Here is a 115,343-nt window from a genome sequence, read left to right on the forward strand (position 1 = left end):
GAGTAAAAATAAACCAAAATAGCATTGCTTTAGCCGTTTCGATGTGTATAATACGCGACCACCGCATATGGTAAGTTAAATTTAGCCTACCGCGGATTAGAAGTGCTAATACAATAAGTATCAGCAAATATAACTTCTATAAAATATACAATGACCTCAATATGCAGGTCTATTACACATTGAACTCACCTCCCTATTAATTTAAGGGTTGGCGGGTTTTGTTTATTTCGTTCTTTATACTGGAGCTTGGTCAATGTCCAATCAACGAATTCGCATTCGATTGAAAGCATTTGATCATCGTCTGATTGACCAATCAACGATGGAAATTGTTGAAACAGCAAAACGTACTGGTGCACAAGTGCGCGGTCCGATTCCTTTGCCTACGCGCAAAGAGAAATTTACTGTTTTAACCTCACCTCACGTTAACAAAGACGCACGTGATCAATACGAAATTCGTACTCACAAGCGTATGTTAGACATTGTAGAACCAACTGATAAAACAGTTGATGCATTGATGAGATTAGATTTGGCCGCTGGTGTTGATGTACAAATCAGCCTAGGTTAATAAGCATTTAGAAAGTTAAGAGGTTTTTAGCATGGCTATTGGTTTAGTCGGACGTAAAGTAGGTATGACTCGCATCTTCACTGAAGATGGCGTATCAATCCCTGTTACGGTTATCGAAATTGAAGCCAACCGAGTCACTCAGGTTAAAACTGTTGAAACTGACGGTTATAGTGCTCTTCAAGTTACTACTGGTTCAAAGAAAGCGAACCTAGTAAACAAACCTAAAGCAGGTCACTTTGCGAAAGCAAATGTAGCTGCTGGTCGTGGTTTGTGGGAGTTCACATTGGGTGATAACGAAGGCGAAGGCATCGAAGTTGGTTCTGAAATCAAAGTTGATATCTTAAACGACGTTAATAAAGTTGATGTAACTGGTACATCTAAAGGTAAAGGTTTCGCGGGCGTTATTAAACGTTGGAACTTTTCTCGACAAGATGAAACGCATGGTAACTCACTTTCTCACCGAGCACCTGGTTCAATTGGTCAAAACCAATCACCTGGTAAAGTGTTCAAAGGTAAGAAAATGTGTGGTCACATGGGTGACGCACGCGTAACAACTCAAAATCTTGAAGTTGTTAGAGTTGATGCAGAGCGTAACTTATTGTTAGTTAAAGGTGCAGTACCTGGCGCTACAAACGGTGACGTATTAGTTAAACCAGCGGTTAAAGGTTAAGGAGACAGATGATGGAATTAGCATTAAAAGACGCATCTGGCGCACTTGAAGTTTCTGAAACTACCTTTGGTCGTGAATTTAACGAATCACTTGTACATCAAGTAGTAGTTGCATACGCAGCTGCAGCTCGTCAAGGTTCTCGCAAACAAAAGACTCGTGCTGAAGTTAAAGGTTCTACTAAGAAACCATTTAACCAAAAAGGTACAGGTCGAGCTCGTGCAGGTACGGTTAAGAGCCCTATCTGGCGTTCAGGTGGTGTTACTTTTGCTGCACGTCCTCAGGACCACAGCCAAAAAGTAAACCGTAAAATGTATCGCGGTGCAATCCGTAGCATTTTATCTGAATTGGTTCGCCAAGACAGATTGATCGTTGTTGAGCAATTTGGTGTTGAAACACCAAAAACTAAAGGCTTAGTTGAAAAATTAGATGCATTAGAACTAAATGACGTTTTAATCGTATCTGAAGAAGTTGAAGAGAACTTGTTCTTAGCTTCACGCAACTTAGTTAAAGTTGATGTTCGCGATATTCAAGGTATTGATCCTGTTAGCTTAATCGCTTTCGAAAAAGTATTAATAACTGCAGCAGCAGTTAAGAAACTTGAGGAGACTTTAGCATGATTAGTCAAGAACGTTGTCTAAAAGTGATTTTAGGTCCTCATATTTCTGAGAAAGCTACTGTCACTGCAGAAAATCAAAACACTATCGTTTTTAAAGTAGTAGATACTGCAACTAAAGCAGAAATCAAAGCAGCTGTAGAGTTGTTATTTGAAGATGTTAAAGTTGAAGCTGTTCGCACTTTAAACGTAAAGGGCAAAACTAAACGCTTTGGCGCTCGTTTCGGCCGTCGTAGTGACTGGAAAAAAGCATACGTCACTCTTGCCGAAGGAAGTGAATTAGACTTCGTCGGCGGCGCTGAATAATTGGAGGATATACAAAATGGCTGTAGTTAAGTGTAAGCCTACTTCTCCGGGTCGTCGCCATGTCGTTAAAGTGGTTAACCCTGAGTTGCATAAAGGTGCTCCATACGCGCCTTTATTAGAAAAAAATAGCAAGTCTGGCGGTCGTAATAACAACGGTCGTATTACTGTTCGTCACGTTGGTGGTGGTCATAAACAACATTATCGTGTTATTGACTTCAAACGTAACAAAGACGGTATCCCAGGCACAGTTGAGCGTTTAGAGTATGATCCAAACCGTTCAGCAAACATTGCTTTAGTTTTATATGCAGACGGTGAGCGTCGTTACATCCTAGCACCTAAAGGTGTTAGTGCTGGAACTGAAATCATGTCTGGTATTGAAGCACCAATCAAAGCTGGTAATGCGTTAGAAATGCGTAATATCCCAGTTGGTTCAACGGTACATGCGATCGAAATGAAGCCAGGTAAAGGTGCTCAAATAGCACGTTCTGCTGGTACATACGCGCAAATTGTTGCTCGTGATGGTGCTTACGTAACATTGCGTTTACGCTCTGGTGAAATGCGTAAAGTTTTATCTGACTGCCGTGCAACAATCGGTGAAGTAGGTAATGCTGAACACATGCTTCGCCAATTAGGTAAAGCTGGTGCCACAAGATGGCGCGGTGTTCGTCCTACAGTTCGTGGTGTTGCCATGAACCCGGTTGATCACCCACACGGTGGTGGTGAAGGTCGTACTTCGGGCGGTCGTCATCCAGTATCTCCTTGGGGTACACCAACTAAGGGCTTCAAAACCCGTTCTAACAAACGTACAGATAAATATATCGTACGTCGTCGTTCTAAATAATTAGTGAGGAAGCACCATGCCACGTTCTCTCAAGAAAGGTCCATTTATTGACCTACACTTGTTGAAGAAGGTTGAAACAGCGGTGGAAAGCGGAAACAAAAAGCCAATTAAAACTTGGTCCCGTCGTTCAATGATCATTCCAGATATGATTGGTTTGACCATCGCTGTTCACAATGGCCGTCAACATGTTCCAGTATTCGTTACTGACGAAATGATCGGTCATAAATTAGGTGAATTTGCACCAACTCGCACTTACCGTGGCCATGCTGCGGATAAGAAAGCGAAGAAAAGGTAAGAGGTAATTATGGAAGTTTTAGCTAAACATAAATTTGCTCGCCTTTCTCCACAGAAAGGTCGTTTGGTTGCAGATCAAGTTCGCGGTTTACCTGTAAGCGAAGCTATTGACATTTTAACTTTCAGCCCGAAAAAAGGCGCTGACTTAATCAAGAAAGTATTAATGTCTGCTATCGCTAACGCTGAGCACAATGAAGGCGCTGACATCGATGAGTTAAACGTCGGTCAAATCTTCGTGGACGCTGGTCCAGTGATGAAGCGTATTCGTCCACGTGCTAAAGGTCGTGCAGATAGAATCATTAAGCGTACTTGCCACATTACTGTGGTTGTATCAGATAACTAGGAGAATAGACAATGGGTCAGAAAGTACATCCTACCGGTATTCGCCTTGGTATCACAAAACCATGGAGTGCTACCTGGTACGCTGGTTCTAACGAATTCGCAGATACTTTACATAGTGATCACCAAGTACGTCAGTACTTAACAACTGAACTTAAAAAAGCTTCAGTATCACGTATCGTTATTGAGCGTCCAGCTAAGAGTATCCGTGTAACTATACACACTGCTCGCCCTGGTATCGTTATCGGTAAGAAAGGTGAAGATGTTGAAAAATTACGCTTACAAGTTGCTAAATTAGCAGGTGTACCAGCGCAAATTAACATCAGCGAAATTCGCAAACCTGAATTAGACGGTCAATTAGTTGCTGAGAGCATCGCGAGCCAATTAGAGCGTCGTGTTATGTTCCGTCGTGCAATGAAACGTGCTGTTCAAAATGCTATGCGCATTGGTGCTAAAGGTATCAAAGTACAAGTTAGCGGTCGTTTAGGCGGTGCTGAAATCGCACGTGCAGAATGGTATAGAGAAGGTCGTGTACCTCTTCATACTTTACGTGCTGATATCGATTACGCAACTGCTGAAGCGTTAACTACTTATGGTATCATTGGTGTTAAGGTTTGGATCTTTAAAGGTGAAGTATTAGGTGGTTTACCACTTACTAATCAAATTGAAGAGCCTAAGAAAAACGATCGTAAGCCTAAAGGTAAAGGTCGTAAGGCGCAAGGAGACCGGTAATGTTACAGCCAAAAAGAACCAAATTCCGTAAGCAGTTTAAATTACGTAACCGCGGTAATGCTACTGTCGGTAACAAAGTTAGCTTTGGTACGTTCGGTTTAAAATCGACTGAACGTGGTCGTTTGACTGCTCGTCAAATTGAAGCTGCCCGTCGTGCAATGACTCGTCATGTTAAGCGTCAAGGTAAAATCTGGATCCGTGTATTCCCAGACAAGCCAATTACTAAAAAGCCGCTTGAAGTACGTATGGGTAAAGGTAAAGGTAGCGTAGAATATTGGGTATGCCAAATTCAGCCAGGTCGTGTTTTATACGAAATGGAAGGTGTTCCTGAAAATCTAGCTCGCGAAGCATTTGCTTTAGCAGCAGCTAAATTACCATTTAAAACAACCTTTGTAACTCGGACGGTATTGTAATGAACGCGAACGAATTAAAAGACAAGTCAGTAGACGAGTTGAAAGCTGAATTACTTAACTTGTTACGTGAACAATTTAATTTACGTATGCAGAAAAGTACGGGTCAATTAACTCAGACTCATACAATCAAGCAAGTTCGTCGTAACATTGCACGTGTGAAAACTGTGTTAAATAGCAAGGCAGGTGCGTAATGAGCGAATCAATTCGTACAATTCAAGGGCGTGTCGTTAGCGACAAGATGGATAAATCAATTGTTGTAGCAATTGAACGTAAAGTTAAACACCCAATTTACGGTAAATTCATCAAACGTACTACTAAAGTACATGCTCATGATGAGAACAACTCATGTGGTTTAGGCGATAAAGTTAGCATCAAAGAATGTCGTCCATTATCTAAGACTAAGTCTTGGGTTTTGGTTGATATTTTAGAGAAAGCATAACTTATTGTTTTAACTAATTTATTAAAAAAGGCTGATATCATTTGATATCAGCCTTTTTTTTTCTATGAATATAAAAATTATGTGGTATAATTCCGCGCCCAAAAGGCAGCCAGCCGTTTTGGGAATTTTTATTTTATTTAAGCGGAGCACGAAATGATCCAAATGCAAACAATGCTAGGCGTAGCTGATAACAGCGGCGCACGTAGTGTTCAATGTATCAAGGTTCTGGGTGGTTCGCACCGCCGTTATGCACATATTGGTGACATCATTAAAGTTTCTGTTAAAGAAGCAAATCCTCGCGGTAAAGTGAAGAAAGGTGATGTTTACAATGCGGTGGTCGTTCGCACCAGAAAGGGCGTACGTCGTCAAGATGGATCTCTAATCCGTTTTGATGGTAATGCAGCTGTTTTATTAAACGGTTCGCATGCGCCAATCGGTACTCGTATCTTTGGTCCAGTAACACGTGAATTAAGAACTGAAAAGTTCATGAAAATCGTTTCACTGGCTCCAGAGGTTCTATAAGGGGCTATTCATGGCAGCAAAGATTCGTAGTAATGACGAAGTGATTGTAATCGCAGGTAAAGACAAGGGTAAAACTGGTAAAGTAACCCAAGTATTAACTAGCGAAGGCAAAGTGATTGTTGAAGGTATTAATGTAGTTAAGAAAGCTGTTAAGCCAAACCCACAATTGGGTGAGCAAGGCGGTTTAGTTGACAAAGAAATGCCTTTAAATGTATCTAATGTAGCGATTCTTAACCCGACTTCGGGTAAAGCAGATCGCGTTGGTTTTCGTGTAGAAGACGGTAAGAAAGTTCGTTTCTTTAAGTCTAATAACGAATTAATCTAAGTTTGGAGTAAAACGATGGCGAAACTGCATGGTTTTTACAAAGATACGGTAGTTGCTGAATTGACCAAACAATTCGGTTACAAAAGTATCATGCAAGTCCCTCGGATTGAAAAGATTACCCTTAATATGGGTGTCGGCGAGGCTATCGCAGACAAGAAGGTTATGGAACACGCAATTGCAGATATGACTGCAATCGCAGGTCAAAAGCCTGTTGTTTGTTTAGCACGCAAGTCTGTAGCTGGATTCAAAGTCCGTGAAGGCTATCCAATTGGTTGTAAAGTAACTCTACGTGGCGAGCGTATGTGGGAATTTTTCGAACGTTTAATTTCTATTGCTATCCCACGTATCCGTGACTTCCGTGGCTTAAGCGCTAAGCTTGATAGCCGTGGTAACTACAGCATGGGTGTACGCGAGCAAATTATCTTCCCTGAAATCGACTACGATAAAGTTGATAAAGTACGTGGTATGGATATTACCATTACTACGTCTGCTAATACGGACGAGGAAGGTCGTGCGTTGCTGGCTGCTTTTAACTTCCCGTTTAAGAAATAGGTGTAGAGTTATGGCTAAACAATCAATGAAAGCGCGTGAAGCAAAACGTGCTAAATTAGTTTCACAATACAGTGAAAAACGTATCGCTTTAAAAGCTATCATCAGCAGCGTAAATTCTACTGATGAAGAGCGTTGGGATGCAGTATTAAAACTGCAAACTCTTCCTCGCGATTCAAGTCGTTCACGTCAACGTAATCGTTGTAACGTGACTGGTCGTCCGCATGGTTACTTACGTAAATTCGGTATGAGCCGAATTAAAACGAGAGAAGCTTGTATGCGTGGTGAAATCCCTGGACTTAGAAAAGCAAGCTGGTAAGCGGCTACAGACTGGAGTAACGAATTATGAGCATGCAAGATCCAATCGCGGATATGTTCACCCGCATTCGTAATGGTCAAGCTGCAAAAAAAGTAGCTGTGACTATGCCTTCATCAAAATTAAAAGTTTCTATTGCAGAACTTTTAAAAGCTGAAGGTTTCATCGAAAACTATGCAGTGACTGGTGATGTTAAAAAAGAACTAGAAGTAACTTTAAAGTACTTCGAAGGCAAAGAAGTAATCGAGCGTATTGCTAGAGCGAGCCGTCCAGGCCTTCGTATCTACAAAAAAGCAACTGATCTACCTAAAGTTATGGGTGGTTTAGGTGTAGCAATCGTGTCTACTTCTAAAGGCATCATGTCAGACCGTGCAGCACGTAAAGTGGGCATGGGTGGCGAAATCATTGGTTACGTGGCGTAAGGAGAGTAAAAATGTCTCGAGTAGGTAAATCTCCTATCGCTGTCCCTGCAGGTGTTGAATTAACTTTCAACGGTCAGGACGTAACAGCAAAAGGTAGCGTAGGCGAGTTAAGTTTTAGCTTTAACGAAGCAGTAGAATTTGTTCAAGAGGGCAGCGAAGTTCGCACTTTACCTCGTGAAGGTTTTGCTGATGCACAAGCTCAAACTGGTACAGCCCGTTCTATTTTAAATAACATGGTAATCGGTGTTAGCAAAGGTTTTGAACGTAAGTTGCAGTTAGTCGGTGTTGGTTACCGTGCTGCGGCTAAAGGCGAAACATTAAACTTAACACTGGGTTTCTCACATCCTGTTGACTTTGCAGTACCAAAAGGTATTTCAATTGAAACGCCAACTCAAACCGAAATTTTGGTTAAAGGTGCTGATAAGCAATTGGTTGGTCAAGTCTCAGCGAAAATCCGTGCTTATCGTCCGCCAGAGCCTTATAAAGGTAAAGGTGTTCGTTACGCTGATGAAACTGTACTTCGTAAAGAAGCTAAGAAAAAGTAGGGTAACTCGATGAATAAGAAAGCATCTCGTTTACGTCGCGCTACTCGCGCACGTGCGAAAATTAAAACTTTAGGTGCAAATCGATTGGTCGTTCACCGTACGCCACGTCACATTTATGCACAATTAATTGCTGCATCAGGTGATGTCGTTCTTGCTTCTGCTTCGACAGTAGACAAGACCATTCGCGAAAGCATCAAATACACAGGTAACGTTGAAGCAGCAAAAGTAGTTGGTCAATCAATTGCTAAGCTAGCGCTTGAAAAAGGCGTAACAGCCGTTGCATTCGACAGAAGCGGTTTCAAATATCATGGTCGTGTTCAAGCTTTAGCTGACGCGGCTCGTGAAGCCGGACTTCAATTCTAGGGGTATAAAATGGCTAATAACGCAGAAGTTAAAAACAACCCAGAGTTGTCTGAGAAACTCATTGCTGTTAACCGTGTTTCTAAAGTTGTTAAAGGTGGTCGTATCTTCAGCTTTACTGCATTAACTGTAGTAGGCGACGGTGCGGGCAAAGTTGGCTTTGGTTACGGTAAAGCGCGTGAAGTTCCAGCTGCTATTCAAAAAGCAATGGAAAAAGCACGTCGCAACATGGTTAATGTTGACCTACACGGTCACACATTACAGCACCCAATTAACGGTCGTCATTCAGGTTCTAAGGTTTATATGCAACCGGCATCTGAAGGTACGGGTATTATTGCCGGTGGTGCAATGCGTGCAGTTTTAGAAGTAGCAGGCGTACACAACGTATTATCTAAGTGTTACGGTTCTACTAATCCGATTAACGTTGTACGTGCAACAATCAATGCATTAGCTGATATGAAGTCGCCTGCGACTGTAGCTGCTAAGCGTGGTTTAAGCGTACAAGAAATTCTGGTGTAATCACAATGGCTGATAAAAAAGTAAAAGTGACTCAGATCAAAAGTTCAATCGGTCGTTTACCTAAGCACAAAGCATGTCTTAAAGGCTTAGGTTTACGTAAAATTAATCACACTGTTGAATTAGAAGATACTCCTTCTGTTCGCGGTATGATTAATCAAGTTTACTATATGGTTAAGGTGGAGGGGTAAAATATGTATTTAAATACACTTAGTCCTGCTCCTGGCTCAAAGCCAAGCAAAAAGCGTCTTGGTCGTGGTATTGGTTCTGGTTTAGGTAAAACTGGTGGCCGTGGTCACAAAGGTCAGAAATCACGTTCAGGTGGTTCTGTTAAGCCAGGATTCGAAGGCGGTCAAATGCCTATCCAACGCCGCTTACCAAAGTTCGGTTTTACATCTCGTAAATCTTTAGTATCTGATGAAGTTACTTTATTAGAAATCTCTAAAGTTGAAGGCGATGTTGTAGAATTAGCAACTTTAAAAGCTGCTGGCTTGGTTAAAAAGCATATTCAAGCGGTTAAAATCGTTAAATCTGGCGACATTGCTCGCGCTGTAACTGTTAAAGGTTTAGGTGTGACTAAAGGTGCTCGTGAAGCGATTGAAGCTGCTGGTGGCAAAATCGAGGAATAATTAGACCATGGCTAAAGCAGGACTGGAATTTAACAGCACGCAAGGCGGTAAAGGTGAACTAGGTCGTAGACTTTGGTTCCTTTTTGGCGCGATTGTTATTTTTAGAGCAGGTTCATTCGTACCAATTCCAGGTATCGATCCCGCTGTTCTTGCGCAGTTGTTTGAGCAACAAAAAGATACAGTATTGGCGATGTTCAATATGTTCTCTGGTGGAGCATTAGAGCGCGCATCTGTATTGGCACTCGGTATTATGCCGTATATCACTGCATCAATTATTATGCAGTTGATGACTCACATTCATCCAACTTTTCAAGAGTTGAAAAAAGAAGGTGAGCAAGGGCGTAAGAAAATCAGTCAGTACACACGATATGGGACGTTGTTGCTTGCTATAGTCCAGTCTACAACTATAGCCAATAGCCTGCCTAATATGGTGTCAGGCCTGGTAATTAATCCTGGATTAACATTCTATTTTACTGCTGTTGTCAGTTTAGTCACTGGTACCATGTTTTTAATGTGGTTAGGTGAACAGATTACAGAACGCGGAATTGGTAACGGTATCTCGATGATTATCTTCGCTGGTATCGTTGCTGGTTTGCCTAGTGCATTAGGTCAAACTTTTGAACAGGCGCGTCAAGGTGAACTACCTATAATCCTATTATTGATTATTGCTATTATTGTTGGTGCTGTAACTTACTTTGTTGTTTTTGTTGAACGTGGTCAACGACGTATTGTTGTTAACTATGCGAAACGTCAGCAAGGTCGTAAAGTTTATGCTGCACAAAGCACACATTTACCGTTAAAAGTAAATATGGCTGGTGTAATCCCGCCAATATTCGCATCAAGTATCATGTTGTTCCCAAGTACAATAGCGACTTGGTTTGGCCAAGGTGACGGTGCGTTTGCTGATGCAATCGCCAAAGTAGCTTCAATGCTCTCGCCAGGACAGCCTTTGTATGTATTATTGTATGCTGCTGCGATTATATTCTTCTGCTTCTTCTATACGGCATTAGTATTTAATCCTAGAGAAACAGCTGATAACTTGAAAAAATCAGGTGCTTTTATTCCTGGGATTCGTCCTGGTGAGCAAACATCTCGCTATATAGATAAAGTAATGACACGCTTAACGCTTGCTGGTGCTTTATATATTACATTTGTTTGTTTAGTACCTGAATTTATGATGATATTTTGGAATGTTCAATTCTACTTCGGTGGTACATCATTGCTCATTATCGTTGTCGTAATCATGGATTTTATGGCCCAAGTTCAAACTCACTTGATGTCAAGTCAGTATGAATCTGTGCTGAAAAAAGCAAACTTAAAAGGTTATGGTCGGTAGGCCATAACCATTAACGGAGTCGCAAAATGAAAGTTCGTGCATCTGTTAAACCAATGTGTCGCAACTGTAAAGTTATCAAGCGACATGGTGTTGTGCGAGTGATCTGTTCTTCAGATCCTAAGCATAAACAACGCCAAGGTTAATAAAAATCTGACGATTTTTCGTCTTTTTAATTGTAATCTAGTCTCGGCTTGAGTATCCTTACGGGCTTTTCGGCTGAGACTAACAAATTTAGGAGTGCGTTATGGCCCGTATAGCTGGCATTAACATTCCTCTACACAAGCACACAGTAATTGGCTTAACAGCTATTTACGGTATCGGTAAAACTAGAGCACAAGCTATTTGTGCAGCATCTGGTATTGCTGAAACTACTAAAATCAAAGAGCTAGATGAAGCTCAGCTTGATTTGCTTCGTGAAGAGGTTGGTAAGTTTACCGTTGAGGGTGACTTACGTCGTGAAGTATCAATGAGTATCAAGCGTTTGATGGATCTTGGTTGTAACCGTGGTCTACGCCACCGTCGCAGCTTGCCTGTTCGCGGTCAAAGAACGAAGACTAATGCGCGTACGCGTAAAGGTCCTCGTAAACCTATTAAGAAATAAGTAGGAGAGTGAATAATGGCTAAAGCTCCAGCTCGTAGCACGCGTAAACGTGCAAAACGCCAAGTTGCAGACGGTATGGCACATATCCATGCGTCTTTCAACAATACTATCGTGACTATAACTGATCGCCAAGGTAATGCTCTTTCATGGGCAACTGCAGGTGGTTCAGGTTTCCGTGGCTCTCGTAAATCTACTCCTTTCGCAGCTCAAGTAGCAGCAGAAAGAGCAGGCGTAGCAGCACAGGAATATGGTTTGAAAAACTTAGAAGTATTTGTAAATGGTCCAGGCCCAGGTCGTGAATCAGCAATCCGTGCATTAAATGCAACTGGATTCAAAATTACAAATATTACAGACGTAACGCCTATTCCACATAATGGCTGTCGTCCACCTAAGAAACGTCGCGTTTAATATTGTTCCTCTGATAACGGAGAAAGAAGATGGCAAGATATATAGGGCCAAAACTTAAGCTCAGTCGTCGCGAAGGAACAGATTTGTTCTTAAAAAGCGGTGTCCGTGCAATAGATTCAAAATGTAAATTCGAGACAGCTCCAGGTCAACACGGCGCACGTCGTGGTAGACTTTCTGACTACGGTTTACAGTTACGTGAAAAGCAAAAAGTTCGTCGTATTTACGGTGTACTAGAAAAGCAATTCAGAAATTATTATAAAGAAGCAGCTCGTTTACAAGGTAATACAGGTGAAAACCTTTTAGTATTACTTGAAAAACGCCTAGATAACGTTGTTTATCGTATGGGTTACGCTTCAACTCGTGCCGAAGCTCGCCAATTGGTTAGCCATAAAGCGATTACTGTTAACGGCAAAGTTGTTAACATTGCTTCATACTCTGTTAAAGCAGAAGATGTTGTTTCAGTACGTGAAAAGGCTAAAAAGCAGGCTCGTATTCAATCAGCACTTGAAATTGCTGAGCAGCGTGAAAAGCCTACTTGGGTTGAAGTCGATGCAGATAAGAAAGAAGGTGTGTTCAAGCGTTTGCCTGAGCGTAGCGATTTATCAGCAGACATCAACGAACAGCTAATTGTTGAGCTTTACTCTAAGTAAAGTTAATAAAATAGAGAGGAAACGATGCAGGGTTCTGTTACTGAGTTCCTAAAGCCTCGACTAGTAGATATCGAAAGTCTTGGTCCTTATCGTGCAAAAGTGACTTTAGAGCCGATGGAACGCGGCTTTGGTCACACTTTAGGGAATGCGTTAAGACGCATTTTACTGTCTTCTATGCCAGGTGCTGCAGTCACTGAAGTAGAGATTGATGGTGTATTGCACGAATACAGCACTAAAGAAGGTGTTAGTGAAGATGTAATTGAGATTTTACTTAACCTTAAAGGTCTCGCGGTAAGTTTAGAAAATAAAACTGAAACAACTTTAAATTTGAGTAAGAAAGGTGCGGGCCCTGTGACGGCTGCAGACATCACTCATGATGGTGATGTTGAGATTAGTAATCCGGAGCACGTAATCTGTACTTTAACTGGCGACGCTGAAATTAGTATGCGTATTAAAGTTGAAGTGGGTCGCGGTTATGTACCGGCTTCTACTCGTCGTTCCTCTGAAGAAGAAGGTCGTCCAATCGGTCGCTTATTAGTGGATGCTTCATTCAGTCCTGTTGAGCGTATTGCTTACACGGTTGAATCTGCACGTGTTGAACAAAGAACTGATTTAGATAAATTAGTTATCGACATGGAAACTAATGGCACAATAGATCCGGAAGAAGCAATTCGTCGTTCAGCTACAATTTTAGCTGAGCAATTAGACGCATTTGTTGAATTACGTGATGTATCTGAGCCAGAGCAGAAAGAAGAAAAACCTGAGTTTGATCCGATTCTGTTAAGACCAGTAGACGATCTTGAGTTAACTGTACGTTCTGCTAACTGCTTAAAAGCAGAGCAGATCCAATACATTGGTGATCTTGTTCAGCGTACTGAGGTTGAGTTGTTAAAAACTCCTAACCTTGGTAAGAAATCTCTTACTGAGATCAAAGACGTATTAGCGTCTCGTGGTCTTTCATTAGGTATGAGATTAGAAAACTGGCCTCCGGCTAGTATCGCTGAAAAAGACTAATCAGTTCTACATAGTTATTGGTAGAAGGATAGTATTATGCGTCATCGTAAAAGTGGCCGTCAGCTGAATCGTAACAGCAGCCATCGCACAGCAATGTTTCGTAACATGGCGAGCTCTTTAGTTCGTCACGAAATCATTAAGACAACATTGCCTAAGGCGAAAGAATTGCGTCGTGTTATTGAACCATTAATAACACTAGCAAAAGAAGATAGTGTAGCAAATCGTCGTTTAGTATTTGCTCGCACACGTGATAAAGAAGTTGTAGGTAAATTATTCTCAGAAGTTGGTCCTCGTTACGAAGGCCGCCCTGGTGGATATACTCGCATCTTAAAATGTGGTTTCCGTGCAGGTGATAATGCACCTATGGCTTACATCGAATTGGTTGATAGACCAGAAGTAGAAGAAGTTGTAGAAGTTGAAGACACAGAAGCAGCTGAATAAATTCAACTGCTAAATAAAAAAGCGCCTAAGGGCGCTTTTTTTTTGTCTCGATAAACCCTAAATTCGCTTCCCAAATTAAAACACTTAGCCGTCAAACTTCCTTAATTGAATAATCAACGTATAATGCGCTGATACAAACTACATAGACATTTTAGTGTCTTAACTCACTCTCATTTGAGTAGTTCAGTAGTCCTAGCATTAAATTAGAGAATATCAGATGTCAGCTTTAATAGAAGAAGTTAACAAACGCAGAACCTTTGCAATAATATCCCACCCCGATGCGGGTAAAACCACAATTACTGAAAAAGTACTCTTGTTCGGAAAAGCATTACAAAAAGCCGGTACAGTAAAGGGCAGAGGATCCAACCAACACGCGAAATCGGATTGGATGGATATGGAAAAAGAACGTGGTATCTCAGTAACCACATCGGTTATGCAATTTCCATATAACGATGCTTTAGTTAACTTATTGGATACCCCTGGTCACGAAGATTTCTCTGAAGATACATATCGAACTTTAACCGCTGTTGATTCCTGCTTGATGGTGATTGATGCTGCAAAAGGTGTCGAAGATAGAACCAGAAAATTAATGGAAGTAACTCGTTTAAGAGATACGCCAATTGTTACTTTCATGAACAAGCTAGATCGTGATATCCGTGACCCAATGGAATTACTCGATGAAGTTGAAAATGAATTAAACATGGCATGTGCACCAATTAGCTGGCCAATTGGGTGTGGTAAAGAATTTAAAGGCGTTTATCACATTCACAGAGATGAATCGATTCTTTATCAATCAGGCCAAGGCCACACAATACAAGACCAAAAAATAATTAAAGGCCTTGAGAACCCAGAATTAGAAGCTGCAATTGGTGAAGAATTAGCAGAACAACTGCGCGAAGAATTAGAACTAGTTATTGGTGCGTCTAACGAGTTTGATTTAGAGTTGTTTTTAGATGGTCAACTAACCCCTGTATTCTTTGGTACAGCACTTGGTAACTTTGGGGTTGATCACATGCTTGATGGGTTAACAGAGTGGGCGCCATCACCAATGGCACGTGAAACAGAAGACCGAAAGGTAGAAGCAACCGAAGATAAATTTACAGGCTTTGTGTTCAAAATCCAAGCAAACATGGATCCAAAACATAGAGATAGAATTGCGTTTATGCGAATCGTGTCAGGCCAATATAGCCAAGGCATGAAAATGAATCATGTCAGAATCGGCAAACAAGTTAACATTTCAGATGCCGTAACCTTTATGGCCGGTGATCGTGAACGCGCTGAAGATGCGTATGCTGGTGATATTATCGGATTACACAATCATGGCACAATTCAAATCGGTGATACTTTTACTCAAGGTGAAAAGCTTAAATTTACTGGTATCCCTAATTTCGCGCCAGAAATGTTCCGCAGAATCAGACTTAAAGATCCATTAAAACAAAAGCAACTGTTAAAAGGCTTAGTTCAATTATCTGAAGAAGGTGCAGTACAGGTATTTAGACCACTAATTAATAATGACTTGATCGTCGGTGCTGTTGGTGTACTTCAGTTTGATGTCGTTGTCCAAAGATTAAAATCAGAATACAGCGTCGATGCAATTTACGAAGGTATTAGCGTATCAACTGCACGTTGGGTTAAATGTGATGACGTTAAGAAGTTTGAAGAATTTAAACGTAAAGCAGAAGCGAACTTAGCGCTAGATGGTGGTGACAACTTAACTTACATAGCACCAACTATGGTTAACTTAAACCTAACACAAGAACGTCACCCAGATGTTGTATTTATGAAAACGAGAGAAAATTAAGGTTCAGTAGCATGAAATTAAGAGACATATTAACCGATAAAATTAAAGCTGCTATGCTTGCTGCTGGCTTACCAAGCGACGCTGAGCCACATATTGCACTGAGTAAACAAGCACAGTTTGGTGACTACCAAGCTAACGGCATATTAGGTGTCGCGAAAAAATTAAAAACGAATCCGAGAGGCTTAGCCGAGAAAGTTGTAGCTGAATTAGAAATCAGCGACATAGCTGAAAAAGTAGAGATCGCAGGCCCAGGCTTTATTAATATCTTTTTAAACAAGTCTTGGTTAGCTCAACAATTACAAAGTGGTTTTTCAGATCCAAGAAAACTAGTTACAACAACTGACAAGATAGATACCTGTGTTGTCGATTATTCATCACCGAACCTAGCCAAAGAAATGCATGTAGGTCACTTAAGATCGACAATTATTGGTGATGCTGTTGTCCGCGCACTTGAGTTCCAAGGGCATAATGTCATTCGTCAAAATCACATGGGTGACTGGGGTACACAATTTGGTATGTTACTCGCTCACCTTAACGACAAGTTAGCGTCCGAAGAAGTAGCAGAAACCGCACTCGCTGATCTAGAAGATTTTTACCGCCAAGCTAAAGTTAGATTTGACGACGAAGAAGGATTTGCTGATAGAGCCAGAGAATACGTTGTTAAGCTACAAGGTGGAGATGCGGAGTGTTTAAAACTTTGGCAGCAGTTTATTGATATCTCTATCACGCATAGTGAAGACGTTTACAAAAAACTAAACGTAACCCTAACGCGCAAAGATATTCGCGGTGAAAGCGCATATAACGATGATTTAGCACCGGTAATTAAAGAATTAACAGATAAAAATATTGCAGTTGAAGACCAAGGCGCGAAAGTCGTCTTTATTAATGAACTTGCGAATAAAGATGGCGATCCTTCGGTATTTATTGTGCAAAAATCAGGTGGTGGTTTCTTATACTCGACAACAGATTTGTCTGCTGCTCGATATAGAGCACAAACTTTAGATGCAGATCGTATTCTAATCTTTACAGATGCGCGTCAAGCGCTTCACTTCAATCAAGTTGAGATAGTTGCACGAAAAGCGGGTTTTATTCCTGAATCTACTCAATATGAGCACTGTCCTTTCGGTATGATGATGGGACAAGATGGTAAACCATTCAAAACTCGTACTGGTGGCACGGTTAAGCTAGCTGAGCTATTAGACGAAGCAATCGTTAGAGCGAAAGCACTTATTGCTGAAAGAGCAATTGACCTTACTGAAGAAGAGCAAGATGAAATTGCACAAAAAGTGGGTATTGGCGCAGTAAAATATGCTGATCTGTCTAAAAACAGAACTAGTGACTACATATTTAACTGGAAAACCATGTTGAGCTTTGAAGGCGCCACTGCACCTTACCTACAATATGCTTATACACGAGTTCATTCTATCTTATCTAAAGCCAATAATGTTCAAATAGATACACTGGGCTCAGCTATCAAGATAGAAGCAGATCAAGAAAGAGCACTAGCCATTAAACTACTACAGTTTGAAGATATACTAACTTCGGTTACGGCCGATGCGCATCCACATTTGTTGTGTGCATATTTATACGAGTTAGCTAGCTTGTTTATGACTTTTTATGAAGCATGCCCAATTCTGAAAGATGACGTCTCTGAGCAAGATAGAAATAGTCGTTTAGCGATTAGTTACTGGACTGCCTCTGTGATCAAGCTTGGTTTAGATATCTTAGGTATCGAAACTATGAATAAAATGTAACAAATAAGCTGAATTGTTAGCACTTATGCGAAGCGTGGTAAATTCGTCAAAAGTGCTAACAAAAAGTAACACAAAGTTATAATATATTGTTTTATTTCCCCTGCTAATTAGACCCATTCGGCCGAATCCATCATTCTATCTATACTCAGCGTAAAAACACTTCAGATCGGCATGACAAAAACCCATTTTTTATTTTAACATTCGTTATTTTTATAAATTTTGTGATTAGTCTGCATACACAAAATCTATTTGTTTTAATAAATGAGAAGGCATGGATTTTTACATTTGTTTGTTTTTTGGCCTGTATTTAACCAAATGTAAATCTATATTGTAAAAAAAGGCTTATTTATTGTTTTTTTTTATAAAAAACTTTGCAAAACATACCCTACTTTCGCTAAGATTTATGAGCGTCTATACAAAGAGATCTTTAGTTGAGCGTTCTCTGGTTAGAAGCTTAATTATGATTAAAAAAAATAACTAAATAGTTTGGGGATCGAAAGGTCTATTTGTTAGTGAATTAGTTACAAAAATAACTACTAACTAAGAAGACTAAACCTAAATTAGCTAGTCTTAACCATTTCATTTATTGGGAATCGTGTCAAAGATGATTAAAAGCAAAAAACTCGCTTCCGCAGTTGCCGTTGCTTGTGCAATGACTCTGTCGTCAGTTGCGTATGCCGACCCGGTTGAAAAACTGCATCAAGAAGAACTTGTTATTAATAAAGCAGGTGTTAAATCACAAAAACGTGTTGAATCAATTTTCGAGCAATCGATCGATTTATTATCTGAGTACCGTCAAATCGTTGACCAAACAGATAACTTACGCGTTTATAACGACCACGTACAAAAACTAGTAAAAAACCAAGAACGTGCAGTTAGCTCTTTACAATCTCAAATTGACAGTATCGAAGATACTAAAAAAGGTGTTGTACCTTTAATGTACAAAATGCTTGATTCTCTTGAGCAATTCATCAAGCTTGATATTCCAATTGAAGTTGAAAAGCGTAACGAACGTGTTGAACGTATCCGTCGTTTAATGACTGAACCAAATATCACGACTTCAGAGCGTTACCGCCAAGTATTAGAAGCTTACCAAATCGAAAATGATTACGGTTCTGCTATTTCTGCTTACCAAAGTAAAATTGACGGCATCACAGTAGATATGGTTCACGTTGGCCGTATTGCTTTATTAGCACAGTCTTTAGACTCTAAAAAAGCATGGGTGTGGGATAATTCATCTCGTCAATGGACTGCTTTAAATGATGAATATTTGAAGCCGGTTAAAAAAGTAATCCGTATGGCTAAGAAACAAGTTGCACCTGACTTGATCCAAGTACCAGTATTCGCTTCGGAGAGTGCAGAATAATGAAACAATTAAAGACAATCTTAACTGCTTCAGCTCTAGCTTTATCATGCATGACATTTGGTTCTTATGCTGATTCAAGTGCGTTAGACAAGTTATTGCAAAGCGTAAAAGCTGACCGTGTATCAGAAGCTAAATTAAACAAGCAACGTGAAGCTGAGTTCAAAGCTGACCGTGATAAGCAACAAGCTTTATTAAACAAAGCTAAAAACGATTTTGAAGACGAGAAGAAGCGTCAAAAACGTTTACAACAAACTTTTGCTGACAACGAAAAACGTATTGCTGAAAAAGAGCAAGAGTTAGACGATGCAAAAGGTACACTTGGTGAAATGTTCGGTGTTGTTCGTCAAGCATCAGGTGAAACTGTTGGTCGTATCGCAACTTCAATCGTTAGTGCACAGCCTGGTTTAGATAACAGAACAGAACTTTTATCTAAATTAGCAGAAGCTAAAGAGTTACCTAAGTTAAACGAATTAGAAGACTTATGGTTTGCACTTCAAACTGAAATGACTGAATCTGGTAAAGTAGTTAAATTCGACAGAACAGTTGTTGAGTTAGACGGTTCAGAAAATACGCAAACAGTTACTCGTGTTGGTACATTTAACTTACTTTCTAATGACAAGTACCTTAAATTCAACACTGAAAGTAGCCAAGTAGAGCCATTAGGTCGTCAACCAGAAGGCTACATGGTAGATGCAGTATCTACATTTAATGCAGCTACTACTGGTTTCGCGCCTGTCTATATCGATCCATCACGTGGTGCGATTCTTGACATCTTCAAACAAAAAGCAACGCTTGAAGAAAGATTCCATCAAGGTGGTTTACCAGGTTACGTAATCACTGTTGTATTAATCTTTGGTGTGTTAATTTCAATTGAACGTTTCATCACGTTAACAGTTGTTGGTGCTAAGATTAAATCACAACTTAAAAATGCATCTAGCCCACAAGCTAACAACCCATTAGGTCGCATTTTAAGTGTTTACAATGAAAACAAAAATGTTGATACAGAAACGTTAGAGCTTAAGTTAGACGAAGCTATCTTACGTGAAACGCCTCGTATTGAACGTGGTGTAAATGTAATCAAGATTTTAGCTGCAATCGCACCATTATTAGGTCTACTAGGTACAGTTACAGGTATGATTGGTACGTTCCAAACAATTACCTTATTCGGTACTGGTGACCCTAAACTAATGGCTGGTGATATCTCAATGGCACTTGTAACAACAGCGCAAGGTCTAATCGCAGCATTACCACTTATCTTCTTACACAGCGTAACAGCGTCTAAGAGTAAATCGATTGTTCATGTTCTTGAAGAACAGAGTGCTGGTATCGTAGCTTCGCATGCGGAGCAGGAGCGTAACTAATATGCTTTACCTAATAGACATTTGGGAAACTGTTAGGGACTTTATATCAACTGGGGGCGATGTACTCTATATCGTCTTCGGTGTGCTTGGCTTGATGTGGATTTTAATGATTGAAAGATATTGGTTCATGTTTTTGGAATTTCCAAAACTTAGAAAACAAATCATTCAACGTTGGGATGACAGACAAGACACGACTTCTTGGTACGCGCACCGTGTGCGTGATACCTGGATTTCAGAAGCATCGGAATTATTGAATGCAAGAATTCTGTTGATAAAGACCTTAGTGGCAGTTTGTCCATTGATCGGCTTATTCGGTACAGTAACAGGTATGATTTCAGTATTTGAAGTTATGGCTGTTCAAGGTACAGGTAACCCTAGATTAATGGCTTCCGGTATTTCCATGGCAACAATACCAACTATGGCTGGTATGGTTGCAGCGCTTTCAGGTGTTTTCTTTAGTTCTAGAATTGAAATGCGTGTAAGAGTGGAAGTAGAAAAATTAGTGGATAGTTTGCCACATCATTAGAGAGATTTGTTATGGCTCGTAGACATCGCAGAGAAGAAGAAGATGCCGCGATCGATATGACACCGATGCTCGACATCGTGTTTATCATGTTGATATTCTTTATTGTAACGACATCATTTGTAAAAGAAGCTGGTATTGAGGTGTTAAAGCCTGAAGCTAGCCAAGCTGAATCAAAACCTAAAGCTAATATCTTTATTGCAGTTACTAACAACGGTGATATTTGGATGGACAAGCGTCAAGTTGATATTGACCTAGTACAATCAAATATTGAGAAAATGTTAGCTGAGCAGCAAACTGATACAGTTATCATCCAAGCAGATGAAGAAGCTAAACATGGCAAGGTTGTTAAAGTCATGGACCAAGTTAAAGCTGCTGGTATTGATAAAATAGTAGTCGCGGGGAAAAAATAATATGATCCGCCTACTGTTATCCATACCGATAGGCATCGCGATAACATTTGGTTTATTTGTTTTGATGGCGGAACTAATTGCGAATAATGCTCGCAATGATGAAAAACCAGAAGAAACACCACAAATTAATATCGTGATGGAGAAGCCTTCTGAGAGTGTTCAGAAAATTCAAAGGTTACCACCGCCACCACCACCGCCACCAGCTGCGCCGCCACCGCCGGAGCAGCCGCCACCGGAGACAAGTAGTGTCGACGCTGGTGCAATTAACATGTCTATGCCAAGTATTTCGGCAGGCGGGTTAAACACGGGTTTAGGTGATATTAGTGGCGCAATGATGAAAGATGGTGATATTGCACCTATCTCTCGCTTTGAACCAAGATATCCACCACAAGCTAGTCGTGATGGCATCGAGGGCTGGGTTAAGCTTAGATTCTCAATTGATACAGATGGGTCTGTTACAGACATCGAAATTATTGAGTCTCAACCTAAACGTATATTCGACCGTGAAGCGAAAAAAGCTTTATCAAAATGGATATACAAGCCAAAAATTGAAGATGGTAAGCCTGTTAAGCGTCCAGGTGTAGAAGTCCAACTAGATTTTAATTTAGGTGACTAACCTTACATTTGTTCTATTAATTAGAGGTAAATAACTAGATTCTAGTTATTTACCTTGGAGAAAGTATGAAACTCTCAAGATTAATTCTGACAGCGTTATTATATGGTTCAGTTGTAACTGGTGTATCTTTGCCTAATCTTGCTGTAGCAGCGGAAGAGAAAAAGAAGCCGGCTAAACCTAAAACGCCTGAACAGATAGCTCTAGAGGCTAAAAAGAAGAAAAGACCTGTCGAGGTTATGTCTGAGAAAGTGGGTAAACAAGTAGGTGAAGCCTATACACTCGCGCTTGAAGATAAACTGAAAGAGGCCATCGCTGCTTTTAAAGAAATTGAGCCTAAAAAAGAATTTGATAATGCTTATGTAAATAGGCTATTAGGTATTTTATATGCTCAAGATGGTGATTATAAGTTAGCTTATAAACATATTAAAATTGCAGCTGATTTAGATGTACTAGGTTGGGATGACCAAGCTAGCAGTTATCAAATATTAGCGACTTTAAGTTTGTCTGAAGAAAAGTATGCAGACACTATCATGTATTATGACAAGTGGTATGAATTCACTTTAAAGCATGATGAAAATGCGTACGCGGCAAAAGCTTACTCATACTATCAGTTAAAGCAGTATGACAAAGTAATCGAAGAGTCAGACAAAGTAATTAAATATGCTAAGAAGCCTAAATCTGATCCTTATCAGATGAAGATGACAGCTTATTTAGATACTAAGCAAAATGATAAAGCAATTGAAGTCGCTAATGATGCACTTAAAGTATTCCCTGAAGATAAAAAATGGTGGTTGATTTTAGGCCAACTTTATTTATCACAAGAAAACTTTGAAAAAGCATTATCATCTTATGTACTAAGTGAAAAACAAGGCTTCTTTACTAAAGAAAACGAATATATCCTGTTAGGTCAGCTATATTCTATGCAGGGTACACCTTACAAAGGTGCTGTAATTCTTGAAGAGCAAATTAAAAAAGGCTTAGTTAAGAAAACTGCTAAAAACTTAGGTTATATTGCGACTTATTATCGTCAAGCAATGAACTTCGAAGAAGCTGCTGATACTTACATGCTTTCTGGTGCTGAAAGTAATGATCCTGAAGATTACCGTAAAGCGGGTGAGTCATATAATCTAGCTGGTGATTATAAAAAAGCGATAAAAGCATACAAAAAAGCATTGGAGTTAGATTCTCCAAAAGCGGATTTGGTTAAAAATGCATTAATCGATGTAAGTTTTTATGCTGAAGATTATAAGTCTGCATACAAGTATGCAAAAGAAAGCTTAGAGTCTAAAAAATATAGTAAGTCAGCTAAAGGTTGGATTGCTTATATTAAAGAAACAGCTAAACGTAAAGGCGTAGATTACGATTAATCTATTGCTTTAACTTGCTTCATAAAATACCTCAACCTTGGTTGGGGTATTTTTTTATCTGAAATAACGACAAGACCAGCATATAAACTGGGTGTTAATTCTTGTCGGATGGCGCCTAGGCTTATCCGACCTACGTTTTTTTGTGTTGTTTGGTCGTGAGGTTTAAGCTTTACACCTGTAGGCGCGATGCTGGCTTACAGGGATGTAAGTCGTAGGCAATGCATGGAGCATATTGCCGATAGCTCGCGCTGTTTGTGTAGGCTGTGCTGAGGTTTGGGTGTTGCTGGTTGGTTTGCGCGTGCGCTTTCGGTTTTGGTGCAAGCTGTGCTTGGGGTTTAAGGCTTACACCTGTAGGCGCGATGCTTGCTCGCGCGTTTTGAGGTTTATGCAGGTGTTGGTGTATATTGCCGATAGCTCGCGCGGTTTGTGTTGGCTGCGCTGTGGTTCAGGTGGTGCGTTAGTTCTCGCGCCAGCAAGCTTGACGCCTACGGGTTAGGTGTTGTTCAGAGATTGGTGTTGGCTACGCTGAGGTTTGGGTTGGTACATTAGTTCTCGCGCCAGCAAGCTTGACGCCTACGGGTTAGGTGTTGTTCAGAGATTGGTGTTGGCTACGCTGAGGTTTGGGTTGGTACATTAGTTCTCGCGCCAGCAAGCTTGACGCCTACGGGTTAGGTGTTGTTCAGAGATTGGTGTTGGCTACGCTGAGGTTTGGGTTGGTACATTAGTTCTCGCGCCAGCAAGCTTGACGCCTACGGGTTAGGTGTTGTTCAGAGATTGGTGTTGGCTACGCTGAGGTTTGGGTTGGTACATTAGTTCTCGCGCCAGCAAGCTTGACGCCTACGGGTTAGGTGTTGTTCAGAGATTGGTGTTGGCTACGCTGAGGTTTGGGTTGGTACATTAGTTCTCGCGCCAGCAAGCTTGACGCCTACGGGTTAGGTGTTGTTCAGAGATTGGTGTTGGCTACGCTGAGGTTTGGGTTGGTACATTAGTTCTCGCGCCAGCAAGCTTGACGCCTACGGGTTAGGTGTTGTTCAGAGATTGGTGTTGGCTACGCTGAGGTTTGGGTTGGTACATTAGTTCTCGCGCCAGCAAGCTTGACGCCTACGGGTTAGGTGTTGTTGAATAAATTGGTGTTGGCTGTGCTGAGGTTTGGCTTGGTACGTTAGTTCTCGCGCCAGCAAGCTTGACGCCTACGGGTTAGGTGTTGTTCAGAGATTGGTGTTGGCTACGCTGAGGTTTGGGTTGGTATGTTAGTTCTCGCGCCAGCTTTCGGTAATTGCTCCCTGCATTACTCTACGACTTACATCCTTGTAAGCCAGCTTGACGCCTACGGATAGGTGTTGTTTAAGAGATTGGTGTTGGCTACGCTGAGGTTTGGGTTGGTATGTTAGTTCTCGCGCCAGCAAGCTTGACGCCTACGGGTTAGGTGTTGTTTAAGTGAGGCTAAATAGGGAGTTAAAAAGTCGAATAAAACCAACTTAAAGTTCAAGAAAGTCTCTAATATCATCCATTTGCGCTAACGCATCATTAAAGCCCAATTCAATTAACTCACGGCAATAACTTTGCTCAAACAACAAATAGCTAATTAAACTCGAGTTTTGAACTGTATTGGCGTTTATGCCCAATAAACGAAGCAAGCCTCTGATTGACAATGGCATACACTCATAATGCTTAGCCGCTATTTCATTAAAGTTAGCTGAAGGGTTAATCTGAAAGGTTTCAGCTTTGTAGGCGCGATGCTTGCTCGCGCGTTTTGAGGTTTATGCAGGTGTTGGTGTATATTGCCGATAGCTCGCGCGTTTTGTAGGCTACGCTGAGGTTTGGGTTGGTATGTTAGTTCTCGCGCCAGCAAGCTTGACGCCTACGCAACTGTGTTGTTTTCGGTTTTGGTGCAAGCTGCGCTTGGGGTTTAAGGTTTACGCTTTGTAGGCGCGATGCTTGCTCGCGTGTTTTGTAGGCTGCGCTGTGGTTTGGCTTGGTATGTTAGTTCTCGCGTCAGCTTTCGGTAATTGCTCCCTGCATTACTCTACGACTTACATCCTTGTAAGTCAGCTTGACGCATACAGCATCTGTGTTGTTTAAGAGATTGGTGTTGGCTGCACTGAGGCTAAATAGGGAGTTAAAAAGCCTAATAAAACCAACTTAAAGCTCTAGAAAGTCTCTAATATCTTCCATTTGCGCTAACGCATCATTAAAGCCCAATTCAATTAATTCGCGGCAATAACTTTGCTCAAACAACAAATAACTAATTAAACTCGAGTTTTGAACTGTATTAGCGTTTATGCCCAATAAACGAAGTAATCCTCTAATTGAAAGTGGCATGCACTCATAATGCTTAGCGGCTATTTCGTTAAAATTAGCGGAAGGGTTAATTTGAAAAGTTTCGATCGACTTTAAACCGCTCATGAGTTTTTTTTCTGGTGTGAGTAAATCAACGGTTTGATTAATTCGACTCATCCTTTCCAAATCACCAGTTAAAGCTTCACTGAAAATAGTATCTAACAAATGACCAACAATCGCACCACCGCTAGGTGGAATGGCAGTATCACCTTGAACAAAAAAACGGTTTTTAGGTTGGTCCATACCAATAATAAATATTTTTTCAGCACCTAGGTGAATTGGAGGGCTGAGAGGCGCTAACTGATGAATTGACCCATCTGCAAAATATTCTCCATGGAGCTCAATAGAAGGAAATACCATAGGGATGGCTGCTGATGCCATCAGGTGTTCTATTTTAATTTTACTCTCAATACCGCGGCGTTTAGCGCGCTTCCAAGGTTCAATATCGTGTCTAGACTGAAATAAGCAAACAGAATCACCAGAGTGATAAGAAGAAGCGGTAACAGACAAAGCTTTTAAATAGCCTTGCTGCAAGTTTAAATCGATTCTATCTAAATCCAGTAACTCAGTTAATAATTCCGCAAGTGGACGATTATCAAACCAACTGTTGGTTTTTGGGGTATAGATTTGGTCCGATTTAAACGGCGACATATTTTTCAGGATATTACGATAAATCGTTGAAAAATTGCTTTTATAAACCATCTCGGTTCTAAAGTTTTTCCAAACCCATTCAAGTTTTTTAACGCCTAAATGATAGCAAGATGCGTAACAAGATAGAGCGGTCCCATTAATAGCACCAGCAGAGGTGCCGCTAATAACCGGAAAAGGGGTCACATGATTACGAGGCAATACAGTTGCAATCGCTTTAAGCACACCAACCTGATAAGCTGCTCTTGCACCACCGCCTAATAATAACAAACCAAATTTGTCTCTATTTTGTTTAACCATAATACCTCAAATGACAGTTTAAAATGGCGAGAACACTCCGGTGTATTACCGGAGGCTTGAAACCTGATCCTAAAGCTTGGCTCTTAAAGTGTGATAGTACGAAATGCAAAGTCGCTGATTTTGGTTAATACAATTAAATTGGCATAAAGCACAAGCAACAATTTAACAGCAGTGAGAACCTAAAAGTCCAAGTTTTTCATACACTCATAGTTATAGTATAGTTTGAAAAAAATTAAGTGAAATAATTTATCTTAATCATTCAGAAAATAGCACAAGGACAAATTCAATGAGAAAATCCCTGATAGGATTGTTACTCAGCTTAGGCGTAGTTGCATGTAGTGATAATGAAGTCGGCAATGTGAGTTTAGGCTTATTCACCACACAAGATATTAAAATTGATAGCCTGACTGACCCGATAGTGACAGGAGTAACCTGTCATATTGCTAGTATAGAAGCTGATTTAAGCTTATCTGACCCATCTGATAGCTCAATTGCTTGTCGGCAAACTGGTGCCATTACACCTGATATGATTGCACAAATAGATAAAACTGCTTCTGGTGAGATTGTATTTAAGAAATCAAAAAGTATATTTTTTAAATCAATGAAAATTCGTAGAATTTGGGATGCTAAAAACCAAACGCTTATGTATGTATCATATTCAACTAAAGAAACCTCTGGTAGCTTCAAACATAGTTTGTCGACTGTGCCATTGTGGGGAACAAAAGCTTATACAAGTCAGCTAGAAACAGCGAAAAAGTAGTAGGGATATTTTGTCGGGCTGTTGGTAATTAGGCTCTGTTTAGATACATAGTGTAGATAGGAACAGAGCCAATATAGATAAGTGAACTTAAGCGCTTAATTATCTCGAATTTGAGTTATTTAAACTCGTTTAAGCACATCTCTTCAGTGATTTGCTTGCACCAAGCTTTAACACGTTCATCGGTTAATTCTGGTTGGCGATCTTCATCAATACCTAAACCAACAAAGTGATCATCATCAGCTAAACCTTTAGAGGCTTCAAAATCATAACCGTCTGTTGACCACTGGCCAACCAAAGTTGCACCTTTACGCTCAACAATATCGCGTATCATACCCATAGCATCTAAGAAATATTCCGAGTAATCTTCTTGATCGCCACAGCCAAAAATAGCAACAATTTTATCTTCAAAGCTAATTTCTTCTAAATCGGGGAAAAAATCATCCCAATCACATTGAGCTTCGCCATAATACCAAGTCGGTATACCAAACATTAAAAAGTCGTATTCAGCAATTTCTTCTTTCGTTGATTTAGCAATATCTTTAACATCCACTAAATCTTTACCCAGTTCTTTCTGGATCATTTTTGCGACCGCTTCGGTATTACCTGTGTCGCTACCAAAAAATAAACCCACTACAGCCATGATAATTTCTCTTCTTTAATTCAAAATTAGGATTCAAAAAATACTTGTATTAAGCCTTTTACTAAAAAGCCAGCGCAACCTAAAAACAATACTAACCAGACCATTATTTTACCGAATTTAGGCACATTACCTTTGTTCAGTACGTCATGAATAGCCATACCGATTAATGCAAATAATACTGAAATACCTAGATAAAAACTGAGAGTTTCAAATTGCTCAAATGACATGCTCTGATTTCACTTTAAGTTGGATACATTTACGGCGGCGGATCATAGCACAAAGTCAGCTAAAATTTTATTAAAAATAGCTGGTTTTTCAGCATGTATCCAATGTCCTGCAGATTGCACAACTTTGGCTTTAGCCTGAGGAAAAAGTCGAACAATAGCTTGCTGGTAAGCTTGAGTAATATACTCAGACTGACCACCTTTAATAAACAAACACGGTTTATCATAAATCTTATCTATGTTGGGGAAATCACAGACATTAGGATAATTTACAGTTAGCCCGCTTATATTACATTTCCACGACCAAGACGAATCTGTCTTAACTAAGTTTTTGAGTAAAAACTGACGAGTACTCATTTCTAAAACATAAGCTTGTAACTGCTTATCGGCATCGCTTCGTGATTTTAAATTAGCTAAGTCGACAGCGCCTAAGCCAGCTAAAACATCTTGATGACGGTTAGAGTAGGTGACTGGTGCAATATCTTCTACGATTAGTTTCTCAACTAATTCAGGCGATTGCAACGCCAGCGTCATTGCAACTTTACCGCCCATAGAATGGCCCAGCAAATAGCAAGAGTTAACTTCAAGCTGACTGAGTAAGTCAGCTACATCTTGAGCCATTAGTATGTAATTGTGCTCTGACGAATGTTCAGATAAACCATGATTACGTAAATCAATATTAATGACTTGCAGATGTTCAGAGAAAAATTTAGCCACAGAAGCTAAATTATCTGAGCTACCAAATAGCCCATGTAACAATACTAAGGTTTTGTTTTGGTTATTACCTGATATTTGATAATTGAGTTTCATTATGATTGCCCGAGCGGGATAAATGACAGAGTTTGTAAAAAAATAGGTACTAGCTTTAACTAGCACCTATATAAATACCTAAACTGGTGTGAGTAATGAGTAAGCTTTAAAACTTACTTTTTTAACTCGTCAGTTAAAAAAGGCTTTATCTCTTTTAATGTTTGACCAACTAATCTACCGTTACCGCACACTATGTTTCCTGATTTTAAGTAGTTATGGCCACCAACAAAATCAGTCATCATACCGCCAGCTTCACGTACGATTAAATCACCAGCAGCTATGTCCCAAGGTTTTAAACCTAGTTCCCAATAAACATCGATTCTACCGGCAGCAACATAAGCTAAATCTAGGGCCGCAGAACCAGCACGACGAATATCGCCACCTAGTTTAAACATAGCGCCAAAAGTACCCATGTAAGCATCAAAGTGTTGTTTCGCTTTAAACGGGAAACCAGTCGCTAATAAAGTACCGGTCATTTCTTTTTTGTTTGCAGCACGAATTTTGAACTCATTCAACTGAGCACCAGCGCCTTTTACAGCGGTAAATAATTCGTCACGGATTGGATCATAGATAACAGCAACTTCAGTTTTGCCTTTAACTTGTAAAGCAATTGAAACTGCAAAATGAGGAACTCCACGAGCAAAGTTAGTTGTACCATCTAAAGGATCAATAACCCAAACAAAGTCTTTATCTTCGCCTGGTTGATGGCCACCTTCTTCACCAATAAAGCTGTGGTTAGGGTAAGATTGACGAATAGTTGCGATAATCGCTGCTTCAGCTTCATTATCAATATTCGTTACAAAGTCGTTGTCAGTTTTGTTACTAATCGTAATTCTGTCTAATTCAGAAAAACCACGAGCGATCACGTGTCCAGCTTTACGCGCAGCGCGCACAGCTATAGTGAGCATTGGATGCATTTGTCTTACCCTATTTTTTAAAAGAACTAAATTTCGGCGGCGATTATAGGGCAAACGAACAAAACTTGCTAGGGCTCGTGTTTAAAAAACACCCTAATTATCGCCACGCAATACACCAACTAAAATCTGAAACTAGCCGCTTTAAGTATCTTGGGTATGCTTATGGTATATGTTAGAATGCGCGCCTTTCTAAATCGTAGAACAAACTGGATCGCCTGACATGCTTGATAACATTCGCGTTGTTTTAGTCAACACATCTCATACTGGTAACATAGGCTCAACTGCTAGAGCTATGAAAACAATGGGATTATCTAACTTATGGCTAGTTGATCCAGTATCAGAACCAGACAGCCATTCATCTGCACTAGCAGCTGGCGCAACCGATGTTTTAGGAAAAGCCAAAATTGTTAGTACACTAGACGAAGCGATTCAAGGCTGTCGTTTAGTGATTGCGACAAGTGCGCGAAGCCGCACCTTATCTTGGCCAACACTAGACCCAAGAGAATCAGGTTTAAAATTGATAGAAGAAGCCAAAGGTGGTGAAGTCGCTATTATATTCGGTCGTGAAAACAACGGTTTAAATAATGAAGAACTGCAAAAGGCACATTTTCACGCAATTATCCCTGCGAACCCAGAGTACAGCTCACTTAACTTAGCTGCCGCAGTGCAAATGTTATGTTACGAAACTCGCATGGCTTATTTACAGCAAGATAGTTACGAAAAGAAAGAAGAGCCATATCCACTGGTTGATGACATGGAAAGATTCTATCAACACCTAGAAGAAACGTTAACCAAAACTAACTTCATCGTTAAAAACCACCCAGGTCAAGTAATGGCTAAGTTTAGACGACTATTTAACCGTGCCAGAGTTGAATCCCAAGAGCTCAATATTTTACGTGGCATGCTATCTTCGGTAGATAAAATCGCGGATAAAAAGGACGATTAATTAATGTTTTCTAGACTAAAAGAAGATATTCAGTCTGTTTTTCATCGTGACCCAGCAGCCAGAAATTTTATTGACGTACTGACTAATTACCCGGGCATGCATGCAATTTGGTGTCACAGAATTACCCATCCGTTATATAAAAATAACTGGAAATGGTTAGCGCGTTTTTTATCTAATATTGGTCGATGGATGACAGGGATCGAGATTCACCCTGGTGCAACTATAGGTCGTCGATTTTTTATCGACCATGGTATGGGGGTCGTGATTGGCGAAACCGCAGAAATTGGCGACGACGTGACTTTATACCACGGTGTTACATTAGGTGGTACTAGCTGGAATAAAGGAAAACGTCACCCAACACTAGCTAATGGTGTTGTTGTTGGTGCAGGCGCTAAAGTACTTGGGCCAATTTACATAGCCGAAAATGCCAAAATAGGCTCTAACTCAGTTGTGGTAAAAGACGTACCTGAAGACGCGACTGTAGTTGGTATTCCGGGCAAAATTATACCGCCTAAAAACGAAAGAAAGGTAGACGACGCTCGCTCTGCCATAGCGAAAAAATATGGTTTTGACGCCTACGCTGTGAGCGCTGATAACCCAGACCCAATTGCAAATCACATAGGCCAAATTTTAGATCACTTACACTTAATGGATAGTAAAGTAGCTGAAGTTTGCCGCGAAGTGAAAAAAATGGGTGGCGATGTATGCGACCAAGCCATACCTGGCTTAACCATTGACGACGCTGACATTACATTAGCAGAACAAAACGCAGCCCGAGGCCGCGAAGCGAAACAAGAATCCTTCGACCCTCAAATATAGACAACAGGGCGACAACCCATCGCCCAATCTCCCAAACAACACCACCCTGTAGGCGTGCAGCTTGCGCACGCGAGAACCAACCAGCAACAGCCAAACCCCAAGCGTAGCCAACACTAAAACAACCAACCAACACAAAACCGTAGGTGTCAAGCTTGCTGGCGCGAAATACACAGTAGAACAACCCAATGCAATTACCGAAAGCACGCGCGAGACCAACCATTAACACCGAAACCCCAGCGTAGCCAACCCAAAACGCGCGAGCTATCGGCAATATGCTCCATGCATTGCCCTACGACTTGCATCCATGTAAGTCAGCATCGCGCCTACGAGGTGTAAACCTCAAACCTCGTCGCCAAACAACACAGATCCCGTAGGCGTGCAGCTTGCGCACGCGCAAACTAACCAGCAACACACCAAATCCAAGCGTAGCCAACCCAAAACGCGCGAGCAAGCATCGCGCCTACAAGGTGTAAACCTCAAACCACGTCGTCAAACAACACCGCCCGCGTAGGCGTGCAGCTTGCGCACGCGAAATACACAGTAGAACAACCCTATGCAATTACCGAAAACCACTAGCCACACAAAAACATAGAACCCAAATAACAATTAGGCTAACATTAAAACACGGCTATCAGACAATACCTGACACAAATTGACCCAACAAACGATACAAAAAATAATTCAACTTGCATCTAACAATCAAGAAATTGAAATCGTCTGGCTTTACGGCTCTAGAGCGAGAAATACGGCTCGCCAACACAGTGATTACGACATAGCAATTGCGTACAAAACTTTCTACTCAGAAAAAATAAAATCAACAGAAAGAATTCAAGAACAACAACTAAATTGGCAAGATGAATTAGGGTACGACATCAAGCTAAGCCTAATTGATATCAACCAAGTACCAATTTATCTTGCATTTTCAGTGATCGCAGAAGGCAAAGTGATACACTCAGCAAATGAATACAGGCTAATAAAAGAAGAACAGCGAATCATGAACCAGTACGAATTTGCCAATAAATCAGCGGGATAAAACATAATGACTGATGGATTAAAGCTTTACCTTAACGAAGTTCAATCACATATAGCTAGTAATTTAACGCAACTGGAAGAGTTAAGAGAAGATATTCTAAATCAAAACTTCAGACCGCGTGATTACCGAGCAACAGAACGACTACTTCAACTCAGTACAGAAGCTTGTATTGGACTAGCTAAACACCTAACCAAAAAAATACAAAAAGTAGCAGCAAGCGATGCGTACCAAGCTTTTAAAATATTAGCCGAGAATAATTTCATTACATTAGAAGAACTAGCCGAATGGAGAAAAATAATAGGGATGAGAAATAGCCTAGTGCATGATTACCTAAATATCGATTTACAAGTCCTAGAACAAATTTTAATAAATCAAAAATACCTAACACTTAGCGATTTTACCAACAAAGCGATTCACATATTAAAATAACACCAACCCAAAAATTGTAGGTCGGATAAGCCTAAGCGCATCCGACAACAAGCCACACCCCAAACCCTAGCGCAGCCAACACCAAACCTCCAAACAAAACCGTAGGCGTCAAGCTGGCTTACAAGGATGTAAGTCGTAGAGTAATGCTGGGAGCAATTACCGAAAGCTGGGCGCCTGAATCAACCAGTCTCAAAAAAGCATTAACATATAAGAATTACAAAAACAAATAATGGCCATGAAAAAATTATGAAATATCCTTAAAGCTATGGAATAATAACTGATTAAAAGCTCATAGAGAGGAAAGTTAATGCCTAAATGTTGGATAATTGCAGGCCCAAATGGCGCTGGGAAAACAACATTTGCATTAGAGTACTTAGCGAATGTTGTTAAATGTACGCATTTTATCAATGCAGATTTAATTGCTGCAGGATTATCACCGTTAGCACCAGAGCAGGAACTCATAACAGCTGGCAAACTATTATTAAAAGAAATAGAAAGCTGTATAAAAAAGAAGAAAGACTTTGCAATAGAGACAACGCTAGCAGGTAAAAATTACTTAAAACTAATTAAAAGGCTAAAAGCGCTTGATTGGGATGTCGACCTTATATATTTAGCGCTACCTAGTGTTGAAATGTCGAAAGAACGAGTTGCAGAACGTGTAAAACATGGTGGCCACAACATACCAACTGAAGCTTTAGAAAGACGTTTTAGCAAAAGCCTAAAAAACTTATTTGAAGAATATGGTGCATTGGTAGATAACACCGAGTGCTACATAAACCATGAATCATTACCCGTATTAGTTTATGAGCAGACAAAAAACGAAGTTAATGTTATAAATAGAGCATACTTCGAATTATTATATACAGGTGAAAATGATGAATATTAATTTTAACGTTAAAGCCTCAGAAAAAGCTTTAGAGATTCAAAAATCATTACAAACAGCTGTAAACAAAGAATTAGATAAAAAGAAAAAACTTGGCCAATATGCAGTTGTATGGGATGAAAAAACACAAACGATCAAGAGGATTTAATGGCTGGCCGCACCGTTACTTGGCGCTAGAATCTAAACTTTAACCTATCTAGGTTAAAGTTTAAACCAGCAACACCGCCTCGTAGGCGTGCAGCTGGCTTACAGGGATGTAATTCGTAGGGTAATGCAGGGAACAATTACCGAGCGAGAACCAGCCCGCAACACCCAAACCCCAGCGCAGCCAACACCAAACCCGCAAACAACCCCGCCTCGTAGGCGTGCAGCTTGCGCACGCGAGAACCAACCAGCAACACCCAAACCCTAGCGCAGCCAACCTAAATCTCCCAAACAACACAAAACCGTAGGCGTGCAGCTGGCTTACATGGATGTAAGTCGTAGAGTCATGCAGGAGCAATTACCGAAAGCGCACGCGAGACCAAGCCACACCCAAACCCTAGCGTAGCCAACCCAAAACGGGCGAACTATCGGCAATTATCGAAAGCTCGCGCGAAGTAGAGTTCTATAAATATAGATATAAAATTGATCGCATGTGGTAGTAAGGTTTAATCCCTAGCTTTAAATTTGGATATATAATTTGCTATGGATCCTTATTTAAAACAAATAATAAAACTTGCTATAGAATTAACTTGACCATTACACTTACCTGAAATAAGCATCTAAAATGCTACCTATAATATTAATAAACCAATGATAATTGAGCGACTCAAAGAAATATTAAATCAACAGCCGGAGTTAGAAATTGCCATACTCTATGGCTCGGCAGTTAACGGTAAAATGCGTCCAGATAGTGATGTAGATATAGCTGTGCTATTTAATCAGCCGCTAAATACATCTCAAAAATTAACTTTAGCTTCGCAATTAGAAAAACAACTTAATCGCTCTATTGATTTAACAGACCTGAGCAATCTCAATGGCACCATACTCAAACAAGTGCTGAGCAAAGGGGTGGTGCTTATAGAAAATGACAAGGATGCAAAAGAGAAATTGATCAGTAAAATGATATACAACCAAGCGGATATGATGCCCTATGTGATCCGAACCCTTAAAGAAAGGCAAAAAAGGTTTCTCCATGGATAATGAAGTCGTACTAAACAAGCTCGAAAGCTTAAGGCGTAGCCTGAATCGTATACAAACCAAAACACCAGAGTCATGTGAATTGTTAGTTAACGATTATGATTTACAAGACATTATTGTATTAAATTTAGAAAGGGCAATACAAACCTGCGTAGATATTGCGCTTCACATTATTAGTAGGCAGGAAATCGCAGTGCCAGACACTATGTCTAAAGCATTTTTTGCATTAACAAATGCAGGCCTATTGAAACAAGAAACAGCAGAGCGCATGGCTAAAGCGGTTGGTTTTAGAAATACAGCTGTCCACGCATATCAAGAACTCGACTGGCAAATTGTTTACTCTATAATTACGCTGAGATTAGGCGATTTTAAAGCTTTCGCCAAACAAATTTATGATTCAATGGAAGAGCAGCCATAAAATAAATCTTAAAAAGACAGAGAGCTGAGCGCTAAGATTGAGGAGAAAAATATTCAGCTCAATATAAGCCCCCTAAAACCCCAGCGCAGCCACCCCCAAACCCGCAAACAACACAGACCCCGTAGGCGTGCAGTTGGCTTACAGGGATGTAAGTCGTAGGCTAATGCTGAAAACTAGCGCAAAATGGATAAGCAGGGTAAAATAAAAACATATATCACACTGATCGCATGTGCGAGGCTATTATGGAAAGTTTAATTAAAGAAATAACCGAACATACTCGAAATTTACCTGATGACGTGCAACAAGAAGTGCTAGATTTTATTGTTTTTAAAGAACAGAAATTAGCAGCGCAAAAAAAAGAGGCCTCTGAGATTAGCTTGTTATCTGAAAGTGCACTACAAGATTGGAATAACGAAGAAGAAGAGCAAGCATGGAAAAGCTTTCAGTAGGTCATATTGTATTTGTAAACTTTCCATTCTCAGACCTTACAAAATCAAAGCTCAGGCCTGCTGTTATAGTCGCCCAAGAGGAGTCTAATGATTGGGTGCTGTGCCAAATAACAAGTAAGGCTTATTCAGATAAAAATGCACTAGTAATTACCGACAAAGAACTAAACCAAGGTGAACTAAAGCTTACTAGTTACATACGACCGTTAAAAATTTTTACTGCAAACGAAAGCATAATTAAAGCCAAGTGTTCAAGCTGTATTATTAAATAAAATCATTGAGCTACTTTGTGAAAAATAAAAAATTTGTTGCCATGTATTCAAGATTGAATTTACGCTGTTAGCGAAACATCAATCAATGCTCAACCAATCCTAAAACCGTAGGTTGGATAAGCCTAAGCGCATCCGACAACAAGCAACACCCAAAACCCCAGCGCAGCCAACCCTAATCTCCCAAACAACACAAAACCGTAGGCGTTCAGCTTGCGCACGCGAGAACCAACCCGCAACACCTAAACCCCAAGCGTAGCCAACCCTAATCTCCCAAACAACACAAAACCGTAGGCGTGCAGCTTGCGCACGCGAGACCAACCAGCAGCACCTAAACCCCAGCTTAGCCAACCCAAAACGCGCGAGCAAGCATCGCGCCTACAAGGTGTAACCTCAAACCTCGTCGCCAAACGACACAGATCCCGTAGGCGTCAAGCTTGCTGGCGCGTAAACCAACAAGCCACTCCCAAAACCCCAGCGCAGCCAACACAAAACCACCAACCAACACAAAACCATCAACCAACACAAAAACAGTAGGCGTCAAGCTTGCTGGCGCGTAAACCAACCAGCAACACCCAAACCCTAACGCAGCCAACAAAACGCGCGAGCTATCGGCAATATGCTCCATGTATTGCCTACGACTTACATCCATGTAAGTCAGCATCGCGCCTAGAAGGTGTAAACCTCAAACCTCGTTGCAAAACCGTAGGCGTGCAGCTTGCGCACGCGAGAACTAACCTTACACCACCTAAACCCCTGCGTAGCCAACCCAAAACGCGCGAGCTATCGGAAAAATGCTCCATGCATTGCCTACGACTTACATCCATGTAAGTCAGCATCGCGCCTACAAGGTGAAAAATTCAAGCACCGGTGATCGGTATTTGAATAATATAAACCCAAACCACCCCAAAACCACCAACCCCAAAACTTACCCTGCAATTTCTACCAAACACTCGGGTAACAAATCTTGATAAACACGCTGCAAGGCTAACTTCGCCTCATCATCACCATGCACTATCTTGATATGCTTGGGTTTATGTCGCATACGTTTGACAAAATTCACTAAATCTTTCTGATCAGCATGGGCGCTATAACCAGACAAAGTATAAACACCGGCCTTAACAAACAACTTCTCGCCATCAATAAAAACATAACCACCTTTGGGCCCATACTGCTGAATATCCCGCCCCAAAGTACCTCTTGCCTGATAACCTACAAACAAAACATCGGTTCGCGCATCCGGCAACAGCGCTTTTAAATAATTCATAATTCTGCCGCCACTGCACATACCCGATGCCGCAATAACAATACAAGGCGAACCTTTCTGTTTAATATAACTAATGGCAGATAAATGAGACTCGTGGCTATCTATGGTATACAAATTCTCAAAATCGAGCGGATGCCGACCCATCTTAACCTTACGCTTGGCCTCTTTATCCCATAAACTCGACAACTGCTTATAATGCTGGGTGAAATCAGCCGCCATTGGCGAATCTAAAATAACAGTCAAATCCTGCCAAGTTTTAGAATTAGGATGCTTGGCAATAATATCCTCAATTTCATACAACAACTCCTGAGTACGACCAATACTAAAAGCTGGAATCAAAACAGCACCATTATTTGTTAAACACGACTCAACCACCTTGGTTAACTCGGCTTTTCTTTGTCGACGCTTTTGATGATTTTTATCACCATAAGTTGACTCTATTACTAAAGTATCCGCTCTATATGGTGCTTTAGGACTAGGTAAAAGAGGCGTGTAGGGCGCACCTAAATCACCAGAAAATACAAACCTATGTTTACGTTTATCAACCAAGGTATCAAACTCAACATAAGCCGAGCCTAAAATATGACCAGCAGGCTGAAATTTAAACTTAAACAGTTCAGACAAACTAAACCAAGTTTTATACTCAACAGAGACAATTAAACGCTCGATAACTCGAACAAACTTATCAACAGTGCGACTATCACGAGTAATACCTAACTTAATCGCATCCTCCAATACCATAGGCAATAACTGAGCCGTAGCGGGAGTACAATAAATAGGACGATTAAACCCAGCCGCGACCAACCAAGGAATACGTCCAACATGATCAATATGACAATGAGTAACAACCAAAGCGATGGCAGATTTAAACTCAAAATCAATTTTAGGAGAATTAGCAGAAGCACGGCCTGAGGTTTCAGCGCCCTGAAAAGCACCGCAATCAATTAAAACGCTTTCAGAAGCAGACAAAACCAAACGATGACAAGAACCTGTCACCCCATCAACCGCACCATGATGTAAAATATGAGGAAAACTCATTCAAACAATCCTTGTTAAAAATAAACACAAAACCAGAATAAAAAATATAGCACAACTTCAAAAAAACGTAGGCGTCAAGCTTGCTGGCGCGAAATACACAGTAGAACAACCCAATGCAATTACCGAAAGCTGGGCGCCTGAATCAACCAGTCTCAAAAAAGCATTAACATATAAGAATTACAAAAACAAATAATGGCCATGAAAAAATTATGAAATATCCTTAAAGCTATGGAATAATAACTGATTAAAAACTCATAGAGAGGAAAGTTAATGCCTAAATGTTGGATAATTGCAGGCCCAAATGGCGCTGGGAAAACAACATTTGCATTAGAGTACTTAGCGAATGCTGTTAAATGTACGCATTTTATCAATGCAGATTTAATTGCTGCAGGATTATCACCGTTAGCACCAGAGCAGGAACTCATAACAGCTGGCAAACTATTATTAAAAGAAATAGAAAGCTGTATAAAAAAGGAGAAAGACTTTGCAATAGAGACAACGCTAGCAGGTAAAAATTACTTAAGACTAATTAAAAGGCTAAAAGCGCTTAATTGGGATGTCGACCTTATATATTTAGCGCTACCTAGTGTTGAAATGTCGAAAGAACGAGTTGCAGAACGTGTAAAACATGGTGGCCACAACATACCAACTGAAGCTTTAGAAAGACGTTTTAGCAAAAGCCTAAAAAACTTATTTGAAGAATATGGTGCATTGGTAGATAACACCGAGTGCTACATAAACCATGAATCATTACCCGTATTGGTTTATGAGCAGACAAAAAACGAAGTTAATGTTATAAATAGAGCATACTTCGAATTATTATATACAGGTGAAAATGATGAATATTAATTTTAACGTCAAAGCCTCAGAAAAAGCTTTAGAGATTCAAAAATCATTACAAACAGCTGTAAACAAAGAATTAGATAAAAAGAAAAAACTTGGCCAATATGCAGTTGTATGGGATGAAAAAACACAAACGATCAAGAGGATTTAATGGCTGGCCGCACCGTTACTTGGCACTAGAATCTAAACTTTAACCTATCTAGGTTAAAGTTTAAACCAGCAACCCCGTCTCGTAGGCGTGCAGCTTGCACACGCGAGACTAACCAGCAACACCTAAACCCTAGCGCAGCCAACCCAAAACACGCGAGCAAGCATCGCGCCTACAGGGTGTAAACCTCAAACCTCGTCGCCAAACAACACAAAAACAGTAGGCGTCAAGCTTGCTGGCGCGAATACACAGTAGAACAACCAACGCAATTACCGAAAGCTGGCGCGTAAACTAACCAGCACCCCCCCCCCCGTAGGCGTCATGCTTGCGCACGCGAGAACCAACCTGCAACACCCAAACCCTAGCGCAGCTAACGCCAAAACACGCGAGCAAGCATCGCGCCTACAGGGTGAAAAAATTCAAGCACGGCTGTTCGGTATTTGAATAATATAAAACCAACAACACAAAAACAGTAGGTCGGATAAGCCTAAGCGCATCCGACAATAAACAACACCCAAACCCTAGCGCAGCCAACCCAAAACAACCAAACAACCCCGCCCCCGTAGGCGTGCAGCTTGCGCACGCGAGACTAACCTGCAACACCTAAACCCTAGCGCAGCCAACCCAAAACACGCGAGCAAGCATCGCGCCTACAGGGTGTAAACCACAAACCTCGTCGCCAAACAACCCCGTCTCGTAGGCGTGCAGCTTGCGCACGCGAGACTAACCAGCAACACCCAAACCCTAGCGCAGCTAACGCCAAAACACGCGAGCAAGCATCGCGCCTACAGGGTGAAAAAATTCAAGCACGGCTGTTCGGTATTTGAATAATATAAAACCAACAACATAAAAACAGTAGGTCGGATAAGCCTAAGCGCATCCGACAATAAACAACACCCAAACCCTAGCGCAGCCAACCCAAAACAACCAAACAACCCCGCCCCCCGTAGGCGTGCAGCTTGCGCACGCGAAATACACAGTAGAACAACCAACGCAATTACTGAAAATTGGCGCGAAAACCAACCAGCAACCCCATCCCCCGTAGGCGTCATGCTTGCTGGCGCGAAAACCAGCAACACACAAACTCCAACGCAGCAACACCAAACCACCAACCAACACAAAAACAGTAGGCGTGCAGCTTGCGCACGCGAAAACCAACCTGCAACGCCCAAACACCAGCGCAGCCAACTCCAAAATAACCAACCACCTAACATCCCATGTTTAATAATGTCAAATGGTTCATCTAGGGCGTAAAACCGCAACCTAACTAGCTAAATCCCAAAATATGCAAAAATAAAAACTTAAATAACAACCCTCAAATTAATAAAAGGCTTACTTGCAACCTAGATCACAAAAAATAACTCGCAACTTGCCATAAATTTGATATATTATCGCGCTATAAATATCTGGGTAAATCAAACTCCAGATTATAAGCAAATTGTAATATTTGTATCGCATTTGAAAAGGGAACGTTAATAAATGAAGCGAGTCATGCTTTTACTCCTCACGAGTATCTTACTTAATCAGCAAGCCCAAGCTGTCACACCTTCGCAGGAACAAATATCCCAGTTCAAACAACTACCCAAAGCGCAACAACAAGCACTTGCGACACAATATGGCGTAAACCTAAGCGAATTAAATCAAAACGTAAACAGCGAAAAAGTAACTAACCCACAAGTAGTAAGCTCACGCTCGGTAGACGACGCAGTAGTTACCGAGGTAGACAAAGGCCTAAGCAGCGCAACTGGCATGCAGTCAGATGGAGATGCCAAAAAAGAAGGCAAAAAAGCCCGCGTATTAAAACCATTTGGTTACGAACTATTTGCTGGTAGCCCATCTACCTTTGCGCCAGCAACCGACGTACCAGTACCAAGCGAATACGTATTAGGCCCAGGCGACACAGTAAAAGTACAACTATTTGGTAAAGAATATAAAAACTACGAACTAGCAGTAGACCGCAACGGCACAATAACCATGCCCGAAACCGGCCCAATGCAAGTAGTAGGCATGAGCTTTTCAGAATTTAAAAGTTTTATAAACGAGCAAATAGACCAAAAAGTAATAGGCGCAAAAGCCAACGTAACCATGGGTGAGCTACGCTCAATTCGCATATTTATATTAGGCGAAGCATACAAACCAGGTGCCTACACAGTTAGCAGCTTATCAAGCATAACCCATGCATTATTTGTGTCGGGCGGTATAACTGAGGTTGGCTCATTACGTAACATACAACTAAAACGCAAAGGCCGCGTAGTAACTACATTTGACCTATACGACCTACTATTAAAAGGCGATACATCAAACGACACCAACCTATTACCAGGCGATGTAGTATTTATACCACCAGTAGGCGAAACAGTCGGGATAGATGGCGAAGTAAAGCGCCCAGCAATATACGAGCTAAAACAAACCACCACAGCCCAGCAACTAATTAATTTAGCAGGTGGTTTATTAACAACAGCCTACCCAAATGCATCTAAAGTAGAAAGGCTACGCTCAGACGGTACCCGCACAGTGGTTGATTTAGACCTATCAAAAAGCAAAAACAAAAAAATTCAATTGCAATCAGGCGATATACTACGCGTATACTCAGTGCTTGATGAAATGGAAAACATAGTTAAGTTAGAAGGCCACGTACACCGCCCAGGCACATTTGCGTTTGAAACGGGCCTAAAATTAATAGACGTAATCCCCAGTATTACCGAACTAAAAGCCAACCCAGATTTAGAATACGGCATTATAGTGCGCGAAGAACCCAACATTCGTACATTGTCGGCCATACATTTCTCGTTAAAACAAGCGCTAACACAGCCAGAATCGAACGCAAATGTTGAATTGGCCCCACGCGACAAAATATACGTATTTGCGGCTGATCAAAGCCGTCAACTAAACGGCTTACTAAACCGCTTAAGGGCCCAAGCACGTTTAGACGAACCAGCCAAAACAGTTGACATAACCGGCCATGTACGTTACGCAGGTGAATACCCATTAACCGCCAACATGCAAGTACAAGACCTAGTAAAAGCCGCGTACGACCTTAAACTAGAAACCGATTTAGACTACGCCTTACTAAAGCGTAGAGACTTTGCAAAAAACATAACCGAATTTGATGTTATAAAACTAAACAATGCACAAGATTTAAGTAAAACACTGCAACCACAAGACAAGTTGTACGTGTTTTCAATAAACGGTAAACGCGACAGCATGTTTGCCGACTTAATAGCTGAAATTAAAAGCCAAACCAACAAACAAAACCAACAAAAATTGGTAAGCATAAATGGCCAAGTACGTTTTCCGGGTACATACCCACTAGCTGAAAACATGGCACTAGCCGACTTAATAGCAGCCGCAGGTGGCTTTACTGAATCAAGCTACATGATTACAGCAAACTTGAGCCGCTTTAAAACCAATTTAACGGATAGCTCAGAGTTTGAAATTATGCCAATAAGCATGGACGAGCAAAGCTTAAAAACAACAAAATTAGAGCCGCGCGATACTATTTCTATTCAAACAATACCAGAGTGGCGCGACCACGAAACGGTAACCTTAATGGGCGAATTTAAATTTCCTGGCACTTATGCAATTAATAAAGGTGAAACCTTAGCACAGCTTATAGAGCGAGCTGGCGGTTTTAGTGACAAAGCCTTTGTCGATGCAAGCATATTTACCCGCAGCTATTTAAAAGAAAAAGAACAAGTATTATTGAACGATGCCGAGCGTAAATTGCGCCGCGAGCTTGTTTCTAGCCAAATAAACGCAGGTGATTCGCAAAATGCAGAAACTGTATTGGCACTGCTATCGCAGCTAGAAGCCACTAAAGCCTCTGGCAGAATGATAATTAATAAACAACAAATGCTAGATTTTACAACATCGGTAAAACTGCGTGACGGCGACACATTAATAGTGCCGCAAATAAACCAAGCTGTATCTATTATTGGTGAGGTATATGCACCAACAGCCCAAGTACATAACAACGGCTGGAGCCTAGACGACTACATAGACGCAGCAGGCGGCTTTAACCAACTAGCCGAAAGCAGTGACGTATATATAATAAAAGCAAATGGCCGAGTAGTTTCTAATACGGGGTGGTTTGGCTTTGATACAAGCATAGCGCCAGGCGACACTATAGTTGTACCAACAAATGTAGACCCAATACCAGCGCTAACAATATGGAAAGAAGTAACCAGTATTATTTATCAGTCAACTGTAGCGGTTGCCGCCGTAGCAGCCTTATAAGTGAGTGGTAAATAACTATGGATAAAGAATTAGAATACCGCCTAGCACGTATAGAAGACAAACTAACAAGCCAAATGGCGAATGGCATAGATAGCGACTTTGCCTACCAAAGTGCGGATGACGAAATTGATTTGCGCGAACTCTGGAGCATAATTTGGGCGGGGCGTATAAAAATAATCGCCATTACCGCAATATTTGCTATTGCATCAGTAATATATGCGCTCTCGCTACCGAATATGTATAAATCGGAAATGATATTGGCACCAGCTCAAACCGATAATAAAGGCGGCATGGGCGCGCTGGCTGCGCAGTATGGCGGCTTGGCTGCTATGGCGGGTATTAATCTAGGTGGTGGCGATAACAGCAGAATAGACCAAGCGGTTGAATTAATGAAAAGCTGGCCGTTTTTAGAGGCGTTTTGGCAACAACATAATTTAAAGCCACAAATTATGGCGGTAAAAGGTTGGGATAAAAAAAATAATAGGCTAATTTATGACACCGATATTTACAACCCCGAAACTAAAGCATGGGCTATGGAAGTCGATGAAGGTGAAGAGCCAGAGCCTACCAGCTACGAAACGTATAAAGAACTTAGCAAAATGCTGAGTATATCGCACGATGCTAAAAGTGGCATGCTAACTATAGCAATAGAGCATTATTCACCACCAATTGCTTTTAAATGGGTAGGATTGTTAAAAGAAGAAATTAATAGCTTTTATCAACAACAAGATATGCAGGAAGCCCACAAAAATATTAATTATTTGAAAGCTAAAATAGCTGAAACCAACATTACCGAAATGCAATCTGTTTTTTACAACATGATAGAAAGCCAAACTAAAACCCTTATGCTAGCCGAGGTTAGCGAACAATATTTGATCAAAACTATTGTGCCAGCCAAAGTGCCTGAAAAAAAATCAAAGCCTAAGCGTGCATTGTTTTGTGTATTAGGGGTAATGTTAGGCGGCATGTTTAGTATAGCTTTTGTGCTTGTTCGTCACTTTGTGAAAAATATAGAGTAGTAAATTAATGAAAGTATTAACAGTATTTGGTACACGGCCTGAAGCGATAAAAATGGCGCCACTTGTTCATGCTTTATCAGGTGATAAACGTTTTGAAGCAAAAGTATGTGTAACGGCTCAACATCGCGAAATGCTTGATCAAGTGCTAGAGCTATTTAATATAACGCCAGATTACGATTTGAATTTAATGAAAGCAGGCCAAACCTTGCCAGAAGTTACTAGCCGTATCTTGTTAGAACTAACCCCAGTGTTAAAGGAGTTTAAGCCTGATGTCGTACTTGTTCATGGCGATACCGCAACTACCTTTGCTACTAGCTTAGCCGCTTATTATGAGCAAATTGCGGTAGGACATGTCGAAGCTGGTTTACGCACTGGTAATATTTATTCACCATGGCCGGAAGAGGCAAACCGGAAATTGACGGGCGCTTTAACCAAATTTCACTTTGCGCCAACGGATACCTCAAGAGCTAACCTTCTAAAAGAAAACTACTCTCCTGACAATATATATATAACGGGTAATACGGTTATAGATGCGTTGTTACTTGTTAAACAACAAATAGAAACAAATCAAGAATTAAGTAAGCAATTAGCTGCACAGTTTCCAATGTTAGACGCTGACAAAAAATTAATTCTAGTCACAGGGCATAGGCGAGAAAGCTTTGGTGGCGGTTTTGAACGTATTTGTCAAGCGTTAGCACAAACAGCTAAAGCCCATCCAGATTGCCAAATATTATACCCAGTACATTTAAACCCTAATGTGCAAGAGCCGGTAAAACGTATTTTATCGGGCGTTAATAACGTGCATTTAATAGAGCCTCAACAATATTTGCCATTTGTATACCTAATGAATCAAGCGCATATTATTTTAACTGACTCAGGTGGTATTCAAGAAGAGGCTCCATCGTTGGGTAAACCTGTATTAGTTATGCGTGAAACCACAGAAAGGCCAGAAGCTGTAGAAGCGGGGACCGTCAAATTGGTTGGCACAGATGTCGACTTGATAGTCAGCGAAGTAACGAAGCTATTAGAAAATGAAAAATATTACAATGAAATGAGCTTTGCCCATAACCCGTATGGCGATGGTAAAGCTTGCGTAAAAATATTAGACGCTTTAGCTGCTGGTTAAATTATATTTTGTGAGACGGGAATTTCGTTGAAACGCACAACACTGAATAAATAAGAACGTCATTCCCGCGCAGGCGGGAATCTCAAAAAAAACAGGATTTATATGTCATTCGAAACCATATCAGTAATAGGTTTAGGCTATATTGGCCTACCAACTGCCGCGATGTTTGCATCTCGCAAGAAAAAAGTAATTGGTGTAGACGTTAATCAACACGCAGTTGACACCATTAATAAAGGTGAAATTCATATTGTTGAGCCAGACTTAGATATGATAGTTCACGCTGCGGTAACAGAAGGCTACTTAAAAGCGGTTACCACGCCAGAACCAGCCGAAGCATTTTTAATTGCCGTGCCAACGCCATTTTTACCTACTGAAAACGAAGGTGATATTCCTGCCCCTGATTTAAAGTATATTCAAGCAGCAGCACAAGCTATAGCGCCAGTGTTGAAAAAGGGTGACCTTGTTATTCTTGAATCAACTTCCCCCGTTGGTGCAACTGAGCAAATGGCCGAGTGGCTTGCACAAGCTAGAGCAGATTTAAGTTTTCCGCAACAAGCGGGTGAGCAGTCAGACATTCGAGTGGCCCATTGTCCAGAACGAGTTTTACCAGGGCATGTAGTGCGTGAATTAGTTGAAAATGACCGTGTAATAGGTGGTATGACTTCTCTGTGCTCTGAAAAAGCAATCGAGTTATACAAAACTTTTGTGCAAGGTGAATGTGTTACAACTAATGCCCGCACTGCTGAAATGACTAAGTTAACTGAAAACTCGTGCAGAGATGTACAAATCGCCTTTGCAAATGAACTTTCCATTATTTGTGACAAGTTAGACATTAACGTGTGGGAGCTTATTTCTCTGGCTAACCGCCACCCACGTATTAATATTTTGCAACCTGGCCCTGGTGTTGGTGGCCACTGTATAGCGGTAGATCCTTGGTTTATTGTTTCAAAAACACCAGAGCAAGCGCAATTAATTCATACAGCCCGTAAAGTAAATGATGCTAAGCCTGAATGGGTGATAAACCAAGTTAAATTAGCTGTAGCGGATTTTTTACAATCAAACCCAAACAAAACAGCAATAGATGTAACTATATCTTGTTATGGTTTAGCGTTTAAACCAGACATAGATGATTTGCGAGAAAGTCCAGCATTAGTTATTACGCAAAAAGTGGCGGAGTTCCACAATGGCAGTGTTCTTGCGGTAGAGCCAAATGTACAATCGCTCCCAACTAATTTAAAAAATATAAAACTTGTAGATTTAGAAAATGCTTTAATTACGGCTGATATTCATGTTTTGTTAGTTGACCATCAAGAATTTAGATCTAAGACCCTAAGTTTACCGTATTTGGTTGACACAAAAGGAGTATGGTAATGAAACCTATTTTGCCATTAATAGGCCGTAATGAAGCGTTATTTAAGCAAGACATTGCTAACAATGAAACTAAATTGTTGGACGTTGTATCTAAATCAAAGTTTTTAATTTTAGGTGGAGCGGGCTCGATTGGCCAAGCAGTAACGAAAGAAATATTTAAACGTAATCCTGAAAAACTCCATGTTGTCGATATTAATGAAAATAATATGGTTGAATTAGTTCGAGACATTCGAAGTTCGTTTGGTTATATAAATGGTGACTTTCAAACATTTGCTTTAGATATTGGTTCTGTTGAATATGACGCTTTCATAAATGCTGATGGCGAATATGACTACGTACTTAATCTATCGGCATTAAAACATGTTCGAAGTGAAAAAGATCCTTTCACTTTGATGCGCATGATTGACGTTAATATCTTCAATACCGAAAAAACCATGAAGCAAGCTGCTGAAAATGGCTCAAAAAAATATTTTTGTGTTTCAACTGATAAAGCGGCAAACCCTGTAAATATGATGGGTGCCTCAAAACGGATAATGGAAATGTTTTTAATGCGCCGTAGTGCTGATATTGCTATTTCTACAGCGCGGTTTGCAAATGTTGCATTTTCTGATGGCTCACTATTACATGGCTTTAACCAGCGTATTCAAAAACAGCAGCCGATTGTTGCCCCTCGTGATATCAAACGTTATTTTGTTACACCGCAGGAGTCTGGCGAACTTTGTTTGATGTCGTGTATATTCGGTGAAAACCGTGACATATTTTTTCCAAAATTGAGTGAAGCACTGCACTTAATTACTTTTGCTGATATTGCTGTTAAACATTTAGAAAGTTTAGGCTATGAACCTTATCTATGCAGTACAGAAGGAGAAGCTAGGCAGTTAGCCCGTTCATTACCGAAACAAGGTAAATGGCCATGCCTCTTTACCGATAGTGACACTACAGGTGAAAAAGATTTTGAAGAGTTTTTTACTGATAATGAAACATTAGATATGAAACGTTTTGAAAATTTAGGTGTTATTAAAAATGAACCTATGTTTGATGCGGAATTAGTTAGTGAATTTGAAGAAAAAATTGCGACATTAAAGCAAGATAAAGCTTGGACTAAAGAACAATTAGTGCAACTTTTCTTTAAAATGCTCCCTGATTTCGGCCATAAAGAAACTGGTAAATACTTAGATAGTAAAATGTAAGGTTAGTCATAATGCATAAAGAGCTTATAGATTTAGTTAAAGACATTTATAAAACTGATGACTTTATACCATTGCATGCACCTAGTTTTAATGGCAATGAACAAGAATACGTTAGCAATACAATATCAAGCACATTTGTGTCGAGCGTTGGTCAGTATGTAGATGACTTTGAACGCAAAATTGAAAGCTATACGGGTAGCCCTAAAGCTGTTGCAACTGTAAACGGCACTGCTGCTTTGCACACTGCATTACACATGGCTGGCGTTCGGGCTGGTGATTTGGTTATTACACAAGCACTTACCTTTGTGGCTACTTGCAATGCATTGCATCATATGGGTGCTGAGCCTTTATTTGTAGATGTATCTCGCACAACTCTAGGCTTGTGCCCGAAGGCGCTAGATTTATATTTGCACGAAAACGCTGAGTTAACTGATATTGGCTCAATTCACAGGGCTACGAAGCAAACTATTAAAGCTGTTGTGCCGATGCATACATTTGGGCACCCAGTTGAATTAGATGAACTTATTGAGGTGTGCAAAAAATGGAAGCTCGCACTAATTGAAGATGCCGCTGAAAGTTTGGGGTCTTTTTATAAAGGAAAACATACAGGCACCTTTGGTACTTTTGGCGCAATTAGTTTTAATGGCAATAAAGTAATTACCACAGGCGGCGGTGGCATGGTACTTTGTAATAGCTTGGAACAAGGTAACAAAACCAAACACATAACAACAACAGCAAAAGTACCTCATCCATACGAGTTTTACCACGATGAAGCTGGTTTTAACTATAGGTTACCCAATTTAAATGCAGCACTAGGCTGCGCACAAATGGAAGTACTTGATAGTTACCTTAAATCTAAACGACAAATCGCAAATATATATCAAGAATTTTTTGCTAAGTCTGACTATCAATTTGTAAAAGAGCCCGATTATGCGAAATCCAATTATTGGTTAAATGCAATCTTATGTCCGTCTGAGCAAGCCCGTTATGAATTTTTGGTTGAAACTAATAATAATGGCGTAATGACAAGACCTATTTGGAAGCTCATGCATAGATTACCAACCTATAAAGATGCTATGCGAGGGGATTTGTCTAACTCAGAGTTCTTCGAAGCACACCTTGTTAATTTACCCAGTTCGCCGATAAGCAATGTTTAAGATGTTAAAAAAAATTGCCGTTTTTACCGGAACAAGAGCCGAATATGGCTTGCTTTATTGGTTGATGAAGGATATTCAAGCGGACCCAGAACTGCAATTGCAACTACTTGTTACAGGTATGCATTTATCCCCAGAATTTGGAGAAACCTATCATCAAATTGAAAAAGATGGATTTCAAATAGATGAGAAAATTGAAATACTTTTATCATCTGATAGCCCAGTTGGTACCGCAAAAAGTATGGGGTTAGGTGTTTTAGGCTTTGCAGATGCTTTATCGCGCTTGCAGCCTGATCTTTTAGTTGTTCTTGGTGATAGGTTCGAAGCACTAGCTGCAGCGCAAACATCTATGATTTTAAGAATTCCGGTTTTTCATTTGCACGGCGGGGAAATAACTGAAGGCGCTTATGATGATGTTATTAGGCATGCAATTACAAAATTAAGCTACTTACATGGCACGTCAACTGAAGAGTACAGGCAAAGAGTTATTCAATTGGGCGAAAACCCTAATAGAGTAAGGAATATAGGCGCAATTGGACTTGACCACTTGCAAAGGACTGAGTTTATGACGGTCCAAGAAATTTCAGATAGTTTGCGGTTTGAATTAAATCAATCTTATTTTTTGGTAACGTATCACCCTGTAACATTGGGTGAGGAGCCGCCGGAGGAAAGCTTCAAGGCACTATTAGAAGCGTTGGACCGATGTAAAGATCACCAAGTGATATTAACATACCCTAATGCAGATGACGGGGGGAGGCGAATTATTCCTCTTTTAGAAGATTACGCGATACAGAATCCCAATCGAGTGTGTGCGATACCTTCACTAGGGCAAAAAAGGTATTTGAGTGCAGTCAAACATGCTTGTGCTGTCATAGGAAACTCATCTAGTGGGATTATTGAGGTGCCATCATTTAACGTACCTACAATAAATATTGGTGTTAGACAAAAAGGGCGTTTATGCGCAGATAGTGTTTTCCATTGCGAAGCAAACGTTGAGGACATTAGTAGAGCCATTGGCTTGGCTACTGGTGTAAACTTAAAAGCTCCAGGTAACAAAGTGAATAACCCTTATGGATCGGGCAATGCAAGTAAACAAGTGATCGAAATGATAAAAAAAACTAACTTTGAGCCTTGTAAAACTTTTTATGACCTAGGTAAATAATATGACTTTAATTATTGCAGAAGCTGGTGTTAACCATAATGGTAATAAGGAACTAGCATTTTCATTGGTCGATGCTGCATATCATGCAGGTGCAGACATTGTAAAATTTCAGACTTTTAAAGCTAAAAACTTAGTAACCGAGGATGCAAAACAAGCTGATTATCAATTAACTAATACGCAAAAAGAAGAAACGCAAATGGCAATGTTGAGTAGACTTGAGTTGTCATACGATGCACATCACGAATTGGTCGAATATTGTCAATCACTTGGTATTGAGTTTCTATCTACAGCATTCGACATCGAGAGTTTGGACTTTTTAGTCAATGACCTCAAACTATCCACTTTAAAGTTACCGTCAGGTGAAATCACTAATGCACCATTAGTACTGGAGCACGCAAAGACAAAGTGCGATTTGATCGTTTCGACTGGAATGGCAAACTTGGCCGAAATCGAGCTTGCGTTAGGTGTCATTGCGTTTGGTTATACCCGTGGCGATAGTCACGAGCCTTCTGTTAGTGCATTTCAAGAGGCCTATGCTTCTGTGGAAGGACAGAAAGCATTAAAAGAAAAAGTGACAATTTTACATTGCACGACCGAATATCCAGCACCAATGGCTGAGATAAACTTACGTGCAATGGATACACTACGAGACGCTTTTGAATTGCAAGCTGGTTATTCAGACCACAGCGAGGGTATTACAATACCGATAGCCGCTGTCGCTCGAGGTGCGGTGTTAATAGAGAAACATTTTACCTTAGACAAAAACATGGAAGGTCCAGATCACAAAGCGTCGCTTGAGCCACAGGAATTGAAAGGTATGGTGGACGCAATCAGAAATGTGGAAAGAGCTTTGGGCAGTGGAGTTAAGTCTCCAACTGTTTCTGAAGTCAAAAACAAAGCAGTTGCAAGAAAGAGTATCGTGGTCGCCAAACCGTTGAAGAAAGGCCAAGTTATTAAAGACGACGATATAGTCGTAAAAAGGCCGGGTACAGGGGTCGCTCCAACCAAGTTTTGGCAGGTAATCGGGAGTATAGCTTCCAAAGATTTTGAGGCGGGAGAGCTTTTTGTTGAATAATGACAAAAAGCCTCTGGTTTTAATTGGGGGGGGGGGGCATGCATCGGTTTTACTCGATATTTTGCTAAAGCAAAACAGAACCGTTCTTGCCGTAATAAGCCCTACAGATATTGCGCAAAGGAGTATATTCTCAGGGCTAAGGCACCTCAAAGAGGATGCTGACATAAATGAGTTTACGACAGACTCTGTGTTATTGGTAAATGGTATCGGTTCGACACCTGGCTCGAATGTTCGACGAAAAGTAGCCGAATACTTTACAATGCTTGGCTTTCATTTTGAGACTATTGTTGCACATAACGCAGAGGTGTCCGTATATGCAAATGTCGCTGAAGGTGCGCAAATATTGCATAGTGCAACTATCCAAGCGGGCGTTGAGGTCGGAGCACAAAGTATTATTAATAGTTGTGCTTTGGTAGAGCATGACTGTCGTATAGACGAATTTTGTCATGTAGCCCCAAACTCAACATTATGTGGTCAAGTATCTTTAGAAAAAGATTGCTTTATTGGAGCTGGTGCAGTCGTCATTCCATCTGTTAATATAGGTGCAAGTACTGTAATAGGAGCTGGAGCAATAATTAATAAAAATGTGGACAGTAAAACCACAATTTACCCAGCAAAATCTGTAACAAAACAACGAAAATAAAAAAGGTATGGCATGAGTCATTGTTGGCAAAATACTCTTATCTTAGAAACGAGCTCAATTAAACAGGCGCTTGAAGCCATTAATAATGAGGCATTGAGAGTAGCGATAGTTGTTGATGAAGAAAATAGGTTAAAAGGTACTCTAACGGATGGCGATGTTCGCAGAGGGCTATTAAACGAAATTACAATTTCGGAACCCGTTTCTGCAGTGATGAACAGTAATCCGGTAGTGGCATTTGAAACTTCGTCAAAAGAACAAGTTGTTGAATTAATGGAAGAAAATCAAATATTGTCGATACCACTCATTAATTCAGAAAGAGAAGTTGTTGGGCTCGAAACACTTTATGGCTTATTGCGCAAAGAGCGATATGACAATCCTGTATTCTTAATGGCGGGAGGGTTTGGCACTCGACTAAGACCACTCACTGATAATTGCCCCAAACCACTGTTAAAAGTTGGTGAAAAACCAATTCTAGAGACTCTGCTACTAAGTTTTATTAACGCAGGGTTTCACAACTTTTATATTTCAACCCATTACCTTCCTGAAATGATTAGAGAATATTTTGGAAATGGTGAAAAGTGGGGAGTAACCATAAATTATGTATATGAAGAAAAGCCTCTAGGCACCGGTGGCGCACTTGGATTATTGCCAAAAAGTTTACCGGATTTGCCAGTAATTATGATGAATGGTGATATTTTAACTAAAGTAGACGTTGAGCGACTCCTTAATTTCCACAATTTAAATAATGCCAATGCAACCATGTGCGTTCGCGAATACGAATACAAAGTACCTTTCGGAGTAATTGAAAATGAGGGAAATGAAATTAAAAGTATGGTTGAAAAACCGACACATCGATTTCATGTGAATGCGGGCATATATGTTGTCAGTCGCAAAATAATAGATAGTGTCTTACCGAATGAAATAATTGATATGCCGACACTATTAGAAAGACACCTGGGCAACAAAATTTTGATGTTTCCTTTCTATGAGTACTGGTTAGATATTGGTCGAATGGATGACTTTGAGCGAGCTCAAGTAGATATTTTAAGTTTAGGTTTGTAACGTCATGATTCAGAAAAAAATTCTTGGGGTTATTCCCGCACGAGCGGGAAGCAAGCGCTTGCCGGGGAAGAATGTAAAGGAATTAGCGGGCAAGCCTTTAATTCAGTGGACAATCGAAGCGGCCCTTGGTTCTGGTGTTTTAGATGATACTATTGTAAGCACTGATGACGCCGATATTTTAGAGCTTTCGAAGACCTTGGGGTGTGAAGCTCCATTTTTACGTCCAGTCAATTTAGCGGGTGATGAAAGCTCATCGATTAGCGTTGTTCTTCACGCCCTAGATTATTTCGAACAACAGGGCGTTGTTTATGAATACATTATGCTTTTACAGCCGACCTCTCCATTGAGAACGGCCAAACATATCTCAGATTCGGTCTCTTATTTAGATCAAAAAAATGCAGATGCGGTAATTTCGGTTTGTGAAATGGAACATTCTCCTTTGTGGTCCAACGTCTTGGAAGATGACTGTAATATGGACTCCTTCCTAGCAGATGAAATAAAGAACAAACGAAGTCAAGACCTCCCTACACATTATCGTTTAAACGGAGCCCTCTATCTTGTAAATGCAAAAAGACTAAGAGAAGAAAAGTCATTTTTGTTATCGGGTAATAACTTTGCTTTCAAAATGGAGCAAAATTGTTCTGTGGATATAGACGAGTATTTAGACTTCGTCATTGCTGAAACTATTATTAAAAAAGAGGAACAGAATGCCTAACATTCTAATTGTCGGAGCGGGACAACTAGGTAGTCGTCATTTACAGGGGGCTGTTCAAAGCGAATTGGCCCTAAATATTGTCGTAGTCGACCCTTCTTCCGATTCTTTGGCAGTGGCCAAAAGCAGAGCTGAAGAGATCGAGTTAGGCAATCCGAAAACTGCTGTCGAGTATATAAACGCCGTGAGTCAAGGTTCTGAATTTGATGTCGTGATCATAGCGACAACCGCAAATATCCGTTATCGGGTTTTCAAAGACCTCGTTGACGCCTGCCAGATCAAGAATGTTGTATTCGAAAAAGTGTTGTTTCAAAAAGCTGCCGAATATGAGTTAGCAGAAAGCTTGTTGAGGGAAAACAATATTAAAGCATGGGTCAATTGTCCGAGACGTCAAAACGCAACTTATCAAAGTTTGTTGTCTTTAGTTGAAAATGAAACTTCGTTTGACATGACGGTTTCCGGTAATAGCTGGGGCTTAGCATGTAACGGCATCCATTTTGTCGACCTATTTGCATACTTATCAGGAACTACCGAGATTACCCTCTTTCCGAAACTTTGTGACAAATCAGTGATGGAAAGTAAAAGGTCCGGGTTTTATGAGGTTCTCGGCACAATCGAATGCAAATCGTCAAATGACAAGAACATGATATTGAGTTGTGACGACGGTGATTCGATCTCCGTAAACGTTGAAATTCGTACTCCTAATTTTACAATACTGATACAAGAAACGGCAGGTAAACTAACGATTGAAAGAAATGGTGAACGCGTGGAAACACAATTTAAGGCGGTGTTCCAAAGTCAGTTAACTCACGTGTTAATCGAAGACATTATCAAGACTCAAAGCTGTAAACTGACGACTTTCTCTGATTCGAAAAGTCTTCACGTGCCATTCATTAACACAATAAAAACGCATCTTGAAAATTCGTTGAATAAGCAATTTGAAGCTTGTCCAATAACTTAGGCTTATAGGAATTAATATGATCTGGTTGATCGGTGCTGGCGGCATGTCAGTTGACTACGTAAAAGTTTTAGCGGCGCAAGAACAAGAATTCAAAGTGATTGGAAGAAGCGAAAGCTCTGCAACTACTTTCGAAGAAAAGACGGGTCAAAAAGTTGTGGTTGGAGGAGTGGAAAAGTATTTGGAAACCTCTCCACAAAAACCTGATGCAGCAATTGTAAGTGTGGGTATAGATCAGCTGTACAATACAACAATGATGCTCTTAGAGTATGGTGTTGACAAGATTCTAGTAGAAAAGCCTGGGGCAAAAAAAGTTGAAGAAATACGCATGTTGGCTAATTTAGCTAGGGAGAAGAATTCAAAAGTCTTTATTGCATATAATAGAAGATTTTATGCCAGCGTGTGTAAACTTAAAGAAAATCTAATGGCTGAAGGCGGAATTACGTCATTTAATTTTGAGTTTACAGAGTGGGCACATGTAATTGAAACGTTAAATAAACCGAAAGATGAATTATCTAACTGGTTTCTGGCTAACTCTACACACGTAGTCGATTTAGCATTCCATTTAGGTGGTAAACCCAGGGAGCTTTCATCGTATGTCGGTGGTGAATTAGAATGGCATCCATCAGGTGCTGTATTTTCAGGCGCAGGAATAAGTGTGCATGGCGCATTATTCAATTATATGGCTAATTGGAGTTCCGCTGGTCGCTGGAGTCTCGAGTTTTTAACAAAAAAAAGTAGGTACTATTTAAAACCAATGGAGAAAATACAAAGGCAACTTAATGGAACAATAAAAATAGAGCCTGTTGAAATTGAATCTCAATTAGATGATGAATTTAAACCAGGGTTATATCTGCAGACAAAGGCGTTTCTTGAAGGTGATTCAGAAAATCTTTGCCATATAGATGAGCATGTTGAGAGTATGACCTTCTATCAAAAGATAGCAAATTATTAGTCCCTGTTTATTTTGATTTAGCTATTTTTTGAAAGATAGCAATTCTTGAGGCCAATCTTTTTGATGAAAGTTTTAAATTTAGTTTCTCGCTATAAAAACGGGAACTTGAACTCGTTTGCAATTATCTCAACACTAAGTGTTGCCAATGCGGTCTTTCCATTTCTGTTGTTACCAATATTGACTAATGAACTTGAGCAAAGTGAGTTTGGAATGTTGGTTATAATGGAAGCATTTTTGGCTTTGTTGGCTCCATTGATTCATTGCTCATTAGGGGGGCTACTTGTCGAATATTATAGGTTAGAAAAAGAAGATTTTAAATCGTATTTATTCAATACACTATTATTGGCTCTTCCATTTTTTTTACTAGCAATGTTAATAACAAATATCTTCGCAGAATTTTTTGTAGATATATTTGGAGCAAATAGAGGTTGGTTGCTTATATTGCCGATACTTTGCTTTATAAATGTTGTAAACCAAATAACCGTGGTACTGTTTCAATGTCAGAAAAAGTATGGCCTTTTTGGTTTGTTTTTGCTTGGGCCAAATCTGTTAACTTTCATAATCACGTTAATTTTACTAAATAACACAGGCTTGGGTTGGGAGTCAAAGTTGTATGCGATGCTTGGTGTCGCAAGTGTTTATTCGATGTTTTCCATTTACATTGTTTTACGCGAATCTGACAAGCATAGGTTTTTGAATTTAGCAACAGTAAAAAGTAATTTAGCTTATACAATGCCTTTATTGCCCCATACCCTGATGGCAGCTTTGTATTTTATGTCGGACAGATTAATATTATCTAACATGTTAGGTGCGGAGGCGGTTGCAATTTATGCGAGTGGTTTACAACTTGCATTGATCATGTCTGTTTTGCAGAACTCCCTCAGTAAGGCATGGTCTCCATTTGTTATAAAGTACTTAAGCAAAACTTCCGATGAGAATCAGCTTTGTCCTGTTGCATTGAAAAAAATGCGTAAATATATGTTTTTAGCATGTTTTTTTGTTGTTTTAGCGGCTTTGTTTGTCTCAGTTTCTATTTGGTATTTAGTTGATATATTGTTGCCTCCACAATATCAAGAAGCTAAATATACGGGTGTAATTTTGGTAATAGGGTTTATGTTTCTAGGATTCTACAAAATATTCTCGCCAATACTTTGGTACTTTAAAAAGACTTCACAACTGTCAAAGGTCACTACTGTAGTATTTGTTTTGAATATAGTCTTTAACCTTATGTTCATTCCCCAATTTGGTATAATCGGTGCGAGCATTTCAACACTTTCATGTCTGTTTTTGCAATTTGCATTGACACAGATGTATATAGAGCAAACTTTAAAGAGTAACTTGGTAAAGGCCTAACTTCGCTAATGAAAAACAATTTGTATTTGATAATTCAACCGCTGCAATATCTGCAAGCTTTAGAATTAGTAGACAGGAACGAATTTAATACTTTGTTCGTCCTTAAAACAGGCGCTATTGATCAAATGAAAAGGTTAGTAAACGAAAGTGATTGGGATCGCGTTGTTTGGGTAAACTTCTCAGGGACCGTGTTAGATATTATTAAAAATATTGTTTTTGTGAAAAGTATATTGGAAGAGTTTCGTGGCATAGAAAAGCTGGTTGTAAGTTCATTTTATAATGAATTTGTAAACTGTTTAGCTAACGGTTTGCAATCAAAAGAATTAATCCTCTTAGAAGATGGAAATGCGACACTATTACTAGAACATGGGGTTAAATATAATTCTTTTAGGTTCAAGATTAAAAAGGTATTTACTTTTATCTTTGGGTTCAATGTTCAACCTATGAGCAAAGTGAATTTATATCTTTTAAAGAGAAAAAACGTTATAGACTTACCAAGTTTTGCTAAAAATGCATATTATTTTGACTTTAAACGTTTGAAAAAGCGGTTAACAGCTTTTCAAAGGTCAGATAAAGTTTGTTTTATAAGTTCTGCATTTATAAATGCAGGAATTATGAAGAAAAGTAATTATATTAACTTTTTAAAAGAAGTAATTAACGTTTACCCGTCTAAAACGTTTGAAATAGTTTTACACCGATTCGATAATGCAGAAGACTTTTCAAGTTTACTAGAACTTGACAATGTATTTATAACAGAATCTACAGGACCCATTGAGTTAATGTTCAATAAAAATAAATCTTTACCATCTAAAGTCATTTCCGCTGGGTCCGGTGCGACAGAGACTTTAGAAACTATTTACGGAATAAAAGTTGAAGTAGTTCTACCTCATTTAAAATGGGTCGAAGAAGAGTTTCATCAGCAAATGAATATTATGGTTTCCCATTTCAACAAACATCACATTGTTAGTCGGCTTTAGGATATAAAATGATAAGATTAATTCGATTTATACGAGTAAAGTATATAAGGGCTCTGCAGTTTATCTGGAGGTTTAAAGTAAAGTGGTTAGCGAAAAAATGCGGTAGTAAGATATATGTTGGTAATTCGTCCACAGTAAATAAAAACACTGAGCTTGGTAATTATTTTAGTACAAATGGTCTTGTAGTGAGAGGGGAAGGTTGTGTTTCGTTCGGTGATTATGTGCACACTGGCCAGGAATTACTCGTAATTACCAGTAACCACAATTTTAAAACGGCGACAATTTTACCCTACGACGACACCCATGAATTAAAAAATATTATCGTTGAGGATGCAGTATGGATTGGGGACAGAGTTACAATAATTGGTAATGTTGTGATTGGAGAAGGCGCAATTATACAAGCTGGTAGCGTAGTTGTTACAGACATACCAAAATTAGCGATAGCAGGTGGGAACCCTGCAAAAGTTTTTAAGTATCGAGATGAAAATCACTATTTCGAGCTAAAGTCTGAAAATAAATTTCTTACATTCTAAGTTTTGATTTCGTGATAGATAATAAATTAACGTCATTTAAATTGGCCAATTACTCTTTTAAGACTTATGTTTTCTATTTGAGTATTCTCTGGATGTTCGTCAATTATGGTGGCGGAGGAGACAATCCATATAGTGGCTCAGGTGTTCGTTGGTTATTAATAACGATACCGTTATTGGCCTTTATTGCGATAAGCTCAGCATTAATTTTGTTTAGGATGAGAATAAACGCTAGCGCACCAAATAAGTTTCTAATTTGTTATCTATTCTTTTGTAGTGTTGTTGCTTTTCTAAATGCAGATATAAAACACTTCGCAGAGGTGTTCCGTTGGGTCATTCCTTTGATTCTTGTTATACATTTTCGATTAACAGTCAGTCTGAAATTTATTAACTTTCTCTATTGCTTTGCGATATTTGCTGTAGTTATTACGTATGTCCCTAATGTTTCAGAGTTTGGATATTTACCCGGGCAAACGATATTAAATTTGCATCAAGGGATGTGGTGGAGGGTGTCTATTTGGAACTACGTCACTCCACCGTATTCTGCCGCATTTTCTGTTATAGTTTTCTTTGCTAATTATTTTTTAAATAAAGGTAAATCAAGATATTTTTTCTATTTGATAAGTCTTTATTTTTTGATGCTTAGTGGCAGTCGCACTAGCTATTTCATTTTTATTTATTGTTTTATTGTCGCAGAATTATTTAGTAAGAAAGGCTTGGTATACAACATGAAGTTCATAATGATACCAATGTTAGGTGCAGGTTTATTATTTATTTTACAAGTAAGTGCGGATTTAATCCCTTTTTTGGGCATAAAGAATGAAATTTTTAATAGTGTTGTCTTAAGGAATGCTGAAGCAGGAGGTGACGCAACTAACCTTTCATCTAGGCTCATCATTATAGTTGAGCAAATAAGTATGGTACTTGATAAAGGTGCGATTAGCATTCTTGGTTTGGGTTCTTCGATATATGCTTCTCCAAATTGGACCTCAAATGGCGGGTTCATGGGGCAAACAACGGATTCCTATTTAACGCACTTGTTATTTCGAGACGGCATTGCAGTCATTTTTCTAGTATTTTCGTTTATTGCCTTGTTTAAAAATGCTATGCAAGAACGAAACTTTTTTGCATTCATAGTGTTAAACGCGTTGTTGTTTTATACAATCGGCTATGGTGCGTGGCTGAATATGACAAGCCCAGTATTCTTGTTGTATGTTGGCTGTTTGTTTAAACGTAAGATTATAAATCCTAGTCCAAATTAATATGGGTCTTATTGTTTTTAGACCTTTCATATGTGTTTTGTGGTCAGAGTAAGGTTTATCTAGTCTATTTAGATTAAGTTTCCGACGAAGAAAATGAGGTGGCTACTTTTAGTAGGAGGTTTTAATTTCCTCAACTTCCGCTTTTACGATTAAATTAAGAGGAAATTATTTTTGGGGTTATTGACGTGAAAAAGTGTTTAGTTGTTACTGCTGCGTTTTATCCAGCATATAAGTATGGTGGGCCTGTAAGGAGTTTAAAAAATTTAGTTGATTCTTTAGGGGGGGAATTAGACTTTAAGGTTGTAACATCTGATAGAGATATGGGGGATACCAATAGCTTCGATGGTATTAATGTGAATAGTTGGAATAATAAATATAACAATATTCCAGTATTTTATTGCGCCCCTGAATATTCCTTTTTAAAGCTTTTTAAAGAAGTATTTAAAAAAAGTGACTTTGATATTTTATACATTAACAGTTTCTTTGACACCAAATTCTCTATTCTGATTCACCTACTCGTTTGGTTAAATTTAATTAAATGCGAAAACATAATTTTGGCTCCTCGTGGCGAATTGACTGAAGGTGCTATGAGTTTTAAAAGACTAAAAAAGTTATGTTATGTGTTTTTATTCAGGTTAATGCGACTGGAAAAGAAAATAAAGTTTCATTTCACTTCGACTGAAGAGTTTGTTGAATCTAAGCGCTTTATAAATATTGAAAAGTATAAAATTGCGCCAAATATGCATGCCGCAATTCCGAATTATACAAGGAAAAGTAAAGTTAAGGGGGAGCTGGAGCTAATTTTTCTTTCCAGAATATCTCCCAAGAAAAATTTGGAATTTTTGATATCAGCTTTAAAGGAGGTTAATGAAGGGAAAATAACGTTTACTATCGCTGGAACGATTGATGATGCCGACTACTGGAAGGAATGCCAAGCGAAGTTGTCAACTTTGCCAGCAAACATAAATGTAAGGTTTTTGGGACCTATAAATAGGATTCAAGTAAGGCATGAATTGGGAAATAGTCATTTATTTGTCCTTCCTACTTACAACGAAAATTATGGGCACTCGATTGTAGAAGCCATGGTGAGCTCAAACTTGTTGTTAATATCAGATCAGACACCATGGAGTAAAGTGCAGAACTGTGGCAGCTTCGTAGGTAAGTTAGACAATGTTGAATATTTCTCAAACGCAATTCGAACAGTTTTGCGAATGAATGAAGCTGAGTTTAACGAAAAAACTTTTACGACTTTTGAATATTGCAAAAACTGCCTCGACGATAACGAAGTAAAAGTGAACCAAATATTTAAGTAATCCATACGGAAAAAAGGTAACCAACAAGATGTTTAGAAAAGTATTTAGGTTTTGGATAGTCTACGGTACTCGAAGGACTTTCATAAAAGTTATGGGGCGGCTACGCAAGCCAATAGATATACGATTGTTTATTAATCCTATTTACGTTTTATTCCCACCTAAAAAAGAAATAGGGATCATTGGGGCCGGACAATTTGCGTTTGCTACGATAAGCTATTTTATTCTGACTTCTAGGTATGGCAGAATAAAAGCAGTATACGACATTGATAAAATGAATGCTGAGTCTTTAGGTCGTGCTTATAAAGCGAAAGTCTATACTAATTTTAGTAAACTTATAAAAGATGTGGATATCGTATATATTGCTTCGAATCATGCGAGCCATAGTAGTTATTCTATTGAAGCGCTAAATAATAATAAGGTTGTTTATTGCGAGAAACCTGTGTCAGTAGACTTTAAACAACTTAAAAATTTGCATAACGTAGTGAAGACTAAAGAAAGTAAATTTTACTGTGGGTACAATAGACCTCATAGTCCAATAATTAAACTTGTTAAAGAGCAGTATGGGGAAGTATTGCGTTCGAATCCACTAACGTTATCTTGCTATGTCAGGGGGCACGATATACCAGCAGAACATTGGTACAGAAACCCAGGAGAAGGTACTAGAGTTTGTGGTAATCTGGGGCACTGGATAGATTTATTTGTATCATTGATTTGGGAAAGAATAGAACAAATTTCACTCTTTAAATTAGTCATTGTTTCCAGTGATGATTGTATTCCTGACGATAATGCTACACTTTTAATAACTACTAATATTGGCGATTTGTTTAGTGTAACAATATCAAGTCGATATGAACCCTTTGAAGGGATTGATGAGTCGATTAACCTTCAAGTCGACAAATTGAATTTGAAAATTGACGATTTTAGGGCAGCAAAAATTAATTGCGATTCCAATTTAAGGAAATTCAAATTTCGACATAAGAATGTAGGTCATAAGAATGCTATAAACCAACCTTTTGAGCAAATACAAATTAGAAACTACAAAGAATACTTTTTTTCATCGTACCTCACAATTGCGTTTGCAGAAATGATCAAAAGTAGTGAAACTAAAATCGAAATTCAATCTAACCAAATTGTAGAGTTTTTTAAATGAAACAAATCCTTCAAGATATGGCGAAGGGAGGCTCGGCCATAGTTGAAGCTCCGGCGCCACAAGTAAAAAAAAATAACGTGATTATAAACACGGCAACCACATTAATATCAGCAGGCACAGAACGTATGCTGGTAGATTTTGGTAAGGCAAATTTAATTGATAAAGCGCGCTCGCAGCCCGATAAAGTAAAAATGGTACTTGAGAAAGTACAAACCGATGGTTTAATGACAACACTTGATGCTGTTAAATCTAAATTGGCCCAACCTTTACCCCTTGGTTATTGCAACGTAGGTGTTGTGGAACGGGTTGGTAATGGTGCTGATAACTTTAAAGTAGGTGACAGAGTAGTATCTAATGGCCCTCATGCTGATGTAGTTCGAGTGTCTAAAAACTTGGCAGCGAAAATTCCCAACAATGTTACCGATGAAGAAGCATCATTTACCGTGGTTGCTAGTATTGGCTTGCAAGGTATTCGTTTGGCAAACCCTACAATGGGGGAATGTTTTGTTGTTACTGGTGTTGGGTTAATAGGGCTGTTAACGGTACAAATGCTGCGTGCTCAAGGGTGTCGAGTTCTTGCTATTGATTTTGACCAATCTAAACTTGATATGGCAAAACAATTTGGTGCAGAAATTTGCAATCCAGGAAAAGGCGAAGATCCTGTCGCTGTCGGTATGGCGTTTAGTCGTGGTGTGGGGGTAGATGGGGTTATTATTACTGCATCTACTAAGTCAAATGACCCTGTTACCCAAGCGGCGCGTATGAGTCGTAAACGCGGCCGTATAATTTTAGTGGGTGTGACCGGCTTAGAGTTAAGCCGAGCGGACTTCTATGAGAAAGAACTTATTTTTCAGGTGTCTTGTTCATATGGCCCTGGTCGCTATGATGCTAATTATGAAGTGCAAGGTAATGACTATCCGCTAGCATTTGTGCGTTGGACTGAACAACGTAATTTTGAAGCCATTTTAGATATGATGGCCGGCGGGCAACTTGATGTTAAGCCATTAATCACACATCGTTTTAAGTTTGAAGATGCGAGCGATGCTTATGATTTACTAACCACTGATAAAAGCGCCTTAGGGATATTACTGCAGTTTGAATCAGAAACTGCAACTCGCCATGTAAAAACGATAAAACTTAATACAGTCGCTAATTACCAAGCTAACGATGCAGTCGTTGGCTTTATTGGTGCTGGCAATTATGCATCGAGAATGTTAATTCCAGCCTTTAAGTCTGCAGGGGCTCAATTTCACAGTATATCAACTTCCGGTGGTATTAATGGCGTTACTCATGGCCAAAAAGCTGGTTTTTCAGAAGCCACTACCGATACACTTGCGATGATTGAAAACCCAAGCATTAATACTATCGCCATTGTTACACAGCACAATAGTCATGCTTATTTTGTTAAGGAAGCCCTTAAAGCTGGTAAAAATGTTTTTGTTGAAAAGCCACTCGCAATTACTCATGAAGAATTAGCTGAAGTGAAATCGGCTTACGAAAACGCAATAAAATTAGATAACGCCCCTAAGTTAATGGTTGGCTTTAATCGTCGTTTTTCACCACAAATACAAAAAATGAAAGCTCTCCTTGAACCTATTAAAGAGCCGAAGTCATTTATCATGACTATGAACGCTGGTAGTATCCCAGGTAATCATTGGACACAAGATAATGCGGTAGGCGGTGGCCGTATCATTGGCGAAGCTTGCCACTTTATTGATTTAATGCGTTACTTGGCAGGAAGTGAAATTGTGTCTGTACAGGCGCGACGCATGGGTGATACCGATGCGGTTGAAATTACCGAAGATAAAGCGGCTATTATATTAGGCTTTGCCGACGGCTCATTTGGTACCATTCATTATTTAGCGAATGGCGCTGCTAGTTTCCCTAAAGAGCGGGTAGAAGTGTTTGCAAATGGCAAGGTATTACAGCTTGATAACTTTGTTAAGTTAAAAGGTTTTGGCTGGAAGGGATTTAAAAAAATGAATTTGTGGAAACAAGATAAAGGTCAAAAAAACTGCTGCACCTTGTTCCTTGAATCTATTCAAAAAGGTAAGCAGGCCCCAATATCAGCCGAGGAAATATTTGAAATAGCTAAAATTTCGATTGATGTTGCTGAGCAATTGCGCAAACAATGAAAACTAAGTTAAATCAATTTATAAAGGTATTTCATACTATGAAATACCTTAAGTTCAAGCAGGTGTTTTATCGCTTGTATTACAAATTTAAAAAGCCTTCCGTTGGTTTAGAGACAGGTGAGGTAACGCAGTTCAATAACTGGCAATGGACGGGTCCTTCGCTTAACGCTACTAGTATATTGGGTCCAAATAAAGTCATATTTTTAAACAAAGAAGCTGTAATTGAGTCACAATCAGATTGGAATACTCCTGAGCAAACCAAGCTTTGGTTATACAATTTGCATTATTTTGATGATTTATGCGCTATTGATTATCAATCTCGTGAACAACTTCATTATGATTTTATTAATCGGTGGATTGATGAAAATCCGCCCTGCTTAGGTAATGGTTGGGAGCCATATCCGTTATCTTTGAGATTAGTTAACTGGGTTAAGTGGTTCAGTCAAAAAGAAAATACTGATGTAAAGTATTTATCAAGTATTGCTCAACAGTCAGATGCGTTAATGCAACAACTTGAATATCATATTCTAGGTAATCACCTATTTGCTAATGCCAAAGCGCTCACTTTTGTTGGCGCATTTTTAAAAGACGAAATAGCTGATAAGTTTGTTGTCACTGGATTAAAAATTCTTGATAAGGAAGTTAACGAGCAGTTTTTAGGTGATGGTGCTCACTTTGAATTATCACCCATGTATCACTGTATTTTGCTTTGGGATTTACTTGAGCTGATTGATTTAGGTATAACGAGTAAAAATAAATATATTGAGCCAAGGTTGCCTTTGTGGAAAGGCATTGCTGAAAAAGCACTCACTTGGTTAGAAACCATGAATCACCCAGATGGTGACGTGAGCTTTTTTAACGACGCTGCAATAGGTATAGCCCATAAACCAGCGCATATTTTTGAGTATGCGAAAAAATTGGGAATCGTTTGGCAGCCATGTAAAGTTGGCTTAACGGTAAATAAAGCTAGTGGTTATAGTAGGGTAAATCAAGCACAATATTCTTTAATTTTTGATCATGCGAATGTTGGTCCTGACTATTTACCTGGTCATGCTCATGCTGATACGCTTAGTTTTGAAATGTCTGTTGGTAACGAGCGAGTATTTGTTAATTCGGGTACTTCATTATATGGCGTAAGTGCAGAGCGATTGCGGCAACGAGAAACAGCTGCTCATAATACAGTTGAAATAGGTGGTGAAAGTTCATCTGAGGTATGGTCTGGTTTTAGAGTTGCTCGTCGAGCTTATGCCAAATTACTTACTGTTAAACAAGAGGCCGATAAAGTAACGTTAGTTGCTCGTCATAACGGGTATTCCAGGTTCAAGCCAAAAGTTATTCATACTCGTGCAATTACTTCAAATCCATCTTATTGTCAGATTGAAGACTCTCTGTCTTGCAAAGCCAATGCTTGTTACTACTTACATCTTCACCCTAAGATAAACGCCAACGTTTTAGATAATTACACTGTTGAACTGAATTTAATGTCAGGTAAACGAGTGCTTTTTACCAGTGAACAGCCTATAAAATTGGTGCCATCAACTTATCATCCAGAATTTGGTGTATCTATTGAAAGTAATAAAATTCAAATACCGTTCAGCACTGCAAAGTTAGTGACTCGTATTGAATTTTAAAGGATTAATATTTTGAAAATTTTGTTGTTTACATTTTATTATAAGCCTGATCTTTGCGCCGGTTCGTTTAGAACAACTGCGCTTGTCGAGCAGTTGAAGCACTTGCCTAATGTTGAAATTGAAATAGTAACGACTATGCCTAATCGTTATGCAAGTTTCGAATCTGCGGCGTCTAAGTTTGAACAAACTGATAATGTGACGATTCACAGAATTGAATTGCCATCCCACAACAGTGGAATGCTCGACCAGATTAAATCTTTTCGAGCGTATTTTAAGGCTGCTCGAAAGTTAGTTAGTGGTAAAAGTTACGATTTGGTTGTATCAACCAGTTCCCGCTTGTTTACGGCCTTTTTAGGTGCTTTTGTAGCCAAACAAAAACAAATACCGCTATACCTAGACATTCGGGATATTTTTGTCGATACAATCAAAGATGTTTTGAATCCTAAATTAGCTATGTTGGCTAAGCCTATACTCCACCTAGTTGAAAATTATACTTTTTCAAAGGCCAAACATATTAACCTAGTTTCAGAGGGGTTTAAGCCTTATTTTGCCCCTAGGTTTAAACAACCTACCTATAGCTATTTTACTAATGGTATTGACAATGAGTTTATTAATGTAAGTAGTGAAGCACAATGTATAAATTCTATTGATGCACAGCATAAAAAAATAACCGTTTTATATGCAGGTAATATTGGCGAAGGGCAAGGCTTACATTCAGTTTTACCGGCACTTGCGAACAATGCTGGAGATAAATATCAATTTAAAATAATTGGTGATGGTGGTCGTAAAAAACAGTTGGAGCAAGCTTGTATTGGCATCGATAATATTAGCTTGTTGCCGCCAGTTAAGCGTGCTGAGTTGGTAGGCGAATATTTAAATGCAGATGTATTATTTTTGCATTTAAATGATTACCCTGCGTTTAAAAAAGTTTTACCATCCAAAATATTTGAATATGCTGCAATGGGAAAACCTATTTTAGCTGGTGTTCAAGGGTATTCAGCTCAATTTATAAATGAGCAAGTGGAGAATGCCAAGGTATTTTATCCAAATGATGGTAAGCAGGCAGCGTTGGCTTTGCAATCGCTTGATTTGATCGCAACAAATAGAGATGGTTTTATTAGAAAATTTGCACGGGAAAATATTATGCAAAATATGGCGCAATCTATTTTTGATATAAGTGGGACACGGTGAGCAATATTCTAATAACAGGAGCTTCTGGATTTGTCGGTAACAGTTTGCTGAATGAGTTGGATAAAGGAGTTGATTCTATTAGATTGTTAAGCAGACGAGATAGCTTTGCTGGCAAGTATGATATTTTTCAAGCTGAATTAAATGCCAATAGCGATTATGCCGATGCGCTTGAATGTGTAAATGTTGTAATTCATTGCGCAGCTAGAGTGCATGTGATGAATGATAAGGTTGCAGACCCATTAACAGAGTTTAGAGCCGTGAATACCGAGGGAACAATAAATTTAGCTAAACAAGCCGCCGAAGCTGGCGTGAAACGTTTTATTTTTGTTAGCTCCATTAAAGTTAATGGTGAAAGTACTAGTAATAGAAAACCTTATACTGCTTTCGATACTCCAACTCCAGAAGACCCATACGGTATTTCTAAGGCTGAGGCAGAGCAGCAGTTGCTTGAGCTTGGCAAAGAAACAGGCATGGAAATGGTAATAATTCGCCCGCCGTTAGTTTATGGAGAAGGTGTTAAAGCTAATTTTGCATCGTTAATGAGGTTAGTTGGGAAAGGCTTTCCGCTGCCATTTAGATTTATAAATGGTAATAAAAGAAGTTTAGTGTCGGTTTATAACTTAGTTGATTTAATTAAGGTTTGTATTGAGCATCCCAAGGCGGCTAATCAGGTGTTTTTAGCGAGTGATGATCATGATTTATCTACGGCAGAAATGGTCGCACTCATGGCAAAAGTTCAAGGAAAGGTTAACATAGCATTACCTGTGCCCGTGTGGTGTTTTAAATTTGTTGGTAAGCTATTGGGCAAGCAAGCGGTTATAGATAGACTTGTTGGCTCTCTTCAAGTTGATATTTCGCACACAAAAAATACGCTTGGGTGGCAGCCGCCTTATACTGTTGAACATGGGTTTAAGTTAGCGGCCAAACAGCCGGCTAAAAATTAATTTGGTTATTTTGGAAGTTATATGATTCGCTTGTTAGATTTTGTATTTGCATTTTTCGGTTTGTTAGTTGGTTTTCCTTTCTTAGTTATTTTGTTTGTGATTGGTTTGTTCGATACCGGTTCTCCTATATTCAGGCAAGAGCGTGTTGGGCGAAATAAAAAGCCTTTCACTTTGGTTAAATTTAGAACCATGTCTAAAGATACTGCCTCAGTTGCCAGCCACTTAGCCAGTAGTGCATCTATCACTAAGTTCGGTCATTTTTTGCGAAAAACTAAGCTAGACGAACTGCCGCAATTATGGAATGTATTGAAAGGTGAAATGAGTTTGGTTGGCCCTCGCCCAGGGTTGTTTAATCAAGAGGAACTCACCCAAGCACGCGAAGCTCAAAATGTATTTGATGTTCGCCCGGGCATAACTGGGCTTGCTCAAGTTAATGAAATTGATATGTCTACGCCTGAGTTACTTGCTAAAACAGACAGGGAAATGATCGATTCTCTAAATGTAGGAAATTATTTTAAGTATATTTTTATGACGGTTGCTGGTAAAGGTAGTGGAGACAGAGTAAAACCATAATGTTAACTATCTCAACTAATTGAACAAAAGTACTGTGTAGAGTTTGTAAAGTTTGACATAATAACTGCATTAATTTAGCTGTATATTTATTAGGTAAGGAAACTTGGTCGCATAATGAGCCCCATTAACTTTTTATTTCAAATTTCTCGCCCAGCCAAACGTGCTGTTAGTGTCAGCTTAGACATTTTTTTTGTTATATTTGCTTTTGCTTCTGCACTAGTACTTAGGCATGACAGTTTAACCGTAGTTTCTGAAACGGATTCTTGGTTATTGTTGTTTCTTGTATTGCCTGTCACCATTGGTGCTTTTATTCGTTTAGGTTTGTATCGTGCGGTTATTCGCTATATTGGCCCGCAAGCGGCTCTTTCGGTTGTTATTGGTGTGGCTGTTTCTGTGCTTTCGTTAGTATTAGCGTCTTTCTTTTTTCATATCCCCGTGCCGCGTACCGTGCCATTTATTTATGCAGCGTTTTTACTTATTTTTGTTGGCGGTAGCCGCTTTTTTGTTCGTGCTTTAGCTATTCAATCACGCAAGCGTGGTAAAGAAAAGGTGGTTGTTTATGGGGCCGGTTCTTCTGGTAGGCAGTTGGCTACCTCGTTAATGCACGGACAAGAGTACGAGCCTGTTGCATTTGTAGATGATGACCAAAGCTTACAAGGCAACTTTGTAATGGGGCGCCCAGTATATGCTTTTGATGACTTACAAGGACTACTTTTAGATCGAACCGTTCGTCGTGTTTTGTTGGCCATGCCAAGTTTAAGTCGTTCTAATCGTAGTAAAATAATTTCTAATTTGGAGCCCCTGTCTGTTGAGGTTTTATCTATTCCTGGCTCTGCTGATTTAGTTAGTGGTGAAGCGCGTATAGACGAGTTGCGCGAAGTCGCAATTGAAGATTTATTAGGCCGTGAGCCGGTTGAACCAAAGCCACAGTTAATGAGTGCAAATATTTTTGATAAGGTGGTAATGGTTTCTGGTGCAGGTGGCTCTATTGGCTCGGAATTATGCCGACAAATTATTAAATATAAGCCAAAAATGTTGGTGTTGTACGAGCTATCTGAATTCGCTTTGTATTCGATAGACTCAGAGCTGCGCCGCACTATTGAAAAACAAAAGCTTGAAGTTGTCATTAAACCAATTATGGGTACAGTGCAAAGGCAAAACAGAGTTGAAACGGTAATGCGTACTTTTAAAGTACAAACTGTATACCATGCTGCGGCTTACAAGCATGTTCCTTTGGTTGAGTATAATATTGTTGAGGGTGTGCGTAATAATGTGTTTGGCACATATTACACCGCTGAAGCTGCGGTAAATGCAGGTGTCGAAACTTTTGTACTTATTTCTACCGATAAAGCAGTACGCCCAACTAATGTTATGGGTACTACTAAGCGTATTGCTGAGTTATCTTTACAAGGTTTAGCTAAACGTCAAAGTTTAACCACATTTTGTATGGTTAGGTTTGGTAATGTGTTGGGTTCGTCTGGTTCAGTTGTTCCATTATTTCGTGAGCAAATTAAAAAAGGTGGGCCAATTACTGTTACCCATAAAGACATTATCCGTTATTTTATGACCATTCCAGAAGCATCTCAGTTGGTTATTCAAGCGGGTGCTATGGCGAAAGGTGGTGATGTATTTGTATTGGATATGGGCGACCCGGTAAAAATTTCTGACCTTGCAGTTAAAATGGTGCATTTAATGGGCTTAGAAGTTAAAGATGCAGCAAACCCAAATGGTGATATTGAAATTAAATATACAGGTTTACGCCCAGGTGAAAAGCTTTATGAAGAGTTATTAATAGGTGATAGCGTTGAGAAAACGACTCACCCACGTATTATGACAGCCAACGAAGTTTCGCTTAGTTGGACGGATATGTTCCATTTAATCGATAATTTGGATGAGGCTTGTCATAATTTTGAAATTGAAAAAATACAAAAATTAATTAAAGAGGCGCCAACTGGTTATGTACCAAGTAGTGATTTATGCGATTTAGTGTGGAAAGATCGGCCGCCCACCAAAGATAGTTCAAATGTAATTGGACTGCACTCTTTATAAAAATTTGAGGCCGGCTTTGTTCGGCCTTTTTTGCACTTGGGGTTTGGTTGTAGCCTCGGTTTATTTTGGCTTGGTGGTTTTGTGTTGGCTGCGCTGGGGTTTTGCTTATTGTTGCTTGGTTCACGCGCCAGCAAGCTTGACGCCTACATGTATCGTGTTGGCTTGTGGTTTTGTGTTGGCTTTGCTGGGGGTTGGGTTTTGCTTTGGGGTTTGGGTTATTCACCTGGTAGGCGTGGTGCTTGCCCGCGCGTTTTTTTGATGTAGCATTGGTTTATGTTCTCGTGCCAGCTTTCGGTAATTGCTCCTGCATTACTCTCCGACTTATATTCTTGCCTGTTCACGCGCCAGCAAGCTTGACGCCTACGGGGTCTGTGTTGTTTGGTGGTTTTGTGTTGGCTGCGCTGGGGTTTGGGTTTTGCTTTGGTGTTGGGTTATTCACCGGTAGGCGTGGTGCTTGCCCGCGCGTTTTTTTGATGTAGCATTGGTGTATGTTCTCGCGCCAGCTTTCGGTAATTTATCCCTGCATTACTCACCGACTTATATTCTTGCCTGTTCACGCGCCAGCAAGCTTGACGCCTACGGGGTCTGTGTTGTTTGGTGGTTTTGTGTTGGCTGCGCTGGATATTGCGTATTGTTGCTTGGTTCACGCGCGCGCAAGCTGCACGCCTACGGGATTATGTTGTTTGGTGGTTTGTGTTGGCTGCGCTTGAGGTCTTCTGCATATTTCATAACTTTGTCACACCTTTAGGGGTTACTCTAATTCAACAAAAATGCTAGCATTTGCGGATAATTAAATTAAAGGACTTTTTAGATGTTTTTACCTGTAATTATGGCTGGTGGTACTGGCTCTCGCCTTTGGCCATTATCTCGCTCTGCTTACCCAAAACAATTTCTTGCATTAACGAGCGACAATACAATGTTGCAAGAAACCGTACTCAGGTTATCTGGTATAGATCATCAATCTCCTATGGTGATTTGTAACGAAGCGAGCCGCTTTATGGTGGCAGAGCAATTACGCGCAATTGATGCATTGCAAAGCCCTGTTATTTTAGAGCCGGTTGGCCGAAACACAGCACCTGCAATAGCGCTTGCAGCCTTGCAAGCTATAGCGGGTGGTGAAGACCCTATCTTGCTTGTTCTCGCTGCCGATCACGTTATTTTAGATAACCCCGCTTTTTTACAAGCTGTGGCTCAAGCTGAAATGTTAGCACAGCAAGATGCTATGGTCACTTTTGGTATTGTGCCTACTCATGCTGAGACAGGTTATGGTTATATTAAACGAGGCGCCGAGCAAAACAATGCGTTTAAGGTTGATAGCTTTGTTGAAAAACCAAACCTAGATAAAGCCAGAGAGTATGTTGATTCGGGTGAATATTATTGGAATAGCGGCATGTTTATGTTTAAAGCGAGCCGTTATTTAGCTGAATTAAAACAATTCCAGCCTGCTATTTTAGCCGCATGTGAAGCTGCTATTGGTAATACAGCGAGCGATTTAGATTTTGTGCGCGTTGATAAAGCCGCTTTTGAAGCTTGTCCAGATGACTCTATTGATTACGCTGTGATGGAAAAAACCGATTCAGCTATTGTCGTGCCTTTGGATGCACAGTGGAATGATGTTGGTTCTTGGTCGGCATTATGGGATGTTAATTCAAAAGACGAAGCCGGTAATGCAATTAAAGGCGATACCTTAACGCACGACACTCACAATTGTTTAATTCAAGGTGGCGAGCGTTTAGTCGCAACGGTTGGGGTTGAAGATTTAGTTATCGTCGATACTAAAGATGCTTTATTAGTTGCTTCAAAAGACAGAGTGCAAGAAGTTAAGCAAATCGTTTCAAAATTAAAAGCTGAAAAACGTAGTGAGTTCGAGTTTCACCGAGAAGTTTATCGCCCTTGGGGCAAGTATGATTCTATAGATAATGGCGACAGGTACCAAGTTAAGCGCATCACGGTTAAACCGGGAGCCAAGCTTTCTGTTCAAATGCATCATCACAGAGCTGAACATTGGATTGTTGTGTCTGGTACCGCAAAAGTGACTAATGGTGATAAAGATATTTTATTAACTGAAAATCAATCTACTTATATTCCTGTAGGTGTAATCCATGCTTTAGAGAACCCAGGTAAAGTGCCATTGGAGTTAATTGAAGTTCAATCGGGTTCTTATTTGGGCGAAGATGATATTGTCCGTTTTGAAGATAAGTACGGCAGGGTATAGGTTTAACTTTGTAGGCTGCGCTGAGGTCTTGTGTTGCTTTTGTCGGATGGCGCTTAGGCTTATCCGACCTACGATTTTTGTGTTGGTTGGTTTTATATTATTCAAATACCAAACAACGGTGCTTAAATGTTGCACCTTGTAGGCGCGATGCTTGCTCGCGCGTTTGGTGTAGGCTTCGCAGAAGGTTTGGGTGTTGCGTGTGTTTCGCGCCAGCAAGCTTGACGCCTACGATACTGTGTTGTTTGTGGGTTTTGTGTAGGTTGCGCAGAAGGTTTGGGTGTTGCTGGTTAGTTCGCGTGCGCAAGCTGCACGCCTACGGGGACTGTACTTTTTTGCTTGCTTGGGATTAATTTTGAAAGAAACAATTACGACAACTGAATTAACATGTTTTAAAGCTTACGATACTCGTGGGCAGTTAGCGAACAATTAAATTAATAATTAAAAACTTCGATATTGAAAGGATAACGCGTGATAAATACTCAAGCACAAATTAAAAGTTCTGGCGTACAGTTTGGCACTAGCGGTGCGCGTGGTTTAGTGGTCGACTTTACACCCAATGTGTGCGCGTCATTTGCGATTTCTTTTGCTAAAATTATGCAAAGTAATAGCTCGTTTTCAACCATGGCGATGGCGATTGATAATCGCCCTAGTAGTTATGCTATGGCGCAGGCTTGTGCTGCAGGGTTAGCTCAGTTAAATATACAAACGGTATTTTATGGCGTGTTGCCAACGCCCGCGTTGGCATATAAAGCGATGCAAGATGGTGTTCCAGCTATTATGATAACGGGTAGCCATATTCCGTTTGATCGCAATGGACTTAAGTTTTACCGACCAGATGGCGAAATAACCAAGCAAGACGAGCTCAGTATTTTAGCTGAGCAAGTCGAGTTTACTCAATTAGATAATAACTTACCTGAATTAAGTATAGATAATGCCGCTAAAACTGCTTACATCGAGCGCTATACTAGCTTGTTTCCAGCAAATGCACTAAGCGGTAAAAAAATTGGTATTTATGAGCATTCTAGTGCTGGTCGAGATATTTACCGTACTTTATTTGAACAACTTGGCGCAGAGGTGACTAGTTTAGAACGCAGCAACGAGTTTGTTGCGATTGATACCGAAGCCGTGTCTGATGCGGATAAAGCAAAAGCCAAAGCTTGGTCGGTTGAATATGGCTTTGATGCTATATTTTCTACTGACGGCGACGGTGATCGCCCATTAATTGCAGATGAAAATGGTGATTGGTTACGAGGTGATATTTTAGGTTTGCTTTGCAGCCAAGCGTTAAGTATTGAGGCTTTAGCGGTTCCTGTAAGTTGTAATACGGCCATCGAGCAGTCTGGATTATTTAAGCATGTTAGTCGAACAAAAATTGGTTCGCCTTATGTTATTGCTGAATTCGATAATTTAGCAGCTCAGTTTAAGGCTATTGCAGGGTTTGAAGCGAATGGCGGATATTTACTAGGCAGCGATATTCAAGTTAATGGCAAAACTTTAACAGCGTTGCCGACTCGGGATGCATTATTGCCAGCTTTTTCATTGTTAACTCAAAGCCAAAGTTTATATGAGCAGTTGCAAGCCTTGCCTCAGCGTTTTACCGTAAGTGATAGGTTAAAAGCGTTCGCGACGGATAAAAGTAATGCTTTGTTAGCTAAATTAGCTAACACACCTCAGAGTGTAGCGGATGCGCTTGGGTTTAAAGCGGTAACAGCATGTGATACAGCAGACGGCTTACGTTTAACCATGGATTCGGGCGAAATTGTGCATTTTAGACCTTCAGGTAATGCGCCAGAGCTGCGTTGTTATGTTGAGGCTAGCTCTAACAATATAGCTCAGCAATTATTAAATAATGCGTTAGATTTTATTGCTAAATAAATGTTGGTTTTGTGTAGGATGTGCTGAGGGTATTGGTGTTGCGCCATATCTTGCCACGAAAGATGCGTTTCATTCTTCAACACATCCTACAGGTGCGTACTAATTTAAATTTTTAGTTAATTTATCAATAGGTTTGTGATTTATTGACTCAATATTCGGGCAAAGGTCAGGCCAATCTATATATTGACGTTTGTAGGATGCTGTTGACGAAGGAAACGCATCAACTTTGAACTTGAAATTAAGGTTGGCTATATTTTGTCACTGAAGGTTTGGGTTTGCATGTATTTCGCGCCAGCTTTCGGTAATTGCATTGGGTTGTTCTACTGCCCATTTCGCGCCAGCAAGCTTGACGCCTACGGTGCGGTGTTGTTTTCGTTTTGGGTGCAAGCAGCGCTGAGATTTTTTGTGTTGCTTTTGTCGGATGCGCATAGGCTTATCCGACCTACGGTTTTTATGTTGGTAGGTTTTATATTATTCAAATATCAAACAACAGTGCTTAAATGTAACACCTTGTAGGCGCGATGCTTGCTCGCGCGTTATGTGTGGGCAGCGCAGAAGGTTAGGGTGTTGCTTCTCGCGTGCGCTTTCGGTAATTGCTCCCTGCATTACTCTACGACTTACATCCATGTAAGCCAGCTGCACGCCTACGGTGCTGTGTTGTTTTCAGTTTGGGCGCAAGCCGTGTTTGGAGTTGAGGTTTACGCTTGTAGGCGCGATGCTTGCTCGCGCGTTATATGTGTGGGCAGCGCAGAAGGTTTGGGTGTTGTTTGTTGCTAAAAGATAAAAGATTCACGTATTTGGACATTTGTGGTTTAAAGATTTAAGTTAAATCGATACAATTCAAACAAGCTAAAAGAATAATTCGCATATAAACATGCAATGGTTAGGGTAGGTAGGGGTGAAGCTAATACTGACCTCGCCTAGGAATAAAAAAGTTTAGGAAAATAATATGAAGATAGCAGTTGCGGGTACAGGCTACGTTGGTATTTCTAATGCAGTATTATTAGCACAACATAATGAAGTAGTTGCGATAGATATTGTCCCTGAAAAAGTGGCGCTATTAAATGACAAAAAATCGCCAATTGAAGATGAGTACATCCAAGAATACTTAGCGAATAAAACACTTAACTTTAGAGCTACGCTAGATAAAGAAGAAGCCTACAAAGACGCTGAATACGTTATCATTGCCACACCAACAGATTATGACCCAGAGACTAACTATTTTAATACTCGCTCGGTTGAAGCTGTTATTAAAGATGTAATGGCCGTAAACCCAAATGCTGTTATGGTCATTAAATCAACGGTTCCTGTTGGATACACAGCCGAAATTAGGGCTGAATTAAGTTGCGATAATTTAATGTTTTCACCTGAGTTTTTACGCGAAGGTAAAGCATTATACGATAACTTGTATCCATCACGAGTTATTGTTGGTGAACGCAGCGAGAGAGCTAAAGTTTTTGCTAGTTTGTTGGTACAAGGCGCAATTAAAGAAAATATCGATGTTTTATTTACTGATTCAACCGAAGCAGAAGCGGTTAAATTATTCTCTAATACTTACCTAGCTATGCGCGTTTCTTACTTTAATGAGCTAGATACTTACGCAGAGCGTCATAATTTAGATACTCGTCAAATTATTGAAGGCGTTGGTTTAGACCCTCGCATTGGTAATCATTACAATAACCCTTCGTTTGGTTATGGCGGCTACTGTTTACCTAAAGATACTAAGCAATTATTAGCTAACTATAGCGACGTGCCAAACAGCATTATTGGTGCAATTGTTTCTGCTAATACGACTCGTAAAGACTTTATTGCAGATTCTATTATCAGCCGCCAGCCTAAAGTGGTGGGTATTTACCGTTTGATTATGAAAGCGGGCAGTGACAACTTTAGAGCATCATCAATCCAAGGGATTATGAAGCGTATCAAAGCTAAAGGTATTGAAGTGGTTATTTATGAACCAGTTTTGGAAGAAGACGAATTTTTCCGCTCTAAAGTGATTAAAGATTTAGCTGAGTTTAAGCAAAAATGTGATGTGATAGTGTCGAACAGGCAAGCTGAAGAATTAGCTGATGTTGCAGATAAAGTTTACACACGTGATTTATTTGGTTGCGACTAATTAGTTAAAGGAACAGACACTATGAAATATTTAATTACAGGTGCAGCCGGTTTTATTGGTCATAGCACAGCTGAAAACTTGTTAGCGAAAGGTCATACGGTTGTTGGTATCGACAATTTAAATGACTATTACGAAGTTAGCTTGAAAGAATCTCGACTTGCTTTACTTACTCCTAATGAAAATTTCAGTTTTGTGAAGTTAGATTTAGCTGATAGAGAGGGCATGGCTGAGTTATTTGCTAAAGAGCAGTTTGATATTGTTATTCACTTAGCAGCTCAAGCGGGTGTTAGATACTCAATCGAAAACCCATTTGCTTACGCAGACTCTAATTTAATCGGCCATTTAGCTGTATTAGAAGGTTGTCGTCATAATAAAGTTAAGCATTTAGTTTATGCATCTTCTAGCTCTGTTTATGGCTTGAATACTAAAATGCCATTTGCGACAACAGATTCAGTTGATCATCCTGTTTCTTTGTATGCGGCAACTAAAAAAGCCAACGAGTTAATGAGCCATACATATTCGCACTTGTATCAAGTACCTACTTCGGGTTTACGCTTTTTCACTGTATATGGTCCATGGGGCCGCCCTGATATGGCTTTATTTAAGTTTACTAAAGCGATATTAAACGGCGAACCAATTGATATTTATAACAACGGTAATATGGCGCGTGACTTTACCTATATTGACGATATTGTTGAAGGTATTGTTAGAGTTGCGGATGTGATCCCAGAGCCGAATAGCGATTGGAATCCAGAGCAAGGCTCACCAAAAGATAGTTCAGCACCATATCGCACTTATAATATTGGTAACGGTTCTCCTGTTAAGTTAATGGATTTTGTTACAGCGATTGAAAAAGCGATAGGTGTTGAGGCGATCAAAAACTTTATGCCTATGCAACCAGGTGATGTTCATCAAACTTGGGCTGATACTCAGTCTTTGGAAGAAGTGACAGGACATAAACCACAAGTTTCAGTTGAGCATGGTGTTCAGCAATTTGTTGACTGGTACCGAGCTTACTATAAAATCTAGTTTATTATGATTTAAAGCTGCTCATTTGTGGGCGGGATTAGTTCTGATTAAAAACTGCGCTTTAGGCGCAGTTTTTGTTTGTTTAACCTCAACTTAAGATAAGAAATTAGCTCTATCTAACCTTAACTCGGGATAAGAAATTAGCTAACCCCATTAAGCTATTGGTATTATTAATTTTTTATTTCTTGAAAGGTATTTTTTCTTAGAACAAGGCGAATTTGCGTACGTAATAGCTGGCTATTACTAGCGAATTCAACGCAGTTATCAGGAAAAAGGCCCTCAAGAAAGCAAGTTGTTATCCCGAATTGAGGTTGTCTATTACTTTTTCATTTTTACTTTCACTTTTTATTAGGCATAGTGCGTTTGCATTTGCTTTATCTTGGAGTTTTGTTTGAACCTTGATTCATTTTCCGCTTTATATCAAGCTCGCTTAGCGCGTTCTACTCGTCCGTTTCAGGCTAGGGGGATAAAATTAAAACGCTGCCCTCAGTGTTTTATTGCTGAGTATAACTGTGTGTGCAAATGGCGTCCTGCCACTCAGTCTAAGTTGGATGTGATTTTGATTATGCATTCGGATGAAATACTTAAACCGACTAATACAGGTCGGCTGATAAGCGACTTGTTACCGGATAACTGTTTTACGTTTGAATGGTCTAGAACTCAAATCTCTCCGCGATTATTAGACTTGTTAAATGATGAAACTAGGCTTTGTTTACTGGTATATCCAACTGATACCAATAAGGTAGCTGAGTTAACGCCTGAGATGTCAAAGCAAGTTGAATTAGGAAAAACACTCACTTTAGTGGTGCTAGATGGCACTTGGCGACAGAGTAAAAAAATGTATAACCAAAGTGATTGGTTACAGGTATTGCCTAGCATAGATTTAAATATAGAGAATGCTTCAAAGTATTTGATGCGTAAAGCACCAGAAGCAAGCCAATTATCCACTGCTCAAGCTGCGGCAATTGCTATGGGGCAGGTGGGTGAGAGTAAGTTAGCTAGTGTGTTGTTAGCTTATTTTGATGTGTTTAATTTACATTATTATGCTTGCCGAATGACAACTAAAGTAGAAGAGGGCGAATTACATCAGGTTTTACGTGATACCGCATCATCACTTTAGAATGTTTCGCGCGGTCTGTGTAGGCTGCGCTGAGTTTGAGATTTAGACCTTGTAGGCGCGATGCTTGCTCGCGCGTTATGTGCAAGCTGCGCTGAAGGTTTGGGTGTTGAGTGTGTTTCGCGCCAGCTTTCGGTAATTGCATTGGGTTGTTCTCGTGCGTATTTCGCGCCAGCAAGCTTGACGCCTACGATTTTGTGTCGTTTGGTGGTGAAGTTTAAGGTTTACGCTTTGTAGGCGCGATGCTTGCTCGCGCGTTTTGTGTAGGCTGCGCAGAAGATTTGGGTGTTGCGTGTGTTTCGAGCCATTTTTTCGGTAATTGCATTGGGTTGTTCTCGTGCGTATTTCGCGCCAGCAAGCTTGACGCCTACGGAGCGGTGTTGTTTGTTGATTTTGTGCAGGCTTCGCTAGGGGGGCGTCATATTTTGCCACGAAAGATGCGCTTCATTCTTCAACACATCCTACAGGTGCGTACTAGTTTAAAATTTTTAGTTAATTTAACAATAGGTTTGTGATTTATTGACTCAATATTCGGACAAAGGTCAGGCTAATCTATATATTGATGTTTGTAGGATGCTGTTGACGAAGGAAACGCATCAACTTTGAAGGATGTAGTCATCTTGTACAATATTCACCTCACAGTTATTAAGGGGAGACAATAGTTATCTATGTCACTTGAAATGAAATTAAGGTTGGCTATTGCGTATATTTTGCGCCAGCAAGCTTGACGCCTACGATTTTGTGTCGTTTGGTGGCGAAGTTTAAGGTTTGCGCTTTGTAGGCGCGATGCTTGCTCGCGCGTTATGTGTAGGCTGCGCAGAGGGTTTGGGTGTAGCGCGTGTTTCGCGCCAGCAAGCTTGACGCCTACGGAGCTGTGTTGTTTGTCGGTTTTGTGCAAGCTGCGCTGAGGTTTTGGTGTTGCCACGAAAGATGCGTTTCATTCTTCAACACATCCTACAGGTGCGTACTAATTTAAAGTTTTTAGTTAATTTATCAATAGGTTTGTGATTTATTGACTCAATATTCGGACAAAGGCTAGACCAATCTATATATTGATGTTTGTAGGATGCTGTTGACGAAGGAAACGCATCAAATTTGAAGGATGTAGTCATTTTGTACAATATTCACCTCACAGCTATTAAGGGGTGGCAATAGTTATCTATGTCACTTGAAATGAAATTAAGGTTGGCTATATTTTGCCACTGAAGGTTTGGGTGTACGTGTGTTTCGCGCTAGTTTTCGGTAATTGCATTGGGTTGTTCTCGTGCGTATTTCGCGCCAGCAAGCTTGACGCCTACGATTTTGTGTCGTTTGGTAGTGAAGTTTAAGGTTTACGCTTTGTAGGCGCGATGGTGACTTACATGGATGTAAGTCGTAGTGCAATGTATGGAGCATATTGCCGATAGCTCGCGCGTTATGTGTAGGCTGCGCAGAAGACTTGGGTGTTGCTTCTCGCGTGCGCAAGCTGCACGCCTACGATGCGGTGTTGTTTGTCGGTTTTGTGCAAGCTGCGCTGAGGTTTTGGTGTTGCTGTTGTCGGATGGCGCTGAGGCTTATCCGACCTAGGGGGGCGGGTGTTAAGCCTCTGCGTTAAATGTTATACAAAAAAACAAATTTGAAGTTCCGGAGGCTCGGATAATTTTAAGCTTTTAACTGACTGGTAAACTTCGTCTTCTGCTTTGAATTTTCGCATTTTTAACTGAAAATAGTGCCCTGAACGATTTGCTAAATCAGAAAAATTCATACCTTTCTCAAAGGTCGATATATCTTCAATATGTTTACCTAGCTGTTCAGTTCTCTTGTAACCCGTGAGCTTTTCGTATGGCTGGTTTATGAATAGTATTTGACCATAGCTATTACATACAATTGCGACTCTTTCTATGTGGTTTAATACTTGTTCGGCTAAAGTCGCAGTGGTTTGAATTTGTTTTTTGAGTAGGTCGACTTGCAGTAGGTTATTGCTGACTTGCAATTGGCTCTCTACTATATCTTCTCTTAATAGAGCCTTGGTACAAATTTCACGTAGTTGGTTAACTGAAAATGGCTTTTGTAGGTAATCAATTGCGCCTTGCAACAAAAATTTATTGGCTAAATCGACACTACCAAATGCGGTATTTACAATCACTTTTTGGTTTTTCTTAATTACCATTATTTCAGTCAGCACTTTATCGCCAGACATATTTGGCAGCATGTAATCTAGTAAAATCAGATCATAGTCTTTTTCTGAAATCGCATTTATTGCCTCTTCACCAGAGCCTACACTATCTATATGAAATAAGTTTTTAAGGCCTCTTTTTACTAGATCTGAGACATCATTCGTGTCTTCAATTAGCAGTAAGCTGGGTAAAGCATTTAAATCTTCAACGTGATTTAAGAAGTGTTCAAATCTGAGCTGGTCAGTTTCAAGATCTTCTATCGTTAAAATTGAGTTTACTTCAAATAATTTGGCTGCTAATTCGTCAACTTTGTATCTCGGGTTTTCAGTGATAATGGCAATCGGTGCATCTGCTGCAGTACAAAAAACACCCGAACGAATAATTCTTGCTAGGCGCCAGCCATCAATATCGCCGATGTCAATTGTGATAAAAAGGTAGTCGTAAGTGACTAGGCTAGATAAGTTTATGATGGCATTTTGCGCATCTAAACAGGTAACACAATCTATTTGTTTAGTTTTAAGTGATTGTTCAACCCTGTGGTTGATTTCTTGATTATTTGAAATTAATAGTGCAGTTTTCAAAATTATAACCCCCCTTTAGCTTCATCCATAAATGTGTTGCTGAGTTATTACTTAGATTTATTTCTAAGTACCTTGAATACAAGGCTCGTCGCTAAAGTTCTAAGTTGCTTTAATCCATTAATAATATGATCAATAACTTCATATTAGGTTTATCGACTTTGCTGACAAACAAATATTTTTTACTTAACATAAGTCTATCTTCCAATTAAATGTGACCTATTTTTACTTTAATTACCTGCTAATGACCTGCTATTAGTAAAACTTTTAAATGACCGGTGGTCTTTTGTGTTTTGGCAGTTAGTTTGCTAGTTTTTTTTCGTATTATCTATATATTATTAAGCTTAGTTGGCATGTTTTTATCTTGCTTAAATTATTATTTTAAATTGTATTGTGGCACTTAAAGCCTTGTTACTCAGTGTTCGCTTTTAGTCGTGTTAAGATCAAAAGTGTAGCCCCTTTTCTAAGTTACAATTAGCAAGTTGGCTTAAACCTGTTTTATGGTACTAAACTTTACACTTGGGTTAGCTTAAGTATATGAGTGTTAATTTTTAAAGGATTGAGATTATCGATTATAAGATAATAAAAATATTCCAGTATGAAAAAGAAAGAACTTTTAGAGTTAATCTCTCATTATAACCCAGAAACCCCTATCCAATTTGCATATGGTTGGCATTCTAAAGGTAATTCGATAAATTTACCTGAGCACATCTGTAACCGTTATGACGTGCCTAAAAGTGTCAAACAGTTTCGTAATTGGCTTAGCTTTCAGCCTGAGTTGGTCGACATTTTTAATGCTATTTTAATTCGATACGAAAATCAGATTGATCTTAACTTAATCAGGAATGATAGAGGAGTGAAGCTGTTGTTTGGTGCTAAGCAGGAGCCTAGTTCTTTAATTCGAATTGCAGATTGTCTTTATGTTAGTGATAAAGGATTAATTATAAATCGGACTAAACAACAAGTTCTTAATAGTCGTTGTAAAGCATTCCTTAATCAAATTTTGAAAACAGGCTTTATCTCTCACGATCTTATCTATGAACAAATAACAGATTCAGAAAATACTAAATATAAAATTAGTCAGAAAATTCGTTCGGTTATCGGAAATGACTCCCTGTCAGTTATAAATAATGAGGGGTATTCATTAAGGTGTACTTATAATGAGGTGTTTTTTGATCGAGTTGAAGAGTTAGACATTAACCCTAACGCTGATGAGTTGCTGGATTCTTCCCCGTTTTCTGACTCAACGGATTCTGATTATTTTGTGATTACTTTTAAAATTCCAAAATGGAAACGGTTAAAAGGCTACTTTAAGCTTTCTTAACCTTAATTTGGGTTACTTAATTTGATGGTCTTCTTCCGATTTAGTTGAGTTTATCTAAATCAATTATGGCACACAGATGCAGTATGAGGCAGAAGACCATTTTACATTTGGCTATATTAGGCTAATACATGGGCTAATACGCCAAATACGCCACCAAAAACGCCGCCCCATACAACTAACCAACCTAGGTGTTGTTTTATCATTTTTTGAACAATTTCTTTTACCATTTTTGGACTGAGTTCATTGAGCCTTTTTTCTACTATCGACTCCACTTTTGTCCGTAAACCATCAATCACTGAAGGTTGCTCGATTGAATCTTTTAATAATTGATTAAACTCATCGCTTTGGCTGATTTCGATTAATTTTATTTTTATTTTTTCGATAAAAGGCTGCTTTAGTGGCTCTAGTGCTGTTGCGCCACCAACCATGGCTAACATACCCGCAAACTGTGATTCATTAATGGTTAGTACGAGTGAGTCGTATGCTGGCTCAAAATCTAGTTTATCTATTACTGGCTCTAAGTTGAAGTGTTGAGCATGCCCTTGGCTATCTGTTAAAAACTTATCGATATTTTGTTCGTTGAAAAATTCATTCATTAATAGGTTTTTAATTGCGAGTTTAAATTCTTCAAATCTTGCTTCCACTACACCTGAGCCATAAAACCCAGGGACTTTCTCAAACAACATATGTACTGCAATGGCATTGGTTGCCGCTCCTGATAAAGCGAATAGACCGACTGTTAATATCGCTGGTTGTTGGCTTAAAAATCCGATTATGACTAATCCAGCTGAAATTAAATTTGTAATTAAAGCTTTATTCATTGTTGAACCTTTCTTTGATTAATATACCCACTTGGGGTTAGTTAATTAACCTGAACTCGGGCTAATTAATGTTAAGTTACAAAAAGAGCGCCTGAGGCGCTCTTTTAATTTTGTTAGATTTTATCGAGCTGGAATTAAAACATAAATGCTTTGCTCGGTATTATTCTAATTTATTACAGCTTGTGTCGCTGGTGATTCGCTTTTGCTGGTCGGTGTATTTGAGCCACCTGTTTTACCTGAAGTGCTTAATTTAGCACGTACATCGTCAGGTAACGCTTTTATGACTAGCTCTCTACTTGTGTCGATAGCTAAAGGTTTAGTTTGGCTCATCGGCGAGAAGGCGTGTCCTTTGAACGAGCGAACTGCTGTTACAGTGGCAGCTTGCTCTTCGGTTTGCTGTGTTTCAACTTTGGCTGCTTCAACTTTTTCGGCCACAACTTCTTGAGTTTCTTCAGCTTGTTCCGCTTTTTGCACAGGCGCTTCTACTGTTTTAACTTCAGTTGCTTCTGGCGCTGCCACCTCTGGCGTAACGTTTTCTGTTTCAGCTTGCTCTGTTCCAGCAATTTCAGCCGCTGCTACTTCTTGATTTTGCGCTACGGCAGGTGTTTCAAGATCGTCTAGCGGTAAGCTTTGCTGTGTTTCGTTAGCCTCAGTTGCCGTTGTATTAGCTTCTGGAGTTTCAGTCGCTTCTGCTGTGCTTGTCACCTCAGTTGCTTCTACAGGCGTTTCTGCTACTGGCTCAGATACAGTTTCTTCTGTTTGACTCGTTTGAGTAGACGTTTGCGTTTCCGCTTTTGCATTCTCGTGCGGGTAACGAGATTCTACCGGATCTTCACTCAGTTCAGCTTGTTGCATTACTTCTAACTCAAGTTCATTTTGCTGAACATCATTGTTTTTGTAATAAGCTGAATAATCTGCTTTATTCTCACCATCTTGACCTTCGCTTTGGTTTTGACGACGACGACGCTGTGTAGACGCTCTCAAATGACGCGTGCCACGTCTTTGTTTGTTTGCAGGGCGCTGCGTTTCTGATTCATCATTAGGGATGAATGCCGGTTCAGCTTGCTCTACTTTTACGACTTCAGGCTTTTCAGCTGCTGGCGCTTGAGTTTTAACTTGATCTACAACTTGCTCTAAAACTTGTTCTTGAGCTTGTGGCTTTTGCTCTTGAACTTTCTCTTCTTTGGCTTTTTCAACAACTTTAGCTGAAGGTTTTTTAGTTTGAGCCTTATTCGGTTTTGACTCTACTGCTTTTGCTTCTACTTTAGTGTTATTAGTCACTTTAGTTTGGCTGTTATTTGCAGTATCAGCGTTATTTGAATCAACTCTTACCTTTTTACGTTGAGTGCGTCTTGCTCTGCGCTCTTGAACCTTGTTTTCTGATTTATCAGATTGAGGTTTATTTGATTGCTGCTTACGCGGTTTATCAAACTTCTCATTTTTCTCTGACTTGTTTGAATCGTTGTTACGTCTATTACGGTTGTTACGTTTTTGATTAGAACGATTACGGTTATTTGACTGCGTTGGTTTTGGCGCAGCTGGTTTTTCTTTAACTTCTTCTTTAACTTCAGGTGCTAAAAGCGATTTAAAGAATGCAGCTATACGGCTAAACAAGCTTGGTTCAGCATTTTTTACTTCTGCTTTTTGAGGTGCGGTAGCTGTCGGTTGTACTGGTGCTGCAACAGGCGAACCAAAGCCTTTTAATGCAGGCTCTTCTTTTTTCTCAGGCGCTTTAATCGATGGTGACATAGGGATCACAACATCTTGCTCTGGCTTAGTAATCAGTTTGTAGCTTAGCTCGTCAGAAGTCTCGTCGATTTTAATACGAGATACTTCATAATTAGGCGTTTGCATATGCGGGTTTGGTGCAACAACGATACGTACGTTGTGGCTTTTTTCGATGAATCGAACCGCACCACGTTTTTCATTCAGTAGATAAGTTGCTACTTCAATTGGTACTTGAGCTTGAACTTGTACTGTATTTTCTTTTATCGCTTCTTCTTCTAATAGACGAAGGATTGATAAAGCGAGTGATTCGTTAGAACGTATAGTCCCTGTGCCTTGGCATCGAGGGCAGCTATCGTTTGCGCTTTCACCTAGTGAAGGGCGTAAACGTTGGCGTGACATTTCTAATAAACCGAAACGGCTGATTCTGGCTAGTTGGATTCTTGCTCTGTCTGGTCTAACTGCTTCACGTAAGCGGTTTTCAACTTCTCTTTGGTTACGTGCCGGTGTCATATCGATAAAGTCGATAACAACTAAACCACCTAAATCACGTAATCTTAGTTGGCGCGCGATTTCATCTGCGGCTTCTAAATTGGTATTAAAAGCGGTTTCTTCAATATCACCGCCTTTAGTCGCTTTAGCTGAGTTGATATCGATAGAGGTAAGTGCTTCTGTCGGATCAATTACGATTGAACCACCAGATGGTAATCTAACTTCACGTTGGAAAGCGGATTCGATTTGGCTTTCAATTTGGAAGTGAGTAAATAATGGAATTTCACCTTGGTATAACTTAACTCGGTTAGTAAAGTCTGGACGAACAAGTGAGATATGTGCTTTCGCATCTTCAAATACTTTTGGATGGTCGATTAGGATTTCACCTATATCACGACGTAAGTAATCTCGGATTGCTCTAACGATAACGTTACTTTCTTGGTGAATTAGGAATGGAGCTGGGCGTGATTCACCTTCAGCTTTAATTGATTCCCAATGGCTTAATAAGACATTTAAATCCCACTCTAATTCTTCGAATGCTTTACCTACACCAGCAGTACGAACAATTAAGCCCATTCCGTGTGGTAAAGATAATTTAGATAAAGATTCTTTTAATGCTGTTCTTTCATCGCCTTCGATACGACGAGAAATACCGCCAGCTTTAGGATTGTTTGGCATTAACACTAGGTAACTACCAGCTAAGCTTACAAATGTTGTTAGCGCCGCACCTTTTTGACCACGTTCTTCTTTGTCGATTTGAACGATAACTTCTTGGCCTTCGCTGATCACATCTTTGATGTTAGGGCGACCTTGAAGTGTGTAGCCTTCTGGGAAGTAAGCTTTTGCAATTTCTTTTAGTGGAAGGAAGCCATGTCTTTCTTGACCATAGTCAACAAAGGCTGCTTCTAAGCTTGGTTCTACACGGGTAATTTTACCTTTGTAGATGTTGGCTTTTTTTTGCTCGTGGCCATGACTTTCAATATCTAGATCGTAAAGTCTTTGACCATCAACTAGTGCTACGCGTAACTCTTCTTCTTGAGTCGCGTTAATTAACATACGTTTCATATTTGTTTCACCAAATGAAACGCCATTGCCAGCTTATCAAAACAAGCTAAAAGCAGTAATCTTTTATCAAGATAATACTAATTTTAAAGTAGCCCAGGCGGTTTTGTGCCTAGGCTATCTACTAGTGATGTCACTCTCCCGAGTCTCATAATGTATGATCTTAACTTAAACTAGAAGCCTTGCTAAATACTGATTTAGCAAATGAATTGAGGTTGCTCAATTCGAAAATCATTATTGCTTCTACGCTGTTTTTGTTACCGATCTTGCAATTTTTACTAGTTATTCTGTTTTGTTATTACTACCAAATCTAAAGTTTTGTTTTAACTGTAGATCTTAGGTTGTTTTGTTTAAGTTGGTTTGGCGTTTTCTAAAATAATAGCCATTCTCTATCGGGACGAATGTTTTAATGCCTAACAAAAAATTACTCACTTTGTTAGTATTAACTCGCGGTAGGACTTAAAGTCTAAGTATAAATACCCAACAATAAGCTTCGCTTCACTCGTGACCTCTTACACAGCAGAATGTCACCAAACTGTATTTTTTCAATACAGGTACAAAAATACTGGCATTGATAAATGCCATAAGCGAAAATATAGCAAAGCAAAGGCCATAGCGGCAATCTAAATCTCTCTTTAGAGTAAGAAAAATACAAATGAATAAAAATGACCTTGGGTCAGTATCGTTTTTTGACATAGATGAAGATAATTCTGGTCAAAGAATAGACAATTGGCTAAAACGTGAGCTTAAGCAAGTTCCTACTTCTTATATTTATAGAATCTTGAGAAAAGGTGAAGTTAGGGTAAATAAGAAGCGAATTAAGCCTGAATATAAATTGCAAGCTGGCGATGTTTTAAGATTACCGCCAATTAGAATTGATGAAGATAAATCCAAGACATTTACTGTTGGCGATAAGATTAAAAAGTTAGTTGAAGAGTCGATCATTTTTGAAGATAAGGCGCTTATTGTTTTAAATAAACCTTCCGGCTTAGCTGTACATGGTGGATCTGGCCTTAATTTTGGTGCAATTGAAGCTTTAAGAATTTTAAGACCTGAATTAAAACAATTAGAACTTGTACATAGACTCGACCGTGACACTTCAGGTTGTTTGTTAATTGCTAAGAAACGTTCTGTATTACGTAATTTGCATGAGCAATTGAGAACTAAAAAAGTCGACAAAAGGTATTGGGCGCTGGTCAGTGGCGCTTGGCCTTCTAAGCTTAAAGTTGTTGAAAAACCTTTATATAAGAATTCTTTAGAGTCTGGTGAGCGGGTTGTCAGGGTCGATGCCAAGTTAGGTAAGCCATCTGAGACTCGATTTAAAATTTTACGTAAACTAAAAGGCGCTACTTTAGTTGAAGCTTTTCCTGTCACGGGTCGTACTCATCAAATTAGGGTACATGCACAAGCGAGTGGCTACCCTATTGCGTTAGATGATAAGTATGGCGATGCTGATTTCGATATCAAAATGAAAGCGGTCGGCGTTAATCGTTTATTTCTTCATGCTGCGTCTATTACTTTTATTCATCCTCAAACAGAGCAGAAGTTAAGATTAGAAGCACCAATTGCACCTCATTTAAAACAAGCTATTGAAGCTTTAGTCGAGAAAAATTAATGCCAGCTTATCAATTTATTATTTTCGATTGGGATGGGACATTAATGGATTCAATTGGCCGAATCGTTTCGTCAATGAAAGAGACAGCGATTGCTTTGGATTTTCCTGTTCCTTCTGACCAATTAGCACGTTCGGTAATTGGCATGAGTTTAGAAAAAGCATTGGAGGTGGTGTTTCCTGATGCAGATGAAGTTCAGGGCAAGCAGTTATTTCAGCAATATCGAAAAGAATATATCGAACTAAATACCACACCAACACCTATGTTTGATGGTGCCGAAGCTTTATTACTGAGTTTAAAAAAATCAGGTAATAAACTTGCAGTAGCAACTGGAAAGGCTAGAGCAGGTTTAGATAGAGTTTTAGTGAGTACTAACTTATCTGAATTGTTTGTTGATACTATCTGTGCCGATGAAACAGAATCTAAGCCGAGTCCAGTAATGCTACAAACGATTTGTCAGCGCAATGGTTTTGATATTTCTGATTGTGTCATGATAGGGGACACTATTCATGATTTAGCTATGGCGAAAGCTGCTGGCATGGATTCTATCGGTGTTACTTTTGGGGTTAATAACCGTCAAGAGTTAGAAGCTTATCAGCCTGTGGCTATTGTGGATGATTTTGAACAGCTTGCAGAGGCTTTAAATTAAAAGCTGGTTCGCGCCAGCTTTTGTAAATATTGCAACCTTGGTGTTGGTTAAATACACCTTGTAGGCGCGATGCTTGCTCGCGCGTTTTGTGTAGGCTACGCAGAAGGTTTGGGTGTAGTGAGTATTTCGCGCCAGCTTTCGGTAATTGCTCCCTGCATTACTCTACGACTTACATCCCTGTAAGCCAGCTTGACGCCTACGGAGCTGTGTTGTTTGTTGGTTTTGTACAAGCTGCGCTGAGGTTTTGGTGTTGCCGTTGTCGGATGGCGCTTAGGCTTATCCGACCTACGGTTTTGTGTCGTTTGGTTTTATATTATTCAAATACTAAACAAGGGTGCTTAAATGTTACACCTTGTAGGCGCGATGCTTGCTCGCGCGTTTTGTGCTCTACGGCTTGCATCCCTTGACGCCTACGGATTATGCGTTGTTTGCCACCTTGGTATTCTTTAAGATAATTTGGCTAGCTCTAATAAAGGGTTAAAACCAAATTCATTTAATAGTTTGTTTAGTTGGATCATAGGTAGACCTATTAATGTGTTTGGGTCATTCCCTTCTAACTTTTCAAATAAACATATGCCTAATGCTTCACTTTTAAAGCTGCCCGCGCAATTTAATGGCATTTCTGCATTTACATAGGCTTTTATTTCAGCATCAGTTAGTTCTTTAAAGTGAACAATAAAAGCTTCAACTAAGGTTTTGTCTTCTTGTGTTTCTGTATTAACTAAGCTTAAGCCTGTTAGAAAGGTTACTTTTTTACCACTTAATTTTTTCAGCTGTAAAATCGCATTCTCTATTGTATGAGGTTTTCCAAGTATTTCATCGTCGACAACTGCAACTTGATCTGAACCAATCACAAGCGCGTTGGTAAATTGCTTAGCCCCAGCTTGGGCTTTTAATTTTGCGAGTCGGGCGACTAAGTCTTTCGCGCTTTCGTTTTCCAGTCGAGTTTCGTCTGTTTTTGGTTTACAGGTTTCAAATGGTAATCCTAATTTTTCTAAAATTTGTTTACGGAAAGGTGAGGTTGAAGCTAAAACTAGAGTTTGCATAGGGTCTCTTTTTGCTGTTTAAAACCAAAAAACAGGTTTTTTCTATATGAAGTGCTATTTTCTCCGATTTTCAATTGACTATGCAATAGCAGATCGTTAGTATTCGCGCCCTATGCAAAAGGTAAAAATGCCAATCGAAATAGATCCAGTAAAAAGTGCGCAACAACGCTCCGATTATCATGGTATTTATTTGTTGGAAAATTTTAGTCGTTTAAGAGAAGTAACACTCACTAATTCTGGTGAGGTCGTTGTCGATCTTAAATGTACCTATGACGAGCAAGGCTTGCCTATTATGCTTGTCACTGCAAAGACGGATGTGGAAGTAACATGTCAGCGTTGTAACGGTTCATTGTCTTGTTCTGTCAATTTTACGGTTACATACACGCCAAAAACTTCAACACTAGATGAAGATTTAGTCCCTTCTGATTATGAAGTGGCTGAGCTGAATGAATATGGTTGCCTGGATTTTCGAGCATTAGTTGAAGATGAATTAATGTTGGCACTTCCAATAGTACCTAAACACTCAGTTGATGAGTGCGGTGTAACTGAAGATGACATGAGCTGGGGTGAGCTAGGTGAAGAAGCCGAAGCAGAACCTGCTAATCCGTTTGATGTACTTAAAAGTTTAAAGAAACCCAAATAGTAGGAGAATTGTAATGGCAGTTCAAAAGAGCAAAAAATCTCGTTCAAGACGTGGTATGCGCCGCTCACACGACGCTTTAACTAGTGCAACATTATCAATCGACAGCACATCTGGTGAGACGCATTTACGTCACCACGTTACTGCTGACGGTTTTTATAAAGGCAAGAAAGTAGTTCCAGCTGCATAAGCGAGCTTGACTTGTCTGATCTAACCATAGCGTTAGATGCAATGGGAGGCGACTTTGGGCCTCCCATTACTATTCCAGCTTCATTAGAAATGTTGGCTGAAAACCCACAGCTACGTCTGATAGTTTGTGGCGATAAATATCAAATCACGCCTTTACTCAAAAACAAACCTTATAATCTAACTCAGCGTTTGGAAGTTATCCATTGCAGCCAAGTTGTTGCTATGGGCGATAAGCCATCTGCAGCTTTAAGAACAAAAGCCGATTCATCTATGCGTAAAATCCTCGATTTAGTCAAAGAGGGTACAGCGTCTGCCTGTGTCAGTGCCGGTAATACAGGCGCATTGTTAACTATGGCTTTTTATGTATTGAAGATGTTACCTGGGATTAAGCGCCCAGCTTTAGTGACTGCAATTCCAAATGCAGATGGGCATAAAACTTTTATTTTAGATTTAGGGGCGAATGTTGAATGTGATGAACATATTCTTCATCAATTTGCGCTTATGGGTAGCGTAGTTTCCGAAAAAAATAAATTAGATAATCCAAGAATCGGGCTACTCAATGTTGGTGAAGAAGAAATAAAAGGTAGTGATAAAGTAAAAAAAGCAGCTCAGCTGATTAGGCAAGATAAATCACTTAACTATATTGGTTATGTTGAAGGTAATGACATTTTTAGCGGTAAAACCGATGTTGTTGTTTGTGATGGCTTTGTCGGTAATGTCGCGCTTAAATCTTGCGAAGGTTTAGCTTTAGCCGTGGTTAAGAGTATTAAAACCCTTGCTCGAGAAAATTGGCGCTCGCGTATTTTTGCGGCAATCGCTTTGCCAATGTTTAAAAAATTATATAAACAAATGAACCCAGATCATTATAATGGCGCTAGTTTACTTGGCTTGCGTGGTATTGTAATAAAAAGTCATGGGAATGCTTCAAAAGATGCATTTAAGTATGCAATTAAAGAAGCAATGAATGAAATTCGCCATCAGGTGCCAGAAAAAATTGGTAACCGGATAGAAACGGCGTTAACTGATAGGTCTTAAGTTGTATGTATTCAAAAATTATTGGTACTGGTAGTTATTTCCCTGAACAAGTTCGCTCTAATGCTGATCTTGAGCAAATGGTGGATACAAGCCATGAATGGATTATCGAGCGAACTGGTATTTGTGAAAGACGCATTGCTTCTCCTGAAGAAAATGTCGCAACTATGGGCCATCAAGCTAGTTTAAAAGCGCTTGAAGCGGCAGGTATTGAAGCTGATAGCATTGATTTGATTATTTGTGCGACCACAAGTTGGGAAAAAGCGTTACCAAGCGCAGCGTGTGAAATTCAAAATTTATTAGGTTTACCTGGTGTACCTGCATTTGATATTGGCGCAGCCTGTTCTGGTTTTTGTTATGCATTAAGTATTGCCGATCAATTTATTAAAGCGGGTAACGCTAAAAGAGTATTAGTTGTTGGCTCAGATGCCCTGACTCGATTATTAGATCCGAAAGATCGCAGCATGATCATTTTATTTGGTGATGCCGCCGGCGCTTGTATTTTAGAAGCCAGCGAAGAACAAGGTATTTTATCTACTCATATTAAAGCTGATGGACGTTTTGCTGATTTATTAGGCGCAGACATTCCAACGCGTGGCGATGAAAAATCTGTTCATGCCGCATATGGTTATATGAAAGGAAATGAAGTTTTCAAAGTCGCGGTTACTAAATTAAGTGAAATCGTTCAAGAAACTTTAGTTGCGAATAACTTAGATAAATCGGAAATTGATTGGTTAGTGCCTCATCAGGCTAATTATCGAATTATTAAAGCAACAGCGAAGAAATTAAATATGACGATGGACCGTGTAGTCGTTACTTTGGATAAACATGGTAATACATCGGCTGCATCTGTTATTACTGCGCTTGATGAAGCGATTAGAGATGGTCGTATTCAACGCGGTCAGACTTTATTGTTAGAAGCTTTTGGTGGCGGTTTCGCTTGGGCTTCTGCGCTTGTTAAATATTAATTAGTCTGAATGTAGGCTAATTGACACAGCGTTAAAAAATTAAAAAAGTAAAACGAGAAATTTTTATGTCGAACAATATTGCATTTGTATTTCCAGGCCAAGGTTCACAAACTGTTGGTATGTTAGCTGATCTTTATCAGTCTTTTGATGTCGTTAAGCAAACTTTTGAGCAAGCGTCTGACGCTTTAGCTTTTGATTTAGGCAAAATCATTTTAGATGGCCCAGCTGAAGAGTTAAATCAAACTCAAATTACCCAGCCTGCTTTATTGACAGCTAGTATTGCAGTTCTGCGTTTAATTGCTGAAAAAAGCGATATTAAACCTGCTTTTTTGGCTGGTCATAGTTTAGGTGAGTATTCAGCTTTAACGGCTGCAGGTGTTATTCAGTTTGAAGATGCACTTAAGTTAGTTGAGTTACGTGGTAAGGCTATGCAACAAGCGGTTCCAGCTGGTGTTGGTGCCATGGCTGCTATTATCGGCTTAGCGGATGATGCGGTTATTAAAGCTTGTGCTGACGCAAGTGCACAATCAACCGAAAACGAAGTGGTTGCAGCGGTTAATTTTAATTCGCCAGGTCAAGTCGTTATTGCTGGTCATAAAGCTGCGGTTGCTGCTGCAGGCGAGCTTTGTAAAGCTGCGGGCGCTAAACGTGCATTACCTTTACCGGTTAGTGTGCCATCACATTGTGCATTAATGAAACCAGCAGCTGAAGAGTTAGCTGTAGCGTTAAAAGAAATTCAATTTTCGGCGCCAAGTTTTTCTGTTATCAATAATGTTGATGTTAAAGCTGAAACGGATGCTGCAGCAATTCAAGACGCATTAGTTCGTCAATTATATTGCCCAGTACGTTGGACAGAAACGGTACAATTTTTAGCATCTCAAGGTGTGACAGAGTTAGTTGAAGTCGGTGCTGGTAAAGTACTTGCTGGATTAACTAAGCGAATTGAGAAAAGTTTAAGTGCTAGATCAGTTAATGATCTTGCATCGTTAGAAGCATTTTTAGGTGAGTAATTAATATGTTTTCAAATTTTGAAGGACAAGTTGCATTAGTAACAGGCGCAAGCCGTGGTATTGGTAAAGCAATCGCTTTACAACTAGCTAATGCAGGTGCAAAAGTAATTGGTACTGCAACTTCTGAAAAAGGCGCTGCAGCTATTGCTGAGTACCTTGGCGAAAAAGGTACTGGTTTAGTATTAAATGTAACGGATGACGATTCAATTGCGGCATTATTTGATGCGATTAAAGCTCAATTCGGTGACATCGATATTCTAGTGAACAACGCAGGTATCACACGAGATAACTTAATGATGCGTATGAAAAATGATGAGTGGGAAGATATTTTAAATACTAACCTAACTTCAGTTTTCAAATTATCTAAAGCTGTTTTACGCGCTATGATGAAGAAACGCACTGGCCGTATTATTAATATCGGTTCGGTTGTTGGTTCAACTGGTAATCCAGGACAAGCTAACTATTGCGCAGCTAAAGCTGGTTTAGTTGGTTTTACTAAAGCATTAGCGAAAGAAGTTGCTTCGCGTGGCATTACTGTTAATACAGTTGCACCTGGTTTTATCGATACAGATATGACTAAAGAATTAACGGAAGAGCAAAAAAATACAATTTTTGCCCAAATTCCAGCTGGCCGTTTAGGTCAACCAGAAGAAATCGCATCAGCAGTTAGCTTTTTAGCAACTAAAGAAGCGGCTTATATTTCTGGCGAAACTATCCATGTTAACGGTGGTATGTATATGGCTTAACCCTTGTAGTTAAGCTTTGGGGCATAAAAATAACTTGAATTGAAATTCAAGATTGTATTGATTATCTTAAACAGGTATTATCTGCCCCGATTAATTTAGTAGTGGTTATTTAGGTAGATTTTTTAAATACCTAGTTGACCTGTTAATAGCAAGTGATAAGCTTGTACAGAATTTTTTATTTATAAATTACAGTAAAATTTGTGCATAGTGCGCATTTTCTGAAGGAAACTTTACATTATGAGTAACGCAAACATCCAAGAAAGAGTATACAAAATTATTGTTGAGCAATTAGGTGTTAAAGAAGAAGAAATCACAAACGAAGCTTCTTTTGTTGATGACCTAGGTGCAGATTCATTGGATACAGTTGAATTAGTTATGGCGCTTGAAGAAGAATTCGACACAGAGATTCCTGATGAAGAAGCTGAAAAAATTACTACAGTTCAATCAGCTATCGACTACGTTGTAGCGAACAAAGAATAATATTTCTGGGCGGTTCCTAACCGCCCTTTTTGTACCTTTCAAACTACTCCTCCTGGAGGCTATCTAGTGTCTAAACGACGTGTCGTTGTTACTGGACTTGGGATGTTATCACCAGTCGGTAATACAGTTGATGATTCTTGGAAAGCTTTGCTTGCAGGTCAAAGTGGCATTCAATTAATTGATACCTTTGATGTTAGTAACTTTTCAACTCGTATAAGTGGCTTGGTTAAAGGCTTTAATGCTGAAGACTACATGCCAAAGAAAGAAGCTAAAAAAATGGATACCTTTATCCAATATGGTGTAGCTGCTGGTATTCAGGCAATGAAAGACTCAGGTCTTGAAATTACTGATGAAAATGCAGACCGTATTGGTGCGGCAATTGGCTCTGGTATTGGTGGTTTAACTCTAATTGAAGAAAACCACACTAAATTACTCGCTAATGGCCCTAAAAGAATGTCACCGTTTTTCGTGCCTTCGACCATTATTAATATGATAGCTGGTCATCTTTCAATCATGTATGGTTTGAAAGGTCCAAATATCGCAATTACCACTGCTTGTACTACAGGTGTCCATAATATTGGTCATGCTGCTCGTATGATTGCATATGGCGATGCCGATGCTATGTTAGCGGGTGGTGCTGAACAAGCAACTACGCCTTTAGGTTTAGGTGGTTTTGCTGCTGCTCGTGCATTGTCGAGCCGCAATGATGATCCAACTAAGGCAAGTCGTCCTTGGGATAAAGACCGTGACGGTTTTGTTATGGGTGATGGTGCTGGTGTTATGATGCTTGAAGAATACGAGCATGCAAAAGCACGTGGTGCAAAAATTTATGCTGAACTTTCTGGCTTTGGTCAGAGCGGCGATGCTAACCACATTACTTCACCTCCTGCTGATGGTGCAGGCGCACAAGCTGCTATGGCCAATGCAGTTAAAGACGGTGGTATTGAATTAGCTCAAGTGGGCTATTTAAATGCACACGGTACTTCAACGCCAGTTGGTGATAAAGCGGAAACTAATGCTGTTAAAGGCCTATTTGGTGATTTAGCTAGCAAGGTTATGGTGAGTTCTACTAAGTCGATGACAGGCCATTTATTAGGTGCTGCAGGGGCGATTGAAGCGATTATTACAGTTAAAGCGCTTCAAGATCAAAGTATTCCGCCAACAATCAATTTAGACAATCCTGATGAAGGTTGTGATCTTGATTATGTGCCGCATGAAGCACGTCAAGCTAAATTTGAATACGCATTGTGTAACTCATTTGGTTTCGGTGGAACCAATGGATCATTGCTTTTCAATAAAGTTTAATGTTAAAAAGCCTGCATCGCAGGCTTTTTTCTTTAATCTAACTCATGCAAATATTCCTTAACCATCAAAACAACCCTGTTAGGCCTTCTGTTTTTAATCGCGCATTTCAGTTTGGCGATGCCCATTTCACCACATTAAAAATTGTCGACAAGCAGATACATTTATTCGATTTTCATTTACACCGACTCAAACTTGCAAATAATGTATTAGGTTTTTCTGGTTTTGATCAAACTGCACTCGTCACTGAATTACAAAGTATTGCAGCTGAAAACAATACTTGTATTGTCAAAGTATTGATTAGCCGAGGCGATAGTCAAAGAGGATATCAAGTCCCGGATGATATCGCTTGCCAAGTTTATCTCTTTGTCAGTGATTTTCATCCTGATGCTTTTAGTTTTCCTAATGGAATTGAGCTTGCACTGCTAGAGTTTCGTTTGGGTTATCAACCTAGCTTAGCTGGGTTAAAGCATTGCAATCGTCTAGAGCAAATCTTAGTCAAACAAGAAATAGCCAATTTAGGCGCTAAAGATGGTATTGTTTGTGGTTTGGAAGGTGAGTTAATCGAGACATCTGTCGCCAATATTTTTGTCAAAATAGATGATGATTGGTGTACACCTGATTTATCCTTAGCTGGCATTGCTGGGGTTAAGCGGGATTGGTTATTAGCGAAAATGCAAGCTTGTGGTGTTCGCTGTTCTGTTCGTAAAATCTCTGCAGCTGAAATCAAGCAAGTTCAATCTGCTGTGATTTGCAATGCATTAATGGATTTGGTAGTCGTGTCTAAAATTGGTATGCAAAAATTATCTTTAGTTGAGTCGCAAAACCTAATAAGGTTGGTCAATGCTTAAGTCTAAATTAGTTAGATACAGTTTAGTTGGGTTGGTTTTGAGCTTGTTCGCAGGCTTAGCCTATGGCTATATGCATTGGCAACGAGCATTAGAACGTGAGGTTTTTGTTGAACCTCAATATTTTGAGGTTCAACCAGGACAAAGCTTTAATTCAATTGTGCAGCAATTAAAGCAAAAGCAATTAATTAGTGAAACTTGGTCGTTGAAACTTCAGGCCAAGTTGCAGCCAAAATATAGCCAGCTTCAAGCTGGTTTATATCAATTTTCTGGCACACTGGCCCCGATAGATTTTATCTATATGATGCGAAGAGGGCGGATTGTTGAATTTAAACTGACTTTTACAGAAGGCTCTGAGTTTAAGCAATGGCAAAAAATGTTAGCCGAGCATCCGTTTATTGAGCAAACGAATTACGCGAATAAACTCGCGGCACTCATCAAGCCGCATAAATCGGCAGAAGGTTTATTTTTTCCTGATACTTATTCATTTCACGCGCGAACAACGGATTTTAGTATTTTAAAACAAGCATTTGATAAAATGCAGCAAACCAAGAAGCTATTACCTAGTATTGATGAACACGAGTTATCTTGGTATCAGATTTTAATTTTGGCATCTATTGTTGAAAAAGAAACGGCGATTGTGGCTGAGATGCCGATTATTGCATCTGTTTTTCTGAATCGTCTTAAGATCAAGATGCGGTTACAAACTGACCCTACGGTTATTTATGGTTTAGGCGATGAATATAAAGGCGATATTACCCGCCAGCATCTTAAACAATATACACCGTATAACACTTATAAAATATCAGGCTTACCGCCAACGCCAATTGCTATGCCTAGTAAAGCGGCAATAGAGGCTGTTATTTCGCCAGCCAACACAAAATATTTATACTTTGTTGCTGACGGTAAAGGTGGGCATAAGTTTTCGACTAATTTACAGCAACATAATTTGGCAGTTCGCCAGTACTTAAAGCAAAGACAAAAATAATGAATACAGATGCAAAATTTATTGTAATTGAAGGGTTGGAAGGCGCAGGGAAAACAACTGCGATTCAAGCTGTAACTAGATGGCTGGAACAAAAATCAATTGAGTTTGTACAAACTCGTGAGCCAGGCGGCACACCTTTAGCTGAGCAGCTAAGAACGCTTGTGAAAGCACAGCGAGATAATGAAAAAGTCACAGCCGAAGCTGAACTATTAATTATGTATGCCAGCCGAGTTCAGTTGATTGAAAATGTGATCAAACCTGCGCTTGCAGAGGGTAAGTGGGTGGTTGGTGATCGCCATGATTTATCTTCTCGAGCCTATCAAGGCGGTGGCCGAGGTATTTCAGATGAGTTGCTTAACCCGATTCGAAGTGCTGTATTACAAGGTTTTGAACCTGATTTAACCTTATATTTAGATATCCGACCAGAAGTGGGTCTTGCTCGTGCCAGTGCTAGAGGTGAGTTAGATAGAATAGAGTTAGAAGCCTTAACCTTTTTCGAGAAAACTCGGGCTAAGTATCAAGAAATTGCCAATGCTTCTGATAACATAATTACGATAAATGCAGAGCAAACAATTGAAGAAGTACAGCAGTCGATTACACTGCAGCTAGACCAATTCTTTAAATCTTAGTTGATTATATAATGCAAAATTTTCCTTGGTTATCGACGTTACAACAGACTTTATCAGAGCAGTTTGCTCAGCAAAGGTTACATCATGCTTTACTGATTGAAGCTGGTCGAGGTTTAGGTAAACGTGAGTTTGTTTTAAATTTAGCGGCTGGTTTATTGTGTGAAACAACTGGCCTAATTGCTTGTGGTCAGTGTAAGTCTTGTCAGTTGTTTGCGTCTGGTTCTCACCCTGACTTATTTATTGCTGAAGAACCTGAGGCTAAATCTATTGGGGTAGATTTGATTCGTCAAGTCGTTAATAAGTCGCAAACCAAATCTCAATTGGGTCGAGCTAAGATCTTTATTATTCCTGACTGTGAAAAAATGACAGAAGGCTCAGCGAATGCTTTACTCAAAACCTTAGAAGAGCCAGGCCAAGATACATACTTGTTACTGACAACCGAAAGTGAAAGCCGTTTATTGCCGACTATTTTAAGTCGATGTCAAAAATACAAAGTTGCCCCACCTAAACTGCTGGAAATTCAAAATTGGATCAAAGAGCAGGGAATCGATTTTACAGATTATTCTGATGTATTTGAGTTGGTTGAACAAGCACCATTAATTGCATTAGAGCTAGTTAAAACTGATTTTTTGACTCAGCATAAGCGTTTTCTAGCCGATTTCAAATTGCTGATTACTGGGAGAAAGTCTGCTTTTGAATTTAGTTTAAATTTTGATGATAAGCATTATGAAAGGCAATTAGATTGGATGGTCAATGCCTTTAATCAATGGTTAAAAGCGAAACTGAAGCAAGAGATGACAGATGCAAACCAAGCGGCTAAACGTCTTTTGTTAAGTGATTTAACTTTGTTGATCACCACTAGTCGAAAACAAATGTTACAATCAGGTTCGAATAAAAAGTTAATTTATCAATCTTTGTGTTTATCATTAGAACAAAAGTTGCGGTGAGCATAGTTTGAAGTGGGCTTAATATGGAACAGTTAGCAGTTGAATTTAGTGATTTAAATAATTTGTATAAATGCTACATGGCATTTATCAAAGAAGGTGGCTTATTTGTTGTTACCCATAAAAAGTACAATGTTGGCCAATCGCTCGCATTAAGTGTGTTATTGCCTAATGAGGTAACCCCCGTAGTTGTAACTGGCAAAGTGGTATGGTTATCACCTATGGCTTCACATAGTAATGCGCCACAAGGAATAGGCATGAACTTTTTAGATGATAGACAAAATTTAAAAGATAAAATCGAAACTTTACTCGGAGCTATGATTAATTCGAGTGAGCCCACTTTTACCATGTAGTTAATATTTAAGAGGTTGTAGTGTTAGTTGATTCTCACTGTCATTTAGATAAGTTAAAGTTAGAAGAATTAGGCGGCAGTTTAGATTCTGTATTAGATTCGGCTAGAGCTCGTGGTATTAAGCAGTTTTTATGTGTCAGTGTCACTTTAGATGATTTCCCCAATATGGCTAAGACGGTTGAATCTCATGCCGATGTTGCTATCTCATGCGGGGTTCATCCGCTGCATAATGAATGTCAATTTGAGCAAGCTCAGTTATTAAAACTGGCGGATGATCCCAAAGTGGTTGCTATTGGTGAAACTGGCTTGGACTATTTTTATTCAGCAGATACGATTGAATGGCAGCAAAACTCTTTTCGTCAACATTGCCAAGTCGCTAATCAATTAGACAAGCCATTAATTATTCATACTAGAGATGCTAGGCAAGATACGCTTGATATTTTAAAGCAAGAAGGGGCAGATAAAGCGGGTGGCGTTTTACACTGCTTTACTGAAAGTTTAGAGATGGCGAAAGCGGCGATGGATCTTAATTTTTATATCTCTATTTCTGGCATTGTTACTTTTGGTAATGCCACAGAACTCAGAGATGTGGTTAGAGCCTTGCCATTAGATCGTATTTTAGTTGAAACTGATTCTCCTTGGTTAGCACCTAAGCCATATCGTGGTAAACAAAACCAACCTGCTTATGTGCATGAAGTGGCACAATTTGTTGCTGATTTAAAAGGCGTGAGTTTGGCTGAGTTATCTGAGCAAACAACCAATAATTTTTATCAGTTATTTAAACACGCAAACAGGGCCTAAACAAAATCACTAGGCGTTTGTATTGCTCTTTTGGTAAAGTGTCCTGTAATGCTTTATTAAACCTATTCAATTATAAATAAAAATAAATTATGTCTGATCACATTGAGCTCAATTTAGACGGTATAGAGCAACTTTCGTTAAGAAAGTTTACCGAAGATTCATACCTTAATTATTCGATGTACGTCATTATGGATAGGGCGTTACCTCATATTAGTGATGGCCTTAAACCGGTTCAACGCAGAATTATTTATGCGATGAGTGAGTTAGGTTTATCTGCTGGCGCTAAGTATAAAAAATCAGCCCGTACTGTGGGTGATGTGCTAGGTAAATTTCACCCGCATGGAGATTCCGCTTGTTATGAAGCTATGGTGCTCATGGCACAGCCTTTTTCATATCGTTATCCTTTGGTGGATGGTCAAGGAAACTGGGGTGCACCGGATGATCCTAAGTCTTTCGCTGCGATGCGATATACCGAGGCTAAGCTTGCTAAATTTGCAGAAGTTTTACTATCTGAATTAGGTCAAGGCACGGTCGAATGGGGACCAAATTTTGATGGTACCCTAAAAGAGCCAATTAATTTACCGGCTCGATTACCGCATATTTTACTTAATGGTGTAACTGGTATAGCAGTTGGTATGGCAACAGATATACCACCACATAATGTAAAAGAAGTGGTTAACGCGGCTAAATATTTGTTAGAGCACCCAAATGCTAGCGTGGATAAAATTATGTCTTTTATCCCGGGGCCAGATTACCCAACTGAAGCTGAAATTATTACCCCTGCAGCAGATATTCGTAAAATTTACCAATCTGGTAAAGGCTCGATTAAGATGAGAGCCGTGTACGAGTTAGAGCAAGGTGAAGTTGTCATTACGGCTTTACCTCATCAAGCTTCGTCGTCGAAAGTGTTAGAGCAAATAGCGCAGCAAATGCAGGCTAAAAAACTGCCTATGGTAGCGGATTTACGCGATGAATCAGATCATGAAAATCCAGTTCGCTTAGTTGTCGTGCCAAGATCAAACCGAGTTGATACTGAGCAGTTAATGCAACATTTGTTTGCGACAACGGATCTTGAAAAAAGCTATCGCGTTAACTTGAATATGATAGGTCTTAACGGTCGACCACAAGTTAAAGGTATTTCGACCATTATTAATGAGTGGTTGAGCTTCCGCCTTTCAACTGTGACTAGGCGTTTACAGTACAGACTCGATAAAGTTTTAGCTAGATTACATATTTTAGAAGGTTTATTAACTGCTTTTTTAAATATTGATGAAGTTATTCAAATTATCCGTACGGAAGATAAGCCTAAACCAGTATTGATGGAAAGGTTTGCAATAACGGATATTCAAGCGGAAGCGATTTTAGAATTAAAATTACGTCACTTAGCTAAACTAGAAGAGTTTAAAATTCGTGGCGAGCAAGATGAACTAGAGCAAGAAAGACAAGAGTTAGAACGAATTTTAGGTTCAGACATTGAGCTGAAAAAACTCGTTAAGAAAGAGTTAACCCAAGACGCGGCTAAATATGGTGATGAAAGACGTTCACCTTTAGTGGAAAGAAACGAGTCTAAAGCGTTATCTGAAAAAGATTTAGTTCCGAGTGAAGCCGTGACTGTAGTGGTTTCTGAGAAGGGATGGGCTCGCTGCGCTAAAGGCCATGATGTTGATGTGGCAGGACTCAGCTATAAAGCGGGCGATAGTTATTTATCTTCTGCGACAGGTCGCTCTAATCAAACCACAGTATTTATTGATTCAGCGGGTAGAGCATTTGCAACCGAAACACATACTTTACCTTCCGCTAGAAGCCAAGGTGAACCTTTATCCGGACGTTTTGCGATTGGCACAGGTGAACATATTCAGCATGCGTTAATTGCTAATAATCCGGATAAATTTTTAGTTTCGAGTGATGCCGGCTATGGTTTTGTGGTGAATTTTTCTGATTTAGTGAGTAAGAACAAAAATGGTAAAGCCGTTTTGACTTTACCTGCAAATGCGAAAGTATTAAAACCTCAACCTATTGCCGATAACAATGATTTGATGGTTCTTGCCATTTCGAACGAAGGCCGAATGCTGATTTTCCCAATTTCAGATTTACCTTGTTTAAGTAAAGGTAAAGGGAACAAGATTATTAGCATCAGTGCAGATAGAGCTAAAAGTCGTGACGAGTTTATTGCTCATATCGCTGTAATTGACTCAGATGATATTTTAGTTTTAGTTGCCGGTAAGCGTAAGATGAGTTTAAAACCAAATGATTGGGCTCATTATAAAGGTGAAAGAGGGCGTCGAGGTAACAAACTACCACGAGGCTTACAAAGGGTTGATGAAATTATCATTGAATCTAACTCAGCGGCTGATGTTGCTGAAAACTCAGATAGTTAAAGTAGGAATTTTAAGTTGTTAGCTGTAATTAGAATTATTCTATTAGGTTTATTTGTGATAGTGGCTAGTTTAGCTGGTATTGTATTTTGTTTAATTAGGCCATTTCATCGTAATAATGTTTATTGGCTGGGTAAGCTTTACTCAAAGGCTTCTTATATAATTGGTGTTAAGCTCGTATTTAGAACCGATGAAGCAGCGGCGCAAACTCAGCCGGCAGTATTTATCGCTAATCATCAAAACAGTTATGATATTTTTACATTATGTGGTGGTGTTTTGCCTAGTACTGTCACTATAGGTAAAAAGAGCTTAAAGTGGATCCCATTTTTTGGTCAGCTTTACTGGTTGGCGGGGAATATATTAATTGATCGCGAAAACCGCCGTAAAGCTATGGCCGCTCTAAAGCGTTCTTGTGAGCATATTAATAAAAATAAAATCTCGATCTGGATGTTTCCAGAAGGTACTCGTTCATATGGTAAAGGTTTGTTGCCATTTAAGCGCGGCGCGTTTCAGTTAGCACAGCAAGCGAATGTGCCTTTAATTCCTGTTTGTATGAGCACAACTCATAATAAAATAAACTTAAATCGTTGGGATAATGGCACTATTATAATTGAAGTAATGGCACCTAAGCCTCTTGAATCTAATGATTTAAAAATGGAAGCGGAAGGCTTCCATGAGCTGATGCTGAATAAAATTAATCAACTAGATGCTGAAGTTGCGCAGCTAGAAGCTAAATAACAGAGGTTATTATGGAATATTTGGACGATCCTATTGGATTTAATAAAATGGTAGTTGAGTCATTGCTAGCTGATGGTAGTGATCCTGATGCGATTTATGAAATTGAGCATCATTTCTCGTCAACTGATTTTGATAAATTAGAAAAAGCGGCAGTTGCTGCATTTAAACTAGAAGTCGAAGTGACAGATGCGGAAGAGTTTGAAACTGATGATGGTCAAATTATCTTAGCATTTGACGCTATTACTGAATCTAAATTAGATTTAGATGAAATTAATAAGCAAACAGAACAAATGCAAAAAATTGCTGACCAAGTAAAGGTTCAATACGATGGTTGGGGAACAGAGTTTATCGAGATAGAAGAGTAACTCTGTTATTTATGTATTCCCAAAACTGTAAGTTTCGGGAATACACAATTTTCGTCTTTGGAAATAATTTCTTATCCAGAGTTAAGGTTAATAAGATTCACTTAACGCCATTCTTTAACCCTTGGTTTTCTTTTCTTGATCTAATTTAACAAATTAGTAGTTAAACATTTAATTTATCAGATTATTTTCCTCTACCTATATCAATTCTCTCAAATTCATTGTTATTATCATAACGCAAGCTAAACCTTTATTTTGTTTAACTTAACCCGAGCAAGGGCTAACTTATATTAGGGAAGTCATATGGCTATTGAACGCACTTTATCAATTATTAAACCAAATGCAGTTGTTAAACATAACATCGGCGCCATCATTCAACGTTTAGAAGCCGCGAACTTTAAAATAGTTGCAACCAAGATGATTAAACTGAATCAAGAGCAGGCTGAAGGTTTTTATGCCGAGCATAAAGGTAAACCTTTTTTTGATGCTTTGATTGATTTTATGCTTTCTGCGCCTGTCGTTGTGCTTGTGCTTGAAAGTGAAAGTGCTATTACAGCTTACCGTGAGATTATGGGCGCAACTAATCCGGTTGATGCTGCTCGAGGTACGTTAAGAGCCGATTATGGCGAAGCTCACGTTACCTTTAATGGTGTTCATGGTTCGGATAGTCCAGAGAGTGCTGCGAGAGAAATCGCGTATTTCTTCAGTGATAATGAGGTTAACTCATACTAATTGTAAAACTTAATCACCAATTTTATTAAATTAATCGCAATTGATTTGCTGCTATCATTGCATTCAATTGTGATTATCGTAAAATTGCGAGCCATTTGTTTTACAAGGTTATTGCTACATGTCTGCTGAGACAACCAAAATAAATTTACTTGATTTAAATCGTCAAGCTATGCGTGATTTTTTTGCTTCCATTGGTGAGAAATCATTTCGTGCCGATCAAGCAATGAAGTGGATTTATCATTACGGTCACGATAACTTTGAAGACATGAACAATTACAGCAAGTCTTTACGCGCAAAGTTAAATGAAATGTGCGAAATCAAAGCGCCCAAAATCTCTGTTCGACAAGAATCCAGTGACGGTACTATTAAGTACGCTATGATTTTAGAAGGCGGGCAAGAAGTTGAAACCGTCTGGATCCCTGATGGAGACCGAGCCACTTTATGTGTTTCTAGCCAAGTTGGCTGTGCGTTAGAATGTACTTTTTGCTCAACAGCGCAACAGGGCTTTAATCGTAACTTAACGGTTGCCGAAATTATCGGTCAAGTTTGGCGAGTGGCGGTAGATATTGGACCTGTCAAAGTAACCAATAAACGTCCTATCACCAATGTTGTGATGATGGGGATGGGCGAACCTTTACTTAATATGACGAATCTAGTTCCATCACTCGAGCTTATGATGGACGACTTAGCCTTTGGCTTATCCAAGCGCCGTGTTACAGTGAGTACTTCTGGCGTTGTACCAGCATTGGATAAACTGAAAGAAAAAGTTGATGTGGCTTTAGCTATTTCGCTGCACGCGCCAAACAATGAGTTACGTGATGAAATAGTACCTATCAATAAAAAATATGACATTGAAACTTTCTTGGCAGCCTCTAGACGTTATATCGATGGTTCAAAAGCAAATGAGAAAGTAACCGTTGAGTATGTGATGTTAGATCACATAAACGATAGTACAGATCAAGCTCATGAATTAGCGAAAGTGTTAAAAGACACGCCATCAAAAATTAATCTCATTCCATTTAACCCATTCCCTGGCAGTCCATATGGTCGTTCTAGTAACTCTAGAATTGATAGATTTGCTAAAGTATTAACTGAATATGGCTTTACTACAGTAGTACGTCGAACTCGTGGTGATGATATTGACGCAGCGTGCGGACAGTTAGTTGGGGATGTTGTTGATAGAACTAAGCGTATGCTTAAAAAGCGCCAAAGAGGCGAAACTATTAAGGTGCAAGCACAATAATTATATGAAAAAATTATGCTTTAGCCGATTAATGGTGTTATTAAGTGTGTTGAACTTAACTGCTTGCGTGACCCAAAAACACTATTTAGAGTCAGATAAACCCGTGGTGGAGAATATTTCTTCACCTGAGGCTAAGGCACGTGCTCGAATTAAACTTGGTTTAACATACTTGCAAAAAGGTGACTCTGTTCAAGCTAAGTTTAATTTAGATAAGGCATTAGAGTTTGCGCCTGATTTAGCCGAGGCCCATTATTCTCTTGCCTATTATTATCAGACGGTTCAAAATTTTGATAAGGCTGAGAAAGCTTATATTCGAGTCATCGAATTAAGCCCTAATAATGGCGATGCTTACAATAATTATGGTGCCTTTTTATGTGAGAGAGGGCGTTTAGAAGAAGCAACCGAAAACTTTCTCGAAGCAGTAAAAATCGATAGTTATATTAGAGTTTGGCAAACCTATGAGAATCTTGGTTTATGTTTAGCTGATAGTGGTCAAGAGAGCAAAATTGATCAGGCGATTAGTTATTTCAACAAAGCACTTGGCTACAACGCTAGAGCTTTTACATCTTTAAACTCACTTATTGAGATTTATCAAAATCGCCAAGAGTGGCATCAAGTTAAAGCCTATTTTGATAAGCTAAGGCTTGTATCTAGACCAAGTGCTGCATTATATTGGCTTGGCTATAATACAGAGCGAAATATTGGTGCTTTTGAAGCAGCCAAACAATATGGTCGCTTACTTTTGATCGAATTTCCGTCAAGTTCCCAAACTCAGTTATATAAGAAAAGCTTATTACAATGATAACAGAGCAAAACGAAGAAACGACAATTCCGTTTACACCTGGTCGACTTCTTAGAGAAGGGCGAATTGAGGCTGGGTTTTCTGAACAGGATGTCGCAGATAGTTTAAATTTAAAATTAGATATAGTGCGCGCGATTGAAAGTAATGATTTTACAAAAATAGCGGCACCCACATTCGCGAAAGGTTATTTGAGGGCTTATTCTAAGCTGATCGGTGTTGATGATGCATTAGCGGTTGAGCTTTATAACCAAATGGGTCTTGATAAAGCGAATCAAAGCGCTGGCATGAAAAGCTTCTCTATGCGAACTAAGCGTGAATCCAACGATAGTAAATTAATGCTAGTTAGCTACATTATCATTATTATTGTGATAGGTATGGCGGTTGTTTGGTGGTGGCAACAAAAACCTCAAGCTTCGAATGCATTAGTCGAGCAAGATAGTTTAGCTCAAACTCAGCCTGTAGCGTCCCCCCCAACGAATGTTGAAAATTTAGGACTGCAAGAGACGCCACAAGTTGTCACTCAAATTCAAGAGTCGGATACGCTGGAAAAGCCTAACGCTGTTGAAGCCGAGCCAATTACCTCTGAAAATGAACTCGAGACTAATAATGAAGGCGATACCGAAGCGGTAAGCAAAGAAGAAACGTCATTGGTAACACAGGTTCAGCAAAAAGTTGAGGAAGTTGAAGAGGCTGAGAATAATATAGTTTCGACTAAGTTAGTCGATTCTCCGACGAGCGACATAGTTATGACGTTCAATCAAGATTGTTGGATTGAGATCATTGATTCACAAGGTGAAAAAATTGCTTACGGAGTGAAAACTGCTGGCCGAGTTATGCCTGTATCTGGTTTTAAACCGTTTAAGGTCACCGTTTGTGCACCCGAAAAAGTCGCCGTCGAGTTTGAATCTCAATCAATCGATATGAACAAATTTAAGCAAGGTATGGTTGCTCGTTTTGAGCTTCCTTTAGAGAATTAATCTTATGTTCCATGAATCGCCAATAAAACGAAAATTAACGAAAAAAATCTGGGTAGGTGATGTTGCTGTTGGTGGTGATGCACCTATATCAGTGCAGTCTATGACAAACACTTTAACCACAGATGTAGAAGCGACTGTTGCCCAAATTAATCGCATTGCACAAGCAGGTGGTGATCTTGTTCGCGTATCTGTGCCCACTATGGATGCGGCCGAGGCGTTTAAATTTATTAAACAACAGGTTTCGGTACCATTAATTGCAGACATCCACTTTGATTATCGAATCGCGTTAAAGGTCGCTGAATATGGGGTTGATTGCTTACGTATTAACCCAGGAAATATAGGCAGAGAAGACAGAATTCGAGCTGTCGTTGATTGTGCGAGAGATAAAAACATCCCAATTCGTATTGGTGTTAATGGCGGTTCGTTAGAAAAAGACTTACAAGAAAAGTATGGTGAACCAACCGCTGACGCTTTGTTTGAATCGGCTATGCGTCATGTCGATATTTTAGACAGACTCAATTTTGACCAGTTTAAAGTGAGTGTTAAAGCTTCAGATGTGTTTTTAGCGGTTGATGCTTATCGCTTGTTATCTAAGCAAATAGATAACCCGCTTCATTTAGGTATTACTGAAGCGGGTGGTGCTAGAGCTGGTGCGGTTAAATCGGCTATCGGTTTAGGTATTTTGCTGAATGAAGGTATAGGTGATACGCTTCGTGTCTCGTTAGCGGCAGACCCGGTTGAAGAAATTAAAATCGGTTTTGATATTTTAAAATCATTAAAAATTCGTTCACGAGGGATTAATTTTATTGCCTGCCCAAGTTGTTCAAGACAAGAGTTTGATGTTATCAAAACGATGAATGCGCTTGAAGAAAGACTTGAGGATATTGTTACGCCTATGTCTGTTTCTGTTATCGGCTGTGTCGTCAATGGACCAGGTGAAGCTTTAGCGACAGATGTCGGCTTAGCTGGCGCGAATCAAAAAAGTGGTTTTTATTTAGGCGGTGAGCGTCAAAAAGAACGCATTGATAATGATAATATTGTTGATACCCTAGAGAAACACATTAGAGCGAAAGCCTCTATGTTAGATGAAGAGAACAGAATAAAAGTTGAGCAGTTAGATTAGTTCAATTGATAAAAACTCTCAAACTGGCATCTTAGTTAGGTTTGAGTATAATTCCAATTTTAAAAAATACCTGTCATTGCGCAGCAGGTTGAAGAAGTGAGATTTTAGGTGTCCAAAAATATTCAGGCAATTCGTGGTATGAACGACTGCCTCCCACAGCAAACGCCTGTTTGGCAAAAAGTTGAATCAGTTTTACGCGATGTAACTAGCTCATATGGTTATAGCGAAATTAGAATGCCAATTGTCGAGCAAACTGAATTATTTAAACGTTCGATTGGTGAAGTGACTGATATTGTTGAAAAAGAAATGTACACCTTTGATGATCGCAATGGTGACAGTTTAACGCTTCGACCAGAAGGAACTGCAAGTTGTGTTCGTGCCGGTAATGAGCATGGCTTATTGTATAATCAAGTTCAGCGTTTATGGTATATGGGACCTATGTTCCGTCATGAAAGACCGCAAAAAGGTCGTTACCGTCAATTTCATCAGTTTGGTGTTGAAACATTCGGCATGGCAGGTCCAGATGTAGACGCTGAAATCATTGCACTAACGGCTAGATTTTGGAAAAAATTTGGTTTAGCAGACAAAGTTAGATTAGAAATTAATTCACTTGGTTCAAACGAAGAGAGAGCGACGTATCGTGACGCTTTAATCGAATTCTTAAAGCTACACCAAGACATACTGGATGATGATTGTAAGCGTAGAATGCTGACTAATCCGCTTCGTGTGCTGGATACTAAAAATCCAGATATTCAAGCTGTGCTAGTTGATGCACCTAAATTATCAGATTACTTTGGCGAAGACTCTAAAGCGCATTTTTCTGGTTTATGCCAAAGACTTGATCAATTTGGTATTGAATACACGGTTAATGATAGGTTAGTTCGTGGTTTAGACTATTACAATTACACGGTTTTTGAATGGATAACAGATAGTCTTGGCGCACAAGGTACTGTATGCGCGGGTGGCCGATACGATTGCTTGGTAGAACAATTAGGCGGTAAAGCAACGCCAGCTGTTGGTTTTGCGATGGGCATTGAGAGGCTCGTGCTTTTATTAGAAACTTTAGGTTTAGATAAAGATGTCCGCCCAGTGGTTGATGTTTATGTTGTAACTTTAGGTGAAAAAGCGGAACTTATCGCGCCTTCAAGAGTCGAAACGCTTCGAGATTTATACCCTAATGCACGTATTCAAGTAAACTGCGGTGGTGGCAACTTTAAGAAGCAATTTAAAAAAGCAGATAAAAGCGGCGCTGAAATCGCACTTGTGTTTGGTGATGACGAAATAGAACAAGATAAAGTCACAGTAAAATACTTAAGAGAACAACAAGAACAACAAAGCAAAACATTAGCTGAGCTAGCTGATCTTTTGGCAAAATATAATTAAGGGGTTGTAATGGAAATTTATTCTACTGAAGAGCAGCAAGTTGAAGCTATTAAAAGCTTCTGGGCTAAATATGGTAACGCTGCAATTGGCGGCGTTATTATTGGTTTAGCCAGTATTTACGGTTTTAATGCATACCAAGATAGCCAACTTGAAACTCAAGAAGCAAACTCAAATGCTTATGTTGCGGCGAGTGAATCTAATGAAGCAAGCAAATTAGCTAGCTACGTTGAAAGCAACAAAGATTCTGGTTATGCAACATTGGCTGCTTTAAAATTAGCTAAAATTTACGTTGAGCAGGATGATTTAGCACAAGCTAAAACCCAATTAAAATGGGTTGCTGCAAACGCAGCTGACAGCTCTTTAGTTGATTTAGCAAACTTGAGATTAGCTAGAATTTTAGTATCCGAAGCTAATTTAGATGAAGCCTTAAGTTTAGTTCAAGTTTCTAAAACAGAAGCTTTTACCGCTCAATTCGCTGAATTAGTTGGCGATATTCAGCTTGCAAAAGAAGATAGTTCAGCAGCCCGAATCGCTTATCAAAAAGCTGCAGATAACGGTGGGTTGACTTCTAACCCAGGATTGAAAATGAAACTAGATAATCTAGCTGTTGATAACGGCATAGTGGCGGTTCTTCCTTAATGACTCGAAATATACTCTCGGCGGTTATTTTATCTGCTTGCTTAATTAGCTGTGCTTCTAATGATGAAAACGAAGACTTATTGCCAGCCCCTAAACCTGAAATTAACAATCAAGTTGCGGTAGAGGTTGAGTGGTCTGAATCAGTTGGAAGTGGTGTTGAAAATTATTTTTCTAGATTGAAACCAGCGGTTGGTTATGAGCAAGTATATGCTGCTGATAGAGTAGGTTATGTTTCTGCTTTTTCCATTAAAGATGGTGATGAGGTTTGGACGACAGACTTACGCCCTGCCGAGGAAAGCTATTGGCGTTTTTTAGGTTTAAATTTTTCGCCAGCAATTCGAGTTTCTGGATTAGTTGCCTCTTACGAGAAAGTTTTCATTGGTTGTGAAAATGGGGAATTAATCGCGCTTGATGTTAAAACAGGTAAAGAATTGTGGCGTACTAAAGTCAGTGGCGAGATACTTTCACCTCCTATCGCGGAAGAATCAAAAGTTATTGTAAACCTTGGCTCGGGCAACACGGTTGCATTTAATGCTGTTGATGGCGAACAAATTTGGGAGTCTGTTGCTGATGTCCCTTCTTTGACTTTACGAGGCGCATCATCTCCAGCTTATGCTCAAGGTGGTGTTTTTGTCGGTAGCGCTACAGGTAAAATCTTGACTTACGCTGCTGCTAACGGCCAATTAGCTTGGGATGTATCTGTTGCTAACGCTCAGGGTGCAACTGAGTTGGCCCGAATCGTTGATATAGATTCTACGCCAATCTTTTCGGGTACTAATTTGTTCGCCTTGTCTGCAGGTGGTGCTTTAGTTTCGGTCGATGTCAGAACTAGCCGTGTAGTCTGGAAACGAGATTATCGTGGTTATGAGAATATTACTCATAGTTTCACGAGTTTATATTTATCAGATGACCATAGCCATATATACGCACTTGATAGTAAAACTGGCGTAGAAAAGTGGAGCAATCTAGTTCTAAGGAACCGGCAGGTTACGGCTGGTACAGTTTTTAAAGACTATTATGTTGTTGGTGACTTTGATGGTTATTTATACTTTTTTGATAAGTCTAATGGCGAGCTAAAGAGTATGATAAGTGTTTCTGGTGATGCGCTATTAGCACAACCTGTTGTTGCTGATGAATTATTACTAATTCAGACACGCGATGGCGACATAAAAGCCTTAAAAATAAATTCTAAATAAATGTCTCAACAGGCGTTACATTTTGACATTGTAGGTGTGATCGAATCACCTTATAAAGAAAAATTTGCAACGCCTCGCCAACCTAATTTGGTTCAAGATGCTCATGCTAGAATCAAGATCCAGCCAGCTTACAATAAATTAGAAGCCTTCTATGGCCTTGAATCTTTTAGTCACATATGGCTTATGTTTCTTTTTAGTCAGACTGCAGATAAAGGATGGAAACCGCTTGTTCGACCACCTAGATTAGGCGGTAACAATAAATTAGGTGTATTTGCGACTCGTTCTACTTTTCGGCCTAATCCGGTTGGGCTTTCAGCAGTTAAGTTAGAATCAATCTCTCAAGAGAATAATCAAATATATATTAATGTGTCTGGTATCGATTTGATTGATAATACGCCAATAATTGATATTAAACCTTATATTACCTATTCAGATTCAATTCCTAACGCAACGTCAAGCTATGCTCAAGATAAACAGAAAGGTTTTGATAAAGTTGAAATCGCACCAGAAATCGAGGCGATATTAGAGCAAGATGTTCACTCATTGAACTTTATTAAGCAAACTCTCATTCAAGACCCTAGACCGGCCTATAAAAGAAATAAGCCAGATGAAAAAGTATATGGTTCTGAACTGGGTGCATATAATGTTAAGTGGCAGGTAAAAGAGAATACCTGTTACATCATTAATTTAGTTAAATTATAAGTGAGCCAAACTAAATAAACTCAACAAGGGAAAAAAACTTGCTTTCTTGAGGGCCTTTTGCTGATAACTGCGTTGAATCCGCTAGTAATAGCCAGCTATTACTAGCAAAATTCGTACTGATCTAAGAAGATCACCTATCAATAAATAGAATATAATAATATCAACAGCTTGGGTGGTTTGGATGATTTTTATCCAGAGTTAAGATTCAATACGTTTATTGCTCAGAATGCTCTGAGGTAATATTGGATTTATAAAAAGCTCTGCTCATTAGAAAACTAGCTAATGCAATCAAAAAGACTATAAATCTAACATCATTACTATTTTTAGCTTGTATTAGTTTATCTATATTACCTAGGTAGTCAGAGTTGTAGTTTATTTCTAGGTAGCCGACTAAATTGTTATTCTCGTCATGGATCTCAGACACTGTAGTATAAGCAGAATCGATAGCTGGTTTTGAGTCTAAAATTATTTTAGCCATTCCTTTTTCATCGGCAATTTTAAGGTAGTTAATTTCATCGATAGAATAAGCAGATGTGAGGACTTGTTCTAGTTGTTTACTGTCAAAAGGTAGCTTAACTTGCTTATTAATAAGTTCATTATAATTGTGAGCTGTTTGATATTGGTTGTTGGCAAGCGTTTGATGGATCTCGCCTTGACTATTGAACCAATAGAAAATTGAATAGCAAACTAGTAGTGTCGATAAACTTGCCTGCAACACTTTTCGGTATATCCATTTAATATCTTGGCTATGATTAACCTGTCTAACTGGCATTTTTAACTCGCTAACGTCAAACTAATGAAATTGGTAACTACAAACTAATTTTATTTCCTGTAAAATCAGCAAAAAAATTTACCCTTAAGGTTTAATGTGAACAATTATATCATAAATGAAACTATCGATTTATCTACATCAAAGCACATAGGTAGATCTTATCTTAGCAGTTTAGACAATAATGGACAGCAAACGATTGTCTTAGATCCTAAAGATTTAAAGTCTTATGCTTTAGGTAAATCAGAAAATGCAAACTCAATAAAAAATGAAATTGTTATTTATGGTGAAAGTTTTACTTTAGAGAATTTAGATCATGTTTTAAATAAACTGAGTTCTTCTATTATAAATATTGCAATTATACCTGCACTAGATGG

General features: G+C 39.5%; 124 protein-coding genes (1 of these 124 running past the window's edge). 110 read left to right on the forward strand and 14 right to left on the reverse strand.

All coding sequences use genetic code 11. The features are described 5' to 3' along the window. Positions 1–253: 253 nt before the first annotated feature. The 36 genes from rpsJ to XM47_RS12650 all read left to right on the forward strand — a co-directional run bounded on the left by rpsJ (position 254) and on the right by XM47_RS12650 (position 23,047). Positions 254–565: a 30S ribosomal protein S10 gene (gene rpsJ / locus XM47_RS12480; RefSeq protein WP_048693026.1), complete on the forward strand. Its 312-nt coding sequence runs from the start codon at positions 254–256 to the stop codon at positions 563–565. Between the two features lie 31 nt (positions 566–596). After that, on the forward strand, positions 597–1,235 hold the full coding sequence (gene rplC / locus XM47_RS12485) for a 50S ribosomal protein L3 (RefSeq protein WP_048693028.1): 639 nt from the start codon (positions 597–599) through the stop codon (positions 1,233–1,235). Positions 1,236–1,246: 11 nt separating this feature from the next. After that, on the forward strand, positions 1,247–1,852 hold the full coding sequence (rplD, locus tag XM47_RS12490; RefSeq protein WP_048693031.1) for a 50S ribosomal protein L4: 606 nt from the start codon (positions 1,247–1,249) through the stop codon (positions 1,850–1,852). After that, positions 1,849–2,154, forward strand: a complete 306-nt coding sequence (gene rplW / locus XM47_RS12495) for a 50S ribosomal protein L23 (RefSeq protein WP_048693034.1) — start codon at positions 1,849–1,851, stop codon at positions 2,152–2,154. Before rplD ends, rplW begins: the two co-directional genes overlap by 4 nt. Before the next feature lie 16 nt (positions 2,155–2,170). Next, the gene (gene rplB, locus XM47_RS12500; RefSeq protein WP_048693036.1) at positions 2,171–2,995 is read left to right on the forward strand and encodes a 50S ribosomal protein L2; all 825 of its coding nucleotides are present in this window, start codon (positions 2,171–2,173) and stop codon (positions 2,993–2,995) included. Between the two features lie 16 nt (positions 2,996–3,011). Beyond that, positions 3,012–3,290, forward strand: a complete 279-nt coding sequence (rpsS, locus tag XM47_RS12505; RefSeq protein ID WP_048693039.1) for a 30S ribosomal protein S19 — start codon at positions 3,012–3,014, stop codon at positions 3,288–3,290. Between the two features lie 9 nt (positions 3,291–3,299). Next, positions 3,300–3,632, forward strand: a complete 333-nt coding sequence (rplV, locus tag XM47_RS12510) for a 50S ribosomal protein L22 (protein ID WP_048693040.1) — start codon at positions 3,300–3,302, stop codon at positions 3,630–3,632. An 11-nt stretch (positions 3,633–3,643) separates the two neighbouring features. Beyond that, complete coding sequence (gene rpsC, locus XM47_RS12515; protein WP_048693044.1) at positions 3,644–4,360, forward strand: 30S ribosomal protein S3; 717 nt, start codon at positions 3,644–3,646, stop codon at positions 4,358–4,360. Beyond that, complete coding sequence (rplP, locus tag XM47_RS12520) at positions 4,360–4,773, forward strand: 50S ribosomal protein L16 (protein ID WP_048693047.1); 414 nt, start codon at positions 4,360–4,362, stop codon at positions 4,771–4,773. The genes rpsC and rplP overlap by 1 nt, the downstream gene beginning before the upstream one ends. After that, positions 4,773–4,964, forward strand: a complete 192-nt coding sequence (gene rpmC / locus XM47_RS12525; protein WP_048693050.1) for a 50S ribosomal protein L29 — start codon at positions 4,773–4,775, stop codon at positions 4,962–4,964. The genes rplP and rpmC overlap by 1 nt, the downstream gene beginning before the upstream one ends. Further along, entirely contained in the window at positions 4,964–5,212 is a 249-nt protein-coding gene (gene rpsQ / locus XM47_RS12530) for a 30S ribosomal protein S17 (RefSeq protein WP_048693053.1), read from the forward strand. Before rpmC ends, rpsQ begins: the two co-directional genes overlap by 1 nt. A 153-nt stretch (positions 5,213–5,365) precedes the next feature. Next, the gene (rplN, locus tag XM47_RS12535; RefSeq protein ID WP_048693056.1) at positions 5,366–5,734 is read left to right on the forward strand and encodes a 50S ribosomal protein L14; all 369 of its coding nucleotides are present in this window, start codon (positions 5,366–5,368) and stop codon (positions 5,732–5,734) included. A gap of 10 nt (positions 5,735–5,744) precedes the next feature. Then, positions 5,745–6,059, forward strand: a complete 315-nt coding sequence (rplX, locus tag XM47_RS12540) for a 50S ribosomal protein L24 (protein ID WP_048693058.1) — start codon at positions 5,745–5,747, stop codon at positions 6,057–6,059. Between the two features lie 15 nt (positions 6,060–6,074). Then, positions 6,075–6,611, forward strand: coding sequence for a 50S ribosomal protein L5 (gene rplE, locus XM47_RS12545; RefSeq protein WP_048693062.1), 537 nt, complete (start codon positions 6,075–6,077; stop codon positions 6,609–6,611). Between the two features lie 10 nt (positions 6,612–6,621). Then, complete coding sequence (rpsN, locus tag XM47_RS12550) at positions 6,622–6,927, forward strand: 30S ribosomal protein S14 (protein ID WP_048693063.1); 306 nt, start codon at positions 6,622–6,624, stop codon at positions 6,925–6,927. Positions 6,928–6,953: 26 nt separating this feature from the next. Beyond that, positions 6,954–7,346 carry a 30S ribosomal protein S8 gene (rpsH, locus tag XM47_RS12555; protein WP_048693067.1) on the forward strand — a complete coding sequence of 131 codons (393 nt, stop codon included), beginning with the start codon at positions 6,954–6,956 and terminating at the stop codon, positions 7,344–7,346. Between the two features lie 11 nt (positions 7,347–7,357). Further along, a complete protein-coding gene (gene rplF, locus XM47_RS12560; RefSeq protein WP_048693069.1) occupies positions 7,358–7,891 on the forward strand; it encodes a 50S ribosomal protein L6 in 534 nt (177 codons plus the stop codon). Positions 7,892–7,900: 9 nt separating this feature from the next. Then, a complete protein-coding gene (gene rplR, locus XM47_RS12565; protein WP_048693072.1) occupies positions 7,901–8,254 on the forward strand; it encodes a 50S ribosomal protein L18 in 354 nt (117 codons plus the stop codon). Between the two features lie 9 nt (positions 8,255–8,263). Continuing rightward, positions 8,264–8,770 carry a 30S ribosomal protein S5 gene (gene rpsE / locus XM47_RS12570; protein ID WP_048693075.1) on the forward strand — a complete coding sequence of 169 codons (507 nt, stop codon included), beginning with the start codon at positions 8,264–8,266 and terminating at the stop codon, positions 8,768–8,770. A gap of 5 nt (positions 8,771–8,775) precedes the next feature. After that, positions 8,776–8,958 (forward strand): 50S ribosomal protein L30, encoded by a 183-nt coding sequence (gene rpmD, locus XM47_RS12575; protein WP_048693078.1) that lies wholly within the window; start codon positions 8,776–8,778, stop codon positions 8,956–8,958. A gap of 3 nt (positions 8,959–8,961) precedes the next feature. After that, positions 8,962–9,396: a 50S ribosomal protein L15 gene (rplO, locus tag XM47_RS12580; RefSeq protein WP_048693080.1), complete on the forward strand. Its 435-nt coding sequence runs from the start codon at positions 8,962–8,964 to the stop codon at positions 9,394–9,396. Positions 9,397–9,403: 7 nt separating this feature from the next. After that, positions 9,404–10,732, forward strand: a complete 1,329-nt coding sequence (gene secY, locus XM47_RS12585) for a preprotein translocase subunit SecY (RefSeq protein ID WP_048693083.1) — start codon at positions 9,404–9,406, stop codon at positions 10,730–10,732. A 26-nt stretch (positions 10,733–10,758) separates the two neighbouring features. Then, positions 10,759–10,875, forward strand: coding sequence for a 50S ribosomal protein L36 (rpmJ, locus tag XM47_RS18885; RefSeq protein ID WP_077066557.1), 117 nt, complete (start codon positions 10,759–10,761; stop codon positions 10,873–10,875). Positions 10,876–10,976: 101 nt separating this feature from the next. Continuing rightward, positions 10,977–11,333: a 30S ribosomal protein S13 gene (gene rpsM, locus XM47_RS12590; RefSeq protein WP_048693086.1), complete on the forward strand. Its 357-nt coding sequence runs from the start codon at positions 10,977–10,979 to the stop codon at positions 11,331–11,333. A gap of 15 nt (positions 11,334–11,348) precedes the next feature. Next, positions 11,349–11,741, forward strand: a complete 393-nt coding sequence (rpsK, locus tag XM47_RS12595; RefSeq protein WP_048693089.1) for a 30S ribosomal protein S11 — start codon at positions 11,349–11,351, stop codon at positions 11,739–11,741. Positions 11,742–11,770: 29 nt separating this feature from the next. Then, positions 11,771–12,391 carry a 30S ribosomal protein S4 gene (gene rpsD, locus XM47_RS12600; protein ID WP_048693094.1) on the forward strand — a complete coding sequence of 207 codons (621 nt, stop codon included), beginning with the start codon at positions 11,771–11,773 and terminating at the stop codon, positions 12,389–12,391. Positions 12,392–12,415: 24 nt separating this feature from the next. After that, positions 12,416–13,405, forward strand: coding sequence for a DNA-directed RNA polymerase subunit alpha (locus XM47_RS12605; RefSeq protein ID WP_048693097.1), 990 nt, complete (start codon positions 12,416–12,418; stop codon positions 13,403–13,405). 36 nt (positions 13,406–13,441) lie between these two features. Beyond that, entirely contained in the window at positions 13,442–13,846 is a 405-nt protein-coding gene (gene rplQ, locus XM47_RS12610) for a 50S ribosomal protein L17 (RefSeq protein WP_048693101.1), read from the forward strand. A gap of 217 nt (positions 13,847–14,063) precedes the next feature. Continuing rightward, entirely contained in the window at positions 14,064–15,647 is a 1,584-nt protein-coding gene (prfC, locus tag XM47_RS12615; protein WP_048693102.1) for a peptide chain release factor 3, read from the forward strand. Between the two features lie 11 nt (positions 15,648–15,658). Next, positions 15,659–17,401: an arginine--tRNA ligase gene (gene argS, locus XM47_RS12620; protein ID WP_048693105.1), complete on the forward strand. Its 1,743-nt coding sequence runs from the start codon at positions 15,659–15,661 to the stop codon at positions 17,399–17,401. Positions 17,402–18,005: 604 nt separating this feature from the next. Then, positions 18,006–18,767 (forward strand): DUF3450 domain-containing protein, encoded by a 762-nt coding sequence (locus XM47_RS12625; RefSeq protein ID WP_048693108.1) that lies wholly within the window; start codon positions 18,006–18,008, stop codon positions 18,765–18,767. Continuing rightward, complete coding sequence (locus XM47_RS12630; RefSeq protein ID WP_048693110.1) at positions 18,767–20,128, forward strand: MotA/TolQ/ExbB proton channel family protein; 1,362 nt, start codon at positions 18,767–18,769, stop codon at positions 20,126–20,128. The genes XM47_RS12625 and XM47_RS12630 overlap by 1 nt, the downstream gene beginning before the upstream one ends. A gap of 1 nt (position 20,129) precedes the next feature. Beyond that, positions 20,130–20,654 carry a MotA/TolQ/ExbB proton channel family protein gene (locus XM47_RS12635; protein WP_048693112.1) on the forward strand — a complete coding sequence of 175 codons (525 nt, stop codon included), beginning with the start codon at positions 20,130–20,132 and terminating at the stop codon, positions 20,652–20,654. Between the two features lie 11 nt (positions 20,655–20,665). Further along, positions 20,666–21,064, forward strand: a complete 399-nt coding sequence (locus XM47_RS12640; protein WP_048693116.1) for an ExbD/TolR family protein — start codon at positions 20,666–20,668, stop codon at positions 21,062–21,064. Between the two features lies 1 nt (position 21,065). Beyond that, complete coding sequence (locus XM47_RS12645; RefSeq protein ID WP_048693118.1) at positions 21,066–21,680, forward strand: energy transducer TonB; 615 nt, start codon at positions 21,066–21,068, stop codon at positions 21,678–21,680. Positions 21,681–21,745: 65 nt separating this feature from the next. Next, positions 21,746–23,047 carry a tetratricopeptide repeat protein gene (locus XM47_RS12650; protein WP_048693120.1) on the forward strand — a complete coding sequence of 434 codons (1,302 nt, stop codon included), beginning with the start codon at positions 21,746–21,748 and terminating at the stop codon, positions 23,045–23,047. A 1,478-nt stretch (positions 23,048–24,525) separates the two neighbouring features. Here the strand turns inward: XM47_RS12650 and XM47_RS12655 are convergent. Beyond that, entirely contained in the window at positions 24,526–24,705 is a 180-nt protein-coding gene (locus XM47_RS12655; protein WP_048693121.1) for a hypothetical protein, read from the reverse strand. Positions 24,706–25,189: 484 nt separating this feature from the next. Beyond that, positions 25,190–26,335, reverse strand: a complete 1,146-nt coding sequence (locus XM47_RS12660) for a patatin-like phospholipase family protein (protein WP_048693124.1) — start codon at positions 26,333–26,335, stop codon at positions 25,190–25,192. 286 nt (positions 26,336–26,621) lie between these two features. Here XM47_RS12660 and XM47_RS12665 point away from each other — a divergent pair, with 286 nt between their 5' ends. Continuing rightward, positions 26,622–27,095, forward strand: coding sequence for a CreA family protein (locus tag XM47_RS12665; RefSeq protein ID WP_048693126.1), 474 nt, complete (start codon positions 26,622–26,624; stop codon positions 27,093–27,095). A 115-nt stretch (positions 27,096–27,210) separates the two neighbouring features. Here the strand turns inward: XM47_RS12665 and fldA are convergent, their stop codons facing one another. The 4 genes from fldA to suhB all read right to left on the reverse strand — a co-directional run bounded on the left by fldA (position 27,211) and on the right by suhB (position 29,686). Further along, positions 27,211–27,735 carry a flavodoxin FldA gene (gene fldA, locus XM47_RS12670; protein ID WP_048693129.1) on the reverse strand — a complete coding sequence of 175 codons (525 nt, stop codon included), beginning with the start codon at positions 27,733–27,735 and terminating at the stop codon, positions 27,211–27,213. A 26-nt stretch (positions 27,736–27,761) separates the two neighbouring features. Further along, positions 27,762–27,962, reverse strand: a complete 201-nt coding sequence (locus tag XM47_RS12675) for a DUF2788 domain-containing protein (protein WP_048693132.1) — start codon at positions 27,960–27,962, stop codon at positions 27,762–27,764. A gap of 42 nt (positions 27,963–28,004) precedes the next feature. Next, a complete protein-coding gene (locus tag XM47_RS12680; protein WP_048693134.1) occupies positions 28,005–28,769 on the reverse strand; it encodes an alpha/beta fold hydrolase in 765 nt (254 codons plus the stop codon). 113 nt (positions 28,770–28,882) lie between these two features. Continuing rightward, complete coding sequence (suhB, locus tag XM47_RS12685; RefSeq protein WP_048693137.1) at positions 28,883–29,686, reverse strand: inositol-1-monophosphatase; 804 nt, start codon at positions 29,684–29,686, stop codon at positions 28,883–28,885. A gap of 220 nt (positions 29,687–29,906) precedes the next feature. Here suhB and trmJ point away from each other — a divergent pair, with 220 nt between their 5' ends. From trmJ to XM47_RS12730, 11 genes are all read left to right on the forward strand, one after another. Next, positions 29,907–30,632, forward strand: coding sequence for a tRNA (cytosine(32)/uridine(32)-2'-O)-methyltransferase TrmJ (trmJ, locus tag XM47_RS12690; RefSeq protein WP_048693140.1), 726 nt, complete (start codon positions 29,907–29,909; stop codon positions 30,630–30,632). Positions 30,633–30,635: 3 nt separating this feature from the next. After that, positions 30,636–31,451: a serine O-acetyltransferase gene (gene cysE, locus XM47_RS12695; protein ID WP_048693145.1), complete on the forward strand. Its 816-nt coding sequence runs from the start codon at positions 30,636–30,638 to the stop codon at positions 31,449–31,451. Between the two features lie 61 nt (positions 31,452–31,512). Further along, positions 31,513–31,674 carry a hypothetical protein gene (locus XM47_RS19130; RefSeq protein ID WP_154665752.1) on the forward strand — a complete coding sequence of 54 codons (162 nt, stop codon included), beginning with the start codon at positions 31,513–31,515 and terminating at the stop codon, positions 31,672–31,674. A 429-nt stretch (positions 31,675–32,103) separates the two neighbouring features. Then, entirely contained in the window at positions 32,104–32,484 is a 381-nt protein-coding gene (mntA, locus tag XM47_RS12700) for a type VII toxin-antitoxin system MntA family adenylyltransferase antitoxin (protein WP_048693147.1), read from the forward strand. Between the two features lie 6 nt (positions 32,485–32,490). Further along, positions 32,491–32,913 (forward strand): type VII toxin-antitoxin system HepT family RNase toxin, encoded by a 423-nt coding sequence (hepT, locus tag XM47_RS12705; RefSeq protein ID WP_048693148.1) that lies wholly within the window; start codon positions 32,491–32,493, stop codon positions 32,911–32,913. Between the two features lie 307 nt (positions 32,914–33,220). Then, positions 33,221–33,799, forward strand: coding sequence for an ATPase (locus XM47_RS12710; protein ID WP_048693150.1), 579 nt, complete (start codon positions 33,221–33,223; stop codon positions 33,797–33,799). Further along, positions 33,789–33,944: a hypothetical protein gene (locus XM47_RS19190; RefSeq protein WP_172656532.1), complete on the forward strand. Its 156-nt coding sequence runs from the start codon at positions 33,789–33,791 to the stop codon at positions 33,942–33,944. Before XM47_RS12710 ends, XM47_RS19190 begins: the two co-directional genes overlap by 11 nt. A 647-nt stretch (positions 33,945–34,591) precedes the next feature. Further along, positions 34,592–34,981, forward strand: coding sequence for a type VII toxin-antitoxin system MntA family adenylyltransferase antitoxin (mntA, locus tag XM47_RS12715; protein ID WP_048693153.1), 390 nt, complete (start codon positions 34,592–34,594; stop codon positions 34,979–34,981). Beyond that, positions 34,974–35,396, forward strand: coding sequence for a type VII toxin-antitoxin system HepT family RNase toxin (hepT, locus tag XM47_RS12720; RefSeq protein ID WP_048693155.1), 423 nt, complete (start codon positions 34,974–34,976; stop codon positions 35,394–35,396). Before mntA (XM47_RS12715) ends, hepT (XM47_RS12720) begins: the two co-directional genes overlap by 8 nt. 242 nt (positions 35,397–35,638) lie before the next feature. Then, positions 35,639–35,845 carry a DUF2281 domain-containing protein gene (locus XM47_RS12725; RefSeq protein WP_048693156.1) on the forward strand — a complete coding sequence of 69 codons (207 nt, stop codon included), beginning with the start codon at positions 35,639–35,641 and terminating at the stop codon, positions 35,843–35,845. Then, on the forward strand, positions 35,827–36,114 hold the full coding sequence (locus XM47_RS12730) for a type II toxin-antitoxin system PemK/MazF family toxin (RefSeq protein WP_048693158.1): 288 nt from the start codon (positions 35,827–35,829) through the stop codon (positions 36,112–36,114). Before XM47_RS12725 ends, XM47_RS12730 begins: the two co-directional genes overlap by 19 nt. Before the next feature lie 340 nt (positions 36,115–36,454). On the opposite strand, the gene XM47_RS12740 is transcribed toward XM47_RS12730, so the two are convergent. Then, entirely contained in the window at positions 36,455–36,763 is a 309-nt protein-coding gene (locus XM47_RS12740; RefSeq protein WP_149865510.1) for a hypothetical protein, read from the reverse strand. 276 nt (positions 36,764–37,039) lie between these two features. After that, positions 37,040–38,416, reverse strand: a complete 1,377-nt coding sequence (locus tag XM47_RS12745; RefSeq protein ID WP_048693164.1) for an MBL fold metallo-hydrolase RNA specificity domain-containing protein — start codon at positions 38,414–38,416, stop codon at positions 37,040–37,042. Between the two features lie 270 nt (positions 38,417–38,686). Here XM47_RS12745 and XM47_RS12750 point away from each other — a divergent pair, with 270 nt between their 5' ends. The 29 genes from XM47_RS12750 to XM47_RS12900 all read left to right on the forward strand — a co-directional run bounded on the left by XM47_RS12750 (position 38,687) and on the right by XM47_RS12900 (position 75,268). Further along, positions 38,687–39,265: an ATPase gene (locus XM47_RS12750; protein ID WP_048693166.1), complete on the forward strand. Its 579-nt coding sequence runs from the start codon at positions 38,687–38,689 to the stop codon at positions 39,263–39,265. Next, a complete protein-coding gene (locus XM47_RS19195; protein ID WP_172656532.1) occupies positions 39,255–39,410 on the forward strand; it encodes a hypothetical protein in 156 nt (51 codons plus the stop codon). Before XM47_RS12750 ends, XM47_RS19195 begins: the two co-directional genes overlap by 11 nt. 1,488 nt (positions 39,411–40,898) lie before the next feature. After that, positions 40,899–43,643 (forward strand): SLBB domain-containing protein, encoded by a 2,745-nt coding sequence (locus tag XM47_RS12765; protein ID WP_172656533.1) that lies wholly within the window; start codon positions 40,899–40,901, stop codon positions 43,641–43,643. A gap of 17 nt (positions 43,644–43,660) precedes the next feature. After that, a complete protein-coding gene (locus XM47_RS12770; protein WP_245623470.1) occupies positions 43,661–44,662 on the forward strand; it encodes a Wzz/FepE/Etk N-terminal domain-containing protein in 1,002 nt (333 codons plus the stop codon). A 7-nt stretch (positions 44,663–44,669) separates the two neighbouring features. Then, positions 44,670–45,788 carry a non-hydrolyzing UDP-N-acetylglucosamine 2-epimerase gene (wecB, locus tag XM47_RS12775; protein ID WP_048693174.1) on the forward strand — a complete coding sequence of 373 codons (1,119 nt, stop codon included), beginning with the start codon at positions 44,670–44,672 and terminating at the stop codon, positions 45,786–45,788. Positions 45,789–45,890: 102 nt separating this feature from the next. Then, positions 45,891–47,159, forward strand: a complete 1,269-nt coding sequence (gene wecC, locus XM47_RS12780) for a UDP-N-acetyl-D-mannosamine dehydrogenase (RefSeq protein WP_048693176.1) — start codon at positions 45,891–45,893, stop codon at positions 47,157–47,159. Next, positions 47,159–48,349, forward strand: coding sequence for a UDP-N-acetylglucosamine 4,6-dehydratase (locus XM47_RS12785; RefSeq protein WP_048693177.1), 1,191 nt, complete (start codon positions 47,159–47,161; stop codon positions 48,347–48,349). The genes wecC and XM47_RS12785 overlap by 1 nt, the downstream gene beginning before the upstream one ends. Before the next feature lie 11 nt (positions 48,350–48,360). Continuing rightward, positions 48,361–49,506: a LegC family aminotransferase gene (locus tag XM47_RS12790; protein ID WP_048693178.1), complete on the forward strand. Its 1,146-nt coding sequence runs from the start codon at positions 48,361–48,363 to the stop codon at positions 49,504–49,506. A 1-nt stretch (position 49,507) separates the two neighbouring features. Next, positions 49,508–50,665 (forward strand): UDP-N-acetylglucosamine 2-epimerase, encoded by a 1,158-nt coding sequence (gene neuC, locus XM47_RS12795; RefSeq protein WP_216595991.1) that lies wholly within the window; start codon positions 49,508–49,510, stop codon positions 50,663–50,665. Position 50,666: 1 nt separating this feature from the next. Next, positions 50,667–51,740 carry an N-acetylneuraminate synthase gene (gene neuB / locus XM47_RS12800; protein WP_048693183.1) on the forward strand — a complete coding sequence of 358 codons (1,074 nt, stop codon included), beginning with the start codon at positions 50,667–50,669 and terminating at the stop codon, positions 51,738–51,740. Continuing rightward, positions 51,733–52,383: an acetyltransferase gene (locus tag XM47_RS12805; protein ID WP_048693325.1), complete on the forward strand. Its 651-nt coding sequence runs from the start codon at positions 51,733–51,735 to the stop codon at positions 52,381–52,383. The genes neuB and XM47_RS12805 overlap by 8 nt, the downstream gene beginning before the upstream one ends. Before the next feature lie 12 nt (positions 52,384–52,395). Further along, complete coding sequence (locus XM47_RS12810) at positions 52,396–53,445, forward strand: nucleotidyltransferase family protein (protein WP_048693185.1); 1,050 nt, start codon at positions 52,396–52,398, stop codon at positions 53,443–53,445. Between the two features lie 4 nt (positions 53,446–53,449). Next, positions 53,450–54,160 (forward strand): acylneuraminate cytidylyltransferase family protein, encoded by a 711-nt coding sequence (locus tag XM47_RS12815; protein ID WP_077066558.1) that lies wholly within the window; start codon positions 53,450–53,452, stop codon positions 54,158–54,160. Continuing rightward, the gene (locus tag XM47_RS12820; protein ID WP_048693188.1) at positions 54,153–55,118 is read left to right on the forward strand and encodes a Gfo/Idh/MocA family oxidoreductase; all 966 of its coding nucleotides are present in this window, start codon (positions 54,153–54,155) and stop codon (positions 55,116–55,118) included. The genes XM47_RS12815 and XM47_RS12820 overlap by 8 nt, the downstream gene beginning before the upstream one ends. Before the next feature lie 16 nt (positions 55,119–55,134). Further along, a complete protein-coding gene (locus tag XM47_RS12825; RefSeq protein WP_048693190.1) occupies positions 55,135–56,070 on the forward strand; it encodes a Gfo/Idh/MocA family oxidoreductase in 936 nt (311 codons plus the stop codon). Between the two features lie 63 nt (positions 56,071–56,133). Next, a complete protein-coding gene (locus XM47_RS12830; RefSeq protein ID WP_048693192.1) occupies positions 56,134–57,423 on the forward strand; it encodes an oligosaccharide flippase family protein in 1,290 nt (429 codons plus the stop codon). Positions 57,424–57,431: 8 nt separating this feature from the next. After that, positions 57,432–58,400 (forward strand): hypothetical protein, encoded by a 969-nt coding sequence (locus tag XM47_RS12835; RefSeq protein WP_048693195.1) that lies wholly within the window; start codon positions 57,432–57,434, stop codon positions 58,398–58,400. Positions 58,401–58,408: 8 nt separating this feature from the next. Then, a complete protein-coding gene (locus XM47_RS12840) occupies positions 58,409–58,933 on the forward strand; it encodes an acyltransferase (protein ID WP_053084565.1) in 525 nt (174 codons plus the stop codon). Positions 58,934–58,944: 11 nt separating this feature from the next. Further along, positions 58,945–60,192 carry a hypothetical protein gene (locus tag XM47_RS12845; protein WP_048693197.1) on the forward strand — a complete coding sequence of 416 codons (1,248 nt, stop codon included), beginning with the start codon at positions 58,945–58,947 and terminating at the stop codon, positions 60,190–60,192. A 185-nt stretch (positions 60,193–60,377) separates the two neighbouring features. Beyond that, complete coding sequence (locus XM47_RS12850) at positions 60,378–61,505, forward strand: glycosyltransferase (RefSeq protein ID WP_048693200.1); 1,128 nt, start codon at positions 60,378–60,380, stop codon at positions 61,503–61,505. A 124-nt stretch (positions 61,506–61,629) separates the two neighbouring features. Next, complete coding sequence (locus XM47_RS12855; RefSeq protein ID WP_172656534.1) at positions 61,630–62,655, forward strand: Gfo/Idh/MocA family protein; 1,026 nt, start codon at positions 61,630–61,632, stop codon at positions 62,653–62,655. After that, a complete protein-coding gene (locus tag XM47_RS12860; RefSeq protein ID WP_048693202.1) occupies positions 62,652–64,790 on the forward strand; it encodes a bi-domain-containing oxidoreductase in 2,139 nt (712 codons plus the stop codon). The genes XM47_RS12855 and XM47_RS12860 overlap by 4 nt, the downstream gene beginning before the upstream one ends. Positions 64,791–64,828: 38 nt before the next feature. Continuing rightward, positions 64,829–66,421 carry a heparinase II/III family protein gene (locus XM47_RS12865; RefSeq protein WP_245623471.1) on the forward strand — a complete coding sequence of 531 codons (1,593 nt, stop codon included), beginning with the start codon at positions 64,829–64,831 and terminating at the stop codon, positions 66,419–66,421. A gap of 12 nt (positions 66,422–66,433) precedes the next feature. Beyond that, on the forward strand, positions 66,434–67,612 hold the full coding sequence (locus XM47_RS12870) for a glycosyltransferase family 4 protein (RefSeq protein ID WP_048693208.1): 1,179 nt from the start codon (positions 66,434–66,436) through the stop codon (positions 67,610–67,612). Next, positions 67,609–68,556 (forward strand): UDP-glucose 4-epimerase family protein, encoded by a 948-nt coding sequence (locus tag XM47_RS12875; protein WP_048693212.1) that lies wholly within the window; start codon positions 67,609–67,611, stop codon positions 68,554–68,556. The genes XM47_RS12870 and XM47_RS12875 overlap by 4 nt, the downstream gene beginning before the upstream one ends. Positions 68,557–68,577: 21 nt before the next feature. Beyond that, positions 68,578–69,129 (forward strand): sugar transferase, encoded by a 552-nt coding sequence (locus XM47_RS12880; RefSeq protein ID WP_048693214.1) that lies wholly within the window; start codon positions 68,578–68,580, stop codon positions 69,127–69,129. A 114-nt stretch (positions 69,130–69,243) separates the two neighbouring features. Beyond that, positions 69,244–71,178 (forward strand): nucleoside-diphosphate sugar epimerase/dehydratase, encoded by a 1,935-nt coding sequence (locus tag XM47_RS12885; protein ID WP_048693216.1) that lies wholly within the window; start codon positions 69,244–69,246, stop codon positions 71,176–71,178. 811 nt (positions 71,179–71,989) lie between these two features. Then, the gene (locus tag XM47_RS12895) at positions 71,990–73,393 is read left to right on the forward strand and encodes a mannose-1-phosphate guanylyltransferase/mannose-6-phosphate isomerase (RefSeq protein WP_048693221.1); all 1,404 of its coding nucleotides are present in this window, start codon (positions 71,990–71,992) and stop codon (positions 73,391–73,393) included. Between the two features lie 468 nt (positions 73,394–73,861). Next, a complete protein-coding gene (locus XM47_RS12900) occupies positions 73,862–75,268 on the forward strand; it encodes a phosphomannomutase (RefSeq protein WP_048693223.1) in 1,407 nt (468 codons plus the stop codon). A gap of 258 nt (positions 75,269–75,526) precedes the next feature. Here the strand turns inward: XM47_RS12900 and XM47_RS19135 are convergent, their stop codons facing one another. After that, positions 75,527–75,697 carry a hypothetical protein gene (locus XM47_RS19135; protein WP_154665753.1) on the reverse strand — a complete coding sequence of 57 codons (171 nt, stop codon included), beginning with the start codon at positions 75,695–75,697 and terminating at the stop codon, positions 75,527–75,529. Positions 75,698–76,217: 520 nt separating this feature from the next. Here XM47_RS19135 and XM47_RS12905 point away from each other — a divergent pair. The 3 genes from XM47_RS12905 (at position 76,218) to XM47_RS12915 (ending at position 79,533) form a co-directional block, all read left to right on the forward strand. Continuing rightward, a complete protein-coding gene (locus XM47_RS12905) occupies positions 76,218–77,384 on the forward strand; it encodes a nucleotide sugar dehydrogenase (RefSeq protein ID WP_048693226.1) in 1,167 nt (388 codons plus the stop codon). Between the two features lie 21 nt (positions 77,385–77,405). Then, positions 77,406–78,413 carry an NAD-dependent epimerase gene (locus tag XM47_RS12910; RefSeq protein WP_048693227.1) on the forward strand — a complete coding sequence of 336 codons (1,008 nt, stop codon included), beginning with the start codon at positions 77,406–77,408 and terminating at the stop codon, positions 78,411–78,413. 391 nt (positions 78,414–78,804) lie between these two features. Then, complete coding sequence (locus XM47_RS12915; protein WP_048693229.1) at positions 78,805–79,533, forward strand: tRNA-uridine aminocarboxypropyltransferase; 729 nt, start codon at positions 78,805–78,807, stop codon at positions 79,531–79,533. 1,594 nt (positions 79,534–81,127) lie between these two features. Here XM47_RS12915 and XM47_RS12925 read toward each other — a convergent pair. Next, positions 81,128–82,267, reverse strand: coding sequence for a response regulator (locus XM47_RS12925; protein ID WP_048693232.1), 1,140 nt, complete (start codon positions 82,265–82,267; stop codon positions 81,128–81,130). 595 nt (positions 82,268–82,862) lie between these two features. Here XM47_RS12925 and XM47_RS12930 point away from each other — a divergent pair. Next, positions 82,863–83,588 (forward strand): hypothetical protein, encoded by a 726-nt coding sequence (locus XM47_RS12930; protein ID WP_048693235.1) that lies wholly within the window; start codon positions 82,863–82,865, stop codon positions 83,586–83,588. A 116-nt stretch (positions 83,589–83,704) separates the two neighbouring features. On the opposite strand, the gene XM47_RS12935 is transcribed toward XM47_RS12930, so the two are convergent. Next, positions 83,705–84,409, reverse strand: coding sequence for a DUF445 domain-containing protein (locus XM47_RS12935; RefSeq protein WP_048693237.1), 705 nt, complete (start codon positions 84,407–84,409; stop codon positions 83,705–83,707). A gap of 165 nt (positions 84,410–84,574) precedes the next feature. Beyond that, entirely contained in the window at positions 84,575–87,691 is a 3,117-nt protein-coding gene (gene rne, locus XM47_RS12940; RefSeq protein WP_048693239.1) for a ribonuclease E, read from the reverse strand. A gap of 652 nt (positions 87,692–88,343) precedes the next feature. On the opposite strand from rne, the gene rluC reads away from it, so the two are divergent. Together rluC and XM47_RS12950 are read left to right on the forward strand one after the other, a co-directional pair. Continuing rightward, positions 88,344–89,303, forward strand: a complete 960-nt coding sequence (rluC, locus tag XM47_RS12945; protein ID WP_048693241.1) for a 23S rRNA pseudouridine(955/2504/2580) synthase RluC — start codon at positions 88,344–88,346, stop codon at positions 89,301–89,303. Beyond that, positions 89,303–89,950, forward strand: a complete 648-nt coding sequence (locus tag XM47_RS12950) for an HAD family hydrolase (protein WP_048693242.1) — start codon at positions 89,303–89,305, stop codon at positions 89,948–89,950. The genes rluC and XM47_RS12950 overlap by 1 nt, the downstream gene beginning before the upstream one ends. A gap of 446 nt (positions 89,951–90,396) precedes the next feature. On the opposite strand, the gene XM47_RS12955 is transcribed toward XM47_RS12950, so the two are convergent. Further along, a complete protein-coding gene (locus tag XM47_RS12955; RefSeq protein WP_048693245.1) occupies positions 90,397–90,996 on the reverse strand; it encodes a Maf family protein in 600 nt (199 codons plus the stop codon). Between the two features lie 112 nt (positions 90,997–91,108). On the opposite strand from XM47_RS12955, the gene XM47_RS12960 reads away from it, so the two are divergent. The 26 genes from XM47_RS12960 to tsaA all read left to right on the forward strand — a co-directional run bounded on the left by XM47_RS12960 (position 91,109) and on the right by tsaA (position 114,197). Continuing rightward, entirely contained in the window at positions 91,109–91,639 is a 531-nt protein-coding gene (locus XM47_RS12960; RefSeq protein ID WP_048693248.1) for a YceD family protein, read from the forward strand. 13 nt (positions 91,640–91,652) lie between these two features. Further along, positions 91,653–91,826, forward strand: coding sequence for a 50S ribosomal protein L32 (gene rpmF / locus XM47_RS12965; RefSeq protein WP_048693251.1), 174 nt, complete (start codon positions 91,653–91,655; stop codon positions 91,824–91,826). Positions 91,827–91,837: 11 nt separating this feature from the next. Then, on the forward strand, positions 91,838–92,860 hold the full coding sequence (gene plsX / locus XM47_RS12970) for a phosphate acyltransferase PlsX (RefSeq protein WP_048693253.1): 1,023 nt from the start codon (positions 91,838–91,840) through the stop codon (positions 92,858–92,860). A 5-nt stretch (positions 92,861–92,865) separates the two neighbouring features. Continuing rightward, positions 92,866–93,825, forward strand: a complete 960-nt coding sequence (locus XM47_RS12975) for a beta-ketoacyl-ACP synthase III (RefSeq protein ID WP_048693256.1) — start codon at positions 92,866–92,868, stop codon at positions 93,823–93,825. Positions 93,826–93,890: 65 nt separating this feature from the next. Next, positions 93,891–94,835: an ACP S-malonyltransferase gene (fabD, locus tag XM47_RS12980; RefSeq protein WP_048693258.1), complete on the forward strand. Its 945-nt coding sequence runs from the start codon at positions 93,891–93,893 to the stop codon at positions 94,833–94,835. Between the two features lie 5 nt (positions 94,836–94,840). Next, complete coding sequence (gene fabG / locus XM47_RS12985) at positions 94,841–95,581, forward strand: 3-oxoacyl-ACP reductase FabG (RefSeq protein ID WP_048693261.1); 741 nt, start codon at positions 94,841–94,843, stop codon at positions 95,579–95,581. 237 nt (positions 95,582–95,818) lie between these two features. After that, the gene (gene acpP / locus XM47_RS12990; protein ID WP_048693263.1) at positions 95,819–96,061 is read left to right on the forward strand and encodes an acyl carrier protein; all 243 of its coding nucleotides are present in this window, start codon (positions 95,819–95,821) and stop codon (positions 96,059–96,061) included. Between the two features lie 66 nt (positions 96,062–96,127). Beyond that, positions 96,128–97,366 (forward strand): beta-ketoacyl-ACP synthase II, encoded by a 1,239-nt coding sequence (gene fabF, locus XM47_RS12995; protein ID WP_077066559.1) that lies wholly within the window; start codon positions 96,128–96,130, stop codon positions 97,364–97,366. 44 nt (positions 97,367–97,410) lie between these two features. Next, positions 97,411–98,214, forward strand: coding sequence for an aminodeoxychorismate lyase (gene pabC, locus XM47_RS13000; RefSeq protein WP_048693266.1), 804 nt, complete (start codon positions 97,411–97,413; stop codon positions 98,212–98,214). After that, a complete protein-coding gene (gene mltG, locus XM47_RS13005; protein ID WP_048693273.1) occupies positions 98,207–99,199 on the forward strand; it encodes an endolytic transglycosylase MltG in 993 nt (330 codons plus the stop codon). Before pabC ends, mltG begins: the two co-directional genes overlap by 8 nt. Continuing rightward, on the forward strand, positions 99,199–99,828 hold the full coding sequence (tmk, locus tag XM47_RS13010; RefSeq protein ID WP_048693276.1) for a dTMP kinase: 630 nt from the start codon (positions 99,199–99,201) through the stop codon (positions 99,826–99,828). The genes mltG and tmk overlap by 1 nt, the downstream gene beginning before the upstream one ends. A gap of 11 nt (positions 99,829–99,839) precedes the next feature. Next, positions 99,840–100,775, forward strand: a complete 936-nt coding sequence (holB, locus tag XM47_RS13015) for a DNA polymerase III subunit delta' (RefSeq protein ID WP_048693279.1) — start codon at positions 99,840–99,842, stop codon at positions 100,773–100,775. Positions 100,776–100,798: 23 nt separating this feature from the next. After that, positions 100,799–101,125 (forward strand): PilZ domain-containing protein, encoded by a 327-nt coding sequence (locus XM47_RS13020; protein WP_048693282.1) that lies wholly within the window; start codon positions 100,799–100,801, stop codon positions 101,123–101,125. Positions 101,126–101,145: 20 nt separating this feature from the next. Next, positions 101,146–101,925: a TatD family hydrolase gene (locus XM47_RS13025; RefSeq protein WP_048693284.1), complete on the forward strand. Its 780-nt coding sequence runs from the start codon at positions 101,146–101,148 to the stop codon at positions 101,923–101,925. Positions 101,926–102,014: 89 nt separating this feature from the next. Further along, positions 102,015–104,303: a DNA topoisomerase IV subunit A gene (gene parC / locus XM47_RS13030; RefSeq protein WP_048693287.1), complete on the forward strand. Its 2,289-nt coding sequence runs from the start codon at positions 102,015–102,017 to the stop codon at positions 104,301–104,303. 15 nt (positions 104,304–104,318) lie between these two features. Continuing rightward, on the forward strand, positions 104,319–105,038 hold the full coding sequence (locus tag XM47_RS13035; RefSeq protein ID WP_048693289.1) for a 1-acylglycerol-3-phosphate O-acyltransferase: 720 nt from the start codon (positions 104,319–104,321) through the stop codon (positions 105,036–105,038). 11 nt (positions 105,039–105,049) lie between these two features. Beyond that, a complete protein-coding gene (gene rraB, locus XM47_RS13040; RefSeq protein WP_048693292.1) occupies positions 105,050–105,403 on the forward strand; it encodes a ribonuclease E inhibitor RraB in 354 nt (117 codons plus the stop codon). A 300-nt stretch (positions 105,404–105,703) separates the two neighbouring features. Next, positions 105,704–106,132, forward strand: a complete 429-nt coding sequence (gene ndk / locus XM47_RS13045) for a nucleoside-diphosphate kinase (RefSeq protein WP_048693295.1) — start codon at positions 105,704–105,706, stop codon at positions 106,130–106,132. Positions 106,133–106,250: 118 nt separating this feature from the next. Beyond that, positions 106,251–107,375: a dual-specificity RNA methyltransferase RlmN gene (gene rlmN / locus XM47_RS13050; RefSeq protein ID WP_048693298.1), complete on the forward strand. Its 1,125-nt coding sequence runs from the start codon at positions 106,251–106,253 to the stop codon at positions 107,373–107,375. Positions 107,376–107,379: 4 nt separating this feature from the next. Beyond that, a complete protein-coding gene (gene pilW, locus XM47_RS13055; protein ID WP_048693300.1) occupies positions 107,380–108,177 on the forward strand; it encodes a type IV pilus biogenesis/stability protein PilW in 798 nt (265 codons plus the stop codon). Further along, positions 108,174–109,154: a RodZ domain-containing protein gene (locus XM47_RS13060; protein WP_048693302.1), complete on the forward strand. Its 981-nt coding sequence runs from the start codon at positions 108,174–108,176 to the stop codon at positions 109,152–109,154. Before pilW ends, XM47_RS13060 begins: the two co-directional genes overlap by 4 nt. A gap of 4 nt (positions 109,155–109,158) precedes the next feature. After that, positions 109,159–110,277 carry a flavodoxin-dependent (E)-4-hydroxy-3-methylbut-2-enyl-diphosphate synthase gene (ispG, locus tag XM47_RS13065; RefSeq protein WP_048693305.1) on the forward strand — a complete coding sequence of 373 codons (1,119 nt, stop codon included), beginning with the start codon at positions 109,159–109,161 and terminating at the stop codon, positions 110,275–110,277. A 108-nt stretch (positions 110,278–110,385) separates the two neighbouring features. Beyond that, positions 110,386–111,660, forward strand: a complete 1,275-nt coding sequence (gene hisS / locus XM47_RS13070) for a histidine--tRNA ligase (RefSeq protein WP_077066560.1) — start codon at positions 110,386–110,388, stop codon at positions 111,658–111,660. 9 nt (positions 111,661–111,669) lie between these two features. Then, positions 111,670–112,299, forward strand: coding sequence for a YfgM family protein (locus XM47_RS13075; protein WP_048693309.1), 630 nt, complete (start codon positions 111,670–111,672; stop codon positions 112,297–112,299). Continuing rightward, positions 112,299–113,495: an outer membrane protein assembly factor BamB gene (gene bamB, locus XM47_RS13080; protein WP_048693312.1), complete on the forward strand. Its 1,197-nt coding sequence runs from the start codon at positions 112,299–112,301 to the stop codon at positions 113,493–113,495. The genes XM47_RS13075 and bamB overlap by 1 nt, the downstream gene beginning before the upstream one ends. Continuing rightward, on the forward strand, positions 113,496–114,197 hold the full coding sequence (gene tsaA, locus XM47_RS13085; protein ID WP_048693314.1) for a tRNA (N6-threonylcarbamoyladenosine(37)-N6)-methyltransferase TrmO: 702 nt from the start codon (positions 113,496–113,498) through the stop codon (positions 114,195–114,197). Positions 114,198–114,411: 214 nt separating this feature from the next. Here tsaA and XM47_RS13090 read toward each other — a convergent pair whose 3' ends face one another. Continuing rightward, positions 114,412–114,969, reverse strand: a complete 558-nt coding sequence (locus tag XM47_RS13090) for a hypothetical protein (protein ID WP_048693317.1) — start codon at positions 114,967–114,969, stop codon at positions 114,412–114,414. A 96-nt stretch (positions 114,970–115,065) separates the two neighbouring features. On the opposite strand from XM47_RS13090, the gene serB reads away from it, so the two are divergent. Then, positions 115,066–115,343, forward strand: partial view of a phosphoserine phosphatase SerB gene (serB, locus tag XM47_RS13095; protein WP_048693320.1) — the beginning only. 760 nt of this gene lie beyond the right edge of the window; 278 of the gene's 1,038 nt are visible here — the first part of the coding sequence; it begins with the start codon at positions 115,066–115,068; its stop codon lies off the right edge, out of view.

This window comes from Catenovulum maritimum (genome assembly GCF_001050375.1).
In the GTDB taxonomy this organism is placed as follows: Bacteria; Pseudomonadota; Gammaproteobacteria; order Enterobacterales; family Alteromonadaceae; genus Catenovulum; species Catenovulum maritimum.

Coding starts and splice junctions, on each gene's coding strand:
- XM47_RS12730 (WP_048693158.1), top strand. CDS start 35,827: ATGGAAAAGCTTTCAGTAGGTCATATTGTATTTGTAAACTTTCCATTC.
- XM47_RS12810 (WP_048693185.1), top strand. CDS start 52,396: ATGAGTCATTGTTGGCAAAATACTCTTATCTTAGAAACGAGCTCAATT.
- rplD (WP_048693031.1), top strand. CDS start 1,247: ATGGAATTAGCATTAAAAGACGCATCTGGCGCACTTGAAGTTTCTGAA.
- rpmC (WP_048693050.1), top strand. CDS start 4,773: ATGAACGCGAACGAATTAAAAGACAAGTCAGTAGACGAGTTGAAAGCT.
- XM47_RS19195 (WP_172656532.1), top strand. CDS start 39,255: ATGAATATTAATTTTAACGTCAAAGCCTCAGAAAAAGCTTTAGAGATT.
- XM47_RS12680 (WP_048693134.1), bottom strand. CDS start 28,769: ATGAAACTCAATTATCAAATATCAGGTAATAACCAAAACAAAACCTTA.
- XM47_RS12650 (WP_048693120.1), top strand. CDS start 21,746: ATGAAACTCTCAAGATTAATTCTGACAGCGTTATTATATGGTTCAGTT.
- XM47_RS13075 (WP_048693309.1), top strand. CDS start 111,670: ATGGAAATTTATTCTACTGAAGAGCAGCAAGTTGAAGCTATTAAAAGC.
- rplF (WP_048693069.1), top strand. CDS start 7,358: ATGTCTCGAGTAGGTAAATCTCCTATCGCTGTCCCTGCAGGTGTTGAA.
- XM47_RS12630 (WP_048693110.1), top strand. CDS start 18,767: ATGAAACAATTAAAGACAATCTTAACTGCTTCAGCTCTAGCTTTATCA.
- wecB (WP_048693174.1), top strand. CDS start 44,670: ATGAAAGTATTAACAGTATTTGGTACACGGCCTGAAGCGATAAAAATG.
- XM47_RS12930 (WP_048693235.1), top strand. CDS start 82,863: ATGAAAAAGAAAGAACTTTTAGAGTTAATCTCTCATTATAACCCAGAA.
- XM47_RS12660 (WP_048693124.1), bottom strand. CDS start 26,335: ATGGTTAAACAAAATAGAGACAAATTTGGTTTGTTATTATTAGGCGGT.
- rpsH (WP_048693067.1), top strand. CDS start 6,954: ATGAGCATGCAAGATCCAATCGCGGATATGTTCACCCGCATTCGTAAT.
- tmk (WP_048693276.1), top strand. CDS start 99,199: ATGAATACAGATGCAAAATTTATTGTAATTGAAGGGTTGGAAGGCGCA.
- rplC (WP_048693028.1), top strand. CDS start 597: ATGGCTATTGGTTTAGTCGGACGTAAAGTAGGTATGACTCGCATCTTC.
- XM47_RS12675 (WP_048693132.1), bottom strand. CDS start 27,962: ATGTCATTTGAGCAATTTGAAACTCTCAGTTTTTATCTAGGTATTTCA.
- XM47_RS12950 (WP_048693242.1), top strand. CDS start 89,303: ATGCCAGCTTATCAATTTATTATTTTCGATTGGGATGGGACATTAATG.
- XM47_RS13020 (WP_048693282.1), top strand. CDS start 100,799: ATGGAACAGTTAGCAGTTGAATTTAGTGATTTAAATAATTTGTATAAA.
- hepT (WP_048693148.1), top strand. CDS start 32,491: ATGACTGATGGATTAAAGCTTTACCTTAACGAAGTTCAATCACATATA.
- XM47_RS12910 (WP_048693227.1), top strand. CDS start 77,406: ATGAAATATTTAATTACAGGTGCAGCCGGTTTTATTGGTCATAGCACA.
- secY (WP_048693083.1), top strand. CDS start 9,404: ATGGCTAAAGCAGGACTGGAATTTAACAGCACGCAAGGCGGTAAAGGT.
- bamB (WP_048693312.1), top strand. CDS start 112,299: ATGACTCGAAATATACTCTCGGCGGTTATTTTATCTGCTTGCTTAATT.
- XM47_RS12975 (WP_048693256.1), top strand. CDS start 92,866: ATGTATTCAAAAATTATTGGTACTGGTAGTTATTTCCCTGAACAAGTT.
- acpP (WP_048693263.1), top strand. CDS start 95,819: ATGAGTAACGCAAACATCCAAGAAAGAGTATACAAAATTATTGTTGAG.
- XM47_RS12960 (WP_048693248.1), top strand. CDS start 91,109: ATGCAAAAGGTAAAAATGCCAATCGAAATAGATCCAGTAAAAAGTGCG.
- XM47_RS12815 (WP_077066558.1), top strand. CDS start 53,450: ATGATTCAGAAAAAAATTCTTGGGGTTATTCCCGCACGAGCGGGAAGC.
- XM47_RS12885 (WP_048693216.1), top strand. CDS start 69,244: ATGAGCCCCATTAACTTTTTATTTCAAATTTCTCGCCCAGCCAAACGT.
- mntA (WP_048693153.1), top strand. CDS start 34,592: ATGATAATTGAGCGACTCAAAGAAATATTAAATCAACAGCCGGAGTTA.
- XM47_RS12770 (WP_245623470.1), top strand. CDS start 43,661: ATGGATAAAGAATTAGAATACCGCCTAGCACGTATAGAAGACAAACTA.
- rpmF (WP_048693251.1), top strand. CDS start 91,653: ATGGCAGTTCAAAAGAGCAAAAAATCTCGTTCAAGACGTGGTATGCGC.
- pabC (WP_048693266.1), top strand. CDS start 97,411: ATGCAAATATTCCTTAACCATCAAAACAACCCTGTTAGGCCTTCTGTT.
- rplX (WP_048693058.1), top strand. CDS start 5,745: ATGGCAGCAAAGATTCGTAGTAATGACGAAGTGATTGTAATCGCAGGT.
- rplV (WP_048693040.1), top strand. CDS start 3,300: ATGGAAGTTTTAGCTAAACATAAATTTGCTCGCCTTTCTCCACAGAAA.
- XM47_RS12820 (WP_048693188.1), top strand. CDS start 54,153: ATGCCTAACATTCTAATTGTCGGAGCGGGACAACTAGGTAGTCGTCAT.
- XM47_RS12955 (WP_048693245.1), bottom strand. CDS start 90,996: ATGCAAACTCTAGTTTTAGCTTCAACCTCACCTTTCCGTAAACAAATT.
- tsaA (WP_048693314.1), top strand. CDS start 113,496: ATGTCTCAACAGGCGTTACATTTTGACATTGTAGGTGTGATCGAATCA.
- rplQ (WP_048693101.1), top strand. CDS start 13,442: ATGCGTCATCGTAAAAGTGGCCGTCAGCTGAATCGTAACAGCAGCCAT.
- suhB (WP_048693137.1), bottom strand. CDS start 29,686: ATGCATCCAATGCTCACTATAGCTGTGCGCGCTGCGCGTAAAGCTGGA.
- rraB (WP_048693292.1), top strand. CDS start 105,050: ATGGAATATTTGGACGATCCTATTGGATTTAATAAAATGGTAGTTGAG.
- XM47_RS12905 (WP_048693226.1), top strand. CDS start 76,218: ATGAAGATAGCAGTTGCGGGTACAGGCTACGTTGGTATTTCTAATGCA.
- XM47_RS12895 (WP_048693221.1), top strand. CDS start 71,990: ATGTTTTTACCTGTAATTATGGCTGGTGGTACTGGCTCTCGCCTTTGG.
- XM47_RS12835 (WP_048693195.1), top strand. CDS start 57,432: ATGAAAAACAATTTGTATTTGATAATTCAACCGCTGCAATATCTGCAA.
- XM47_RS12625 (WP_048693108.1), top strand. CDS start 18,006: ATGATTAAAAGCAAAAAACTCGCTTCCGCAGTTGCCGTTGCTTGTGCA.
- XM47_RS12750 (WP_048693166.1), top strand. CDS start 38,687: ATGCCTAAATGTTGGATAATTGCAGGCCCAAATGGCGCTGGGAAAACA.
- XM47_RS12725 (WP_048693156.1), top strand. CDS start 35,639: ATGGAAAGTTTAATTAAAGAAATAACCGAACATACTCGAAATTTACCT.
- rpmD (WP_048693078.1), top strand. CDS start 8,776: ATGGCTGATAAAAAAGTAAAAGTGACTCAGATCAAAAGTTCAATCGGT.
- XM47_RS12765 (WP_172656533.1), top strand. CDS start 40,899: ATGCTTTTACTCCTCACGAGTATCTTACTTAATCAGCAAGCCCAAGCT.
- rplE (WP_048693062.1), top strand. CDS start 6,075: ATGGCGAAACTGCATGGTTTTTACAAAGATACGGTAGTTGCTGAATTG.
- XM47_RS12745 (WP_048693164.1), bottom strand. CDS start 38,416: ATGAGTTTTCCTCATATTTTACATCATGGTGCGGTTGATGGGGTGACA.
- XM47_RS12635 (WP_048693112.1), top strand. CDS start 20,130: ATGCTTTACCTAATAGACATTTGGGAAACTGTTAGGGACTTTATATCA.
- XM47_RS12860 (WP_048693202.1), top strand. CDS start 62,652: ATGAAACAAATCCTTCAAGATATGGCGAAGGGAGGCTCGGCCATAGTT.
- hepT (WP_048693155.1), top strand. CDS start 34,974: ATGGATAATGAAGTCGTACTAAACAAGCTCGAAAGCTTAAGGCGTAGC.
- rpsC (WP_048693044.1), top strand. CDS start 3,644: ATGGGTCAGAAAGTACATCCTACCGGTATTCGCCTTGGTATCACAAAA.
- XM47_RS19190 (WP_172656532.1), top strand. CDS start 33,789: ATGAATATTAATTTTAACGTTAAAGCCTCAGAAAAAGCTTTAGAGATT.
- XM47_RS12785 (WP_048693177.1), top strand. CDS start 47,159: ATGAAACCTATTTTGCCATTAATAGGCCGTAATGAAGCGTTATTTAAG.
- rpsD (WP_048693094.1), top strand. CDS start 11,771: ATGGCAAGATATATAGGGCCAAAACTTAAGCTCAGTCGTCGCGAAGGA.
- argS (WP_048693105.1), top strand. CDS start 15,659: ATGAAATTAAGAGACATATTAACCGATAAAATTAAAGCTGCTATGCTT.
- rplB (WP_048693036.1), top strand. CDS start 2,171: ATGGCTGTAGTTAAGTGTAAGCCTACTTCTCCGGGTCGTCGCCATGTC.
- XM47_RS12665 (WP_048693126.1), top strand. CDS start 26,622: ATGAGAAAATCCCTGATAGGATTGTTACTCAGCTTAGGCGTAGTTGCA.
- prfC (WP_048693102.1), top strand. CDS start 14,064: ATGTCAGCTTTAATAGAAGAAGTTAACAAACGCAGAACCTTTGCAATA.
- rluC (WP_048693241.1), top strand. CDS start 88,344: ATGAATAAAAATGACCTTGGGTCAGTATCGTTTTTTGACATAGATGAA.
- XM47_RS19135 (WP_154665753.1), bottom strand. CDS start 75,697: ATGCGCATCCGACAAAAGCAACACAAAAAATCTCAGCGCTGCTTGCAC.
- XM47_RS12640 (WP_048693116.1), top strand. CDS start 20,666: ATGGCTCGTAGACATCGCAGAGAAGAAGAAGATGCCGCGATCGATATG.
- XM47_RS12605 (WP_048693097.1), top strand. CDS start 12,416: ATGCAGGGTTCTGTTACTGAGTTCCTAAAGCCTCGACTAGTAGATATC.
- rpsQ (WP_048693053.1), top strand. CDS start 4,964: ATGAGCGAATCAATTCGTACAATTCAAGGGCGTGTCGTTAGCGACAAG.
- rpsM (WP_048693086.1), top strand. CDS start 10,977: ATGGCCCGTATAGCTGGCATTAACATTCCTCTACACAAGCACACAGTA.
- trmJ (WP_048693140.1), top strand. CDS start 29,907: ATGCTTGATAACATTCGCGTTGTTTTAGTCAACACATCTCATACTGGT.
- ispG (WP_048693305.1), top strand. CDS start 109,159: ATGTTCCATGAATCGCCAATAAAACGAAAATTAACGAAAAAAATCTGG.
- parC (WP_048693287.1), top strand. CDS start 102,015: ATGTCTGATCACATTGAGCTCAATTTAGACGGTATAGAGCAACTTTCG.
- XM47_RS12865 (WP_245623471.1), top strand. CDS start 64,829: ATGAAATACCTTAAGTTCAAGCAGGTGTTTTATCGCTTGTATTACAAA.
- XM47_RS12645 (WP_048693118.1), top strand. CDS start 21,066: ATGATCCGCCTACTGTTATCCATACCGATAGGCATCGCGATAACATTT.
- XM47_RS12830 (WP_048693192.1), top strand. CDS start 56,134: ATGAAAGTTTTAAATTTAGTTTCTCGCTATAAAAACGGGAACTTGAAC.
- rpmJ (WP_077066557.1), top strand. CDS start 10,759: ATGAAAGTTCGTGCATCTGTTAAACCAATGTGTCGCAACTGTAAAGTT.
- neuB (WP_048693183.1), top strand. CDS start 50,667: ATGACTTTAATTATTGCAGAAGCTGGTGTTAACCATAATGGTAATAAG.
- rplN (WP_048693056.1), top strand. CDS start 5,366: ATGATCCAAATGCAAACAATGCTAGGCGTAGCTGATAACAGCGGCGCA.
- XM47_RS12880 (WP_048693214.1), top strand. CDS start 68,578: ATGATTCGCTTGTTAGATTTTGTATTTGCATTTTTCGGTTTGTTAGTT.
- XM47_RS12655 (WP_048693121.1), bottom strand. CDS start 24,705: ATGCCATTGTCAATCAGAGGCTTGCTTCGTTTATTGGGCATAAACGCC.
- fabG (WP_048693261.1), top strand. CDS start 94,841: ATGTTTTCAAATTTTGAAGGACAAGTTGCATTAGTAACAGGCGCAAGC.
- rplO (WP_048693080.1), top strand. CDS start 8,962: ATGTATTTAAATACACTTAGTCCTGCTCCTGGCTCAAAGCCAAGCAAA.
- pilW (WP_048693300.1), top strand. CDS start 107,380: ATGAAAAAATTATGCTTTAGCCGATTAATGGTGTTATTAAGTGTGTTG.
- XM47_RS13060 (WP_048693302.1), top strand. CDS start 108,174: ATGATAACAGAGCAAAACGAAGAAACGACAATTCCGTTTACACCTGGT.
- rplR (WP_048693072.1), top strand. CDS start 7,901: ATGAATAAGAAAGCATCTCGTTTACGTCGCGCTACTCGCGCACGTGCG.
- rpsE (WP_048693075.1), top strand. CDS start 8,264: ATGGCTAATAACGCAGAAGTTAAAAACAACCCAGAGTTGTCTGAGAAA.
- XM47_RS12935 (WP_048693237.1), bottom strand. CDS start 84,409: ATGAATAAAGCTTTAATTACAAATTTAATTTCAGCTGGATTAGTCATA.
- mltG (WP_048693273.1), top strand. CDS start 98,207: ATGCTTAAGTCTAAATTAGTTAGATACAGTTTAGTTGGGTTGGTTTTG.
- rplW (WP_048693034.1), top strand. CDS start 1,849: ATGATTAGTCAAGAACGTTGTCTAAAAGTGATTTTAGGTCCTCATATT.
- XM47_RS13090 (WP_048693317.1), bottom strand. CDS start 114,969: ATGCCAGTTAGACAGGTTAATCATAGCCAAGATATTAAATGGATATAC.
- rplP (WP_048693047.1), top strand. CDS start 4,360: ATGTTACAGCCAAAAAGAACCAAATTCCGTAAGCAGTTTAAATTACGT.
- rlmN (WP_048693298.1), top strand. CDS start 106,251: ATGTCTGCTGAGACAACCAAAATAAATTTACTTGATTTAAATCGTCAA.
- fabD (WP_048693258.1), top strand. CDS start 93,891: ATGTCGAACAATATTGCATTTGTATTTCCAGGCCAAGGTTCACAAACT.
- wecC (WP_048693176.1), top strand. CDS start 45,891: ATGTCATTCGAAACCATATCAGTAATAGGTTTAGGCTATATTGGCCTA.
- rpsK (WP_048693089.1), top strand. CDS start 11,349: ATGGCTAAAGCTCCAGCTCGTAGCACGCGTAAACGTGCAAAACGCCAA.
- holB (WP_048693279.1), top strand. CDS start 99,840: ATGCAAAATTTTCCTTGGTTATCGACGTTACAACAGACTTTATCAGAG.
- fldA (WP_048693129.1), bottom strand. CDS start 27,735: ATGGCTGTAGTGGGTTTATTTTTTGGTAGCGACACAGGTAATACCGAA.
- ndk (WP_048693295.1), top strand. CDS start 105,704: ATGGCTATTGAACGCACTTTATCAATTATTAAACCAAATGCAGTTGTT.
- XM47_RS12840 (WP_053084565.1), top strand. CDS start 58,409: ATGATAAGATTAATTCGATTTATACGAGTAAAGTATATAAGGGCTCTG.
- XM47_RS12790 (WP_048693178.1), top strand. CDS start 48,361: ATGCATAAAGAGCTTATAGATTTAGTTAAAGACATTTATAAAACTGAT.
- rpsJ (WP_048693026.1), top strand. CDS start 254: ATGTCCAATCAACGAATTCGCATTCGATTGAAAGCATTTGATCATCGT.
- XM47_RS12710 (WP_048693150.1), top strand. CDS start 33,221: ATGCCTAAATGTTGGATAATTGCAGGCCCAAATGGCGCTGGGAAAACA.
- rpsN (WP_048693063.1), top strand. CDS start 6,622: ATGGCTAAACAATCAATGAAAGCGCGTGAAGCAAAACGTGCTAAATTA.
- cysE (WP_048693145.1), top strand. CDS start 30,636: ATGTTTTCTAGACTAAAAGAAGATATTCAGTCTGTTTTTCATCGTGAC.
- neuC (WP_216595991.1), top strand. CDS start 49,508: ATGTTAAAAAAAATTGCCGTTTTTACCGGAACAAGAGCCGAATATGGC.
- XM47_RS12825 (WP_048693190.1), top strand. CDS start 55,135: ATGATCTGGTTGATCGGTGCTGGCGGCATGTCAGTTGACTACGTAAAA.
- XM47_RS12740 (WP_149865510.1), bottom strand. CDS start 36,763: ATGGATGTAAGTCGTAGGCAATACATGGAGCATATTGCCGATAGCTCG.
- rpsS (WP_048693039.1), top strand. CDS start 3,012: ATGCCACGTTCTCTCAAGAAAGGTCCATTTATTGACCTACACTTGTTG.
- rne (WP_048693239.1), bottom strand. CDS start 87,691: ATGAAACGTATGTTAATTAACGCGACTCAAGAAGAAGAGTTACGCGTA.